The organism is Helicobacter sp. T3_23-1059 (genome assembly GCF_053654515.1).
The window spans coordinates 1-103,137 of record NZ_JBSIUV010000004.1 but is presented as its reverse complement, the minus strand read 5'-3'; the positions used below and the strand labels follow the sequence as shown (position 1 = coordinate 103,137).

Sequence of the window (103,137 nt, the reverse complement as noted above, 5' to 3'; positions counted from 1 at the left end):
TTTTTTTTTTTTTTTAATTTTTTTTTTTTTTTTTTTTTTTTTTTTTTTTTTATTTTTTTTTTTTTTTTTTTTTTTTTTTTTTTTTTTTTTTTTTTTGATTTTAGGAAATCTAAATTTTATATATAAACCACATATTTTTGCCTAAATATTACAAATTCCACCTAAAATCCACCCCCTAGCTATATTCAAAAAAATGCAAAAAAATACTGATATTTATTAGGTTTAGTTCTTATTTGTTGTTTATTTTTCATTATTTTTTTGCTTACTTTTTGTTTCTTTTTGATTTGCAATCTGTTTTTTTTTTTTTTTGTCTAATGCGCTTTGCAAACATAAAAAAATCTTGTCAAAAATGAATGTTGCTAAAAAGCTAAAAAGGCAAACAAAAAAGAGCCAAAAATCCAAAAAGAGCCAAAAAGCATTATTCACTATGACATAGATTTATCACACTGCGTCATTTTGTCTTTGTTTGATGACAATCCCTCTAAACATCTCATAATCACCGCTACCTAACAAGCATTATGAGAATCTTAGAGAATGGTAAGCACAGCTAGCAAATGCGCGTTTGTGGGTTTGCATTTTTGCCTTTTTTTGCCTTACTACAAAATCTAATCCACAAGGAGACACTATGGGAATTTCTCATAATGCGCACGGGGCTAGTTGCGCTACTTCACTAGCCACAAACAAACTCAGTAACTCAACCAAAATCGCTTGCTCTGTGGTCGTAGCCACTATGCTGTTGCCAAATATCGCTTTAAGCGCGCAAGATGTAAATCTAAGCGATGAAGACAAAAAACAAAACTACACCGCCGTAGATGCTGACGCTATCAAAAGTGGCGAGGGCGTAAATGTCAAAGTGGACAATGCAGTAACTGTGAGTGAGATTTCAGGTGCAGACGCTAGCAATGTTACCAAAATCACAGGCACACTAAGCAATGCAGGCACAATCACTGATATAAAAGCCAATACACAAATCGGCACAGAGGGCAATGTAAGCACAGGGATTGCAAATTCTGGCACGATTACCAAAATCAGCGGAGGCACGATAAATGGTAGCATTACGAATAATAATGGTGGCACAATCGCTGATATAAATGGGACTGCCACTATCAACGCAAATATTGACAACCAAAAAGGTGCTACTCTAAAATTCACTTCTGGCACGCTAAATGGCAATCTCTCAAACGCTGGCACGATAGAGGCTATCGCTGGAGGCACGCTAAATGGCAATGTCCAAAATAGCGGGACTATCACTGCGATTTCAGCTGGGACATTTAAAAACACGCTACAAAACAACGCAGGTGGGACTATCACTACCATTAGCGGTGGGACTTTCTCAAATGGCGTATCAAATGCTGGGACTATTCAAACGATAGGCGCAGATACAGGGAATCTTAGCAACTCTGGAGCTATCACTACGATTTCAGCGGATTTGACAAAAGATGTGGCAAATTCTGGCAAAATCACTACGGTAAGCGGTGGCGTAGCTGGCGTGCTAAATAATTCTGGCGAGATAGGCGCACTAGGTGGAGCAGGCAAAACCTACAAAGATGTGCAAAATCGCGGAACGATTACTAGCATAGAAGATGGCACATTTACAAATGTAACCAACTCCAACACCATAACCGAAATCAAAAAAGGCACATTTACCAACCTTGATAATAGCGGGACTATCACTACGATTACCGATGGGACTATATCCAAAGGTAGCAATACAGGCACGATAGGCGAACTAAAAGGTGGTAGCCTAACTATGAATAATGATGGCAATATTACCACCATTAGCGGAGGCACACTCACAGGAAATAACAATCGCAATATCGGCACGATAAGCGGTGGTGCTCTCACAGGTAATAATAATGGCACTATCACTAGCATAGAAAACGGCACGATAAAAGGCGATAACAACGGGACTATCGGCACGATAAGCGGTGGGACATTTACTGACTCTGCTGCTACCGCAGGTGCGTATAAAAATGCTGGCTCTATCGATAAGCTAGGCGGTGGGACATTCACAGAAGGGCTTAACAATTCTGGCAGGATTAACACCATTAGTGATGGGACATTTACAAAAGCACTTAGCAATAGCGGGCAAATCGGCACGATAAATGGTATCGGCGCAAATGGGACTATAAATAACACAGGCACTATCTCAAATGTCGAGCTAAATGTAAGCCAAAAAGACACAATCGCCGAGCTAAATAACAATGCAAAAGGTAGGATTGACAATATCTCTGCTGGCACGATAACCGCCCTCACAAACGAGCAAGGCGCAACTATCGGCACGCTAGGAAAAGCGACAATCACAAATGCGTTTGATAACAAAGGCGTAGTAAGCCAAATCAATGGTGCGACATTTAGCGCGAAGCTAACAAATAGCGGACAAATCGGCACGATTTCTAGCGGGAGCTTTGCAGCAGATGGTATAGCAAATAGCGCGGGTGCAAGTATCGCAAATATCGCAGGGCTAGGAGAAGCCGCACTAGCAAAGCTAGATAATAGCGGAAATATCGGCAATATCTCTGCTGGCGAAATCACCGCGCTAACAAACAATGCCTACGCAAATATCGCAAATATCTCAAATCTAGCAAATGTCGGCACGGTAACAAATAGCCAAAACGCTAGCATAGAATCCATAAGCGGAGGCAAAATCACTACCAAGCTAGATAATAATGGCTTAATCGGCACGATAAGCGGTGGCGAAATCACTGCGCTAGAAAATACAGGTGCAGATACTACAAATGCTGCTAGAATCATCTCTATCGCTGGAGGCAAAATCACTACCCTTACAAACGGGCAAACAGATAAAATCGCTACGATTGATTCTATCTCTGGCGGGACGATAGAAACTCTCACAAATACTGCTGGCTCGACTATCCAAAGTATCTCAAATGGTGTATTTGGCAAAGCGGGTAGCAATCCTAGCAATGGCGCACCTGTGGCTGAAAGCGGTGGGCTTACTAATAACGCTACCATAGGCAAGATTTCAGGTGGTAGATTTTATAACGAGCTAAAAAATGAGGGCGAGAGTGATACTAAGAAAGCAAACATCGGCGAGATTTCAGGCGGGACATTTACCAAAATCACAAATGGCGTAGCAGATGATGCTAAATCGCAATATTCTAGTATTGACAAAATCAGCGGTGGAAATATCACCCTACTTGTCAATGCTGGCACAGGCGCGCAAAATGAACAAGCCACAATCACAGAAATCTCTGGAGGAAATATCGCCAAGCTACAAAACAAAGGCGAAATAACTAATATCACAGGTGGTAATATCTCTGAATTGGTAAATGAAAGCAAAAACAGCATAGGCGATATAAGCGGTGGGACTATCAATGTGCTAGATAATAAAGCTGGTAAAATCACCTCCATAGGTGCAAACGCAAAAGTAAATGCGCTAGATAATAATGGCGGAACAATCGCAAGTCTAACGCTAAACAACAACAATATCGGCTACAACGAAGCGACAAAAGCCCATATAAATGGCGAGGTAACAAACCTAAGTCTAAATGCGTGGAATCTAACGATTGATGGCACTGCTACGCAATGGGATAATAGCAATGATAAAAACGCGCATATCTATGTAGCAGATGGCTCAACCGTAACAAATGCTAGCGTGGCAAATGAAGCTATCACCGTGAATGTAGGCGATAATGTCAAATCAAACGAAGTGTATAGCTTTGATAATGTGTTTAAAACTGTAGGTGGTCAAGGCGGAACAATCGCAGGACTACAAAACGCAGTCAATGCAAGCCATATCAAAACCACTCAAGGGCTAAAACTAAATGCTACGACAAATGGATTTGGGCTTAGCGGTGATGCGGCAAATAGCTATGGTGCGCAAGTATTGCAAAATCTAGCACTAAATTCTGTGCGAAAAACGCTTATCACACAAGGTTTGCTAGACTCTCTAGTCAATCACAACTACTTCTCCGTAGTCAATGATGATGAATCTAGCGATGAGAAAGCAAACAAAAAATGGCGCGGTTTTGTGCTTCCTTATGCCACGCTTGGCAGTGCTAGCCTAAGTGCGGCAAATCAAAGCGAAGTCGCAGGCGGTGCTCTGCTAGGAGTGCAATACGCCACAGGTGGCTCTCTAGCAAGCCTATATCTAGGCTATGAGTATGCTAAAGCAAACTTAGATTTTAATCAAGCAGGCGTAGCTAGCTCAAGCGCAAACCTAAACACAAATGCGTTAAATATCGGGCTAAATATCCTTAGCAAATTTGGCAATGGCGAGACTTTCCAACCATTTGTCAAAGCAAATATCCGCGCAAATGTGGAGCTACCTGAGCTAACCATCTCTGCTAGCAATGTCAATGCAAAAGCGAAGCTAACTAGCTACACTATCGGTGCAGAGGCAAAGATAGGGGCTGCGTTGCTATTTAAATCTAAAGAGAGCTATCTAGCACCTGAAGTGGGGCTAAGCTATGATGTCTTGCATTTAGATGGATTCTCGCTAAAAACAGCAAATAGTGAAAAGTATGTCGAGCATAATTGGCAACTGCCACAAGTAGGAGCTGGAGCGAAATGGTATCATAGCTGGCATAAAATCTTTAAAACTAGCTTAAATGCAGGTGTGAAATACAATATCTTGCATACGCCTTATGCAAGTTTCACAATCGGCGGGCTAGATGAAAATATCGCTAGAATCAACCTCCCCAAAATCTATGGAAATGTCGATGCAAACGCAATCTTTGCTATCAACAAAAACCACGAGCTAACTTTGGGATACAATGGCGTATTTTACAACAGCGGAAAGGCACATTCTGTGGCGTTGAAATACGGATTTAGATTCTAGGATTTGGCTTTTTGGGAGGGGATTTTGGGAGGTGGATTTTTATGAGGGGGGATTTTGGAGGATTTATGTGGAGGGGGGCTTTTTTCTATTGCGATTTGAAGTAGGATTTGGAGGGGGTTATTTTTTAGATTTTATCGTGCAAAAATGTTGGCAACATTTTGCAAAATATAATAAAAACCCCTGCAATATCGCAAAATCTACATTTTTATGCTTTTTTATTCTTTTTAACGCTTTGCAAAACAAAATCTGCAAAAACCAACAATCTACTTTTTACAAAAACAAAATCCACAAAACACAACGACAACAAAGACTTAACGAATGCTTCAAATCAAACGATATTATCATTTATCAAACATTCTTGCGCTAAAATCACAAAATCTAAAACCACCGCAAGCAACATTTTAAGGATATAAATGATTTCCCAAGCAAGCATACAAAATCTAAAAACCTACATAGATATTGTCGAAATCATTGGTAGCTATATCGAGCTAATGCCCGATGGCAGCGGGTTTAAGGCATTGTGTCCGTTTCATAGCGAAAAAACCCCTAGCTTTAAAGTCTCGCCACAAAAGGGGCTGTATTTTTGCTATGGGGCGTGTGCCAAAGGTGGCGATGCGATAACTTTTGTAATGGAATATGAAAAGCTAACCTACAAAGAAGCGATAGAAAAAATCGCTGATATGTGCGGATTTACCCTAGAATACGACAATAAAAACGAAGTCAAAAAAACCGATGTGCTAGAAAAAATGGCACAATTTTACTCCCAAAATCTAGCAAAATCTAAAATCCACCTAGACTACTTGCAAAAACGCGGAATCGATGAAAATCTAATCAATACTTTTAAGCTAGGCTACTGCCCCACAAGCACGCAAAATCTAACCTACATAAATGCAAATGGGCTAGATTTTAAAGAATTGCTAGAATACGGCGTGCTAGGCAAGACTCAAGAATCAAATAGCTACAAAAACACCCATACAAATGGCACAAATGCGGGATTTAGAGCAAATGAGCGAATGTATGCTAGGTTTAGCGAGAGAGTGATATTTCCTATCCATTCCCCAAATGGCAAAATCATAGGTTTTGGCGGACGCACGCTAAATGACAACGCTGTAAAAGAGGGCAAAATGGGCAAATATATCAACTCCCCTCAAAGCGTGATTTTCAATAAATCAAAGATTTTATATGGTTATGACTTAGCGCGAAGCGCGATTTATAAGCGCAAGCAAGTAATCATAGTCGAGGGCTATTTAGATACGATAATGCTACACAAAGCAGGCTTTATAAACGCCGTAGCCACGCTTGGCACAGCTTTGACAAAAGAGCATATCCCACTGCTAGATAAAGGCTCGCCAGAGATTTTACTAGGATTTGATGGCGATAGCGCGGGGATAAACGCCGCTTTTAAAGCTTCAAAACTGCTAGCCCCGCTTAGCAAAAAAGGTGGGGTAGTGATTTTTCCAAATGGCGCAGATCCTGCTGATATGGTGGCACAGGGTAGGGCGAGCGAGCTAGAATCTATTTTTGCAAAATCTACACCTTTTATTGAGTTTTGTTTCTACCATATAGTTAGCAAATACGACATAGGTAAAAATCCTTTGCAAAAAGAGGACGCATTGAGGGAATCTAGCGAGTTTTTGCACTCGCTAAGCCCGCTTATGCAAGAAGAATATGTAGGATTTTTGGCAGATTTGTTGCATATCCCACAGCGACTTATCACTACAAAATACGACAAATCTAGCCTAATCAAACTTCAAACAAACAAAAACGCGTCAAAAAATAGCGTAGATTCTGCCCCGCTAGAATCTAGTGGCGATAGGCTAGAGCGGCTAATCCTGCGCTATATGCTAGAAAATGAGACATTATTAAATCGGGCGTTAGATTTTATAGATTCTAGGATTTTTATGGATTATCGCGGAGCGTTTGAGGCTCTTTGCAAAGAGGATAAAAATCACCCACAGCTTTTGGGAATCGCGCTTGATCCATTGCCTTTGCGAAACGATGATGATGGCAGGGGATTTGAAGAGGAGCTAAAATATTTTATCAAGCGACATTTAGAGAGGGAGCTAAAACTTGCCACAGATATAGCCATCATAATGCGCTTGCGAGCAAAGCTAGCAAAAATCAACAAAGGCGAATTGCAAACCATATAAAATCTTTTGTGGTGCTAGATTTTGCTTTTTTTGCGTAAAATGTTTGCGCGAAATGTTTTTGTGAAAATGCGTGGCAAATGTGGCAGATTTTGAGAGATTTTGCAAAATCATAAATCTTGCAACATAAAATCTAACAACGATAAAATCTTAATAAAAAAGGACAAAAATGCGAGCATTAGCACTTTTTAGCGGGGGCTGTGATAGCCTAATCTCTATGAAACTTCTCACAATGCAGGGCATAGAAGTCATAGCCTTGCATTTTAACATAGGCTTTGGTAGCAACAAAGACAAAAAAGAATACCTACATAACGCAAGCGCGCAAGCAGGAGCTAGGCTAGAAGTGGTAGATATAAGAGAGCAGTTTTTTAATGAAATCCTTTTTACGCCCAAATACGGCTATGGCAAGTATTTTAACCCCTGCATAGATTGCCACGCGAATATGTTTGCAAATGCGTTTTACTTGCTAGAAAAGTTTGGAGCTAGCTTTGTGGTGAGTGGCGAGGTGCTAGGACAGCGTCCCAAATCTCAACGCAAAGAGGCGTTAGACCAAGTGCGAAGTCTTGTAAGGGAAGTGGGCAAAAAAGCGATATTTGATAAGATTTTAGATAGAAGTGGGCGTGAAAAAACAAAACCACATAGCCTAGATGAGCTACTTTTGCGACCGATGAGCGCAAAGCTACTGCCTCCTAGCTTCCCTGAAAAAGTAGGCTGGGTAAGTAGAGAAAAACTGCTAGATATAAGTGGCAGAGGACGCACACGACAACTAGAAATGGTGCAAAAATGGGGGTGGAAATACTATGAAAATCCGGGCGGAGGCTGTCTGCTAACCGATATAAGTGTCGCAAAAAAGCTAAAAGATTTAAGCACTCATCGAAAAATGGGACTCCAAGATAGCACGATAGTAAAAATCGGGCGATATATGGTGCTACCAAATGGCGCAAGAGCAATCATCGGGCGCAATGAGAATGAAAACGCTAAACTAGATTTGCCAAATCCTGCTATGGAAAAAATCGTATTGTTAGAATCAATAGGACCGCTAGGGCTAGTCGAAAAAGACGCTAGTAAAGAGGATAAGATTTTGGCTGCACGCATAACGCTAGGGTATGCAAAAATAGCAAAATCTTATGAGGCAAATCAACAATCAAAAGAAGTAGATTTTGGGCTAGCGCAAAAAGCTAAAACGCAAGAAAACAAAGAATCAAAAGAAATAGATTTAGAGCCAACGCAACAAACTCAAACAAACATAGAATCTAGTTTAACGCAAACAAAATCTTGCTTAGCGCAAGCCCAAAATCCACGGCCTCAAAAAGTCCAAGTAGGCGAGCAAATCTATGAAATCCTGCCATATCCAAAAGAAAAAGCACATAAATTTTTGCTATTACAATAGGCATATTTTAAATTGCGTGTTGTTTAGGTATTGATAGCATTGCGTTTTTGTGCCACGCGTGGCAATCCACATACTACAAAATCTTGTCATACTGAGGTTTTTGCAAGAAACCGAAGTATCTCAAAAAAGCAACAAAGATTTGTCATACTTAAGGGACTAGCCCGAAGTATCCCAAAGCACAGATTCTTTAGAAAATCTAAAAAATACAAATAGAGATATTTCACGCTTGCGCGTTCAATATGACAAAAAACATTCCGCCATTGCGAGCAATAATTCCACCGCCGTTATTGCGAGCGTGGCAACGCCACGCGTGGCAATCTATCCGCTTGTCATACTGAGGGTGTAGCCCGAAGTATCTCTAAATCTAAAAAAAACGCAAATAGAGATATTTTGCTTGCGCTCAATATGATAAATGATATAGATTCTACAAAAATCCAGCAAAAAACTCCACAAAGTTTTTTTTAGAAAATCTAAAAAGTTTTCCTAAAAGTTTTTTCTAAAAATCTCTAAAAAAAATCAAAAAAAGTTTCCCAAAAACAATTCTAAAATTTTTCAAAAAATCTATAAATTTTTTTCAAAAAATTTTCAAATTCTTGCAATGCCACGATTTGCGTGCTTTTTTGTGAATTTTTCTCATTATTTGTTTATTTATGATAATTATGCGATTTGTTGTTAATTTTTATTTAAGCAAAAATTTTTTATAATCCGCGCATTTTATAATTTCTAAAGCGATTCTTAAAATCTTTAGGATTATAAAAAACTTCCAAAAACCAAACAAAAAAGGACAAACAATGAAAACAAACATAAACAATGCCTTGCAAAATGTAGCTCTAAACACCACTGCTTTGCGATACGCAACGCACAATGCAACTCAAAATCTAGTAAAATCTAACACAGCAAAAACGAGAGAGAGAGAGAGAGAGTAAAAGGCGCGAAGCATTAAACTCTAAGCATTCAAATACAAAGCAAGCACAGCTTCTAAAATCACAGCTTTTAAAATCACAATTTGCAAAAACACAATCCGCACAGATTCTAAAAACACAACGCACACAGCTTTCAAAATCACAATTTGCAAAACCACAGCACACACAACTTGCAAAATCTAAACAAGGAAAATCCAAAGCTATATTAAGTATGGCTAGTGTGTTATGCGTTAGCTCTCTAGCACTCGCACAAATGCCACAGGATTTTGATAAAAACTTAACTAAAGATTTTGCGCAAGATTTGATGAAAGAAAATATGCAAAATCAACAAACCACGCAAGAAAATCAACCAACCAAAAATCTACAAAATCAACGAACACAAAATCCACCAAACCAAAATCAACAAAATCAAACCCCACAAAATCAACGCCTTGCAATGTTTTCTACACAAACAGAATCTACCCAAGTAGATTCTAGCCAAACAGATTTTACCCAAACAAATTCTAGTCAAAACCAAAATCTAAATAACAATGCCAAAAACAACAATGCCTATTAAAAAACTCACAATACAGATTCCAACCAAGACTACAAAGACTACGAGCAACTGCAAGCAAAAGATTTGGGCAAAGTAAGTGTAAGTGCTACCAAAATCCAAACACGCGATAATATCCTAGATATAGAATCAAAAAATGTCATTATCATACATAAAAATGATTTGCAAGAAAAAGGCTATACAAATTTAGAGCAAGCCTTGCAACACCAGCCATCTATCACTCTTGCCCCCGCTGCAAATGGACAAAGTCAAATCGATATTCGCGGGCAGGGATTAGACGCTTCAAAATCGCTAAAAACATTTATAAACGGAGTGCCAATCAATCCAAATGACACAGGCTATGGCGCAAGTCGAAATGGCTTTGCGCTAAATGGGACAAATCCCTTTAATCTCGTGGATATTAACGACATAGAATCTATCGAAGTTTTGCCCGGTGGCGGGGCTGTGGTATATGGAAATGGCACGCGTGGTGGCGTGGTAAATATCGTTACCAAAAAGCCAAGCAAAAATTATGCTAGGGTTAGTTTAGAAGGTGTTGCTTATGAGGCAAAAAACACTTTGAGTGGCAAAGCAAGTATGGGTGGAGGAGCAAAAATCAAAGACAAATTATTTTTAAGCGCAAATGCTAGCTATGCCTACAAAAACGGCTTGCGCCCAAATGAATACACCAAAAATGCCTACGCTTCTTTGCAAACCTACTATCAAATAAATCAAAAACATAGGTTAGATTTTAGTGCAAATTATGCAAAATCCTATCAATTTTTTGCAGGGTATAATAATAAATTTAGCACAGGCACGCAAGAAAAATCCATATCCCAAATGAAAGCAGAGCGATATATCACGCCCACGCAAGCCACTTCAAATGGAATGGTAGAGCAGGATTTAGCGAGTGCCTCGCTAAAATATATCGCAGATTTTAGAGAATCGTTGCAGTTTAGTGCGCTTGCTTTTTATTCGTTTAGTGATTTTTTGTTTCCTGATATTGCAGGCGAACCATCTAGTGCGGGCGCAAATATCACAGGGACAAATAGCACACACAATACAGGGCTTTTTGCCAAAATCAAACATAGCACAAAAATAAATAAGCTATTTGTAGGGCTAGATAATAATGTCGAAATAAGCCAAGCAAATAGCGGGAGTAGCGATAAAAGAGGTGGGGTTAGGTATAGTGGCGCATTATATGTGCTAGATTCTTTTATGCCGAGTAAATTTTTCTCGCTCACAGGTGGGGCTAGGGGCGAAGTGGTGCATTATGATGTAAATCGCACCGCAGTTACAGCTTTTGGGCAAAATTTTAGCTTTATCACGCAAACCGCCACACAAAAAGACACCAAAGCAAACTACGCATTTGAGCTAACCCCAGCGTTTCATTATGGCGAAAATGGCAGTATATATGCCAAAGGTGAAGTAGGATTTATCAGCCCTAGTGTAGCTCAAATCGTAAATGCGGTTAGTCAAAGTGCGAATACAAAAGATCTTGCTAACGCAAACATAAAGCCAGAGCAGTATCTCACAGGCGAGATAGGGTGGAGAGATGATTTTAGATTTTCTAGCTTTATGATGAGTGCGTATTATACGCATAGTTTCAATGAAATCCGCTATATCTACCAAACCGCCGTGCGCAACTTTTATAATCTAGGCGAGACGCAACGATTTGGATTTGAGTTTATAAGCAAGCAAAAATTATTTAGCGAGATTTTGATATTGCAAGAATCTATCAATGTGAATTATTCTAATGTGTTAAAAGGCAGGGATAATACCGCTAATTTTAACAATAACTCCACAGCTGCAAGCGATGCAAGCCAAGAGGGCAAACAAATCCCTTATGTGCCACTTACAAAAATAAGCCTCCTAGCAAACTTGCAAGCCATAAAAGCGGGCAAACATAGGCTAAATGTATTTTACAACAACAGCTACTATGGGCAATCAGTCGATAATAACTATGCCGTGATGAATAAAGGCGGATATGTTCTAGGGGATATTGGGCTAACTTATGGCTATGGTGGATTTAGCATAAGTGCGGGGGTAAGAAATCTATATGATAGCTTTTATGTAGCCTATCAAGCTAGTAGCGCGGGAAATGCGATTTTGGGCACGCAAGGCACAAGGACTTATCTAGCGGGCGAGGGGAGAAACTATTACTTGACGCTTAAATATGATTTCTAGCTCTTTTAAAAACGGCTTAAAAACACTTCAAAGATACACAAATCTAAGCAAAATCTAAACAAGCCCTACTAGGATTTTTGCTCTCTCATAAGTGGCTTTGGCTATGGGGCGGACTTTGTCCGCGCTAGATTCTAAAATCTGCTTTATGTAGCCTTGCTCAAGCATTAGTTTTTCATATTTTTCTCTTATAGGGCGCAGGGATTCTACTAGCAAATCGCTTAGCCTAGATTTTAGCTCTCCATAGCCCTTGCCTGCAAACTCTGCTTCTATCGCTTCCCTGCTTTGTGTGCTAAAAATCTCATACATACACAGCAAGTTATAAAGCCCTGCGCGTGATTCATCAAAAGCGATTAAGCCATTAGAATCTGTCGTGGCTTTTTTGATTTTGTGCGTGATGGTTTCGGGGCTATCTAGCAAAAATATCGCGTGATTTTCGCCCTTTTGGGATTTGCTCATTTTTATTTGTGGATTATCTAGCCCCATTATTTTTGCGCCGATTTTTTGGATAAGTGGCTCTGGGATTTTAAAGCATTCTCCATAGTCGCGGTTAAACTTTATCGCAACATTGCGTGTAAGCTCTAAATGCTGTTTTTGGTCTTGCCCCACAGGGACAAAATCCACATCATAAAGCAAAATATCTGCTGCCATAAGTGCAGGGTAGTTAAACAGCCCCACGCTTGCTTTTTGCGCACTTTGCTTTGCGCTTTTGTCTTTAAACTGCGTCATTCGCCCCATATCGCCCATTGAAATATTGCAATCCAAAATCCACGCTAGCGCAGGGTGATAATCAATCTGGCTTTGGATAAAAATAGTGGATTTTTCCGTATCTATCCCGCAGGCTAAAAGCATTGCCGCTATGGCATAGGTGTTAGATTCTAGCTCTTTTGGGTTTTGTGGCATCGTGATGGAGTGGGAATTTGCGATAAAAAATATATTTTCATAAATATTTTGAGAATCTACCCAATTTTTCACCGCTCCTAAATAATTGCCTAAATGGATTTTGCCTGTGGGCTGGATACCTGAAATCACGCGCTTTTTATTTGTTTGATTTGTAGGGAAGTTTGTTTTTGTAGGTGGGGTTGGAGTGGATTTTGTGGTATCAAGCATTTGTGTCCTTTGCGTCTTTTTTTGTTGTTGTTTTGTAAAAAATGTCTTGTAAAAAATGTCAAAATTTAAAAAACTTTTAAGCGCATTATATCGCTTTTATTAAAACTCGTTAATCATTTTAGAATACAATGCGTTCTTATTCCAAAACAAAGGATTCAAAATGGAAACAAAGACACTCTCTAGCGTGATACTTGCGCTAGCTTTTGGCTTTATCGGGCTAGTTGGATTTAGTGGCTGCGGAGATAAAGGCGGACTACAAGGCATAAAAAACGACTCTGGCGTAGCGGCAGAATTTGATGGTGCGCCTGAGTGGGTTACTAGCGATTCTGGTTTGCTAGCTGCCACAGGTAGTGCCAAAATCAAAAACAACAATTTTGGTTTTGCTACCACACAAGCAGAGGCAGCAGCTCGCACAAAACTTGCAGGACAACTCAACACTCAAGTAGAAAGCAAGTATAGAGAGCTTACTACAAGTGGCGAAGATAGCGTAAATCAAGAAGCTGTCCAAGCGATACGACAAAGCGTAAATGAGTCTCTAGCTGGCTCTCGTGTAGTCCAAAAATGGGTAAGCAAGACAGGAAATCTCTGGGTGCTAGTCAAAATCGATAAACTCGATACAAAGCTACTAGAAGAAAACTTGCAACGAGCAAAAGGCGTAAATCAAGCCGCTGCTAAAAAGCTAGCCCAAACCGTCGATGAGCTACTCGATGGCGAAAAACAAAAAGCAGAAAACGCACAATAAATGCAAAAAATCACGCAAAATCTAAGGCGTAAAAACTTTAGATTTTGTGGTTAGTTTTTTGTAGCCGTGTTTTTGCATTTGTTTTTTTTTAAGCATTCAAGTTAGGATTCTAGCTTGAATGCTTTTTTTATGTTTATTTTTTGGAATTTTTTAGCATTTTAGATTCTTTTTTATCTCTTTTTTAAGCACTTGTTATGATACATATTATCCTACTTCAACCTAGAATCCCACAAAACACGGGCAATATCGGCAGGCTTTGTGTCGCAGGAGAAGCGATATTGCACCTTATCCACCCGCTAGGTTTTCACATTGATGACAAATCCCTAAAACGCGCAGGAATGGACTATTGGCAGGTTTTGTATAAAAAAGAGTGGAATTGTGTGGAGGATTTTTGGCAATGCTACCCGATAGATTCTAATCACTATTTTTTTAGCACAAAGGCTACGAAATCTTTATATGACGCGAGGTTTAAAAAGGAATGCTTTTTGTATTTCGGTAGAGAGGATGCGGGGATTGATAAACATATATTGCAAGCAAATGCAACACAAATGCTAAAAATCCCTATTTCACACAAAGCAAGAAGCCTAAATCTCGCTACAAGTGTAGGCATAGCCCTTTATGAAGCCTTGCGGCAAAATGGCATAATGCCAACATAAAATCTAAAATCTACAAAGGAAAATCGCTATGAAAAATACAAAAAATATAGCAATGCAAACGCGCACAAAAAAAACCACCAAAACGCCAAAATCTACAAAACAAATCCACAAAAAATCTACCCCAAAATCTACCCACAAAAACAAACGCAACATTTTTTTGCCTTACAGCACGCAATCGATTGATAAAAGCGACATAAAGCGCGTAAAGCTAGCCCTAAAATCCCCGCTTTTAACGCAGGGCGAGCTATGTGAAGAGTTTGAGCGCAATATCGCACAATATGTGGGCGTGAAATACGCGCTTTGTTTTAACTCCGCCACTTCCGCGCTATATTGCGCTTATCGCGCGCTTTTTAAGCAGGGCGAGCTAGTCATCACTACGCCAAATAGCTTTGTCGCCACAGCAAATATGCTCCGTGCGTGCGGGGCAAAGCCAATCTTTGCAGATATTTTGCCAAATGGAAATATCAGCGTAGAATCTATCAAATCCATATTGCAAAACAAAACAAACAAAACCAACACTCAAAAACAACGCAAAAACATTAAACAAGGCAAAATCAGCGGAATTGTTAGCGTGGATTTTGCAGGAAATAGCGTAGAGGCAAAATCCATAAAAACCCTTGCCAAAGCGCATAATCTAGCCTTTGTCTCGGATAGCTCTCACGCTTTTGGTGGCGAAGTAAATGGACGCAAAATCGGCTCTTTTGCTGATGTTAGCATTTTTAGCTTTCACGCGATAAAGCCTATCACCACAGCAGAAGGCGGAGCGATAACCACAAATGATAAAAAAATCTATGAAATAGCAAAATCCTTGCGCTCACACGGGCTTAGCAAGATTTCGCTATGGGATAGTGAGGTGCAAGATTTTGGGTTTAATTTCCGCTTAAACGAACTCCAAGCCGCACTAGGATTATCCCAGCTAGAAAAAATCGATGAGTTTTTAGCCAAAAGAGAAAAAATCGCCAAAATCTACGATGAGGTTTTTTATGAAAATCCGTATTTTACGCCCACTCACGCACAGATTTTGCCAAATCACAAAACCACAAACCACCTCTACCCCATTGTGCTAAAGCCCAAGTTTGTGCCATACAAAAAAGCGATTTTTAGGGCATTGCAAGAGAAAGGGCTAGGCGTGCAGGTGCATTATAAGCCCATTTTTGATTATGCGTTTTATAAAGATTGCGCACGCGATAATGGAAGCAATGCAAGAAAATGGTATGACGCTGAAATATCCCTCCCGCTTCATCAAGCAATGAGTAAAAAAGACATAGCATATTGCATCAAAAATACCTTAGATATTTTAAAATCAATGCTTTAAAAAATTGCAAGAATCTAAAAAATCTTAAATTATCAAAAATTTTTCACTGCATTTGGTTTTTTGACAAAAAACCCTCCAAATCCACTCTAAACCCCTCCAAACGCCACAAAATCTAAAAAACCCAAAATCTAAAATCCAAATCGCAACTCTATATAATATGTCCTGCCTAGCCCTGCGATATAGTTTGGATATTTTTGGTAAGTCGCATATAGCGAGTCAAATAGATTTCGCACGCCTGCACCGATTTGAAAATATGAGATTTTATAGTTTAGCCCCAAATCACTTAGCACATATCCGCCTTTATTCATCACATAGCTTTCTTTTATGCTTTGTCCTGCCACAGTGCGCGTGGTAGTGTCGATGCTTTGCCCATAATATGCGTTGTTAAAAAACACGCTTAAAGATTGATTCCCTAGCTTTAATGCCTCTACTTGAATATGTAATGTAGCCTTGATAAAAGGCACATAAGGCACACTTTTGCCTTTTAGGTGGCTATTTGTCGCATTTGTTTGCAAGATATTTGTGTAGATATAGCTGACACTCTCCCCTAGTTTGATTCTATCATTCCAAAATCCTTGATTTGCCATTAGCTCTGCTCCTGCGCGTTGCGTCTCGCCTAGATTGCTGTATGAATACGCCGTGCCGTGAGAAATGGTATTGACAAAGATTTCATCAAAAGTATGTGTATAAAAAAATGTCGCACTTAAATCGCTCCAAGAAAAATAATCCCTCCAGCCTATCTCACCTGTTACATAACGCTCAGGTTTTATGCCATTTAGCTCGTTTTTGTTTAGCTGTGTGCCTTGTGGGTTGCCTTGATTTATCGCAGAGTTTGGGTCGGCATTTATCATTTGAAACGCGCTAGGGCTGATAAATCCTAGCTCGGCTTTTGCATAAATATTGCCCGTATCGCTATATCGAAAATTTGGTGTGATTTCTGCGGCGTAGCTTAGTCGCTGTGTGTGGGCTTTGAAATCTAGTAATTCATTGACTACCACTCCACCATAACTAGCACACATTGCATTATTTGCCGTTGACGAACAAGTGCTATTAAACATTTGATTATTTGTCGTCCAATAATTAGAATATTCTATTCTTGCTCCCTTGCTTAAATCAAACCATTTAGCAAACCTAAAATTATCAAACACATAAAGACTATTTGATAGCTTTGTAGCCTCATTTGCAATATCCGCAGTATAGTGATAATCCAACTGTATTGCAGAAACATTGATTCTATGATTTGTATAATTTGTGCGCTTTGAATGCTCTAGCACATTATCTAACCCCACAATAAAAGTATATTTACCTGCTTTATGTTTTAGCTTTAGATTTAGCCCACCCCCGTGATTTTGAAACCCTGCCTTACCATCACTCCCTAGATTGATAAAAGTAGGCGTAGTGTAGTTATCTTTGGTATATCTAAGCAAGGAAAATTGATAAAAAGCTAGCGCATCAAAATCTAAATTGTCATTAAATTTAGCAGTGTAATTTAGCGCAGTTTGCAAGGCATCAGTTTGGGTTTTGTAAGTGTCAGCGTGCGGGCTAAATCGCTCTTTTTTTATCGTGCTATAAAGTTTGCCATTATAAGTATCTGTTGATACAAGATTTGGGCTAGTTCCTGTTGTGGTGGTTGTCGTATCCGCGTTTTCTAAATATTCTCTAGGATAGCTTTGCCACAAATGTGAATAATTAGCACTAAAATCTAGTTTATGATTCTCATTTGGTGTCCATATTGTTTGGATAGCACCATATATATTCGTATTATTGTCGTTTTTAAATGCTTTTACTTCGTCATTTCCGCTTACACTATCATTTTTACCACTCACATTTCGATTATTTGGCACATAGCTAGCACTCACATCGCCCCTCACAAATAAAGCATTGTTTATCTTTTTGCCCCCTGCTAGCGATAGCCCACCACCTTGCAAACCTAGCCTCTCACCACTGCTTGCTTTTAGCACGATTCTAGCAAAATCCTTGCTAGGCGTCTTTGTGATGATATTTACCACGCCCCCACGCGTGCCATTGCCATACACCACAGCCCCTCCACCGGGCAAAACCTCGATAGCTTCTATATCTTCTATATCAAGGTTATTATACGGAGGGACTCCGTGGCTTGTATCAAGCAGGCTAATAGGCACGCGATTTATGAGAATCTTTACAGCTCGATTTGCCTCGCTACCTTGCCCGCGCAAATCAATATTTGAGCCAAAACCATTATTGGTAAATGTGATTAGGGGTTGGTATTGCAAGGCTTGCTCTAGTGAAGTGTAGCCTTTGCTAGTGAGATTTTCTTTTGGGATTTTTAAGACATTTTTAGGCTCATCTTTTAGTGGCAAATCAAATCCAGAGCTTACCACCGCACTTGCACTTACTTTGCCTAAATCTTTTGCTTGCAGTTGTTCGTAGTCTTTGTAGTCTTGGTTAGAATCTGTATTGTAAGTTTTTTCATAGGCATTGTTGTTTTTGGCATTGTTATTTAGATTTTGATTTTGACTAGAGTTTGTTTGGGTAGAATCTACTTGGGTAGAATTTGTTTGGCTAGATTCTGTTTGGGTAGAAAGCATTGCAAGGCGTTGATTTTGTGGATTTTGATTTTGTTGATTTTGTAGATTTTGGGTTGGTTGATTTTCTTGCGTGGTTTGTTGGGTTTGCAGATTTTGATTTTTTAGATTTTCTTGTTTAGTTTGTGGATTTTGCAGATTTTCTTTCATCAAATCTTGCGCAAAATCTTTAGTTAAATCTTTATCAAAATCGTTAGCAAAATTTTTAGTTAAATTTTTATCAAAATCCTGTGGCATTTGTGCGATTGCTAGAGAGCTAACGCATAACACACTAGCCACACTTAATGTAATTGTAGATTTTCCTTGTTTAGATTTTGCAAGTTGTGTGTGCTGTGATTTTAGAATCTGTGTGCATTGTGGTTTTGCAAGTTGTGATTTTAGAAGCCGTGATTTTAGAATCTGTGCGAGTTTTGCATTTAAATGCTTAGAGTTTAATGCTTCGCGCCTTTTACTCTCTCTCTCTCTCGTTTTTTCTATGCTAGATTTTAGTAGATTTTGAGTGGCATTGTGCGTTGTGTATCGCAAAGCAGTGGTGTTTAGAGCTACATTTTGCAAGGCATTGTTTATGTTTGTTTTCATTGTTTGTCCTTTTTTGTTTGGTTTTTTGGAGGTTTTTTATAATCCTAAAGATTTTAAGAATCGCTTTAGAAATTATAAAATGCGCGGATTATAAAAAATTTTTGCTTAAATAAAAATTAACAACAAATCGCATAATTATCATAAATAAACAAATAATGAGAAAAATTCACAAAAAAGCACGCAAATCGTGGCATTGCAAGAATTTGAAATTTTTAGAAAAATTTTTGTAGATTTTTTAAAAAACTTTAGAATTGTTTTTGGGAAAACTTTTTAGATTTTCTAAAAAAAAAACTTTTTGGAGTTTTTTTGCTGGATTTTTTGGGAGTGGTTTTTGGATAGTTTTTAAGAGATTTTTTAAAGATTTTTTGGTAGGATTTTGGTTTTTAGATTTTTTGCGTAGATTCTGTGAGTTTGTTGATTTTGTGTTTTTTGGCGCGATTTTATGATGGATTGACATACAAAAAAATACAATAATTAAGGGGTGTTAGCTCAGTTGGGAGAGCGCAACGCTGGCAGCGTTGAGGTCAGGGGTTCGAACCCCCTACACTCCACCATTTTACTTTTTTTCTACCATTCTTGCTTTTGACATTACTTGCATTTTTAATAAAATCCATAAAATCAAAACAAAAAGTCTAAAAAGCCAAATAAAAACACCAAATAAACAAGATTTTCAAATGTAAGTTGTAAAAATACACATAAAAACTACGCAAATTTTAATCAATACAGCATTTAGATTCTAAATTGGATTCCAAGCACTATCAAGCCAACGCCTGTGTTTATATAGTTTTGTTTATCTATTGCCCATCCATAATTTAATTCCCAAGATAAGCCAACCGCAGGTTTTACATACCACATTACCCCAAGCTTCAACAATGGATAAAGATTACTAAGTTCGTATGTATTTGTATTGTAAGCATATTTTGTGGTGCTGTAATAGTAAGTTGGTTGATACATATATTCATATTGCGTAGAAACTATCGCATAAGAGCCACTATCTTTGCTTAGCCCAAAACCTGCATAAATCTTGCTGCTATATCCAAGCAACTCTGTTTTATAACTGCCCACTATTTCAAATCCTAGACGCCTACTATTATAATCTTCTAATATTACACTATCATCTTCGCTAAATGTGTTTTTATAACGATCGTAGCCTAAGGTAAGAGCAAAGTTAAATATATAAACAAAATTAGCACCCAAAGCCCATTTTTGCCATAAGTCTCGCTCATACCCAATCCTTAGCGTCAATGGAAAACCTAAATCTAGCGATTGGGACACACTACCAACGCTATAATTAGCGATATTTACAATACCAATATCAGCTCCAAACACGATATGATTTCTACCATTTGGTCCAAAGCTAAAAAATCCTCCTTTTGTTTTTTCCCAAGCATTTCTAAAAAATTCTTTTGCTTTTTCTTTTGTAGGTGAGTAAGATTTTGCTTGCGTGTTGTTTGGGGTGTAATAGCTTTGATTATGTGCGATACTAGAATCCTCATCTTTATATTCTTGTAATTTTTCTTTTGCGATGACTTTTGAGATGATTTCTTCATTATCCCATAGCACGAGCCCCGTCTTTAAATCGCTCAAAACAAGCAAAAACTGGTAATCCACACGCACTTTTTTGCCGATAGATTTTGTGCGCTGGGTAATCTTGCCACTTAGGGAATAATCAGGAGCGCGTAAATTGCCTTTTTCTTTGGTGGTGTATTGGTTGTATTCCTCATCGTTGCGAAGTTTGCGAGATTCTCTTATCATTTTATCTGTCTTGCTACCACTGCCTGAAATAGCATTTGTAAGGATAAATTTTTTGCTATTGCGGATTTGTCGGACAAGTTTGCGACTTAATAATTCTATGTCTATGTCCTCATCTGTGAGATTTTCTATCTCTGAAATCACAATGACTTTTTTGCCCTCCAAATTTTTGACAAAATCAGAGCTTAAAAAAGAGGCTACATTGTCATCTATCATCATTTCTATATCGTGGTAATCAATGCCAAATGAAGTGTAATCGCTAGAATCGGTTATGTATTTTGGCTTAGAAGCACAAGAAGCTAAAAGGAATAAAAACGAAAGTGTAAGCAATGTTTGCGCTAATATAAGTGTGCGAAATTTATATCGCCCCCCCCCCCCACACGATTATGAGAATCTAAATTGTGAAAATCACAAGTGTTTATTGGATTTTGGTAAGTCTGCATATCATTTGCCTTTTTGTAAAAAATTGCGATTTGGAAAAAGCAGATTTTAGCACAAAAAAGTTATGCAACAATATTTAGGCAAAAAGAAAAATAGCGATATTTGCCCTGTGATAGTTGCGTATAAAACTATGCGCGTGCCTCCAAATGTGCCACAAAGCGTGTCGCAAAATCTATTTGATATAGCCTAGTTTATATAGCTCATTTACGATTCGCACTACGATAGGTCCTGCATTTCCTCCGCTTTGCCCGTGCTCTATCAAAATCGTAATGGCATATTGCGGATTTTCAGATGGCACAAATGCCGTCATCCACCCGTGCGAACGCTTGAAATACTCTAGCTCGCTCTCTTTTATCCGCACTTTTATGTCTTGGGCTATGGAGGATACTTGTGCTGTCCCTGTTTTGCAGCCTACTTTGACTTTTGCTGCCATTAGCCGTCTTGTGCCTGTGCCACCGGGCGCATTGCAGGCTTCTACCATTCCTTTTTGCAAAACCCAAAGTTTAGATTTTTGAAAATCATTTAGCACATCTTTTGACTCAAAGGTAATATCCTCGACATTTTGTTGTTTGATAAAATGCGGTGTAGGTAGCTTGCCAGAAGCGATAAGCGCGGTATATCTAGCGATTTGCATAGGGGTTGTGAGAAAATACCCCTGCCCAATAGAAGTCTGCACCGTATCCCCCGCAAACCACGGCGCGCCATATCGTTGCGCTTTCCAATGCGGAGTTGGCAAAATCCCATTAGATTCTCCGGGAAAATCTAGCCCACTTTTTTGCCCAAATCCCATTTGGTGTAGCACTTGCGTCATTCGCTCCACGCCCACGACTTGCGACATTTTATAAAAATACACATCAACAGATTCTCTAATCGCTTTAAACGCATCGGCACTGCCGTGCCCCCCTGCTTTCCAATCGCGAAAATGGTGATTTCCAATCACAATCGAATAAGGCGTAACGACTTTGGTATTTTCATCGATATTTCCAAACTCCAAAATCGACATCGCAATACCCATCTTAATAACAGAACCCGGGGGATACTGCCCGTTTATAAAACGATTTATAAGCGGTTTATGTGGATTATCACGCAGGGCATTCCATTTGGGGATACTTATGCCCCCTACAAAATCATTTAAATCATACTCTGGGTAGCTACCCGCTGCCAAAATCTCGCCATTATGCACATCCATTACGATTGCAGAGCCGTTTTTCTCGCCAAATCCATATTCCTCATCAATCGCTCTTTGCAATCTCGCATCAATCGTTAGCGTAATATCATTTTGCACTTGTGGGCGCACTTCTTCGGCTTGAGATACTTTTTGGTTAAACGCATTTACAATGCTAGCGCGGTAGCCTAGCTGTCCTTGCAAAATGGCGTTATATTGTCGCTCTATGCCCTCTTTACCGATGATTCCTGTGTGTTTGCTCATAGGATCTGAAAATACATCGTTTTTGTCTGCTGCGCCCACATAGCCGATGATATGCGAGGCTAGCTCACCATTTGGATAATATCGCTTAAAAATCGGCTTTACGATAATGTTTTCGTGCTGATTTAGCACAGAATACACCACCTGCATATCATCATAGCTTACATAATCCACCACTTGTATTGGCTCGTGATTATACGCAGAATTTTGCTTGACATAAGATTCTTTTAATGACTCAATATCTACGCCTTGAATATTGTCTTTTATTTTTTGGAGGGCGTTTTGGAGTTCATTTTCTTTTAGCAATGGCTTTAAAAACACGCCAAAAAACAAATCATTTACCGCCAAAGGTGCGCCCTGCCTATCTAAAATAAGTCCCCTTGCAGGCACTAGCACTTCTTGTTTAAACATATTTCGTCTAGCGATTTCTTCATAGTGGTCATATCTAGCAATCGTTATGATTGATAGCTTTAAAAGTAGCAAAATCCACACTACGCCAAAGATTAAAAGTGTGATTCTAAATGGAATGGGGATATTTTTCATTATGCTACCTTAGTGTTTTTATGCGTGTTAAACGCAGTATTTTATGCGTGCTGATTACGCGCTTTGTTTGCGTGGATTTTGCGTTGTAAGACATTTGGATTACCATTTTTTGCGCTTCCATTTTAGATGTTCATAGATTAGGGAGAAAGATGACTCGATGATAAAATAATAAATAAAAATCGCATTTAGCGAAAAATTTACCCCTGCACCAAACATTTTGATGATATAAAGTGCCAAAAAATACACGGCATAAACCACGATGATATACCAAAAAACAAAAAATGAATTATGCCCAAAAATGATATTAAAACGCTCGCTAATAAGATAATTTACCACCAAAAAAACGATGGGCAAAGTCCCAAGCGGGAGTTGTTTCTCGCTCTCATAAATGATAAGACAAAGCACGATAGTAACTATGGCTGTGGTATTTTTTTTGGCATAAGAGTCCATAAAAAGCACAAAAAGCACCCCTAGCATAGGTGGCAAAAATAAAAATATACTCCCAAGCAAAGTCCAAACAAAAAACACTATGCAAGCAAGGGTTGCTAGGGCGATTTTTTTTAGACTTTTATCGGGGTCTGGTTTGGATAGTAGCTGCATTTTAGAGACTCTTTTGATTTTAGATTTTATGTTTGTGGTTTTTAGATTTTGGGCTTTTTGTATTTGCGCTTTTTATGTTTTGCAGAGGTGGCAAAAAGCGATTTTTTTTATTTGGCAAAATTTGTCAAAATCTTAATTTTAGCCATTAGATTTTGGGATTAGGTTTCACAAAATCTAATCCCAAAATCCCATTAAAAATCGCTTCTTTTAAAAGCGATTTGCCACCATATTTTTGCGGAATTTTATTGTTATAAGCCATAATTATAGCGTTATTTTGGCTATTTTTTTGGTGCAATTTTGCCAAATCATTTTTGCTTAATTTATCGGCTTTGGTAAAAATTTGCAAATATTTTTGGTCGCCTTTTAACAGGGATTTTATGCTATTTTCAAGCATAGAATCTATCGCTAAAGCAGTATGTCTAGAATCTATCAAATGCAAAAAAAGTTTGATACTTTTGCGCGTGGATATAAAATCCCATAGATTTTTTTGCCACGCTTTTAGCTCCTCTTTTGATACTTTTGCATAGCCAATCCCGGGCAAATCAAGTAGCAAAAATTCAAGCGAGATTTTAGAATCCACTTCTTTAGAATCTGTCTTTTTAGAATCTGTTTTTTTAAAATCCACTTCCCCGCTAGATAAAAATGCCTCTTTTTGTTTGTCGCTAGATTCTAGGCTAGAATCTGTTTTTATCCATTGTGTGGCAAAAAAATTGATTAGTTTTGTTTTGCCCGGTGTAGAGGATCTTTTTGCTAGATTTGATTCTAATATTTCATTTATAAGTGTGCTTTTGCCGACATTGCTTCTACCCAAAATCGCCACTTCGCTATGCAATGGTGGCGGGGCATTTTTTGCCGAGCTAGCAGAGGTCAAAAATTTACTATATTTTGTTTTTATCATCGTTTTGTCATTGCTTTAGATTTTAGCTTCTTTTTTTTGGGTTTGGTTTTTTGTTTGATTTCACAGGATTTTGCAAGTTTTTGCCACATTTTCGCAAAAATAGATTTTAGCACCGCGACTAAAAAAATCCATCTTCAAAAATCCATCTAAGGCTGGCTATTTTTATCTTTATTTATATCGTTTAGATCAATAATCACGCGCACAGGAGCATCTCCCTCGCTTTGGACATTTGCAAAGTTTTCTTTATTGTTAAAAATGATTTTTTCTCCTTTGAGATAGTTTGGCTTGCCTATCTCTTTTGCTTCTGCTCGCCCGATTAGCTGATATTCGCTTTGCTCTATGAGGTAGATTAGCGTATCGCTTTTGCCTTTTAGCTCTCGCCCATCTTGTGTGAAAATATGAAAATCCACATTGCCAATGGCTTCAAATTTAAATGGCTTGCGCTCATTATTCATATAGACATTGACTTTATCGGCGTTTAGTTTGTCGCGCTCTTTTGTGATATGCACGCTTCCTTCCGCACTTGTTATGCCTTTTTTCTCATCGGCAAATACGCGCCTTGCATCGATTAGTAGCTCATCGCCAAACCCAACCTGCGCTAGCCCAAAAATCGCCACAAAGCACGCAAATAAGCATTTTTTCATTTGTGATTTTCCTTTAGTTATGTTTGTTTTTGTCAAAATCTTTATCCAAGTAGATTTTCGCTTTGATATTTTCGGCTGCCATCGTGCCTTCTTTTTGTTTGTAGATGATATTTTCCCCTTCAAAATCACCACTTAGCGACACAGCCCAAAACTCCCCAATCCCTCTAAAAATCCCTTTTTGTAAGTCATAGACTCCCCTCTTGCTCCAAAAGCTCTCCCCACTATCTTTTGCATACACGCCACCTTTGTCAAATATGTATTCATCGCCCACTCTGCGGACTTCCTCGCCATATATGTAAGCGATAGATTTTGCGTTTTTATCGCTTTTGGTGGTTACGATAGTTTCATAGCTGATTTCATACTCGGCAAATCGCAATGCTTTTTGCCCCTGCAAACTCGCTTTTGTGTAGTCTTTGTTTGCGTCATAAATATGATAATCATATAGCTCAATGATGGGCATTTGTGCGCGTTGTCTTAGGATTTCTTGCGTATTTGTCGCAGAGATTTTGATAAATACAAACATAGCGATTAACAATCCCCAAAAAAACCAATGAATCAAAAACGATGATGAAAAATACGAAACAACTATATTAAAAAACCTAAGAAAGTAAAATCTAAACATTTGTTTTGGACTAAGCATTCCCTCTGCGTATTCTTGACTTAGGGCGATTTCCTCCCGTTTGCGCACAAGCAATGCCCTAGAAAATCTAATACGCATATAACTAAAAAATCGATTCATTTAGATTCTCTCTTTTTGTAGATTTTCTTTTGGTGCAAATATTTTTAGATTTTATTTTGTATGTTTGAGATACATTTCTAAAAATTCTGCTTGCTCTTTTTCTTCGCGAGAGATGATAAAATCTATCATTTCTCTTACCGCCCCTTCGCCACCGCGTGCATTTAGCACAATATCAGCGTGCTTTTTTACATACATATTTGCATCTGAAGGCGCAAAGCGCAGTCCGCTTTGAGAAAACATCGCCAAATCATTGACATCATCGCCTATGCAGGCAACTTCATTTTTTTTCACATCTAGCCCAGACATTATTTTTCTTGCCGTGCTTGCTTTGTCCCCTATGCCCAAAAAAACTCGCGTGATACCTAGCTCCTCTGCGCGAGCGCGCGTGCTAGCGGATTCTCTACCCGATATGATTGCCACTTCTTTGCCCATTTTTAACCACGCTACGATTCCTAGCCCGTCTTTTATGTTGAAATTTTTTGCCTCCATTATGCTATTTCCATTTTCAATAAGCGTGATTTTGCCATCAGTTAGCGTGCCATCGACATCTATGAGTAGTAGTTTTATCATTTTTTGCCTTTTTTAGATTCTTAAATTTCACTAGAATGTTGATTACAAACAGCCCTTTGTGCTAGGGATTTTCACTCGTGGATTTTGCGCTAAAGCCCTGCGAAGCGACAATGCAAAGGCTTTAAAAATCGCCTCTGTGATATGGTGTAGATTTTTCCCGCGCTTTATTATGATATGCGCTGTGATATTTGCATTAAAACACACAGCCCTAAGCCACTCCTCCACTAGCTCAATATCAAAATCCAAAATCTTGCCCCTATACTCACAAGTGCTTGTATCAAACACCAAAAACGCACGATTGCTAATGTCTAAATCACATTCCACGCAGGCTTCATCCATCGCCACTGCGCCATTGCCAAATCGCTCGATATTTTGCACGGGATACATACTTTGTGCCAAAAGTTTGCCAATGACTATCCCGCAATCCTCCACGCTATGATGAAAATCCACTTCCAAATCCCCCTTGCACTCTAGCTCCAAATCAAAAAGCGCGTGCTTGCTAAATGCTTCTAACATGTGGTTAAAAAAGCCTATGTTTGTGTGGATTTTGGATTTGCCACTGCCATAAATGTCTAGCTTTGCGGTGATTTGCGTTTCTTTGGTATTTCTGCTTAGAGATTGCATTAGATTCCTTAGTTTGTGAGATTTTGTGGGGATAAGATTTTTGCGCATCGTGCGAAGTTTTGCAACACTATTTGCAAAGCCACATTGTAGCATTTGTTTGTAATATCATACCTATCTATTTTGTGGATTTTGCCAAAATCGTGCAAAACAAAAAATCAAAAAAGCAACATCTAAAAAACACAAAAAAATCACAAAAAATTAGCATTTTTTAAAAAAAGTAAATCAAAAAAAAAAAAAAAAAAAAACAGATTAAAATCACAAATCATTACACCCACAAAAAAAGGACAACAAATGAGCAAAAACCACCTACAAAACTCCATTAAATTCTGCAAAATCGCTTATTCTAAAATCGTTTATCGCAAAATAGCCTCTTGTTTTTTAGCTTTTGGACTCATCAGCACAAGCGCGCTAGCCCAAAATCTAGATGATGAGATAGAAAAAGAAATCCAACGACTAGAAAAACAAAAAAGACTACTAGAGCTAAAAAGACAAAATCAACAACTACAAAAAGAAGTCGAGCAAAACTCGCAACAAAAATCAAAAAAGCGACAAAATGCGCCGTATTATCCACCAAACAACGCACCACAAAATGACGCACTGCAAGATAATCCACAAAACGCCACTCCATACTATCCTCAAAGCAACTCATACCAAAATCAAAACTACCAAAATGCTTATAACAACGCCTACCAAAAAGCAAACGAGGATAAAACCTCTCAAGGCTACATTCGCTTAGAGGGGAGCTATGGGATTGGCTTAATGGCTTCGCCCATATTATACGCTAGTGGCACTTCTATATCTAGCAATTTTTATCAAGCAAATATTGAGTTTGGCAAGCAGATTAACGGGGTTTTTCGCACTTATTTTGGCTCTAGCTTTATGGAGTATAAATACAAAAAAAGCAGTGGCGATGCGGCAGGAAAATTTGATGGGCAATATATTACCGTGCATTTTGGGAGTGATTTTGTCCCAAAATTTGGCAATAGCCCTGTGAGAGGCGTGCTAGGAGCATATCTAGGATTTGCCTATGCAGAATTTCAAGATGAGCTAAAAGTGCTAAGCTCTAGTTTGCAAAAAACCACAGGATTAAAGCAGGTAAATTTCACTTCAAAAGGATTTGGCACAACTATTGGAGCAAGGCTAGGACTTGCCTTTGATTTAGGCAAACACGCCCAAATCGAGCTAGGTAGCAGAATCGGCTATAATCTACTTTTTGGCTCTAATGTGGGCTATGCTTCGACTTTTCCTTACGCGCTTTATGTAAGCGGATATGGCGCGCTTAGCTTTTTGTTTTAGGTAGCATTTTATGAGCAAGGATTTTGCGATGAATATGTGTAAAAATAGTGTTTTTATCGTTTTTGGTGCGTTATTAGCAATGTATCTAAGTGCGTGCGCACCTATGCCAAATCAGCTATCTTATAGCACGCGAGATAGCGAGTATCTAGGATTTACCGTATCTGGTGGTAGCGTGCTATCAAACCCGCCAAGAGATAGAGCTAGAATCTATTTTGGGCGAAAGCCTAGCTTTATCGGTGTGGCGATTTCATACAAAGTGCATTTTGCGTATAATCCACCTGCAAATGGGTTTGGAAGCTATCGTGTTTATAAAGAAATGGCGCAGGGGGATTTTGGCACGCTATCAAGCGGAGCGAAATTTGTCGCAGATGTGGGAGCAGGAGTGCCACTAGCGGTGTTTTCTAGCACAGAAGAGACAAGCTACATTGTCTTTACACCACTAGCGGGGAGGATATATTGCATAGAGGGCGAAGTCATAGCGGGGAATTTTATCGGGCGTCCTAATCTGCATTTTGCAGATAAGGTGCGTTGCGAAGCGTTGTTTAGGAAATAGATTTTGATAAGATTTGTCTTGCGTGGCGAGCGTGTAGCAAATGTGTAAAAAATTGCGTGGCAAAAGTGTGAAAATGTGCGAAAAAGTGTAGCGAGTAAAAAATTTTTATCGCAATCGGACTCTTGTATTTATAAGTGAATTTTGTATTTGCAAGTTTGTTTTGTATTTTGCAAGCGTATTTTGTATAAAATCCACTTGCAATCCATTTTATTAGATTGACTAAAATCTATCTTTACATTTTAAAAAGATAGATTGCCACGCATTAGATTTTTACAAAAAAACGCAGAATCTAATTGCTCGCAATGATGGCATTATTTCCCTCTTCCTTGCAGATTTACAAACCTCTTGTCCCCCCTTCCTTAGCACGAGGGAGCTAGGGGGTGGGTATCTTGTCGGACTTAAGCATAAGCGAGGTATTCAAAACCTTGATTTTTGTCATACTGAGGTTGCACAACAACCGAAGTATCCAAAACATTAACCATTGTCATACTGAGCGCAAGCGAAGTAACTCAAAATCTAAAAACACAAATAGAGATATTTCGCTAAACGCTCAATATGACAAAAAAAAACATTCTGTCGTTGCAAGCAATCATTCCATTGCCGTCATTGCGAGCAAAACACAAGACTTGCGTGGGGATTTTATGGGAATGTATATTTTGCGCTATGTTTTTGATTGTTGGGTTTGTCGTTTGTCTGTCATAATGACTTATTATTATTTGGCTTAGGGCTAGAAGTATCTAAATAGGTTTTGGAATTTGCTACATTGCAATAGATAGCGAGCAAAAATAAGTTTGTATATTTGCCTAAAGATTTTACCCAAAACTACATTAAAAATTCTTTCTAAATCCCCATTCTCGAGCCATTTCTAAAATCTTGCTTTTTTGGATTTCTAAAGAAAGCATTGCTTCTTTGTCGCGCAAATTATCGATTATTTCGCCATTTGGCATAGCGATAAAGCTATCGCCATAAAATACCCATTCATTTTCATTTGCCACAGCTTTGCCCACGCGATTTGCCCGAATAACTACACAGCCATTTAGAAAAGCCCGTATTTTGCATAGTTCTCGCCACCTAGCGATAGAATCAAAAGTATTTGCACAAGGCAGTAGCACCATATCTACGCCACTTTTTTTTATACTTAGCCACATTTCATCAAAATGCACTTCAAAGCCAAATAATACAGCGATATTAAACCCCTTATACGCAAAAATAAAGGGTTTTTTTAGCATTTTGTTGTTGTGGTTGCGAAAAAATTTCGCCTCATTCCAATGCTTATAATCAATAAGCCTCTGTTGGCGATATATGGGATATATTTTTAGGCATTCATCGATATTTATAGTCGCATTAGTTTCTAGCGTGTTTGATTCTGCTATGTTTATGTTAGTTGGTGCTTTTATGCCGAGTTTTTCTTGCAAGACATTATGAAAGGTTTTTGCATTTTGCGGGCTAATGTAGATAATCTCTTTGTAAAGTTTTCGATTGATACAGCGCACGATAGGGGCTACAAAGTGGATATTATATCGCATAGATAGCGCAGATAGGAATCGCACTTGGGCGTTTGTTTGGGCGATGATTTGTTTTATTTTCATTGATTTTAGTTCTAAAAAAAACGGATTTAGCGTGTATTCTGGCAAAAGCACGACCGTGTCTTTTTCTAGTTTGTAGCAAAATAGCGCAAATCTTGCATCATTTAGTCCTAGCGTGTCTTGCTGGAAAATCGTTACTTTCATAAAACTCCTTTTGTCATAAAATCTTTGTGTTTTTGCTAGCGTTGCAAAGTTTTGCGTGATTAGATTTTGGCTAGCTTTGCTCTTGTTTAGATTCTAGGGTGTTTTTTATCTCTTCATATTGTATTTGCGCTTTTTCTAGCATTTCTTGGGCTTGTTTGATTTCTTGCATTCCTGTTTTGTATAGCTCTAGACTTTGTTTTAAGCTCAAATCCTCCGCGTTTAGCTTGCTTAAAATCTCTTTTGTTTTTTGGATTTTGTCCTCAAAATGTTCCATTTACACTCCTTTTTTCTAAGCTAATCCTAGCTCGGTTATGATTTTGTAAGATAAAATGCCTATGATTACGATAGGTGAGACATAGCGAATGATAAAACGCCATACCAAAAATGCCTTATCGCTTAAAAAATCACGCGTGTATTCTCTAAGATTTGATTTACTTAGCACAAACCCCACAAAGACTACCGATAAAAGCACGCTTATAGGCATTATCACGCTAGCACTTATAAAATCTAGCCACAAAAACACGCTTTTGCCACCAAAAATAAGCCCCTCCCCTCTATCACTCATCGAATACAACGCCACAACTCCCACGAAAAAAACCACTGCGACTACTCCCCAAGTAGCCACCAAACGCGAACATCTAAATCGATTTATCAAAAAATACACACTTGGCTCTAGCATAGACACGCTAGAAGTAATCCCCGCAAACAATAGCGCAACTAAAAACGCTACGCTTAAAATTATCCCCACACTGCCAAATTCACCAAAAATCAGCGGCAAAGAAATAAAAACAAGATTTATGCTTTGTCCAGAATCTTTCCCTAGCTCCCCATCATAGCCAAAATAAAATGTAAATATCATAAGCCCCGCTACAAGCGAAATAATAAGCCCCGGGATAACCACCCAAATCGCACTTTTTAAGATATTTTGCTTTTCATCACTCATCGCAGAATACGCCATAATCGTCCCAACGCCTAGTGAGAGAGAGAAAAACATCTGCGCTAATGCGCTAATAAGCACGCTAGGGGTAATATCTCCTACCCTAAAATCAAACAAAAAATGCACCGCACGCATAAAGCCAGGCTGAAAACTCGCATAAATAAGCAAAGCAATAAAAATGATAAAAAGCAGGGGCATTAAAATAAGATTTAATCGTTCAATACCCTTTTTTATCCCAAATGATACGATGAAAGCCGTGCCAAACAAAATCGCGCTAAAGCAAAGGATTTGGGATTCTACACCATCGTTCATAAGGTGCGCAAAAATATTTTTTGAAGCCTCCATACTGCTAGGCAGGCTAAAACTAACCCTTACAAGATAATATAAAATCCACCCCAAAATCACACAATAAAATGACAAAATAATCCCCCCACCAAACAATGCAAATCCTGCATATCGCCACGAAGTTTGCGGATTTTGCGCTAGGGTGGCAAAACAAGTTGGCATATCGCTTCTGCCTTTGTTGCCAAGTAGCATCTCTGCGATAAGGAGGCTAACCCCCACACACAACGCTAGCACTAAAAAAAGTAGGACAAATGCCCCCCCACCATTTTCGCCAGCCATATATGGAAAACGCCAAATATGTCCTAGCCCGATAGATCTACCAAGCGCGGACAAAACAAAGCCGATTTTTGAAAATCCAAGCTGTGATATGGGGTTGCTACGCATTTTTATCCTTAAATAGATTGTGTAGTTACGCATTTTAAGTTTTTTTTAAATGTGTAAAATTTGTATTTTTAAGCCAAAATAAAGAAAGAATAATACGATAATCTAACTTAGAAAATCGTTAAGCAAAGAGAAAATATCTATATTTAGATTTTAGCGTTAGGGTTTAAAAATTTCTAAATTTAGGGTGGATTTTAGATTTTGATATGGTGTGGATTTATGCTAATGATGTGCGTGAGCGTGAATGAGTCATAAAAAAACTTGCGCGAGCGCGTAAAAAGCGGGGATAAAATCCCAATCACAAAAGCCACCCCCAAAGCCCATAGCACCACTCGCACAAATGCAAGAAAAAAACGCGCAATAAAGTTTGGAGCAGGATTTATATTTGTAGAATCTAACGAATTTTTAGAATCTAGATGTTGAGATGTCGTAGATTTTTGCTTGTTTTTTGGCAAGTATATGAGTTTTAGATTGGCGTATTTTAGTCCGGGGGTTTGCCCGCAAATAGCGATAAACACAGCATAAATCACCGCATAAATCATAAAGCACACAAAAATACTAAGCTGACTACTGCGAAACGCCTCCGCACTGCCTAGCACAGCATAAGTGGTAATGTATAAAATCGGTGTATAAAGCATAAACATATCTGTGATAAATGCTTTTAGCCTGCGCGTGATAAAAAGCTCTTGGGCGAGTAAGGATAGAGAATCTAGCCTAGATTTTATCAAAGCAAAGCTAGGTTTTTTGCTACTATCTTTGCGAGAATTTTTGCTAGAATCCGCGACTAAATTTGTGATTGATTTTGTAGCTGATTTTGTATTAGAGGTTTTTTTTGGTGTGGATATAAGCCTAGATAGAGGGCTTGAAGCGCGATTTTTGGCGAGCTTTTTTTGTGTAGCCCGTGTTGTTTGTGTGGTTTGCGTGGTTTTGGAGGTTTTAGGGGTTGGCATATAGATTTTGGTGTGTTAGATTTAATATGCTAGATTTTAGTTGCCACGCGAGCCCGGCTTAATAGCCTTGCTTAGATTTTGCGCACACATTGGGCAAGATTTTGGCTCATACATATCAAATACAAAATCCTCTAGCGCAAAAAGTGGGATATTATCAGGCAGGCGACACTCTGGCTTTTTTTGCAAGCTAGAGCCTACACGGACGCAATATCCGCGATTTGCTAGCCCCGCATACGCTAGCACTTCGCCACCTAAAAATTCTATACACCTAGCAGATTCTAGCGCAGAACCTCCTGTGGTGATAATATCCTCACAAATAATAAATTTTTCTCCTTTTGCTACTTCAAAACCCCTGCGGAGCTGCATTTCCCCATCTACTCGCTCGGTAAAAATAAATCTCACACCAAGTGCGCGTGCTAGCTCATATCCTGCCAAAATCCCACCCAAAGCAGGAGAGCAGATGCTATCTATGATGATATTTGATTCTTTGATTTGTGTGGCTAGGGCGTTTGCCAAAATCTGTGCGTTTTGTGGATTTTCTAGCACGCGGGCGGATTGGAGATAATGCGTGGAGTGATTGCCACTGCTAAGTAAAAAATGCCCTTGCAATAATGCTTTTGCGTCTTTGTAGATTTGGGGGATATTTAGCGACATAGATTTATCCTTAGCGTATCCTTAAAAAAATCCAAAATAAAAGCATAGGATTTTATACTTTCATTACCTCTTCTTCTTTATGGGAGACCATTTCATCGATTTTTTTTGTCATTTCATCGGTGATTTTTTGGATACTATCTTGCGCTTTTTTGCTTTCATCTTCGGTGATTTGCTTGTCTTTTTCTAGTTTTTTTATGTGGTTGTTGCTATCTTGTCGGATATTTCGCACTGCGACTTTTGCTTTTTCGCCCATAGCTTTTGCTTCTTTGGCGATGGTTTTTCTTTGCTCCTGCGTCATTGGCGGGAAAAATAGCTTTATGCTATCACTATCGCTATTTGGATTTACACCGATATTTGCTTCTTGGATAGCTTTTTCTATGTCTTTTAGTAGTGTTTTTTCCCACGGGGTTATTACGATTGTGGTGGCGTCTTGAGCGATGACTGAGCCTACTTGATTTAGCGGGGTTGGCGTGTCATAATAATCTATGCGAATGTTGTCTAAAATATTTACAGAGACTCTACCGCTACGAAGTGTAGCAAAATCTCGCCGCAAGGATTCTAGCGATTTTTCCATATACTCGCGTGTGTGGGCTAAAATCTCCTGTGTCATTACTTGCCTCCTTGCGCTTTATTTTGTGGATTTTCTTGCGCGTTGTTTTTGGGGTTATTTGGTGGATTATTTTGAGTGCTAGATTCTAGTGGCGCATTTAGAGATGGGTTAAGAGGCGAATTTAGCGGGGAATTTAGAGGCGCGTTAAGTGGTGCGTTTAGAGGCGTGGTGGTTTTGGTGGTGGATTCTTTTTCTTTGTCAAAGACGGATTTTTCTTGCTGGGCATTAAACTGATAGCCCAAAAATATCGTATTTGCTAGAAATAACAACCCCAAAAACATTGTAAATTTTGCCAAAAATCCTGCGGGACCTTTTGCTCCAAATAAGGATTCATTGCTCCCGCTATATACGCCAAGACCGAGATTTGAGGATTTTTGTAGTAGGACTACGCCTACAATAACGATAGATAAAATAATCTCAATAACAACAAAAACCGTGCTCATAGCACACTCCTTTTTTAGATTTTGATTAGGTTTTGTAAAATCTTACATAAGCAAACAAGGCAAGCAAACAAAGTGGCAATTTTAACATAAATTTATATGATTTTGTTTAAGAAAACTTTTGTAGCTAACAAGTAGCTATCTCAAGGTAGCAACACAACAAAAAAGGACTTTATTTCACGCAAAATCATAAAAAAACCATCAAAAATATAATGTCATTTTTTATAAAATCTTAGTTGTCGCATCAAATGTGCCACCAACCTTACTACCACCGCATTTTCCAAACGCATTTAAAAAACCTCATATTTTATAAAATCTAGCAATGCAAAAGCCACACAAAATCTATCACAAAACCTCTCCATATAGGCTTCCACCCTCATTTTTGCAGACACGCACGCGCGCAAAATCTCCGATATTTAGCCTCACACCTTGCAAATGCAAAAGTCGATTATTATCGCTTCTACCCTCGCTAAATACTTGTTTTTCATCGGCATAAGTGTTTTCTACTAGCACTTCATAGATTTTGCCTATTTCATTTTGGGCGATTTCGCGCAAAATCTCCCTATGGCGATTTTGCAATCTACTTAAGCGATTTTGTGCCACATCTTTTGGCACGGCATCTTTTTCTCCCCACGAATGCGCAATAGTATGTGGGCGAGGCGAGTAGATAAAGCTATACATCGTATCAAACCTCACTTTTTCTAGCACTTCCATCGTTTGAGCGAAATCCTCCTCACTCTCACTTGGAAAACCCACGATAATATCCGTGCTAATGGTTAGCTCTGGCAAGAGTGAGCGCATTTTTAGAGCGCGCTTAATATACCACTCCTTTGTATAGCCTCGCCTCATTTTTTTTAGCACCGCGCTAGAGCCACTTTGCAGGGGGATATGGATAGATTTGCAGATTTTTTTATTGCTTGCAAACTCATCTATAAACTCATCATCAAAATGCAATGGGTGAGGGGAAGTAAAACGAATGCGCTCTATGCCATCTACCTCGCTAAGCAGTCGCAAAAGTTTTGGGAAATTTATGTCTTTGTAAGTGGATTTTAGCTCGCTAGAAAATCTAATGCCATAATTATTGACATTTTGCCCTAAAAGCAAAATCTCTTTGACACCATTTTGGGCTAGCTTTTGTGCTTCATTTAGCAATAAATCTGGCGGGATAGAAATCTCTTTACCCCGCGTGTGTGGGACTATGCAATAAGCGCAGGATTTATCACAGCCAATAGAAATATTTAGCAAGGCTTTTATACGACTTTTTCTCACACTCTCAAACGCATACAAACTATCATCATAATCAAGCGCGACTTCTACGGCTTTGTCTTGGTGGATAACCTGCGTGATTTTAGAGATATTTCGCGCTCCTAGCACAAAATTTACACTCGGGGCTTTTTTGATGATTTGCTCGCCTAAATGACTTGCAGTGCAACCACAGATTCCTATTTTGGCGTTTTTTTTCTTTATTTGGGTGTATTGCCCGATTTCAGAAAAAAGCCTTCGTTCGGGCTTTTCGCGCACCGAGCATGTGTTTATCAAAATCAAATCCGCTTCTTTTGGCTCATTTGTTAGCGTGTAGCCTTCTTTTGATTCTAGCTCGGCGATGATATGCTCGCTATCGCGCTCATTCATCGCGCAACCAAGCGTTTGGATAAAAAGTTTCATTTGTGTTCTTTTGTGATATTTTTGTGGGCTAGATTTTGCATTGCTAGCGTGCAAGCAGCAATGCAAAGCACAAAATATAAAATCCTAAACTATGCGAAACTCATAAATCATATCCGCGCTATCTAGCCCATATCGCACTTCGCCCATATATACGGATTTTCCTTTTGCTTCTATGAGAGATTTTGCCTTTTTTAAGTCCTTGTCTTTGCAGCTTTTGTCAAAATACAAAACCCGCATTCCCTCTGTTGATTCTAGCTCGTTTATAAAATCCTCTATGATGATTTTTTGGTTTTTGACTTCGCTTTTTACCTCATTTTTGATTTGGGTTAGGGGTTTGCCCTCTTTTGATTCTAAGTCCATTGATGCAAGTTTGAGTTCCATTTGTAGCTCCTTTTGTGGTGGAATTTTTGCGCTATTGTAACGAATTTGACTTAAATTTTTGTTATAATCACAAAATTTCCTAACAGGACTTACTTCATATAAGACTTATAAATCCTTATAAGATTTCGCTACAACTTCTTAGAAGCTTTAAGAAAATCAAAAAGACACATTAAAGGACGCAACAAATGGAAAAGATTTTAGACATTATCGAGCTGATTGCGCACGAGCGGGGGCTTGAGCCTGCGAGTGTATCCCAAGTGGTAAAAGACACGATTATAAAAACTGCAAAAAAACAATTTGGCGAGGAGCTAAACTACATAATCGAAGAGGACGAAAAAGAGCGCGATTTTAAGCTAATCCACGCAGTGGTGGTATGCGCTGATGATGATGAGAGGGCAAGCCGTGATTCTCAAAATTTTATCACCATATCACAAGCAAGACAAAGCGCACCAGATATAAGTCTAAATGATGAAATCCACTATGAAATAAGTTTAGAAAATATGAGCAGAAATGCGGTAAATGCGCTTTTTGCGGATTTGGGGTTTAATATCCAAAAAACGATTGATAACCAACTCTACACCACACTAAAAACTATGCAGGGCAAAATCGTGCGCGGGCAAGTAATCGCTATAGATGATGCCCAAAATACGCATATTGAGATAAGAGAATCCGCTAGCGAAGTTCGCGCGATCTTGCCTCTAAAAAACCGAATAAAAGGCGAAAAATTTAATGTAAATGATACGGTAAGTGGGATTTTGCGTAGTGTAAAGTTTCAAAAAGACGGCGTTGCGCTAGAGATTTCGCGCACCACGCCTAAAATGCTAGAGGCATTGCTAGAAAATGAAGTCCCAGAAATCAAAGATGGCGAAGTGCTAATCCATAAAAGTGCTAGAATCCCGGGCGATAGAGCAAAAGTAGCCCTTTTTACCTCAAATCCTAGAATCGACCCCATAGGTGCGACTGTCGGCACAAAAGGCGTGCGCATAAACGCGGTAAGCAGAGAGCTAAATGGCGAAAATATCGACTGCATAGAATACAGCGAAGTGCCTGAAATCTTTATCGCTAGGGCTTTGTCTCCTGCGCAGATTTTGGGAGTGAAAATATCGCCCAATGAATCAACGCAAGAAACCAAAGATGAACAATCTACACAGGAAAATAAAGAAAAACGCCCAAAAGCAAAAGTCCTAATCGCCACAGACCAAAAAAGCAAAGCCATCGGCAAAAGTGGGATAAATATCCGTCTAGCCTGTATGCTAACAGGCTATGACATAGAGCTAGAAGAAGTGGGCAAAGAATCATCACAAGACAACAAACAAGAATCGACAAAAGACGCACAAGAAGCAAAATCTAACGAGGCAGAATCTAGCAAAAAAGCGCACGCCACTGAAACTATCGATGCGCAAAACCCCAAAAATACTCAAAATCCAAACGAAGAAGAGCCTCAAAAAATCGGCAAAGATGCGATAGAATCGTTATTTAAGCAATAATATTAGATAGATTTTATGATTTAGGCATATCATAAAATCGCCACAGAAATGGCGAAGTTTGGGTATGTGATTGATATGGGGACATTAAAGTAGCTAATGCGCGTTTGTCTCTTTGACGATTTCGCGGGATTCTTCGCGCTCAAGCACTCAATAGACGCTTTAGTCTTATTTCGTGCTTTCGCGCTTAAAAAACCCACGAAATCGCCTAAAGATACTTCCGCGTTAGTCGCTTGTATTTTTTTGCAACTACTTCGATTTTGATTTGCGTTGCGAATCAAAAGTCAAAATTTTGTCATTGCAAGGCGAATCGTAGATTATCCAAAGCAATCCACGCTTTTATTGTCATACTGAGCGAAAAGCATATCTTGTAGCGAAGTATCCAAACCACTCGAATCCCAAAAACAAAACGCCGTGTGATTTGGATTTTTTGCTACACTCAATGTGTTCGTTCCGCTCGCAATGACAAAATGCTAAATTTTTGTCATTGCTTTGATTTGGCAACGCCGAATCAAAGCAATCCAAATCACGCGAATCTAAAAGATTTTTAGTGTGCAATTTTCACTCCAAAAAGTCCTTTAAATTCTCATAATCCTTGCTTTCAAGCACTTTTTTAAATTTGGCAAAGTCTTTTTTGGATTCGTTGTAGATTGCCTTATACGCGGGGCTTTCATCATCGACATAGCTTAAAATTTGCAAGCCATAAAAATACAAGGCTATACTACTTGTGGGCGTATCATCATCTAGCCACATAGGGAAGCCAAGCTCCCCTAGAACACTTAACGCCTATTCAAAATACCTATCTTTTATCTCCCCGCTACTTATCAAAGCAAGGCTAAGATAATCAATCTCATAATGTAGCCCCGCTAACTGCTCTAACTCAAATTCTTCTGGCTCAAATTCCTTTTCTACTGCGCAGGGTTCAAGTTTAGAGCAAGATTCTAAAATGCTTTGTTTGAGCGTTAGCATTTGCGCTTTGTCGGGCTTTTTGGCAAGTTCGTAGGCTTTTTTAAGTTTAGCGATTTTTTCATCGCTTGTTTTTTTGTAGTAGTCATTAGCATTGTGAAGCCGATATTCGCCGTCTTTGTAGATGACATTAAGGGCGTTTTCAAGCAAGGTTGGCGTGAGTTTGTCGGGTGATTTTGCGCCATCGCTTAGATTTTGCGTGAAATCAACTGCCTTTTTTGCTTCATCGCTTATGGGCTTTGAATCCAAATCAATAGGCAAGGGGTTTTGGGTAATTTCATCTTGGGGCAAAACTTCCTCTATGTTTTCATAATACTTTTTCGCATAATACTTTTGTGGGAAAAGCATTGCATAAAGTGGCTCTGGGGCGAGATATGTCAGCGGAGCTAATACCAAAAATCCTAAAAAAATGCTAGGGATTTTGGGCGCAAATTTTTGAATCCAAGTTACGATAAAAGCGATGAGGGCTAAAATGATTAAAGCACAAGCACCTAATGTCGCTACCACAGGGACAGCTTGTGCGTTTATGTCTTGCTCATTTGAGACGCTTACAAGCACTTCACTTAAAAGATTTTCATCAAATTTGCCCATAAAAAAGAGTATCCAAAGCACACCAAAAAGCACGAAAAAAGTGTATGCAAAACACACGCCCACCCGAAAAGTCTGCTTTTGCAAAAGTAGCACAAGCGCGACTACGCCTACAATGCCAAGCCAAAAATCTGGCAAAATCGCCCCCGCATACATTTTTGCCACAATGACATAAAGCGCAAAAATCCCAAAGGCAATCCACCTGCAAACCTTTTGCGCCCTGCTAAATGCTAAGTCTGAGCTATCTAAAATCGTATTTAAATCCATAATTTTCTCCATAAATTTTATTTTGTAAAACGCGATTATACTTTAATCGCGTAATGAAAATTGTGAAAAATAAATAGCCACAACGCTACGATTCTAGCGCAATTTTCGCCCTTATAAAGTCATCGCAATTAAGTTTTTTGTATTTATGTAATGTTATACACGCTTTCATCGCCACAGATATTTCGCACTTTTAAACGCAAAGGTTTTTTAGCACACAAAATTTTACCATTCCAAAATTCCTTTGTTTTTACTCCGTCTTTGATGACAAATGAATTTTTATCGATTTTTATTTCGCTGTCGCTTTGCCATACGCCGTTTTCGTTTGTGCAATCAAGTGAGATAAATTCTATCATTTCAAGTCCATTTTCGCTTAAAATAATAGGTTTATACTCTTTGCCATTTTTTATGCTTTGTGTAGCGCGTTTTTCATTATAAGCGTTGATTTTAGCACTTACTCTATCACTTAAAAAATTTGTGATTTCTACTTCGTAATTGCCATTGACTTCATTAAGGCTAAATTCCACCTCATCGCCTACTATCACTTCATCAAGCAGTTCGCTTAAAGGGTGCAATTCCACCTTTGCTCTTGTATGAGCAAAATCATCTATGCACTTTTTGATAGCTACCTCATCGTCTATATCGACGAAATACACCACCACACGCTTTATATCCATATCAAGCGCACTTATAGCTTGTGTTAAAAGTTCTTGCATAAAGGCTGTATCAAGTAGCTTTTGACTGCTATCAAGCAAATTTGGCACAAAAACAGGCACATCGCCATCTTTGCTATGAATGATTTTGCCTATCCACCATTTTTTATCAAGTTCGTTTGATTCCACAAGTCCGTTAATTAGAGTTTTTATTTTATCCATCGTTTGAGCGGGATTGCGAAAAAGTTCTATTCCGTCTTTTATTTCCAAAATATCAAAATTTGCATTCAAAGATTTAAGTCTATCGCGCGCTGTTTGTATCGAATTGATTCCAATATCGCAGTGAATAAATTTTCTGCCGAGTTTATGGGCGACAGCCGCAGCCACTCCGCTTCCTCCAAAGAAATCCGCCACAATCATATTTTCATTGCTACTTGCTTTTATGATTCGTTCTAATAACGCTTCGGGCTTTTGCGTAGAATATTCTGGATTTTGAACCCCTGAAAAATCAAAAATATCAGTAGGTGTGCCTCCATTCATATAGGCTTTGCGCTCTGTTCCATCTTTATCGTAGTAAAGTTTGTATTTTCTGCCATCCTCGTCTATTTTGTCGTATCTTTTAATAGCTTTTTCATCATACTCTACTAAACAAGCCTCAAAATTAAAACAATAATCCTCATTTTTTGTATAAAAATAAATCATATCGTGTTTTTTTGGATAATTTCTTTTTGTGCTGGTTGGTCCAAAATACTTCCAAATAAGCTGATTTTGAAAATTATCCTCGCCAAAAATTTCGTCCATCAAAATTTTTACATAATGTCCGATATGCCAATCCAAATGAACATAAATGCTTGCGTTTTCGCTCATTATCGATTTTATCGCCGTTAGATTTTCATACATCCAATTAAGATAATCTTCTTTATTCCAAATGTCGCCATACATTTTTTCCTCAAAACCTTGAAAATCTTCGCCCATTTCCACTTGCTCTTGCTCTATCGCTTGCGCTATTTTATGATTTTGTCTTATATAAACTTTTTTCGCGTAATCCGCTCCGCTTGCAAAAGGCGGGTCGATATAAACTAAATCTACTTTGATACCTTTTTCTTTAAGGTAAGCACAAGCTGATATGCACTCGCCACGAATCAACAAATTTTCATTTTGTTGAATGGGATTTACAGATTCTACGCATTTGCTTTCATACAAGGGCATACCGCGCAAAATGCGCTCTTTGACTTTGTCGTTGCCACTATATCTTAAAGTGCGTGTGAAATTATCCAAAATCGCTTGTCCTGTAATGGTATCTGGAAAAAATGGAATGTATTTTTGTCTCATTTGTGTCCTTTTTAAGATTTACTAAAAAATACTTCTAGAGTGTGCTGAATCTGTGCGATTTGACTTGCAACGCTTTGCGAATCTTCAATGTATAAAAATTCAAATTTTTTGTAGCCGTATTTTTCGTTGTTTGATTCGATAAAGTCTTTCATAAAGTCTTTTTTATCTTTGAAATTTAGCGTATAGCCCTCGCCTTTTGTTTCTAAAATCAGCACTTTTGAGATGACGCCTTTTTCGCGTTTAAGTATAAGAAAATCAGGTGTGTAAAGCCCAAGTTTGGCGTTGTTTTTGTAAGTTTGTATGCGAAATTCTGTAAGGTGCGAATCGCCGTTATAATAAAGCTCCAAATTTAAATCCTTAAAATCTTGCAGATTTAAAATCCTTGTAAAAATATCTTTTTCAAACGCGCTATCTGTGCGGTAAGGTAGATAATGAAAGGTTTTGTCTTTTTGAGTGATATAGGGGCTATTTTGGTGTTCTATCCTTTTTGCAATGGCTTCTTGGGCTTGTTCTTGTCCCAAAAGTTTGATGAGTGTTTCTTTGTCGCTTTGGCTAAGTGGCTCATATATCGCGCCTTTATCCATATCGATGATTTTGGCGACTTTGTCTTGGTCTGGTAGAAAAGATTCTTGCCTTTGTGTGTCAATCATCACGGGCGAATGCAATTTTTCGGCAAGTAAAAGCGTGGCATTTTGCGGTAAAATCTCTTTTGTGGTAGTAAAATCGCGTTTGGGGCTAAAAGCTTTGCGAATGTCTGATTCTACTACGCTTTTGTCATAGTCGTTGCTAAAATAACAAATGCCATTTTTTTTGTGCGTGATTTTGGCAAAAATCTTTTGCAAAGCCGGTAAATGCGCCTTTAAATCCTGCAAAGATAAAGTCATAAAACTTTCTTTGGCTATATCATAAAGCCACACATAAAAATTTGCGTGTTGCTCTCTTTGGCAGTAATTTTCAATAAATGAATTTATAACTTCATCGCTAAAATCTTTTTGAGTGATGAGTGTGGAATCTCGCTTTGTGAACTCTAAATTTGCAAGTTTTTCTTGTGGATTTGCCTCTTTGGTAATGGTTTTGTCATAATTAAGTTGAATTTGATAAAAGTCAATAGGTGGAAGTTTGAGTTTGTCTATCCTGCTGTGGCGATAAATAGGGATTTGTTCTTTTTGCGCGCCGTTTTGAAAATCGCTTAATGTGATTTGCTGTTCGGCTTTTAGTTGAGATGAGAGTTTGTCGGCGTTTGATTTGTTAAGATAAATAAGTGCTTTTTCATCTGCGCCCTTTTGTGCTTGCCGCAAACAACGACAACTCGTTTGAAGAACCATATTTGTAGGACAATCTTTCTCTTGTGAAAGGATAACACTACTTAAAGATTTGCAATCCCATCCTTCTTTGCCAATTTGCACTAGCAAAATGACTTTTATAATGGGGTTTGAATCAAGCGTATTAAAGGTATTTTGTGCGTCTTTTGGCTCAGGGTAAGATTTGTTGCCTTTGTGGAATTTTAGCACAGCGGTTTGATTGAGATGATAATCGCTTAAAATCTCACAAATTTTTGGGTAAATTTGTTCCTCTAAATTTTCTATACTACCACAATAAATAGCAATTTTAGCATTTAAAGCGTTTGCATAAGTAGAGGAATTTTCCAAAAAGTCGCGTAAGCCTGATTCGACAATGTCAAGGCGATTTGGACTGCTTGAAATTTTGACTATGGGTGTTTTAAGAAAATTGCCTATGCCTTGCAAAAGTGGGTAATAATACACGGTGTTAGCTATTTGCTTGTGTTTTAGGGAGAAATTCGTGCTAATGGCGATTTCTTCTTCGCTTTTAAGATAAGGTGTGCCTGAAAAACCTGCCACCATAGTGATAGATTCGCCATTGCTCCATTCATTTACCACTCTGCGCAATTTCACATCATCAAGGGCTGCGTGATGAACCTCATCAATAAAAATGCTTAAATTTGGGATTTTGCCGATAGTTGTCCGCAATTCATTTGCAATTTGATATGCTAATCTATCATTTTCATTAAGCATATTAAATAAATTTGGTGCTTTGTCTATTTTATCCAAAATAACCTTTTCGGCATTTGTTAGCAAAACTACCCCAAACATAGCATTAAATGGCTGATATTGTGCTATTTTAGCGACATTTGGGTTTCGTGTTTTATTGCTTCTTTTGTCTGCTTTGCTTTCGTTTAGAATTTCAAATTTTATAAGCGATTTAATCTCACTAGCACTTGGTTCGGGCAAAATCCACGATGGATTAAAATACTCGATATTTTTAAGGCTTGGTAAAATGGAGCTTTTTAAGCCCGATGGAGCTAGGATAAGAAAATTGTGCGCAAAAGCTTTGTTGTGTGGCTCATTTTTAGCAAAATACAAATCCAAATAAATAAACGCTGCCATTAGATAAGTCTTTCCCGCTCCCATAGGCAAAGAAAAAAGATAATCTGTATAGCTAATATCATAAAATATTTTGGTAAAAATATCTTTGTAGTTTAGGTTTGCGTAATATTTGTGGATAACTTCAAGTAAAGGTTTGTTTGCGTTATGTTTGGCACATTCATAAAGGGCTAGAGCATCTTTATTTTCTTTAAGAAAATTGCGCAAATGTTGTGAAATCAGCTCATCATTAAGCAAAGCAAAATCAAAAGTATTGAATGCGCCTTCACAAAAGAGCTGATACAAGGGTTTGTTTTCACAAGCGATTTTAAGATATAAATAAGTCTTTATGGCTTCAATTTGCGCATCTCGTAATATGCTTTGAGTTTGCATATAGCTGATAAGTTTATTTATTTTGCACTCTTTTGAGTTATACCAAATGTCTCTGGCTTTTGTGATTTGATGATAAAACAATCATTATCCTTTTTTGAAGTTTAAAAGTCGCTATGTTATCACAATAAATATTAAAAAAGTATTATTGCAAAGTCAAAATTTACTACAATTCGCAATATTTTTTACAAGGAATCTGATGCGATTTGCGATGATTTTATTGCTTTTTAGTGCGCTGTTTGTGCTAAATTGTGCGAGATTTTAGGATACTTTGAAAAGATTTTTGCGCGATTTTGGCAAACCTCGTAGCGTGCAAAATCACACAAATTACGCTACAATGCTACGAAATTTTGCTTTTTAAAGATTATTGTTTTATAAAACTTGCTAGAATCTGCCATTTAACGCAAAATCATAAAATCACAAAAAGGAATACTAATGCCACAAAATCCACGAAACCACCAAGACAACGAAGCTAGTCAAAACACCACACGAGACACAAAAACGCTAACCATTCTCAAAGACTCGACACACACACACACACACACACACACACTAAAAACCAAAATCTAGATTCTGACAATTCCTTACAATCCATAGAGCGCGAATTTGGCTCTTTGCAAGAAGCAAAACTCCGCGCGCTTGATAATGATTCGCAATTACTTACATTTTTGCTTGAAAATCCTACGCTTAAAGCGCGGTTTTTCACGCCCATAAATCCCGCGCAAGATTTTACGCAAAACACAGATTCTACGCAAGATTTTGCGACAAATCCCGCGCTTATCTTTGACAAAGAAGCGTTTTTAGATTTTCTCAAACTTCGCATTTTAGATACAAGCTACACAAGATTTGAAAACAAAATCGGGCTTATGATTCACTTTCACACGGGCGCGAAGTTGCTAAAAAGCGATAGCCATATCGTGCTAAATTTCCCCTATAAAGATTGCATTTTAAAAGGCGCGCAAAGCAAAGATGAGGACAAAAGCAACGAAATATTTTTCAATGAGATTTTGGGAAGCGATAAAATTGATTTTTTGCTAAAACCAAAGGCATTGCAAAATTTTGAGTTTATCACTTCGTCATTGCGAGGGAGCGAAGCGACCGAAGCAATCCAAAAAAATAAAATAGATTGCCACGAATCCGCTAACGCGGATTCTCGCAATGACAATGCCCCCGACTCGTCATTGCGAGATTCGCAACGCGAATCAAAGCAATCCAAAAATCTCAAATTCGTGCTCCAAAACAAGCCAAATTTTTTGATTAAAGGCAATAATTTACTCGCGCTCCACACGCTAAAACGGCGCAAAGATATTTATGGGCAAGTAAAGCTCATCTATATCGACCCGCCCTATAATACGGGCAATGACAGCTTTAATTACAACGATAGATTTAACCACAGCGCGTGGCTTGTGTTTATGAAAAATCGCCTTGAAATTGCGCGGGAGTTTTTGCGCGAGGATGGCGTGATTTTCATTCAATGCGATGATAATGAACAGGCGTATTTAAAGGTGCTTTGCGATGAGATTTTTGGGAGAGAGAATTTTGTGGGTAACATAATTCGCCGTGTTATTGAAGGCGGCAAACAAGATAGCAAACAAATTCAAACAATACACGACTACATTTTAATTTACGCAAAAAATATAAACGAATCTAGATTCAACAAAATTGAACAAACAGATTTTGAGCATTACACGAAAAAAGATAAATATTTTACAGAGCGTGGGGCTTACTATTTAAAGCCGTTAGAAAATATGGGCTTGGGATATGTGGCTAGTTTGGATTATGAAATTATTTCGCCAAAAGGCAATAAAATTTATGCTGGTGGCAAACTTGGAGAACCTTATCGTTTTGTGTGGAGTAAAGACAAATTTAACGAAGCATTAAAACTTGACTTAATAGAATTTATCACTAATTCAAAAGGCGAAGAAAAGGTTTATTATAAAACTTATGAAAAATTTAGCACAAAAGGTGAATTTATCGAAAGAAAAATCCCGCAAAGTAGCATAATTATGGATATGACAAATAGGGCTTCGTCAAAAGAAATAAAATCTATTTTTGGCGAAAAAGCGTTTAGTTATTCAAAACCCGAATCTCTACTTAAAAGAATTTTAGAATTAACCACAAAAGAAAATGATTTGGTAATGGATTTTTTTGCGGGAAGTGGGACGACTTGCGCAGTGGCGCATAAAATGAAACGGCGTTGGGTAGGCATAGAGCAAATGGACTATGTAGAGTCAATCACAAAAGCGCGACTTATCAAAGTTATAAACGGCGAACAAGGCGGAATCTCAAAAGCTGTGGGGTGGAATCCACAGGGCGAAAAATCGTCATTGCAAGATTCGCGCAACGAATCGTCATTGCGAGGCAGTGTGAGCGAAGCGAACACAACGAAGCAATCCACGAATCTAAAAATGGATTGCCACGAATCCGCTAACGCGGATTCTCGCAATGACAAAAATGGTGTGGATTGCCACGAAAATCCTAACGGATTTGCAGGGCTTACAAGTAAGTCTCGCAATGACGGGGTAGAAAATAACGCGGATTCGCATAATGACAATGTAAAAAATGAATTTATCTACTTTGAGTTAATGCCACTTAATGCGCTGTATAAGCAAAGGATTATGGATTGCCACGAATCCGCTAACGCGGATTCTCGCAATGACGGAGTGGAAAATAACGCGGATTCTCGTAATGACGAATTAAGTAAAATCTACAAAGAATTGCAAGAAAAGGCATTTGTGGATTATCGCGTGGATAAAACATTGCCAAAAGATAGCGACTTTGAAGCGTTGAATCTCAATGATAAAAAGCGGATTTTATGCGAGATTTTGGACTCAAATATGGATTATGTAGTTTATAGCGATATAGAGGACGCAATCTATGGCGTGGATAGCGAGACGATAGAGCTAAATAGGGCGTTTTATGGAGTTTTGTAAAACCCACCCCCTAACCCCCTCCGCAAGGGAGGGGGAACAAAGGGCGAATCCATCCGCAAGGGAGGGGAATATTTGGATTTGCCCTCCGCAAGGGATGGGGAATTTTTAGAAAGGATATAAAAAATGAATAGCCAAAATCTAAGCACCGAGCTACAATCCGCGCTAAAATACACACAAAATATAGAAATCCCCGCATATATCACGGGCAATCTCTCTAAAACATTGCGACAATATCAAGTCCAAGCCTTAAAGCACTATCTCTTGCAAAGGCAAAATCCGCGCACAAATCATTTAATGTTTAATATGGCGACAGGCAGTGGCAAAACGCTCATAATGGCGGCACTAATGCTAGAATGCTACAAGCAAGGCTTTAGAAACTTTGTGTTTTTTGTCAATAGCAGCAATATTTTAGAAAAAACAAAGAGCAACTTTTGCGATGAGAGAAGTGAGAAATATCTCTTTGCGCGTGAGATTGTCATAGAAAATCAAAAGGTTGAAATAAATGCGGTTGAGAGTTTGGGCGAATGTAAAGAAAATGCGATAAATGTGTATTTTAACACGATTCAAGGGCTGTATAATCTTTTTACGCAAGAGAGAGAAAACGCGCTAACTCTGCAAGATTTGCGTCATCAAAAAATCGTGCTTTTAGCCGATGAAGCGCATCATCTAAACGCAAACACAAAAAGCGATGAAAATGAGAGAGGCTGGGAAAATATCGTGCAAAAGGCATTTAGCGCAAATGCGGAAAATTTGCTTTTAGAATTTAGTGCGACAATCCCAAAATTTGAATCCGTGCTAGAAAAATATAGCGATAAAATCGTATATGAATATGCTTTGAAGCAATTTCATAATGACGGATTTAGCAAAAAAATTTATTTGCTTAAATACAATGGATTAGAGATTAGTGAGCGGTTTTTGGGGAGCGTGATTTTAAATATTTATCGAATGCTTTTGGCAAAACAAAATGGCATTTTTTTAAAGCCTGTGATTTTATATAAAAGCAAGACGATTAACGAATCTTTGACAAATGAAAAGGCGTTTTTGGAGTTTATCGCCAATCTTGATTCTACGCAAGTGGCGGAATTTATAGAATCTTATGCGAATCTCTCAAAAAGTGATGATGATGAAATCGTGCTTTTTAGGCAAGTAAGAGAGTTTTTTGAAGCGCAAAAAATCACAAGTCAAAATCTTTGCTTTATGATACAAGAGCTTTTTAGTCCCGCGCACATTATCAACGCAAACAATGACAAAGATATAGAAAATCAGCAAATGTTGCTAAATAGTTTGGAGTCAAAAAATAATGAGATTCGCGTAATTTTTGCGGTGGATAAGCTAAATGAGGGCTGGGATGTGCTAAATCTTTTTGACATTGTCCGCCTAAATAAAGGCGCGATAAAAGAGACGACAAAAGAAGCGCAACTAATCGGGCGTGGGGCGCGATACTATCCCTTTGTGTTACAATCGCAAGTCGCACAATTTAGCGCGATTAGTGATTATGAGTTTCGGCGAAAATTTGATAATGAGAGAGTGCCACTTAAAGCATTAGAGATTTTGGCTTACCACGCGGCAAGTGAAAATGAATTTATAAGCCGACTAAATAGCGAACTAGTCAATATGGGACTGCGACAGAGTAAGCAAAAAAATATCGTGCTACGCGTGAAAAAGGACATAATGCAAAGTGAATTTTATAAGCAAGCGTATTTTGCTACTAATTCGCGCTATAAAGTTTCAAGTAAAAATAGCCTTTTTAGTGGTGAAATCGTGCGTAAAATCGTGGCTAAAAGCGACTTTTTAGAAGTGCCATTATGTAACGCAAAAGGCGTTCAAGAGGAAAATCTAATGAAAGAGAATCTAACGGGCGAAAATATAAGCAACGATGATTTTAGCCTAGATTTTGGAGAGGCATATAAAGAGATACAATTTAGCGATTTATCGCAACGCGTGATATTAAAGGCTATGAATATATTGGATTATAATTTTGCCTTTTTGTCGCGAAACTTTGAGATAGAATCTAAACGCGAATTTATCGCTAAATATCTCAATCTCACGCTCAAACTTCACCCGCGACAAACTTTGGATAATCCGCGCACGGAGCTACAAATCGCGCTTTTTGTGCTAGAAAAATTTGGCGAGGGTGTGAGGAAATATTTGGATTCGTATCGTGTGGGGGAATGGAGTGTAAAACCGCTAAAAATCATCGGTGATAAAGAAATAACGCGCAATTTGGACGCGGAAGTGGAAAATTTTAGCAAATATGAGTGGTTTTACTTTGATAAATTTAGCGGGACTACATTAGAGAGAGCATTTTTGGAGTTTATCGAATCTAAAAAAGAGCTAATAAATGCACATTTTAAAGAATGGCTAATCGTGCGAAATGAGCGATTTAGCGAACTTGCAATTTATGATGATAGAGAAATGCTAGAAAATGGGGAGGAAAATGCAAATTATGCGGAGAGATTTGAGCCAGATTTTTATTTTTTAGGCAAAAGGGCGGGGGATAATCGTGTGATAATGCAATGTATCATCGAGCCAAAAGGCGAGCATTTAGCATTAAATGATAAATGGAAAGAGGAATTTTTGGCAACGCTGATTGATAAAAAGCCCATTGATTATAAGGACATTAGCGTGAAATTGCACGGAATGCCGTTTTTTGTAGCTAAAAATGCGGAGTTTAGAGAAAAATTTGAGGTATTTATACGCAATACATAAGCGCGGGACAACACAAAAAAATGTCGCAAATGCTAGTCAAAATCTCATTTTGTTAAATAATTGTCGCCAAAAAAAGCTAGATAAGAAACGCTAGACAAGAAAAGCCAGATAAGAAAAAACTAGATGAAAAACGCTAGGCGTGAAAATCTACGCACAAAAAAAGCCAATGCGATCAAAAAGCGAATGCAAGCAAATAGTCAATGCAAGCAAAAAAGGCTAAAATCTTATGGCGATATGTGTGTGAGCGATTTAACGCGTTTGGTAACATAGCGTGTGGCGATATGCGCGTTTGGTAGATTTTATGGTTTTTGCTAGATATGGTTAGGATTTGCTAGCATTTACTAGGTTTTGATAGGGGCTTTATAATGTTTGCAACATTTTGTTATCTATTTTGCTAGCCTTTGTTTGATTTAAGAATCTTTGCTAGTGTTTGTTGTGCTTGATAGATTTTGCTAGATTTTAAGTATATTTAGATAGATTTTGCTAGATTTGGTTTTCTGGCAAAAGTCGCATAAATACATTTAGCAAGCGCAAAAACACGCTAGTATCGGGCGAACGCTTATAGCATAGCTCTCCGCCCTCGCGCACCACATCATCTATCAAAGAGATTTGCTTGCCCTCATTATCTGCAAAATCCTCCACATATTCAGGCGCACACCACCATATTTTGCCTCCTTTTGTTTCTCCATTTTTGTGGATTTTGCTACCTCTTAGCTCTAGCCTCCACGCCCTTTGCATATCGATATGGATTAGTTTTGTGGCTTCTGTGGCAAACTCTTTGTTATCAAAAGTAGCCATTATTTCGGTATTTATCACGCTTGAGCGCGGGTCTAGATTAAAGCTACCTATCCAAGTGATTTGTTTGTCAAACACAAGCACTTTGCTATGCAGGCTTGCCCCTCTTGAAGTTCGCCCACGGATTTTGACTTTGTCTTCGCCCTTGCGATATTCATATACCTGCGCTCCAAGTCGCACAAGATTGTCTCTATATCGCTCCCACCCCGCATACACAGGCAGGGCGTCCATACTTGAGAGGGAATTTGTAAGCACAAATAGATTTAGCCCATTTTGCAGAGAATCTTTCATTATGTTTAGCCCTCTTTTGCCCGGGACTAGATAGGCTGATGAGATATAAATGCTATCATTTGTCCCCTCCCAAATGTCTTTTAGCTCCTCATAGATTTTGCTTGTGGGGTTTTTTTCATCGATTTTTTTGACATCATCAGCGATTAGCTTTGCTTCCCCCCAATACATTTGATTATTTTTTTGTTGATAATTGTCAATCGCTTCATTGATTGCTTGAGAGTATTGCTGCCATTTTTCCTCATCAGATTCTAGGGATTTGATGATAGATGGATAATGCTTCATAAACTTTCTCATCTTGCGTTTTGATGGCAAAAACTCCACAGGAATAGCGCGATGATACTGCCAATATTGCTTAAAACTCTCTTTTGCATCTTGTGCGATTTTGCCGATAAAAAACGCCTCCGTATCGGCAAAATTTACATTCACACTAGAATCAAAATAGCTATCAGCGATATTTCTCCCGCCGATGATTAACGCCATATTGTCCGCGATAAAAAGTTTGTTGTGCATTCTGCGGTTGATTTTATCAAAGCGAAAAATCATCTCCCCTAGTCGAAAAAGTTTGATTCTGTTTCGGTAGGGATTGAAAATCCGCACTTGTATATTTGGGTGATGATTTAGCGCGATGACATCAGAGTAGTCCGAATCTAGCCCATTATCATCAATCAAAATCTTTACTTTTACGCCACGATTTGCTGCTTCATAGATTTCGTGCATAAGCACGCGTGAGGCAAGCTCATTTTTGTAGATATAAGTTTGGATTTCGATGGAGTAGCGTGCCATTCGCGCTAGGCTTATGCGGTGCAATATCGCCTGTCGTCCCTCGCTCACTAGCAATGCGCCACTTTTATTTTCATCTTGTAGCTCTTCTATGTAGGGTAGGGCTATGGGGGTAAATAGCCAGTCTCTGCTTTCAAAATCGCTTTGTTGATTAGCGTTTAGATAATGCGTGCTTGGGATAACAAACCCACAGCCTGATAGCATAAAGCTAGCAAAAAAAAGTGTAATTAAAGCAATGTTATTATTCATTTTTTATCCATTTTTATCCGTATTGTTAGGTTTTTTTAACATAGATTTTGCAAGCATAGATTTTGTGTATTTTGGCAGAACCAAAAGCGCATTATAAGCTAAATATTTTACATTTTTGTAATGTGGATTTGCGTTTAGATTTTGGATTAAAAAAAAGCATTATGGTTTGCTTAGTCGTTTTATGTTTGCTTGGATAGAGATTAGGTTGTATTTGGCTTGATTTATGCTAGTTTGCATTGTGGTGAGGAGTAGTTGGGCGTTGATTAGCTCGGTGTAGGTGGATAGATTTTGCAAGTAGCGATTGTTGATGATTTGGTAGTTTTCCTTTGCTTTTTGGAGGGAATCTTGGGCGATTTGGAATTGATGTTTTGCGTTTTGATAATCGCGCAGTAAAGATTGTAGGCTTAGTTCTAAATTACGCTCATATTGGCTAAGGGTAGATTTTGAGGATAAAACATCATATCGCTTGACTTGGTAGGAAAATCCATCTTTTAATCCATTAAACAAATTTAGGCTGATATTTACGCGCACTTGACTTTGTAGCCCGTAGTTTGCGCTTGCTTGCCCAGCCCCGTCCATATACCAATACTTCACCCCCACCAAATCCACTTGAGGCAAAAACGCCCCCTTAGCTCGTCTAAATTCGATATTTGCAGATTCTAGGCGAGATTTTTGGCTTAGGTAGTCGGGGTTATTATGCAACGCTAAGTTTAGCAACTCATCTTTGTCATACTCTAGCAATTCTATGGAATCTATCTCGCTTACTTCCTCATCTTTTATGTCTATGCCTAGCAAATTGCTTAATTCTGCTAGGGCGTAGGTTAGGTTCATTTTGGCAGATTCTAGTGTGATTTGGGCGTTTGAGAGCTGAAGCTGCATTGTTAGGACTTCATTTTTTGCCCTTAAGCCTTGCTGATAAAAAGAATTTGCCTTTTTTAGTTGCTCTTCAAGTAGTCGCGCAGATTCTCTAGCTGTTGCTAGCAGGGCGCGATTTTGCAAGACTTTGATATATGCTAGCTTAGTAGCCAAAATAATATCTGCTTTGACACTGCTAAGCCCTAGATTTTGCCGTAATAGATTTTGCCTAGATTCTGCAAAATTTAGATAATCACTAAAACCGCGAAAAACATTCATATTTGCCGTGATATTTAGGCTATTTAGCGCGTAAGTGGGGCTAAGGCTTGGGGCATTGTGGCTAAAAGTATAGCCACCACTCACACTTGGCAAAAATCCTGCATAAGTAGAATATTTGTAATATTTGGCAGCTTTTGTGGTGCTAGCTTGAGCAGAGATTTTGGCTGAATACTCTATGGCTTTATCAATGGCTTCTTGCATATTTAGGGCATTTGCACTGCTAGCAAACGCACTAAACATAGCACAAAAAACAATGCTAAAAAACATATAAAATCTCATTTATTTGCCTTTTATTGCTGGGTTTTCATAGCAAAAAATTTTGCTAGATTTTTTGCAAAACTGCTTATGTGGAAACTTTTTGGCGGAAAGCTAAGCAATAAGGCTGGAATCAAAAATATGCTAATGCCTCCTCCCACCATAAGCCCGCCGATAAGCACCGCGCCAAGCCCGCGATACACTTCACTGCCTGCCCCTGCCCAAACTACAAGAGGTAGCAGGGCTAGCACGCTTGTAAGCATACTCATAAAAATCGGGCTAAGCCTAGTGCTAGTAGAATCAAACACACTATCCCACCACGACATTTGATAATCATTGTAGTTGATTCTGGCTTGATAGATGATTAAGATGGCGTTATTTACTACGCTTCCTACGAGGATTATAAATCCTAGCATTGTAAGGACATCTAGATTTTGCGGGGCGATTAGCTTATCTACTACAAAAAGCCCCAAAAGTCCCCCGCTAGTCGCTAAAGGCACAGACAAAATAATAAAAAATGGATAAAAAAAGCTACCATAAAGCGCACTCAAAATCAAGTAAGTAACCACCACTGCCAAACCAAATCCAAACGCTAGCTCCGCTTTTAGCTTGCTTAGCTTATTTGCACTGCCACTTAGGCTTATGTCTAAATCGCTAAATTCCGCACTTAGCGGCTTTATCACGCTAGATTTTATGGATTCTAGTAGCTCTTCTAGCGGTGGGGATTTTGTAGTATTTGTGGGGTTTAGTATGAGTAAAATATTTCGCTTTTGCTCAAAATGCCGAATCCTAGCCACACCTAGTTCGTTTTTGACTTCGCTTAGACTGCCTAGCATTAGTATATGTCCGCTTGGAGCGTATATTTGGGCATAGAGTATGTCTTCAGGCGAGCGATTTTGCTCTGCTTCGCTTCCCTTTAGCACTAGCTCTATATAATCCCCCGCATTTAGCCCGTCCAAAGTATCCGTATTTGCAAGGCGGACACTTCCTAGATTTTTGCCCTCTGTGATGACTTCGACTATGTTGCCAAAGCTAGCGACATCTAAGCCATTTGTGCTAAGTGAATACGGATTTGGATAGAGATTTAGCTCTCGGTTATTTTCAGCAAGTGAGGGGACTATGCGGACATTTAGATTGGGGAATTTTTCATGTATCATATCTTGGGTTTGCAAAGCTGCTTGTGCTAGCTTGCCTAAATCCCCACCGCTAATATTTATATCCACGCTACTGCCACCTGCTATGCTAAAAATCTCCTGTCGCAAGACTACGCCTGAGACATTTGGGATTTGAGAGATGATATTTCTACCAAAATCGATGAGGTTTTTTGCCTCTTTTGGCTCTTCTGCGACAAGGTAGAAATAAACGCTATTTCCCACGCTTACAAAAAAATCTTTTATCACAGGCACGCATTGTGAGACAAAATCTCGCGCAGGATTTTGTGCAGGATTTTGTGAAATATTTTGTGCTAGATTTTGCGTAGAATCTTGCAATGAATGTTGCGCAATTTGTTTTGGTTTTTTTGCCTGTTTTTCGCAGTCTTTTTGGAGTTCTTTTGTGTAGCCATTTACGCGCAAAAATGGCGATATATGCGCAAAAATAGCATTTGCGATATATTGTTTTTCATTTAGAGATAGCCCGGGCGGTGGGGTTAGATAGGCGATGATAAAGTTTTGCTCCCCTTTTGGCATATAATCACTTTTTGGAAACGCAAGAAAGCTAAATCCTATCGTAATGCTAAGAAAAGAAAATATGCTAATAAACCTAGATTTTGGGCTTTGCACGCAGAAAAAAAGCAGTCGCATTATGTTGTTATGAGCGTATATGCCACACTCTAAAATCCACGCATAAAATCTCTTTTTTTGTTGATTTGCAAACTTTAAAAAAGCATTTGTGCGTGTGGCTATATTTGTGATAAGGATTTTGCTATGCAAAATCTTGCGTATTATTAGGCTACATTTTTCTTTAAAAAAAATGCTAGATTTTGTGTATAGATTTTTGAATCGTTGCAAGGAAGTTGTGATTGTTTGTTTTGTGGATTTTATTAGATTTTGTGCGAAGCGTTGGTAGATTGTGGCAAGTGTTTTTGTGTATTTTTGGATATGGATAATGTATTTTTGCGTGCATTTTTGTCTAAATTTTTGTGTGAATGTTTGCGTGGCGGAGTAGATTTGTAGGGTTTTGGGGGTTATGGTGTTTTTTATGGTGGTTAGATTTTGTGGCATTTTAGACAAAATAGCTTTTTTAGAGATTGTGCAAAGACTTTTACAAATATTTATTAGGGCTTTTATGGGGGATTTTAGCGGGTTTGTTGGTGTATAGTTGCTATCAAAATATTGCTTTGTGTAGCGTGGATTTGCTAGATTTGGAGGGGTTGTAAAATCTGATTTTTCTTTATCGTCCTTATCCGTGTGCTTTATCAAAAATGATGGCAAAATAAACACGCATACAAAAAACGCAATCACAATCGCGCTACTTGTGGCTATGCCAATATCTGCAAAAAGCTGTCCGCTTTCATCTTGCAAATATAAAATCGGCACAAAGATTCCAATCGTAGTAATGCTAGAGGCAAAAAGCGCACCTAGCACTTCTTTTATGCCTTTGGAGGTAGATTCTAGCTCGTTGTGTGGGATATAGTTTTGGGTGCTTGTCGTGTCGTTTGGTGGATTTTTTGCACGATTTTTGTTTTGATTGCGTAGGATTGATTCTAGCATCACTATGCCTGAATCAATCACCATAGAAATGGCAAAAGAAATGCCTGCTAGAGAGATAATATTTAGCGTGCGATTAAACAAATGTAGCGAAATAAAAGTGCCAATGATACTTAGCGCAATCACAAGGGCGATGATAAAAAGCGAAGTGATATTTCGCAAAAAAAGCCATAGCACAAGGATTGCTAAGAGCATTCCTAAAGTGATTGAGCTTTTTAGTTGGGAGATGGCATTTAGGATAAATCCCCTTTGGTCGCGCCCCCACTCGATTTTTAGTTTTGATTTTGGCAAAATCTCTGCATTTAGAAAGCTAGTTAAATCCTCTACTTTTTGTGTTAGCTCTAATATATTTGCCTCTGCGGTTGGGCGGATTTGGATAGAAATGGTTTCATCATTATTATGGATATTGTGGCTTGTTTTTTTCTCGTGTGTGATTTCTATGTGGGCAGTGTCTTTTAGCCTAGTTACTTTGCCGTTTTGGACTTTTATGATGGTGTTTAGCACTTCATTTAGCGAGCGGTATTCGCCGATAGTTTGCAAGCGATAGTTTCGCTGGTCAAAATCGATATTTCCCGCAGAGATATTGCGATTTTGGGTTTTTATCGCGGAGATGATTTCTTCTATGGTTATGTTGTTGTAGGCTAGTTGTTGTGCGTTTAGATAGATATGTGCTTGGGTGGAGACTCCACCTGAAATTACTACTTCGCCTACGCCATCTATGCGTTCATATAGCGGGAGTATTTCACCATTTATAAAATCTTTTTGCTTTTCGATCGGCATACTTGCCCCACTCGCTCCACTAGAATCCACCCCCTTTGCAAACAAATAAATGCTAATAGGGATTATCTCTCCTGTGGCTTTGATGATAGGTTTTTGGACATTTTCTGGGTAGCCACTGATTTCTTCTAGCTTAGAGCTTACTTGCAAAAAAGCACTTTTCATATCCGCTTGGAGTGAAAATTCTAAGTTTATGATTCCCATACCATCGCGTGAAGTAGAAACTATACTTTGGAGATGGGTTAGATTTTTTAGGTGTTTTTCTTGGACTTCGATGATTTCTTTTTCTACTTGATATAGTGAAGCACCAGCCCAAGAAGTATAAATGCTAATGGTTGGTTTGGTGATTTGTGGCAAAAGCTGGTAGGGGATTTTTTGAGATGAAATAAACCCAAAAAGCAATATAAATGCTGCGCAAACCGCGCATAAAACACGATTTTTTAAAAATAGATTTATCACACTCATTTTTTGCTTTCTTTTTGTGGTTTTTACTTGTTTTTGCGTTGCTTTAGGATAGATTTTATGGCAGTCGCTTAAAGTGTGCTAGTAGAATCTTGCATTCGATTTTGTGAAATTTTAGGTTTATTTGTTATCCATACTTGCGCTCCGTCTTTTAGATTGTCTTGCCCGCGAACTACGATTAAGTCATTTTCTTTTAGCGGTTGTTTTAGGCTTTTTATCAGCGCAAAAGAGCCTTGCGTAGTGATGATAGAGATAGGCACAATCCTAGCTTGCATATTTTGTGGATTTTGTGCGTTATTTTGCGTTTTTTGCACGATAAATATATGTGGCTTGCCAGAGCTATATACGACACTATCTCGCGGGATTAAAAATCCTTTTTCGCCATTTGTTTGCCCTGAAATATCAAGCCTAGCTTGCGCTGCCATACCATCTAAGAAACTCCCGTCATTTCGCACAGAAATATGCACAGGAAAAGTGCGCGAGAGAGAATCTGCTTTTGGGATTAGGGCTGAGATTTGCCCGCTGTATGATTTGCCACCTATGGATAAATCTACTTTTTGGTTTAGTGATAGTTTGCCTACGACTGCGCTTGATACATCGATTATTACTTCTGTGTCGCGTGAATTTAGGATTTGACAAATCGCCTGTCCTTCTTTTACCCATTCGCCTACTCTTACCCCCTGCTCGACTATGATCCCCTCAAATGGTGCATAAATCGTTTTTTGAGCTATTTGGGTTTTTGATATGGCTAGCTCGCCCTCTAGGGCTTTGATTCTAGCTTCTTGGGATTTTGCTTCGTATTCTAGATTTTCGTATTGTTGGATAGAGATTGATTGGGATTGGAGTAGGTTTTTGTATCGTTCTAGCTCGTTTTTTTGTCGCTCTAGCGTGTAGCGTGCATCAGCGATTTTGGCGTGTTTGATAGCGATGTCTTGGGTTAGCAAATCGCTATCAAGGCTTAGGAGTTTTTGCCCTTTTTTTACGCTTTGTCCTATGCTAAAAAATACGCTTTTTACCACGCCTTGCCCGCTTGAAGCAATAGAGCTTACTTCTTTGAAGCGCACACTGCCGATAAATGATTCATTTTTGCTTAAACTTCCCTCTTTTATGGGGATTGCTTCAATGGCTATGCCTTTTTGGGCTATGCTTGGAGATTTTGCATTTGTCGCTAGCGTGGTATCTAGCATAATGCCAACCCCAAATAATCCAAAAAACAATAAAGCAATGTGTATTGCAACACGATTTGCAATACAATCAAAAGCGCGATTAAACGCGCAACCACTCACGCAAAATCTGCAAAATCTAGTCTTTTTCATCTAGCACCTCTATGATTTTTAGTAGCATAGATTTGAGTTCTTTTTTTTGTTTTGTGCCTAGTGCGTTTTCAAAGATTTGCTCCATTTGTGATTGTATGTGGCTAGATTTTACTTCGGTGATTTTTTCTTCGCCATTTTTGGTTAGGTGCAAATACACGATTCGTTTGTCTTTTTTGCCGACTTTGTTGTCTTGGCATTTTTTGACTAAGCCTTTTGATTCTAGCGAGGTGATAAGCCTAGAAGTGGTGGTTTTATCTTTTAGCATATATTCGCTTAGTTGAGAGACATTTATACAGCCCTCTTTTTGGATAATCAATAGCGCAATCATCTGCTCTAATCCTAACTCATAAGGGCGCAAAAGGGTAGTGAGGTGGGCTTCTATACGGCGTGAAATATAGCCATATAACGAAGATAGGGGGGCATTTTGGAGATGTTGTTGGTGGTCTTGGTTACACATAGTGTGGATTATATCACATTTTTGTATAGTGATAATCAAAGACTAACGCGCTTTGTAGCCTTTTAGCGTTTTTCTAAGATTAGGGCGGATTCTATGTGATGGGTGTGTGGGAATTGATCAAACAGCGCAAAATGCGTGATTTTATGATTTTTTAGCAAAATCTCTAAGTCTTTTTTGAGGCTTAAAGGGTTGCAAGAAATATAGATAATATAGCGATGAGTAGCGATAAAATCTAGCATTTTTAATGCGCGTTGTTTGTGGGTGTTTGAGGCATTTGAGATATTTGCGTCTTGTTGGTGTTTGTGGTTGTATTGGCTTGTTTGGATTTTGTTTGTTTTACTCTCATTGATTGATTCTTTGCTAATTTCACTTCTTGCACTCTCGCTTTTGCTAATCTCACCTCCACTAATCGCGTTTTTGCGAACTACATTTTTGCAAATTTCACTAACATAATTTGTGCTATCCACACTTTCGCTAATTCTGCTTCCACTCCCCCCACTTTCGCTAATTTCGTTTTTGTTAATCCCACCCCCGCTAATCCCACCTCCACTAATCCCGCTTCTTGGCGGGTCTATCAAAATATGCGAAAATCTAAAAGAGCGCAAATCCACTTCCCTAGCGCGAAAAAACTCCCTTTTCCCCTCTAATGCCTCTATGCTTTCTTCCCCGCTTAGTCGCAATGCCGTGATATTTTTTATGCCATTATTTTTGGCATTTATTTGCAGGGCTGGGATTGCAGATTTTACCACTTCTGTGGCTAGCACTTTTCTAAAATCACTAGCCAAACTTACGCAAAAATTACCCTCTCCACAATACATTTCAAGCAAATCATTTCTAGTATGCTTTGCAATCGCGCTTTTTACAAAGCTAATCATTTGTGGGTTGATAAAGGCATTTGGCTGGCTAAACCTCCCCTCAGAGCGCAAAAATATCAAATGTTGTTGTTTGTTTATGTCGTATTTTTTGGTGTTTTGATTAGCATTTTTGAAAGGGGTTTTTTGCAAATTTGTTAGTGTTATAGATTCTAGTAAAAAGTCTGTTTGTAGGATAATTTTTTGATGTTTACTTCGCCCGATGATTGCGATATTTGGTGGGAGTTTTTGTGCTAGATTTGTTATGGTTTTTTCCCATTTAGATTCTAGCTTTTTATGATAGATTAGCGTTAAAATCACGGATAGGTTTTGGTTAGATTTTGGGGCTGTGTTTTTGGGTGGATTTATGATGCCTAGTGCTTCTATGGCGTAGAGCTTGTGGGATAAAATCTCAAAATCCTCTTTGCTGTGGCGCAATGCCAAATCATTGATAGAATCCATAAAAGAGCTAAGTGCCACGCTGATATTTGGCAACAAAATCGGGCAGGATTTTATGGGGATTTTGATAGCTTTTTTGTGTTTGTTGTCTTTGCCCATCATTGCTAGAGCGATTGTTGGTTTTTTATTTTGTGGCGTATATGTGGAGTTTGTTTGGTGCTGTGTTTGTTTGGAAATATGCACGATAGGAGCGATATTTTCTCTAAAAATGCGAAATTCTGCCCTAGCGCGATAATGAGTAGGGGGCGAAGCAAACACTTCTAAATCTTTTGGCGTAAAATTTGATTTTGCTAGCTCATCGCTAAAAAGACTGAAAATGTATTGTTTTTTGGATTTTAGTTGGGCGTTATATGGTGCATTTATCGTGCAACCACCGCATTTTCCTATGTGTTTGCAATGTAGATTTTGCATTTGTGTCCTTGTTGTTTTTTGCAATGCTAGGTTGGTTTAAGTTTGGATATTGTAGCAGATTTTGTGTTTGTTAGATTTTGAGTCATCTTTGACATTTGTTTGATAAAAAACTTTATATAAAGTGGCTAATTAAAGTTGATAATATATCTATAAAGTTTGTAAATATTTATCAATTAAATGCTATAATTGCCAAATTTTCATAAAAGGAGCTTCAAATGAGCAAAAAAATGGCATTCCAAACCGAAATAAAGCAGTTATTAGATTTGATGATTCACTCGCTTTATTCCAATAAAGAAATCTTTTTGCGCGAGCTAGTAAGCAACGCTTCTGACGCGCTTGACAAGCTAAACTACCTCACAATCAGTGATGAAGCCTACAAAAAAATCGCGTTTAATCCGCGCATTGACATTAGCTATGATGAAAAAAAGGGCGTTTTAAGTGTGGCGGATTCTGGCATCGGTATGAATGAAGATGAACTAATCCAAAATCTAGGCACGATAGCAAAATCTGGCACAAAGAGTTTTCTAAACGCGCTAAGCGGAGACAAAAAGAAAGATAGCGCGCTAATAGGGCAATTTGGCGTGGGATTTTACTCATCTTTTATGGTGGCTAGCAAAGTGGTGGTAACCACCAAAAAAGCAGGGCAAAATGAGGCGTATAGCTGGATAAGCGATGGTAGTGGCGAGTATGAAATCACTCCGTGTCAAAAAGACACTCACGGCACGCAAATCACGCTATATCTAAAAGATGATGACAAACATTTTGCAAGCAAATGGCAGATAGAATCTATCATCAAAAAATACTCCGAACACATTGCTTTTCCTATATTTTTGAGCTATGAAGAGACGCGCTATGAGGACGCAGAATCAAAAGAATCAAAAGCGGATTCTAGCGATGCAAAAAAAGATGACAAAACAAAAGATAAGGCAAAAAAAGAAGTCAAAGAATCTAAAACCGAGCAGTTAAACAGCGCGAAAGCGATTTGGAAAATCCCTAAAAATGAGCTAAAAGCGGAGGATTATAAAGAGTTTTATAAAGGTTTTGCCCACGATAATAGCGAGCCTCTAAGCTATATCCACACCAAAGTAGAGGGCAATTTAGAATACACTACTTTGTTTTTTATCCCAAGCGTTGCGCCATTTGACTTGTTTCGAGTGGATTATAAAAGCGGGGTAAAACTATATGTAAAGCGCGTGTTTATCACTGATGATGACAAAGAACTATTGCCTCAATATCTGCGCTTTGTGCGTGGCGTGATTGATAGCGAGGATTTGCCTCTAAATGTTAGCCGTGAGATTTTGCAGCAAAATAAGATTCTAGCAAATATCAAATCCGCCTCCACAAAAAAGATTTTAGGTGAAATCGCAAATCTAGCCAAAGATACCGAAAAATACAAGACTTTTTATAGTCAATTTGGCAGGGCATTAAAAGAGGGGCTTTATAGTGATTTTGAAAACAAAGACAAGATTTTAGATCTTTTGCGATTTGATAGCGTTGCTAGTGATGGCAAACTAAGCGAAAATCTAAGCCTAAAAGACTATAAAGAATCTATGCCAAAAGAGCAAAAAAGTATCTATTATCTCATTGGCGAAAATAAAGAATTGCTAAAAGCCTCACCGATTTTAGAAAAATATGCCAAAAAAGGATTTTGTGTCCTGCTTTTAAGCGATGAAATCGATAGCTTTGTGATGCCTAGCGTAAATGAGTATGACAAAACTCCGCTAAAAGATGCCGCTTCAAGCGAGGCGCTAAAAGAGCTAGGGCAAAATACCATAGATGAGGGCGTGAAAAAAGAGTTTGAAGAAATCATAAAAGGCTTTAAAGAGGCGTTGGGAGAGGAAATAAAAGAAGTGGAGCTAAGCGATGATTTAAGCTCGCCTATCGCGCTTGTGGGCGAGGAGTCAAACGCGATGATGATAAATCTAATGCGACAAATGGGACAAGAGCCACCAAAAATGCCTAAGATTTTGCAAATCAATGTGTCTCATAGCATTTTTAGCAAGCTAAAGGGGGCAGATTCTGCCAAAGTGCAAGAATGCGCGCATTTGCTGTATGATTGCGCGGTATTGCTAGAATCTGGCGGATTGCAAAGTGTGAAAGACTTTAACTCACGCGTGCATAGGCTAATAGAAGAAAATCTAGCGTGATTTTTTAAAAATCTAATTTGTAACTTAATGTAAGTTTGTAAAAGATTCCCCCTCCATTAGCATAAGGGGGATAGGATGTGGTTTCTTTGTCAAACTTAGGCTGCAAGGCAACTCAAATATTTCGTCATTGCGAGCGAGTAAAGCGAGCGTGGCAATCTATATTTTTAATACGAAAAAATTTTTAGCATTACAAAACGGCTTTGCCTACCGCAAACCAAAACCCGCAAATACCGCAAACTAAACACACTACACCTAAAACCAAATACACCACGCAAGATTTTTGCCAAAATATTGTGAGAATCAAACTAAAATCTAACCAATTTTAGCTACAATCTTGCCAAATTTTTACTAAATCAAAACGACTTTACACGCACAATCAAAAGGGGTAAAATGACTTTCGCTACTACAAATCCTCCAAAACCACAAAGCAAATCAACACCACAAAGCAAATCAAAACCAAACAAACCAACTCTAAAAAAATCAAAGCCCCATAGCGATTCTAGCAACTCCAAAGATTCTCTCTCCACTAGACTTATCATTATCCTAAAGCGACTTTATGAGGGCGAGTGTATCAAGGCAGACTTGCTAGCAAGTGAGTTTGGCACTTCACTTCGCACGATACAGCGCGATATATCTCACATAGCAAACTTGCTAAATATCAAATATGACAAAGGCACATATCAGCTAGATTATTACGGGGGGGGGGGGGAGTGTAAATCCCAAATCTATCAAGCGATTTGCCTCTATCAGCGGGATAGAAGCACTGTATCCCACGCTAGATGAGTTTTTTGTCTATGATTTATTAGATGATGATGAAAAGTCCTTACACATATCCAAAGGGCATTTTGAAAAGCCTCAAACACAGCTCTTTGAGACACTCAAAGAAGCGATTGATCTCCACCACATACTCCACTTCACTTATAGCCTAAAGCCTAGAGTAGCAAAGCCCTACAAGCTAGCGCATATTCAGGGCATTTGGTATCTGCTAGCGAGCGAGTCGCGTAAATTAAAGCATTTCGCCCTATCCAAAATCCAAAATCTAATCGACACAAAAGAACACTTCACCCCTAGCCAAAAAGTAACAACACTACTAAAATCTAGCCTAAACTCCACCGCCTATCTCACCACCACCCCCAAAACCGCGAAAATCCTGCTTACCACGCCAAAAGCTAGGACACATTTTTTGCGCAAAAATTTGGGAGCAAACTTCTCTATCATAAAAGATTCATATCAAAATCTAACGCTACAAATGCAATATGCCTTTGATGATGAAGTGATAAATTTTGTCAAAAGCTGGCTACCACACGCCCAAATCATCTCCCCCACACCGCTACAAGAAAAACTCCAAAAAATGCTCCTAGAGTATATCAAAGCGACAAATGCTGACACGGGGAGTGAGTAGAATGCGGGGATTTAAAAGGGATTTTAAAATGTGGTATGAAAAGTTTGCCATTGCAAAAATCTGCTATCTAAACAAAAGCCACAGATTTTTTGCAATCCAAAATAATCCCCTCCATTGCGGAGGGGGGTTGGGGGTGGGTGTCATTGCGAGCGGATTTAAAAAATCCGCGTGGCAATACAAAATAATCCCCCTCCCTTGCGGAGGGGTTGGGGGTGGGTGTCACTGCGAGAATTTGCTAGCGCAAATTCTCGCAGTGAAAGCAAAATACTCCGCGATGAGTATAAACTAGGGATTGGCAGATTTTGGATTTGGTAAATTTGCCAAATAAGACGGCGGAATAGAAAAATGTGTAACAAATCTAAATGTAAGGAGTTTCAAATGTTACAAACACAGCAAAATTTTGTAGATTATCTAGGGCAGTTAGACATCCTAGCGCAAAAGGCGAGGTTAGATAAGGACAAATCAAAACTTATCGCCTCTATCAAAGAGAGGGAATTGCTTATCCCTGTGGTTGGCGGATTTAGTGCGGGAAAAAGCTCTGCGCTAAATGACTTTTTGGGGCAGGAAATTTTAAGCGTGGCGATTACGCCAGAGACGGCACTAGCCACCGAGCTACGCTATACAAGTGAGCAATCTTACGCAGAGGGCGTGAAAGACAATGATAGCGTAGAAAAAATCGCTATTAGCAATTTAGATTCGCTAAAAAGTCGCGCGGGTGAGTTTAAATACCTGCGCCTTTATCTAAACAATTCCAAGTTAGAGGCAATAGAGCCGTTGATTTTGGTGGATATGCCCGGATTTGACGCACCGCTAGAATTGCATAATAAAGCCATTATGGAATATTTGCAACGCGGGATTTATTTCATCATATTAGAGAGCGCAGAGAGCGGAACAATCGCTATGAGTATCAAAAAGCATATCGATAGTTTGCAAACGCTAGGGAGGGATTTTAGCTTTTGTTTGAGTAAGGTGGATTTGGTTGCTCCAAGCACACTTGATGGTGTGAAAAATAAAATCGCTAGTATTTTAAGCGCGGAATTTGGCTATGACAAAGATATAACGCTACTTGGAGAAAATGGCGAACGCGCACAATCTTTACAAAAAATTATCGAACAAATTAACGCCGAACAAGTCTTTGAAAATCTCTATTTGGATACTTTGAAGTTTGATTTTAATGATACAAAATCAAGTTTGACTACAAAGATTTCATCACTAAAATCTACCAAAGATGAAGCAGATGAAGCACTCAAAGAATTGCAAAATGCCATAGATTCAATAGTCAATAAAAAGCAAAATATCGCTCAAAACATAACTAGCGACATTCAAAGTGCAGTAGATGGCACGATGATTGCGGTGGATAGGGCGATTCAAGGCTCTATTAGCTCCATAGCACAAAGCGCGCTAAATAATCCACAAAGCATAAACGCGCAAGTAAGCGAAATCGTCCGTAGCACTTTGCTAAATGAATTTACAAAGCGTGGTGGCAAAATACGCGAAAATCTAATCGCAGATTATAAATTCGCACTAAAAGATTTAAATGTCGCTTCGCTAAATATAGATTCTTCGTGGGTGGAAAATGTCGCAAATTCAATCAATACGGCTTTACATAATATTTCTGTCGGTGTTACAGATAATAGTGAATTGATAGAGGGTATTGCTAGTGCGATAGAAAGTGGTGCTTCGACATTAGCAAAGATTCCCGCTCTAAAGTGGCTTCCTATTGTTGCGACAATAGTAACGGGATTATTGCGACTATTTGCCCCTGAGCGCAAAATCGATGAGGGCAAATTGCTAATGGATATTCTCCAAAGTGTCCGCTCTACTATCACGCCAGAGGTTAGCAGCGCGTATAGCAACCAAATATCCGCTATGCAAGAAGTTGTCGGTGCTTTGATTGAATCCAAACTCAAAGAAAAACAAGATGAAATCAAAAAAGCCCAAGAGGAAAAATCCCAAATCGCAGATAAGCTAAATGCAGAGATTGAGGATTTAAGCGCGATTAGCAATGAGCTAGATTCACTAGCAAAAAAATATCTTTATAAATAACGGAGGCACAAAATGAGTTTCAATGAATTTTTACAAAGAGTAGAAAAAATCGAAGGTATAGTAGAGGCAAATGAGATTTTGCGTGATAATAGCGCAAATCTCCGCAGAGAGCATTTTATAAAAAGCGTTGATGATTTTAGCAAGGACAAAGCGGAATTAGAGCGCGAAAATCGACTGCTAAAAATCGGCATTTTAGGGCGTGTCAAAGCAGGTAAAAGCTCGTTTTTAAACGCACTGCTTTTTAATGGCAAAAATATCTTGCCAAAGGCAGCTACGCCTATGACTGCGTCTCTTACGATTTTAGAATATGCCAAAAATCCTAGTTTTAGCGTAGAATTTTATAGTCAAAAGGATTTAGATGAGATTGCCACAGAGGCGCGTAAATACGAATCTAAACTCCAAGAATGTATAAATGAAAAATTTGCCGAGCTAAAAGAGAGAGAAGCAAAAAAAGTGATGAATCCCGCGCAAATTGACGAATCAAAACTTCGCCAAAATGCCAAAGATATTGTGGAGAGTGATTTCAAACTCACACAAGAAGCACTATTTGCCTGCTATGAGCAAAATGAGCTTATCAAAAATAGTGGCATTAGCCTATCGCAGTTAGAAGCAAACAAAGATTTTAGTGGCGATTTGGAAGCAATTCGCGCAAAATTAAGCGATTATGTGGGAGAGAGTGGCAAATTTATGCCATTTACTAAATCCATCACTTTGCGATTAGACAATGAATTTTTGCAAAATGTCCAAATTGTCGATACGCCCGGGCTAAATGACCCTGTGCCATCTCGCTCTGCTAGAACACTAGAGTTTTTGGATAAATGTGATGCAGCACTTGTGCTATCCCCTGCGGGGCAGTTTCTCAATGCTAGTGATGTGGAATTGCTAGATATGCTTGATAAAAATGCCACTACCAAAATCTATTTTGTGGCTTCTCGCGCAGATTCTCAACTGCACGGACATATCAAAGATAATTCAAATGGTAATTTAGATAGCGCAATATCGCTCATACAGGACGAATTATCATCTAGCATATCGCAAAAATTGCGCGATGGCGGGATAGAAAGCAAAATTATGCAAACAGCGATGAGAGAGGATATTATTTTATCATCATCGATTTGTGCGAATTTTGCCCTGCGCGATGAAAGTGAATTAGACGGGGACGAATCTCACGCATTAGGGCTTTTAAAAAAGAATTATCCTAATGATTTCTCACCAAGCACAAAGGCAAGTAGCTTTGCAAAACTCGCAAATATGGACAAACTAAAATCCATTTTTGATTCATTAAAAACGCAAAAAGAGAGCATTTTAGAGCAACGATTAGCGGATTTTTTAAGCACTCGCCAAAAGCAACTAGAAGCTTATCAAAGTGCTTTGATAGATACAATCAAAGAACAAATCGCCTTACTTGAAGCAAGCGATTTAGAAAAGCTACAAGCACAAGAAGTCGAGCTAAAGGCAACAAAGCGCAATGCAGAATTTGCGCTAAATGAAGTCTATGAGGATTTGTGTGATGAGTTAGTCAAAGATTTGCGCGAAAATCTAAAAGATAGGAAAGAAAGATTTTTTAGAGATTTAGAATCCAAAAGTGAGGGTGCGCAAGGCACAGATAGTAAAAGTTATGAAGTAGATGATAGCTCGTGGTATAATCCTTTTAGCTGGGGACGAACAAAAACTAAGACAAAAGTTTTTGCCACTTATAAAGCTGGACAAATTCGTGGCGTAGTAAAAGACACTTGCGCAGAACTAGAAAATCTCCTTAGCACACAGAGCAAAGACTTTATCAAAGAATGGCAAAAAAAGGCACAAAAAGCGATAACCACGACTTTGCTTAAAGAAGTGGATAGTATTCATTTGGATAGGATTGTTTTATCCAAAAGCATAAAAGACGCCTTTAGCACGATACAATACCCCGAAATCAGCTATGAATCACAGATTCCAGAATCCATAAATGGCGCGCGAGGCACACTACAAGGATATGAAGCAAATAGTTTTATCGGGGAAGTGGAGAGCTATATCGCTGATTTTAAAAGCCAAGTAACAAAAGATATAACAAACTTTGCTGACACAATAGAGCAAAATCTAAAAGGTGTCAAATTAGGCGATAGCATATTTGGCAAAATCATTAGCGAGATAGAGCGACTAAAAGATGATTTGGCAAATAAAGAGGCGCGACTAAAAGCATACAAAAACTTGCAAAATACGCTAGAGCAAATACGCTAGAATGGAGGAAGAATAAAATGAGTGTATTTAGCAAAATAATGTCATTTTTTGGATATGTCAAATATAAGGATTTTTCTAACTATGTCAAGCGCGAGTTGCTAGAATCTCAAATGGCTAAAAATGCGGATTTGATAGCGCAAAATGTAGATTTGTCATTTAAAAATAGCCTTGTGGCACAACTTTTGGGCGACAAAGGGCATAATGAAGCATTGCAGAAATTTAAGACACTGCTATATGGCGAATTTTTCGCATTTGCAAATAATGATGATAGCCTATCAAATGAAGCAGAGGCAGTATCTATAATGCAAAGTATAGAAAAAGAGCTAGAAGTCATATCCACTGCTTCACAGCTATATAATAAAGAAATTGTCGCTGTGGGTGGTGGATTTAGCGCGGGGAAAAGTCAATTTATCAGTTCACTTATTTTGGATAATAATGTGAGATTGCCCATAGGAATCGCGCCTACTACGGCGATTCCCACCTATGTGCTTTCAAGCGAAGAAACAAAACTTGTTGCGTTTTCAAATAGTGGTGTGAGAGTGGAGCTAAATGAGCTAGATAGCGAGATTCATAGCAAAATCAACCACGATTTTATCAAAGGTTTTGGCTTTAATCTAAAAAAGATTATGCCATTTATGGTGCTAAAAACCACACTTGAATCGCGCTATGAAAATCTATGCTTTATCGATACGCCCGGATACAATCCATCAAAAGATGGCTTTAGAGATAGCGATAGATATAGCGCACAAGAATTTTTAAACAATGCAAACGCAATGCTCTGGCTAATCGGACTAGATAGCAAAGGCACGATAGAAAAAGATGATATAGATTTTTTAAGCGAGCTAGATTTAAGCAGTAAAAAACTCTATGTCGTGCTAAACAAGGCTGATGTGCCAAGCCCAAGCCAAAGAAAAGCCGTATTTGAGCAAATCAAAAAGCAACTTAATGCCTATGGAATCGAGTATGATGGCATAAGCACATATAGCGCGACAAAGCACGAGGAATATGAGTTTGAAAAAATCTCGCTAATGGAATTTTTGGATTCACTCACGCAATCCCACACTTTGCAAACAATGCTAATAAAGCGACTTTTTAGCGTATATGCAATGTATGTAGAATCTAACTTGCACAAAAAGAAGCGCAAAGATACGATTTATAAAGCATTAAATGAGCTAGAGTTAGCTTTGAGTGTGGAAGATTTGGACGATGATAGCCAGCATTTTGAGCGCATCGCTAAAATCAAAAGTATTTTTAAAGTCGGCAACGAAACAAAAGAACAAATAGCTAAATTAACGAAAATCATCGTTGAGATGAAAAATGCTATTGATGAAATTTTTGGCAAGGTGTTAAAAATACACTTGCCACAAATCGATGAAAACGACATAAAAATCGACTTTGATTTGGCAGTGGAGGAATTTATCGAAGAAAACGATGAATCTAGCGAAAATAAAAAAGATATACTTAGGTTTGTCTTAAAAGCGGAACCTGAGATTCCAACTTATGAGCAATTAGTTCAGGATATCCACCCTATTAAGATAGATCTATCTACCGAAATTAGGAATTCTCTAAATATATTTAGAGAAAGAAATCTCAGTATACCAGAGTTAAAATATAAAAAAAAGACATAGAGTATATCAACGCGACAAATAATGTCGCGTATAGGGAGTAAAATCTCGCCTGTAAATGCCAAAATCTTGCAAATATCAATCTTGCAAAACGCAAATAAACAAAACAAAAAGCGCAAATGCGGGTAAGATACAAGCAAGAGTAGGCATTACAAAATCTTTTTTAAGGAGCAAGAAATGTCAATTTTCACTCGTTTATTGTTGGGCAGTGCAGCCCTAGCAGGCGTAGGATACGCAGGATATAAGGCAAAAAAACACCTAGATAGCCAAATGGAGAAGCCAGAAAACTATGGCTTAGGCTACAAAGATGTGGCGTTTGAGGAAGCGGGCAAAATCATCTGCAATGGCTTAGGAGCGATAACTGAAGGACTAGCCAAAGGTTATGAAAAAATCTTTGATGAGCCACTTTATGCAGAAGGCGTGATGTCTAGCCTAGATACCCTAAAATCAACTTTGCGCAAGAGTGAATGCAAGCACCTAAATGGTATGCAGCTCACACCAGCCCTTGTGAAAAAAACAAGCTTTAGCGCGGCGCAATGCAGTCGCATAGGTATCCCTATCTATGATGAGGAGATGGATAAACTAAATACCCTCCACGATGAAATCCAAAAAAATGATGATTTCATAGACGCGATTTATGAGCTAGAATCGCAATGCTACAAGGCGCATAAGACGATTTTAAATTTTGTCTCATTTGCTAAAGATATGGCGCGAGATTCTAGCGATACGGATACTATAAAGAGCTTAGATAACATATATAGTGTCGCTTCTAGCAAATACGACTTAGATGAAGTAGGCGAGATAGAGAGCGTCAAATCCGCTATAAAATCTATCAAAGAGTCTTGCGATAGATTAGCCACGCTAAATGCAGAGCTAAAATCTAGCCTAAAAGATTCTGCTTTGCAAGATAGTCATCACGCAAGCAAACTAAGCGAGGCTTTAGAGCTAGCCACAGCACTAGATGGCGTGATAAGAGGGGATTTTGCAAGCTATGGTAGCTTTTGTAGCGAGCGCGTAGAGACATTGCAACAATCCGCATAACAAAGTCTCATAGTGTATGAGATTGTGTCATTGTGAGAATCTTAAAAAACCCCTTCCCTTGCAAAATGGGTTTTTGCTTCGGCTAACGCCTCGCAACCTGTTGGGTGGGGGTGGGTTTTTTTGTCATATTGAGCGCGTAAGCGCGAAATATCTCTATTTTTGTTTTTTAGATTTTTGAGATACTTCGCTACACTCAGTATGACAAATGTTTTTAGCATAAAAAAGTTGCTGTCATTGCGAGCGCAACTTGTTGCGCGTGGCAATCCATAATAAGCCCCCCTCCCTTGCGGAGGGGGTTTGGGGGTGGGTAAAGTCATTGCGAGCAAACGCTAGTTAAGCGTGGCACAAGCCCACAGCTACGAAGTAGCGATTCAGCGCGTAAGCGCGAGTGGGCGCAGTTGCGCAAGCAAAATCCACAATCAAAAACATAAAAAATGGATTGCCACGCAAATGCTACTTTTAACAAAGTCGCATTTGCTCGCAATGACGGATTTTTTTGTCAATAAAATTTTCTTTGTCATATTGAGCGTTAGCGAAATATCTCGATTTGTATTTTTGGATTTTTTACAGAATCTATGCTTTGAGATACTTCGCTTGCGCTCATTCCGACAAGTAGATTTTTACCAAACCAAGACAAAGGAGCAAAAAATGCCAATCAAACCAAAATCATTCATAGCAAAATGTCCCAAATGTGGCAAGGTGAAATTTGTCTCACCCAAAAGCGATGCGCTAAGCCCGCTTGAAATGTGCCCAATGTGTGAGAAATGCAATGAGCCAATGAGTAAAACACCAATGCCAAATTTAGATGTCAAAAGCATAGGCGATTTTTTCAAAGGCTTGTTTAAGGGCAACTAAGGTTAAAAGCAACGCTTAATAGGCTCTCGTGCTTCAATCCTATCGACAAAATATAAGGACGCAATGATGGACTTGAAAAAATTCTCAAAGATTATTAGTGTGCTGTATAAGTTTTTAAGCGAATTTGTGAAACTATGGGAGCTAGGGAAACTAACGCGTCTAGGGAGATTAGGATTTGCACTAAAACAACAAGCAGAGATTTTCACAAACGAGCTAGAATCCAAACAAAAACGCGTAGATTCTGCATTTGAAGCATTAGATTTAATCCTCGCGTATAAAAAGCAAAATCCACAAGAATTTGAAGAAATATTTTGTGCGTTAGAGCGATTTAGCCAAAAGCGCAAAGTCGATAAATCAATCGATGAAGCGATAAAGTCGCTTTTAGGCTAGATTGTCGTTTGGATTTCATAGCAAAAAAAATCTAAAAAGTGCAAAACCAAAAACTAACGCACAAAAAGGGAACAAATGGGAACGATTTTTTTATTTTTATTAGCGGTTTTATCGGCTATTTTAGGATTGTTTCTCTTTATAGCGTATATGTATGTGTTTGTTTTTGTGGGCTTTATCATCGCCACCATTGCGATTTTTTATTTTTATGGTGTGGCGTGGGGACTAGCGTGGCTAGGGCTGTGGTGGGTAGGTGGCTATCTCATCAGCAAAAGCAAATAACCCAAAATCTTTACGCCTATATTTAAGACATTTTAAAATCTCTAGCATAAAGGAAACAAAATGACAAACCTGCTGATTTTATACAATCCATACTACCAAGACACCGTGATAGAATCCCACTTAGAAGTGTTAAAGCAAAAGGGCAAAGTCGCTTTTGGCAAGGTGCGCTCCAAGCTAAAAGACACGCTAGGAAGTCAAAAATGCACAGGGGAAAATCCGCTAGATTTAGCCACGATAAAATCCGAGCTACATTCACAAAAAGCACAGGACAAACGCGCATATTTGCAACTTTTTTTGACGGATTATGCTAATCTCTATGTGGCAAAAGTCGATGAGATTTTGGATAAATCCCAAGCCCCAAGTGAGATAATCCCAAACTACTATCAGCAAAAAGACTTAAATGTCGAGGAATATTTCATCATCACGGATTTGCGCGAGATTGTGTGTGATGATTTTGCGACTTTGCGCGATAAATATTTGGCTGGATTTTGCACGCCTGATTTTGGTGGGCATACTTATGCAATTTATGGCAACTCATATACCTATCCTTTGAAAATCACGCAAAAAAATGAAATAGATTATTTTTGCGATGATATAGATGAACAAACAAATGGCAACAAATCAAATGCAAACAAAAAATATTTTCTAAGCCTTTTTAAAAGCGCGGAGTTTTTGGCTATGCAAGAGAATCTAGCGCATTTTGTCTTTGGGGCAAACTTGCTTTATGCCCTGCACCCAAATAGCTTTGAAAATCTCATTTATGCCGAGCTAGAATTTAGCGCAAATAAGGGCGATGTGGGATATGATTTTAGCGGTGTAGTGTTGCGCTATGCAAAGGCGTATGAGCAAGAATGCAGGATTTTTATGAAAGATTTTATCGCCACGCTTGCAAAGATTGATAAAAAATTGCTAGAAATAGATTTTGATGAAAATGGCAAGACAAAAAAAGTGGGCGACTTGCTAGAATCTAGCACTTTTTTAGGCATTTATAAACATTTGTTAAAAGTAACTTTGCAACCCTATATCACAAAATATGCCACCGAAAATCCTAAGTTTTTGTCATTTATCACTCGCTTTTCTATGGCAATCAACCATATACAACAAGTGCGAAATCCTGCTGCACACGGCGATATTTTGCGACTAAAAAGTGCTAAGACTTTTCGAGCAAAAATGCTAGGCATTGGGGATCGTAGCTATATTGCTGATATGCTAAAGGGGCGTTTAGAGTTAAACTAAATTTTTAAATAGTAGCCTTTTAAAGTTTTAAGGCAAATTTGCTATAATGCGATTTTAGCCTTAAATTTAGGAGACATAATGAGTGCAAAATCCGCTAAAACCCCCTCTATGCAAAAAACACAAAAGCCACACAATCCACAACACTTGCAAATGCTACACCCCCAAATCATCGTGCTTGACTTTGGAAGCCAATACACGCAGTTAATCGCTAGGCGTTTGCGCGAAATGGGAATCTATACGGAAATAATGCCCTATTTTGAGAGCGCGGAGTCTATAAAGACGAAAAATCCGCGCGGACTAATCCTAAGCGGCGGTCCTGCAAGTGTGTATGAAAAGGACGCGTATAAGCCTGATAGCGAGATTTTCACGCTAGGGATTCCCATTTTGGGAATCTGCTATGGAATGCAGTTTATCGCGCATTTTTTCGGCGGACAAGTCGCAAAATCTAGTGCGCAAGAATTTGGCAAGGCAAATCTTACAATCATTGATTCACGCGGAATCTTTAGTGGCGTGAAGCAAGATTGTATCGTGTGGATGAGCCATAGTGATAAAGTCATTGCCCTGCCGAGTGGATTTAGCGCGATTGGTAGGAGTGCAAATAGCGAGATTTGCGCCATTGCAGATTTGAAGCGCGAAATTTATGCGATACAATTCCACCCCGAAGTGGTGCATAGCGAGTGCGGAGCGCAGATTCTCTCAAACTTTGCGCGTGAGATTTGCGGGGCGAGTGATGATTGGAATATGCACAATTTTGCCGAGTTAGAAATCGCCAAAGTGCGAAAAATCGTGGGTTTAGAGGAAATGGATTGCCACGCGGATTTTGACAAATCCGCTCGCAATGACGATAAAAACTCCAACAACACCGCTTGTCATACTGAGCGTAGCGAAGTATCTCTAGATTCCAGCGATAGAGATATTTCGGCTTTTTCAAAGCCTCAATATGACAACGCCACAGCAACACAAAATAGCGATATAACTTTTATAGCGATTAATGCCTCAAACAAAGATGTGGTTTGCGCTTTGCAAGTAAGCCAAAGGGATAAAAACTTTATCGAATCTAATGCAGATTCTATCAAAGATGCCACGCAGGATAAGGCTTGGCAAACAAATGCGATATATTATAGGGATACGCTCATTGGCTTTGTGATGTTTGGGGATATAGAATCTGAGCAACGATTGTGGATAGATAGGTTTATGATTGATATGCGCTTTAGCAATCAAGGGCTTGGCACACAAGCCTTAGCCACGCTACTAGAAAAACTATGGGAGGGTGGCAAACGAGAGGAAATCTACATTAGCGTGTATGAGGAAAATCTCAAAGCGATACGATTTTATGAAAGATTTGGCTTTGTGCGAAATGGCGAAAAAGACATAAATAACGAATCTGTGATGTGTCTAAATAAAAAGGTGTGGGAAGAGAGAAAAAGTGATTTTCTAAAGAAACTGCGCTTTGCTTGTTTTGCTCACAATGATAACGCTACTAATCAACAAAGGCAAAACCCTAAAAACAACACCGCTTGTCATACTGAGCGTAGCGAAGTATCTCAAAAGTCCAGCGATAGAGATATTTCGGCTTTTTCAAAGCCTCAATATGACAAAAAAACACAATCAAAGTTTAATAAGCAAGGGCGAAGCATTTGTGATGAGAAATCAGGGTTGCGAAGTTGCGAGCAACGAGATAAGGCTAAAACGCCTATCGAGGAAGCGAGCGACAAGCTCCGTGATTTATCGCACAAAGGCAAGTCCGCTAAAGTGCTGTGCGCGGTGAGTGGTGGCGTAGATTCTAGCGTGGTGGCGGCATTACTCCACAAAGCAATCGGGGAGAATCTAATCCCCGTCTTTGTCGATACGGGCTTACTCCGCGCGGGCGAGAGAGAGGCAGTGGAGCAAATGTTTAAGCAGAATCTACAAATCCCGCTTATCACCGCAGACGCAAGCGAGCTGTTTTTAAGTCGCTTACAAGGCATTACCGAGCCAGAGCAAAAGCGCAAAATCATCGGGGAAAGCTTTATCGAAGTCTTTGAGCGCGAGGCAAGAGCGCACAACGCAAATGGCGAGATTAAATTTTTGGCACAAGGCACGCTCTACCCCGATGTCATCGAATCTGTAAGTGTGAAAGGTCCCAGCAAGACAATCAAATCTCATCACAATGTCGGCGGACTGCCTGAGTGGATGAGATTTGAGCTCATCGAGCCATTGCGCGAACTCTTTAAAGATGAAGTGCGGAGTTTGGGGCGCGAACTCGGAATCCCAGAATCTATGCTAATGCGCCACCCATTTCCCGGACCCGGACTTGCGATTCGCATTATGGGCGAGGTTACGCGGGAGAGTTTGGCGATATTGCGCGAGGCGGATTCTATCTTTATCGAGGAATTGCATAAAAATGGGCTCTATGGTAGCGTGTGGCAGGCGTTTTGCGTGCTACTTAATGTGCGGAGTGTGGGCGTGATGGGCGATAATCGCACTTATGATAACACCATCGCACTTCGCGCCGTAGAGGCGATTGACGGAATGACAGCGAGATTTTCGCATTTGAGCTTTGAGTTTTTAGAAAAAGTCAGTAATAGAATCATAAACGAAGTAGAGGGGATAAATCGCGTAGTCTATGACATAAGCTCCAAGCCCCCAGCCACGATAGAGTGGGAGTGAGATTATAAAAACACAAACAAAGGATAATAATGCGAGTAAATGCGTATATTGATGGGTATAATCTTTACCACGCGGTAGTGAAATTAAATGATAATCGTCTAAAATGGCTAAACTTACGCGCTTTGTGCCAGCATTTTTGTGATGAGTGGGATAAACTTGATAAAGTGTATTATTTTACAGCGTATGCAGAGCATATCAAAGGCAACGGCGATAGAAGACATAAAATCTACATTGATGATTTTTTGAAAGATTTTGGTGTGGAAGCTATTTTTGGGCATTTTAATACATTTGAGGGCGAAACAAAAGAAAAACAAACAGATATAAATATTGCATTGCAAATGTATGAGGACGCAATTTATAATAAATATGATAAAGCGATTTTGCTAAGTGCGGATACGGATTTTATCCCAGCGATAGAAAAAGTCAATAATTTAGGCAAAGAAGTTTTGCAGCTTTTACTGCCACAACATAACTATTCCTCAAAATTTGACAAAGTCATAAAGCATTATTACTGCATCAATAAAAATGATTTAGAATCACATCTATTGCCAGCAAAAAACAAAAACGGCAAGGAAATGCCAAAAGAATATCTAAGCAATATCCAATCAACAGAACAACCAAGTAGCTTAACCCAACATCTTAAAATCGATAGTTGGATTCCAAAAGAGTTTCCACAATGTGAAAAATGCAAAGACTACTTGGATTATTCGTTATATGAAAACATAATTAAATGAGCATAGCGTTGATTAAAATAGTTTTTTTTAAATTTATAGCATAATTAAGGGATTAAATGTTTTTTTATCATTTGCTTTTATCTTTGCATTTTTGCTAATCGTGTGGATAGTGTTTTACGCGCTAAAAAGTGGTAGATTTGTAAGAATCTATCATCGATTTTATGCTAAATTCTATAATGTTTTTTGTGATAGATTTTGCCATATCTTTTTTTTACAAACACAAGCAAATCTAACCACCAAACAATCAACAATTACAAATATGCTAAAATCTTTTTGGTTGCTTCATCGCTATTTTTCTACGCATTTTAGAAAATAGCATACTTGCCTATTTTGCTTACTTCAATCATTACAAATTACACCCTTAGCAAAAGCGATTTTTCGCTTTTATCATTGCACGATTTGACGCTAAAACGAGGGTAACTTATACTCACTAAATTCTAGCAAATCAAAAAACTACTTAATTATTACACACAGAGTTATTTCGCTAAACGCCCAATATGACAAAAATAGAGATACTTCGGTTTCTGCGAAACCTAAGTATGACAGCAAACATTCCGTCATTGCGAGGCTTCCGCAGGAAGTCTTGGCAATCTACAAAACAATCCAATGACAATAGATTGCTACGATTTTATTTTGTAAATTTTCGCAATGACAAAACTTGTCCCCTAGCCCTAGTGCTAAAAGAATGTGGGCAAAAGGAAAAATATTCCGCTAATGAATGAAAAAATCTGCCATTGCAACCACAAAATTGCGATAAAAAAATAAGCGTAGAAAACTTGCATTACAACCAAAAAATCACAACAAAAAAGCATGACAAATTTTTATCACAACAAAAAAATAAACATGACAAATGTTCATTGCAACCAAAATCAGCGTAGAAAAATTTACACAAGTAGAAAAATTTACAAAAAAGGATTTTTTAGCAATCAAAATCTAAATATTTTAACGGCTAGATTCTAATGATTTTTTGACAAAATCTAAAATAATGGGGTTTGGGGCTTGGAGATGAGAGGTAAATTCTGGGTGAAACTGCACAGCGACAAAAAATGGGTGGGTTTGCAATTCTACCGCTTCAATAAGCCCATTTTTTGATTCGCCACTGATGATTAGCCCGCTAGATTCTAGCATAGCGCGGTATTTTGGGTTTGCTTCGTAGCGGTGGCGGTGTCGCTCTTTAATCGTTCTTGCGTTATTATAGGCTTTTGCTAGATTTGTGTTTGGCTTTAGGTCGCATTCATATTCGCCAAGCCTCATAGTCCCGCCCATAGGCGAAGTGTGCGTGCGGATTTGGCTGATACCTTGCTGGTCGATAAAATCCTCGATTAAGTAGATAAAAGGCTCTTTGCAATTAGGATTAAACTCGCTAGAATCTGCTTGCTTTATGCCTAGCACATTGCGTGCAAATTCGATAATGGCAAGCTGCATTCCTAGACAGATTCCAAGAAAAGGCATTTTTTGTATCCTAGCATACGAGATAGCACAGATTTTGCCATCAATCCCCCTTGAGCCAAAGCCACCCGGGATAAGCACGCCATCGACATCTTCTAGCTCTTTTGCTACATTGCTAGAATCTAGATTTTGACTATCAATCCATTTGATATTTACGCGCACATCGATATTTGCTCCCGCGTGGATTAGGGCTTCTGTCAAAGATTTGTAAGATTCTTTTAAATCCAAATATTTGCCTACAAATGCGATTTTTACTTCATCTTTTGGGGATAGGATTTTTTTGACTAGGCTATCCCATTCAAGCATATCGGGTTTTATTTGTGGCAATCCAAATGCGCGCGCTATGGGCGCTAAAATGCCTTCTTTTAGATAATTTAGCGGGCATTGATAAATGCTCGTAGAATCAAGGGCTTCTATCACGCTATCATTTGCCACATCACAGCCAAATGCTAGTTTGCGCTTTAGCTCTTTGCTTAGGGGTTTTTCGGTGCGGGCGATGATGATTTGTGGAGATATGCCGATTCTACGGAGTTCTTGGACAGAGTGCTGGCTAGGCTTTGTTTTTAGCTCGCCTGCGGCGCGAAGCAGGGGAATAAGCGTTACATGGATATTTAGCACTTGGTTTTCTTCTAGCTCGTGTCGGAGTTGTCGCATCGCCTCTAAAAACGGCATTCCCTCCATATCGCCCACCGTCCCTCCTAGCTCGACTACCAAAAAATCCTTTCCTTTGCCTACGGCTCTGATTCTGTGCTTTATCTCATCGACTATGTGCGGGACGATTTGGATTGTTTTGCCTAGATATTTTCCCTGCCTCTCATTTTCGATGACAGAGAGATAGACTTGCCCTGTGGTAAAGTTATTTTGCTTAGTAAGGCTTGTGTTTAAAAACCGCTCATAATGCCCTATGTCTAAATCCGTCTCCCCGCCATCAGCAGTTACAAACACTTCGCCATGCTCTAGTGGGCTCATAGTCCCCGGGTCAATGTTGATATATGGGTCGATTTTTAGCACTTCGACCTGATAGCCACTTTGCTTTAAAAGTGTAGCAATAGAAGAGGAGGAAATCCCCTTGCCAAGCGAGCTAAGCACGCCACCTGTTACAAAAATATATTTTGTGTTGCTTATTTTTTTCATTATTTTTTGCCCTTTTTTTGCGGAGTTGCTTAAAGATTTGATTGAGTTTGAAACTTTGAGTTGTAATCTTATACAAAAGCAGCTTATAAAATCCTTGCAAAACCTAGTTAAATCCTTACAAACTCATTATTTTTAGATTTATATTTTTACCCTACAATTCTATTTTTTAATTTGGCTAATCGTTTATAGAAATACCATTTCAACATTTTTAAGGAATCTAAATGCTTATTTTTTGCCTTAGTTATATCGCCCTTTTGACGCTACCAAGTATTATCATAGACATTGTGCAAATGAGGTATGTAAAATCCCATGCAAAATCCCCCGCTGTGATTTTGCCTCCGCAAGATTATGAAATTTCTGCAAGATACGCGCTAGATAATCTAAAGCTATCTATCATCAATACTTTGTATGATACGATTATCTTTGTAGTGTGGGTATGCGTGGGGCTTAAGTGGTGGCAAGAGATTTTGATAGAAGAATCTGGGCTTGGGTTTATCGTATTTGTGCTTGGATTTTTGCTGATTTCGTGGGGGCTAAATCTACCTTTTAAAGCATATAAAGAGCTTTTTTTGGACAAAAAATATGGATTTTCAAACGCAAATAAAGCGATTTTTTTTAGCGATATGATTAAGGCTTTTGCGCTTATTGTGGTATTTGGCTTTGTGGTGCTTTGGATTTTGCTTTGGGTTATGGAGTATGAGTATTGGTGGGTTTTGGGGTTTGGGATTATATTTTGTCTAGTGGTGCTAGTAAATATGCTTTATCCCACGCTTATTGCGCCAATGTTTAATACATTTACCCCCCTAAATGATGAGCATTTACAAAGCAAAATAGAAGCCCTTATGCAAAAGGCTGGTTTTAAGGCAAATGGGATTTTTGTGATGGATGCTAGCAAGCGAGATGATAGGCCAAATGCGTATTTTGGCGGGCTTGGGACTTCTAAACGCGTGGTGTTATTTGACACGCTTTTAGACAAGGTAAGCTCTGATGGGCTTTTAGCCATACTTGGGCACGAGCTAGGACATTTTAAAAACAAAGATATTATTTTTAATCTTTTTGTATCAGGTGTGATTTTGTTTGGATTGTTTTTTATCGCGGGACATTTGCCCTCAATTCTTTTTGAGACATTAGGCATTCTAGATAATAGTGCCACTACGATTGTTATGCTACTGCTTATCGCGCCTGTGATTGCGTTTTGGGTGATGCCTATTAGCGCGTATTTTAGTCGCAAAGCGGAGTATAAATCTGATTTATATGGCGCATCTCTTACAAGCCCACATTGCCTAAAAGAAGCCCTCATAAGACTTGTAAATGAAAATAAATCATTTCCGCACTCTCACCCGCTATATACATTTTTTCACTACACGCACCCGCCACTTTTAGAGCGACTATGCGTGCTAGATAGCCTTATTAGCACCTCTATACAAAAAGATGATACACATACAAATTGTGGCAAAAAAGATTCTAGCCCCACGCCTTAAAATACATTTTTAAAATCCACCATAAAAATACTAGAATCTAATGACGATAAAAGACGCGCTAGACTACGCTACGCAGGTTTTTTTAGCAAATCCGCAGATTTTAAAAGCGCGATTTGAAGCGGAGATTTTGCTAGGCAATGTGCTAGAAAAAGAGCGAGTGTTTTTGCACGCACATAGCCAAGAGAAGCTTGATTTATCGCAAAAAGAGGCGTTTTTCGCGCTTGTAGATAGGCGAGCGCAAAATGAACCCATAGAATATTTAACAAATAGCGTGAGTTTTTTTAGTGAAATTTTTTATGTGGATTCTGGCGTGCTGATTCCACGACCTGAGAGTGAGATATTGGTAGAAAAAGTGTGTGAAATCGTGCAAAAACAAAATCTAAAACATATCGCAGAAATCGGCGTAGGTAGCGGCGTGCTAAGCATAAGCGTGGCTAGGGCTTGCAAAGAAGTTTATATCACTGCTAGCGATATTAGCGCGCAGGCTTTAGCAGTCGCAAAAAAAAATATCGCATTATTTGGACTACAATCACGCATAAACTTAGTGCAAACCTCGCTTTTAGACAATGCAAAACCTAGCCCAAAAATTAGCATAAAATCTAATCCAAAATCTAGCCAAAAATCTAGCGTGGATTTTAGTTTGGATTCTAGCGCGGATTTTGAGCTAGTGTTTTCAAATCCACCATACATTGCAAATGATTATATCCTGCCTCCAAATCTCGCTTATGAGCCAAAAGAAGCACTTTTTGGCGGGGAAAAAGGAAGCGAAATCCTAGAATCCATAATCAAAATATGTGCTAAGCGCGAAATAAAGATTTTGGCGTGCGAGATAGGATATAATTTGGCACAGATTTTAGCCCCGATGCTTAGAGAAAATGGCTATGAAGCGGAGTTTTATGATGATTTAAATGGCTTAAAAAGAGGCTTTATCGCTAGGCTTAGACACTAGATTTTAATAGATTTTATGCTAGCTTATGGCACGATAAATTTTACATAAGGGTTCATTTGAAAAACGCATTCAAAAACATAACCAACATTATCTCAAAAATCAACACTTCAAAAATCAACAATGCTAAAACGCATTTGATATTTTTGATTCTGTGGATTTTATGCGGATTCTTTGTATGGTAAGAATATATAAATCAAAATAAACATGGCTCAATCCAACTTAATCTCAAACAAAGGAGTCTTAAGTTATGATGTCAGCGATGAAAAACAAGTATATCATTCGTTCAAGAATTTCAGAGGCAAAAACAAGAGAGATTATTAAATATGTTTCTACTTCGCTTACATTCGTAGCTTTTGTAAGAAGTCTTGATATTGAGGCTGCTAAAATTGCAAAATTAAGCAAAATTTCTCGTCAAAGTATCAATAAAATCATCAATCAAATCCGCATTTTAATCGCCAAAGAATATGAGAAAACTTCTAAAATGCAAGGTGAAATTGAAGTTGATGAAAGCAATCTTTTGATATAGATTTTGGGCGCTAAAAGAGTAAGAGGAAAAAGAGATTTAAGGAGTTGGCAAAAAACACTTGTATTTTTTGCTTTATTTTGCTTACAACTGCAAGCAAAAGGTATGTTAAAACGAAATAATTGTGTTTATACTCAAATTGTAAAGCATTGCTTGGCAGATGATATTTTGCCTATAATAAGAGATTTAAGCAATATGAATGAGACAGAATTTTATAGTGATTATTGGGGGGCGTATGATGGATTAGTGGATTTTTTCTTCGCTTTGCTTGCAACTACAAGCAAAATGGGCAAAGGCACATTATCGAGTCAAACACTCAAAAAATGAGTTTGCATTAGGTAGAAATCACATAAATGGCATTGAGAATGTTTTTGTTTCGCTTTGCTCGCAAATGTAAGCAAAAGTGGTTATGCTAAACATAGATTAAGCAAATTTAAAGGAATCAAAAAAGAGAATTTCTTGCTTCATTTAAAAGAAACAGAATTTAGGTATAATACTCAAATTAAACAGCAAGATTTGTATAAAATCTTGCTAAAAATGATAAGAAATCAACCGCTTAAGTTGTCTTGAGCCTTTTCTTTTTTGGTGCAGATTACAGGGAATCCCTTATCGCTAAATACTCCACTAGCGCATAAATTTTGCATTATAGGATAATCATTGTTGTATTTTTTAAATCCCCTAGCATTTGGTAATATTAAGGCTACTTGAGTGCAAGGATTTGGGATTCCAGCAATATTATTAGGGCAATTTAAGATAGGTGAGTAAAGCAAATCAGATTCTAAAATCATAAGATAAGTTTATCTTGACGAATTTGTCTTGGCAAATTTGTATTGGTGAGTTTGTCTTGGATTGTTTAGTGTTGAATCTTACTACTTGGAGTTGGATTGTTTTGAATTAGTTTTGAAGTTAGATTGTTTAGATTTTAAGTTGGATTCAAAATCAAAATCTAAACAATCTAATTTTAAAGCATTGTTTAAAAATATTTAAAATGCTTGAAGTGTTGATTAGCGTTTGTTTTGATTGCATAAGTCTAGGAAGTTTGCAAAGCCATTGCTTTTAATTTCTATGATTTAGGATTTTACTTTTTATGATTTTGTTTGTGTTTGACTCACAAGAGATTTGCACCCCCACAAGCGCAATCTCTCGCATAACATACTTCAAGCTACAAAATCTAAAAGCCAACCCTCACACCACAAACAAATCACTAAACTCATTAAAGTTCATATTGAGCAAATTTTTGTCGTTTTCAAACGCACCTAAAATCCGCGCACATTGCTTTGGCGAAAATCTAGTCGCTAGATTTGCCCTAAATTTCGCCTCTAGCACGGGGATTCCCTCTTTGCGTCTGCGCTTATGCCCGATTGGGTATTCCACCTCGACTTTCTCTGTCTTAGAGCCATCTTTGAAAAAGACTTGCACCGCGTTTGCAATGCTTCGCTTATCCGCTTCCAAATACTCACGCGTATATCTCTCATCGACTTCTACCACCATTTTAGCGCGTAACTCATCGATTCGCGTATCGCTAGCGACATTATCCTCATAGTCATCAGCGACTAATCGCCCAAAGATAAGCGGCACGGCAACCATATATTGTATGCAGTGGTCTCTATCTGCGGGGTTTGCTAGCTCGCCTACTTTGTTGATTATGCGGTGTCCAGATTCTTGCGTGGTGATGATGATTGTATCAATTTCACCTAGCCTATCTTTGACTTCGCTATGGAGTTTGATTGCCGCCTCCACTGCCGTTTGCGCGTGAAACTCAGCAGGGAAGCTGATTTTAAACAGCACATTTTCCATTACATAGCTTCCAAATTCTTGTGGGATTGTGAGTGTTTGCCCTTTCATTTTGACATCATTATATCCCCAAAAGCTCGCAGATAATGCGCTTGGGTAGCCCATTTCGCCTGTTTTTGCTTTGAGGGCTAAATCCACTCCGCGCGAGCTTGCATCACCTGCTGCCCAGCTTTTGCGCGAGCCTGTGTTTGGCGCGTGGCGATAAGTGCGCAATGCCCCGCCATCGATAAAGGCGTGCGATACGGCATTGCGGATTTCGCTAAAATCACAGCCTAGCAGTTTGGCAGCTACTGCGGTGCTTGCGATTCGCACAAGTAGCACGTGATCAAGCCCCACTTTGTTAAAGCAGTTTTCTAGCGCGAGCACGCCTTGAATCTCGTGTGCCTTTATCATCGCTTGAAGCACGCAAGAGACGGTCAAAGCAGGCTTGCCCTCTGCGATATTTTTGCGGCTTACATAGTCTGCCACCGCCCAAATCGCGCCCAAATTATCGCTAGGGTGTCCCCATTCAGCTGCGAGCCAAGTATCATTAAAATCTAGCCAGCGCACCATTGCGCCTACATTAAACGCAGCGCGAATAGGCTCTAGTTGATAGCTAGTGCCCGGGATTTTGCTCCCTAGCGGGCGAAACTCCGCGCCATCCACACTTGGTCCAAGCAACTTCGTGCAAGCAGGATATTTTAACGCCAAAATCCCACAGCCTATCGTATCCATTAAGCAGTATTTTGCCGTTTCTATCGCCACTTCACTTTTTGCCACATACTCATCTGCGTATTTTGCGATTTTGCTTAGCAGTTCATCAAACTCTGGTCGTTTTGCCTCTAGTATTCCCATATCGTTACTCATTTTGTTCTCCTTTGATTTTGGTGTAAGATTTTACGCGCTTAACATAGATTTTGCGCGTGGTTTTGCCTTTAAATTCTAGAATTTAAAGGCGTTTAGCGACTTACTATCGGTTATCTATCGCCACAAAGTCGCGTGGGGCGACACCGATATACTCACTGCTAGGACGGATAATCTTATTATTTGCCCGCTGTTCTTTTATGTGTGCAGTCCAGCCAGATACACGACTCATTATAAAAATAGGCGTGAAATAATCCGTCTTAATCCCCATAAAATGATACGCAGACGCGCTGTAAAAGTCCGCATTTGGTGGTAAGTTTGGCTTTTTTTCTTTCATTAGCGATTCGATTGCCTCGCTTACTTTGTATAAAAGCGTATCGCCCCCTAGCTTTTTGCTCCACTCTTTGATAAGTGCATTTCGCGGGTCGCCTCCCGCGCCATAGATTCTATGTCCAAAGCCCATTAGCAGTTGCTTTGTTTCTAGCTTGTGATTGACACCTTTTATCGCTTCCTCTACGCTTGAGAAGCTCTCAATTAAGTGCATTGCTGCTTCGTTTGCCCCGCCGTGAAGCGGTCCGCGTAATGCACCGATTGCCGCACTTACCGCGCTAAAAATATCGCTTCGTGTCGAAGCGCAGATTCTCGCTGTAAATGTCGAGGCGTTAAACTCGTGCTCGGCATACAGGATTAGCGAGCAGTGCATCGCTTTGATAAATTCGCTTGGGGGAGTTTGCCCCTTTAGCTTTTCTAAAAAATACCCCGCGATAGAATCTTGCTTGCTTTCAAAATCTATCTCTTTGCCATTATACGCGTAGTTATGCCAAAAGCACAGCACGCTAGGCAAAATGCCAAGCAAGCGGATAATCTTGCTATCTTGGTCGCTAAAATCCTCTTTCTCTGCTTCAAGCGTGCCTAAAGTCGCCACCGCGCTTTGCATTAGATTCATAGGATGCGCGCTCTTTGGGATTTGCTTTAGCACTTCTTTTAGCTCTTTTGGCAAGCCTCGCTGTGCGGCGATTTTGCCCTTATACTCGCTTAGTTGCTTTGCGTTTGGTAGCTCGCCAAATTGGAGCAAATACGCCACTTCCTCAAACTCACAATGATGGGCTAAATCCTCGATGGCATAGCCATAATAATTTAACCCATTGCCTAGCCCGCAGGTGCATATCGCGCTTTGCCCAGCGATAATCCCTGCTAGCCCACCACTTTTTTTACTTGCTTCACTTTGACTCATTTAGTTTCTCCTTTGTTTTAAAATTTACATTCTATGTTTTGTGTCATTGCGAGATTTTGCGTTCGCAAAATCGTGGCAATCCATTAGAAAATTTAGATTTTAGATTGCCACGCCGTGCAAGCACGGCTCGCAATGACGAAAACCTTGTCATATTGAGCGTGAGCGAAGTATCCAAAAAGAAACGCAAATTTGCAAAATCGTTATGGATACTTCGGGCTTTGCCCTCAGTATGACAATGTGGCACATTTTCACGCTCACAATGATGAAAATCTACTTCTTAAACAACTCATCTAGCTTATTTTCATACGCATAATAATCTAGCATTGCGTAGAGTTCCTCGCGTGTTTCCATTATATCAAGGACATCTTTTTGATGCCCATTTGCCAAAATGGATTTATACACTTGGTTTGCCGCCTTGCTCATCGCGCGATTTGCCGAGAGGGGGTAGAGCACCATTGAGATTCCAGCCCCCTTTAGCTCATCTGCGGTAAAATAAGGCGTCTTGCCAAATTCTGTGATATTTGCTAGCACAGGGACTTTGAGAGCTTTCACAAACGCGCTATATTCCTCCAAAGTATGCACCGCTTCGGCAAATATCATCTCCGCACCCGCTTCCACATAAGCCACTGCGCGCTCAATCGCTTTTTGTTGTCCTTCGATTGCGTGGGCGTCTGTGCGAGCCATCACCACAAATTCGCTATCGATTTTTGCGTCCATTGCGGCTTTGATTCTGTCGCACATTTCTTGCGTGCTGACTAGCTCTTTGTTTGGGCGATGTCCGCACCGCTTTTGCGCGACTTGGTCTTCTATGTGCGTGGCGGCTACACCTGCACGGATTAGCTCTTTTATCGTGCGAGCGATATTAAACGCCCCGCCAAAGCCCGTATCACAATCTACCAAAAGAGGCGTATCTACACGCGAGGTGATTCTCCGCACATCGATACAAAAATCCTCTAGCCCCACGATTCCCAAATCAGGCAAACCATAGCTCACACTTGCCACGCCAGAACCTGAAATATAGATTGCTTTATGCCCGATTTTGCTCGCTTGCAGTGCCGCATAAGCGTTTGGCGTGCCTACGATGAGCAATGGGGAATTTTCCTTTAATGCCTGCCTAAATCTTTTTCCTGCTGAAGTTACCATTTTTTCTCCTTTTTTACAATTTAAATTGCCACAAAATCCACGCTATGCGTTTTCTTTGGATTTTGTTGGTGTTTTGGGATAGCCTAGTTTTGCGATTGCTTCTTTGCAAGAATCTAGCACGCTAGAATCTTCAATCGTAGCGGGAATCGCATACTCCACGCCATCAGCGATTTCGCGCAAGGTTTTGCGCAAAATCTTGCCACTGCGCGTTTTTGGGAGGGCATTTACTACGGTGGCGATTTTAAAGCTCGCCACCGCGCCGATTTCGTGGCGCACAAGTGATACCACGCCATCGATGATTCCCTTATGGTCGCGCTCTATGCCTGCTTTTAGCACCACAAAGCCAAAGGGAATCTCGCCCTTTAGCTCATCATTGACACCGATAACGGCGCATTCTGCGACATCGGGGTGTTTTGAGATGACTTCCTCCATTTCACCTGTGGAGAGACGATGCCCAGCGACATTGATAATCCCGTCCATTCGCCCCAGCACATAGACATAGCCGTCTTTATCGATATAGCCTGTATCGCCCGTGAGATAGTAGCCTTTGAAATGCTCCAAATAGCCCTTGCGATAGCGCTCTTCATTTTCCCAGATTCCCATTAGGCAGGCAGGTGGCAGGGGTAGCTTAAGGCAGAGCGCACCTTTTTTGCCCGCTTTTAGCTCCTTGCCATCTTCGCCTAGCACTTTTAGATTAAATCCGGGGGTTGGCTTTGTGGGGCTTCCGGGCTTTATAGGCATAGGGTCTAGCCCCATAGGATTTGCCGCAATCGCCCAGCCTGTCTCTGTCTGCCACCAATTATCCACCACAGGCTTTCCCGTAACCTTTTGAATCCATTTTAGCGTGTCGCTATCGCACCGCTCGCCCGCGACAAAAATCGTGCGCAAACTCTCTAAATTGTATTTTTTTGCTAGCTCGCCTTTGGCGTCCTCTCGCTTGATAGCGCGAAACGCCGTAGGTGCGGAAAATAAAATATTGACTTTGTATTCATCAATGATTCTCCAAAAGCTCGCAGGATTTGGTGTGCGCACGGGCTTGCCCTCATAGACAATCGTAGTGCAACCATTCATAAGCGGGGCATACACGATATAGGAGTGCCCCACTACCCAGCCCACATCAGAAGCGGTGAAAAACACATCGCCTTCTTTGGCGTTGTAAATATTATCCATACTCCATTTCATCGCCACAGAATGCCCACCATTAGAGCGAATGACACCCTTTGGTGTGCCTGTGGTGCCTGAAGTATAGAGGATATAAAGCGGGTCTGTGGCGAGCACAGGCACAGGCTCTACGGGGTGGGTTTTTTCCTCCTCCACTTCCCAATCCACATCTCTCCACGGGAGCATACTTGCCTTATACTGCGGGCGTTGCCACACGATACAAGTGGTGGGCTTGTGTTGAGATTTTTTAATCGCTTCATCTAAAATGGGCTTATACTCAATGATATTGCTTATCTCAATCCCACAGCTTGCCGTCATTATCACGCGTGGTTTGGCGTCCTCTATCCTCATCGCTAGCTCGTGGGAGGCAAACCCCCCAAACACCACGCTATGAATTGCCCCTAGCCTCGCACACGCGAGCATCGCTATGACAGCTTCGGGAATCATCGGCATATAAATGATGACTCTATCGCCCTTTACCACGCCTTTATTAGCGAGGATTCCCGCTGTTTTTGCCACTCTATCGCGGAGCTGCTTGTAGGTGTATTTTTTCTTGGTATCTGTTACGGGGGAGTCATAGATTAAAGCGAGATTATCGCCTCTGCCGTGATGGATATGCAAATCAAGCGCGTTGTAGCAGGTATTCATACAGCCCCCTACAAACCACCTATAATGCTCGCCACTATCATCAAGCACGGTATCCCATTCATTATACCAATGCACTTTTTGGGCTGCCTCTGCCCAAAAATCTTGCGGATTTTCTATCGAGCGTTTGTATGTTTCTTCATAAATCATTCCCATAGTTTAAAACCTCCTAAAAGTTGTTGTAGGGAAATTACATTATAATGGATTTGTCCTAGAATCTATGAAAAAAGAAAATCTAATTTTTGGGACAAAGCGCACAAAAACAATGTATAAAAACATAAAAAGCGACTACTTTTTATAAAAATGCGCAACTTTTGTGCAATAATTTTGTATAGTTTTATAAAATTTTTTACCAAGACTCCCAAATTCTCTCAAAAAAATACAAAAAATTGTGTTACAAAAAGTAAAACACCACAAAAATTTGCCAAAAAAGAGGAAAAATAATGTTGGATTCTACTCAAAGGTTAATAAAAATATTTGCTCGCTCTGGCTTAAGTGTCAGCAAGTTTGCAAATATCGTGCAAAAAGATAGACGCACTGTATCTAGCTGGCTAAATGACACCGCAAAAAAAGAAATAAGCCAAAGCGTAAAAATCTCCATTGCAAAAGCGTTTCGCTATCCAAAAGAAATATGGGAATGCGAGGAAAAAGAATTTTTTGACTTGCTAGATTCTGCAAGTGCAGATGGGATTAGGATTATTGATGAGAGCTATTGTGCGGGGGTAAAATATATCTATGAAAACGAAAATGAAGGCTCTTTAATCATTCACCCTTCGTTTCCAAACCCTGCGTATAGGGATTTTATCGTCCCACTTGTGTATAAAAAATCAAACGATGAGTTAGTAGAATCCTACCGCAAAAAGCGCGGGGAAAAAATGCGCAATTATTCGTTTAATGCTAGCGAGTGGTATTCGATAAAATCCCTGCTAGAGTTTTGCTTCTCGCCCATTGGCAATTTTTATACCAAAGAGCAAAAAATGCAGATTTTAGAATTGATGATAGATATTTTCCGCGACAATCTAAACAAATCACTTTATTTTTTTGACTCATATAGCCAAAAAATCTACGGGCTTGATATTTTTTATACTTCGATAAATATCAAATCCCAAACGATGTTTTTTAAAGCTCCGATGGAGGCAATGATAGTAGAAGTGCATAATAAAGAGCTAATCAAAAAACTCCACCGACACTACACAAACGCCAAAGAATGTCCCCCGCATATCCCACCACGCGATGCGGTAAATATCCTAGAAATGCTACTAGAATGTTTGCAAAATAACCTATCTTTGCAAGAAACTTGCGAATATTTAGACAAAAACAGCAAGTATGGGGAGCTATTTTTCCGCACGATAAATGTGGGATAAAAGGGGTTTTAGAGAATGTTTGTGGGGTTAATGTTTTTGGCTCAATACAACTTAAGCGGATTATTTCTTATCATTTCTGTGCCAAGATTTTATAAAAATCTTGCTGTCTAATTTGAGTATTATATCTAAATTCTGTTTTTTTCAAATAAAGCAAGAAATTCTCTTTTTTGATTCCTTTAATTTAGCAAATCTATGCTTTGCATAGCCACTTTTGCTTGTAGTTGTAAGTGAAACAAAGCAAAAATACAGAAGTTTTTTTGCCAGCTACTCGCCCTCTTTTTCCTCTCACTCTTTTAGCACCCAAAATCTATATTAAAAGGTTGCTTTCATCAACTTCAATTTCACCTTGCATTTTAGATATTTTCTCACATTCTTTTGCGATTAAAATGCGGATTTGTTTGATGATTTTATTGACACTTTGACGAGAAATTTTGCTTAATTTTGCAATTTTAACAGCCTCAATATCAAGACTTCTTGCAAAGTTAAGAGTGTAAGCGAAGTAGAAACATATTTAAGAATCTTTTTTTAAATCTCTCTTGTGTTTACCTTGTTTTAGCCTCTTAAATTCTTGCAAAGGTTTTTATTATGTGGTGGATATACTTGTTTTTCATCGTGTAAATCATAACTTAAGACTCCTTTATGTGGGATTAAGTTGAAATTTTTGTCATTGCGAGCTTTGTTTTTTAATACAACGCGTGCTATTTTTTGCTAAAACCAAACACATACTGCAAGCGTGTTTGTGCTTAACTTGATTTATAACAAACTACTAATGTGCCGATATTGCAGAATCATAATTCATCTTAAGCGTGGTTTGAAGTTGCAAAGACGCAATGGTGAAATGTCGCAAGGACTAAAACAAATACACGATTTGCTAAGCAAACACAAAAGATAAGGGCATAAAATGTCGGGCAAAAACAAAGAAGACAAAAAAGACAATACAACCAAAAAGAAATACAGCTATGAAATGGAAGTTGTTGATGCGAGGGAAAATCCTGTGCTATACTCGCTAAAAAAAGAGTTACACGATTTTTACGATAAGATGTTTGATAATTGTAGGCTGGATAATAAACAACGCTTTAATGCGCAACAACTTAAAGAATGCAAAGAATACCGACAACAATTGATGGCTAAGGTTAGGGAAGCCAAAGAAAACGCTAAAATTTCTAGCAAGCTATTTTATGGCGTAATGTGGGCAAAAAATGAAGGAGAATGTCAAATCCTTGCAGAGATTAAACACGGTATTATGCTAGAGCCTATATATCCTGATATTAGCGAATTGGACGATGAGTTATATGACTTAGATGATGATGAATTTGGCGAAAAAATAGGTGAAATGATTGAATACCCAATGGAATTTTTGTTTGTGGTAAGTTTTAAGGCAAAAGAAATAAAATAAGGATAAAAATGATATAAGTTGCGATACTCTACAATTACAAGTGGGGCAATCTATGCAGGTAAAGCACCTTTTAGCAGATATGCGCTACCCCTTAATACAAAGGACAAAAGGACGCAAATCAAAAAGCATTATTTTTTTGGTTTCCACATTTTCACATAGATTCCTGCTTATTTCGCACAGATTCTCACTCTAGGATTTTTTACTTATTTTTTTATGTTTGTGTGTTTTTTTGGATTGCTTTTGGCATACTTGTTGCTTTTGACTTGCTAGCAAATTTTCTTAGGAAAGGACGAAAATGTTACGGTCATTGTGGTCAGGCGTAAGCGGTATGCAAGCTCATCAAATCGCACTTGATGTAGAATCTAATAACATAGCAAATGTCAATACAGTAGGTTTCAAATACTCTAGGGCTTCGTTTGTAGATATGCTATCTCAAACAAAGCTAATCGCCACTTCTCCATACAAGACGGGGCGAGGCGGGCAAAACGACTTCTCTGTCGGGCTTGGCGTGAGTATCAATGCAACAACAAAAGTATTTTCACAAGGTAGCACGCAAAATACCGATGTCAAAACAGATATTGCCATTGAGGGCGAGGGCTTTTTTGTCATTTCGCCAGATAGAGGTATCACGCTAAATTATACGCGTGATGGAAGTTTCCTTTTTGATGCAGATGGCAATCTAGTAACCACAGGTGGCTATGTCGTGCAAGGCTGGCTAAAGGGCGATTTGAAAAATGCTTCTAAGATGAGTGAGCAGGAGTTTTTCCAAATCGATAGCACAGGACCGATACGAAATATCCAAATTGACCCAAATATGGTTATGCCTGCTCGCGCTTCGGCAAATATCAAACTTCGTGCGAATCTAAACGCAGGCAGACATGTCAATCAAAATGCTAATATTTACGCGCTAGATTCTACCACTAGCACTCCTGCTGATGGCGTATATCCGCTGTATGATTCTGCGGGCAATCGCACCCAAACCCAAGAAGATATGGGAGCGTTATTTAATCAAGACGGCGATGCGTTTGGACTCACAGAAAATCAAGGCATTTGGGTAAGCTACAAAACCTCCACGCTTGTAAATAGCCTAGTAGATACCAATGAAGTAAGCACCGTGTCGATAAATGGTAAAAAAATATCTTTTAGAAACGACTCCGCAATGAGTGGAATCTCTACGCTTACTTCTGCGATAAATGCGATAAATGCTATCACAGAAAAAACAGGTATCGAAGCCTATCCTGAGGGCAAAATGCTAAAAATCATCAACCGAAATGAAATGGACGGCGATGAAAAAACCAAAAATATTTTTATCACCGTTAGTGGCACGGGAGCGTTTGCAAATCTCGTAGAAGGCGATGCAGACATTACCTCTTTTCGTTATCGCTATACCAAGTCTGAGACACCAGATTCTACCACAGGGCAGTTTAGGACGACTGAGGAGCTACGCAGATTGCTACAATATGATGCAAATATGATAAAGTATCCTGATGTAGAATACGCCGATAGCACCGCCTCTGTCTCTGTCATCGTAAATGAATATGGTATGTTTGAAATGCAAAATAAAGCTGTCGAAGATGATGAAGATGATGAGACAAATCGCAATATGTCGATTTTTGTGTCCTCTTATGGAAGCGACCAGATTTCTACTAATGTGCTATTTAAAAACACGATGCGCGGGCTAAATACCGCAGCACTTATCGAGGGCGGGGCAGCCGTTTCTACCACTAGGATTAGCCACGCTACGCACGCTACGACTATCGAGCTATATGATTCCATAGGCTCAAAGCATACTATTAGGTTTGAATTTGTCAAAACAGGGCAGGCAGAATGGAGCTTTAGGGCTATCGTGCCAGAGCCCGGCGTGCTTTATGGCTCTTCGCCTATTCGTCCAAATATCTTTGAGGGTGGGCGTCTTAGATTTAACAAAGACGGAAGTCTAGCAGGTATGAATCCACCGATTATCCAATTTGACCCTAAAAACGGCTCTATCGCTCCACAGCGACTAAGCCTAAGTTTTGGTGCGACAGGTGGATTTGGCGGGCTAACAAGTGTGGATAAAGTCTCTGAGACTTATGCTATCGAGCAAGATGGCTATGGTGCGGGGGATTTGGTAGATGTGAGGTTTGACCAAGTTGGTGCGCTTTTGGGTTCTTTTAGCAACGGACGCACAATCGCGCTTGCAAAAGTCGCCCTAGCCACATTTGCAAACAACGCAGGCTTGCAAGCAGAGGGTGGAAATGTATTTTCCACCACAGGTAACTCTGGGCAAGCAATGATAGGCGCGGCAAACACGGGACGCAGAGGTGGCGTGGCAGGCTCTAAGCTAGAGATGAGCAATGTGGATTTATCTCGCTCTCTTACGCAGCTTATCGTTGTCCAGCGTGGATTTCAAGCCAACTCAAAAGCCGTAACGACTTCTGATCAGATTTTAAATACCCTGCTAAATCTAAAGCAATAGTTAGTTAGATTTATGAGTGTTTTTAGAGATTAGCGAAGATTTTGTGATTGCAAGCGGGGGTGTTGGCATTTTGGATTTTAGGATTTTGGTTTTTTTTGGGGGGGGGGGGTGGATTTTGGATAAGCTGTTTTTTTATAAAATCTGCGGGTTAATTTATGCTGTTTTTGTGTTTTTAATCTTTCATACAAGGCAAAGGTATTTACTATTTTTGCCATACTTAGACTTACCATTTTTGTCATATTGAGGGGAGTGAAACGACCGAGATATCTATATTTAGATTTTGAAGTGTTGAGATACTTCGCTTACGCTTAAGTATGACAAATTGTTGTGGGTATGACAAATGTTTTTTTTTATAGATTGCTATGATTCTAGTCTTTTTGACAAAGTCCTAGAATCTCGCAATTTCAGCAAAATTTGTCATACTTAGTCGCAAGTGAAGTATCCAAAAAACATAAAATCTGCAAAAAAATGTCTGATTTATCAAATACTATTAAACATTATTAAAAAATATCAAATTCACCCAAAATCACTCAACATCACCCAACAATTCAAACCCCCCAAAATCTATCAAAAGCTCTCCCCAAACCATTGTGCTACGCTACTTCGTATCGTTTGTCGTAGCTGAATCCCCGCGATAATGTCCTCACTTAACGCCTTTTGCAATAGGCTTACTGCGCCATTGCGAAATTTACTCAAATACGGATGATCAATTTGCGCCCAATCCCCCAAAAATACGATTTTGCTATCCTCTCCTAACCTTGTGCCAATTAACTTAATCGTGGCGTTTGAGGCGTTTTGGACTTCATCAAATATGACAAATTTTTTGCGGATAGTTATCCCGCGTGCGTGGGCAATATCCACTACTTGAATATTATGCTTTTTGATAAAATATTCTGTGGCGTTCTCTTTGTGAATGGTATTTACATCGCCACGATATTCTATGTAGTTTTTCATCGAAGTGCTTTGCAGAGAATCTATCGTAAAATTTATCGCGCTATATAGCGGATACATAAAATATCCTAGCTTTTGTTCCTCATCGCCTTTGCGAAATCCTAGTTCAGCTTCTTTATCGCTAGCTGTTACGGTGTTTCGCAGGTAGATTATGCCATCGACTATGCCTTCTTTTTGGAGGTAGATTCCTGCTTGCAGGGCGATTAAGGTTTTGCCTGAGCCTGTCGAGCCTGTGGCAATCGTAGCGATATTTTGCTTATTTATTAGCAGGGCAAAAAGCATTTTTTGCTCTAAATTCATAGGCAAAATGTAAGGATTTGCCTCTTTTATTAGATTATCTAGCTCTAGCTCATAAAATTTCCCACTAGATTTGCTCCCCACTTTTATGCCAAATCGCTTTTTGCCCGTGAGATATAGCGAGCTATCGGTATTATCTTGTTCATCGATTTGGATAAGACTCCATTGACTAAGAGCTCTAAATTCCTTGCTTTTTTCTAGCGTGGCAATATCGGCGTCTTTGTGGAGCAAAAATCTATGCCAAAAATCAATATCGCTTGGATTTTCCACGCGGTCGCGAAATAGCGATTCTGCTTTGATATTGCTAGCAAGGCAGCGGATTTTTAGCGAAATATCATTAGTAAGCAAAATCAAATTATAATCTTTTGCAATTTCTGCAATTTTTGCGTCATTTAGCCCGTATTCTAGGGATTTTGTTTTATAGTTTTGGCGAAAAATCACAATAAGCGGAATGCGCGTTGTTTTTGTTTGGGGATTTGCGCTATTTGGGCTAGTAGCGATATTTTGACGGATTTCATAATGCACTATGCGGAGGAAATCCCCCTCTATGATTTTAGGCAAAATCTTAGAAGTAGCGGAGGTAGTGGCGGGGTTGGTGGATTTGATAATCTTGGTAGTTTGCGTAGATTTTGAGCTAGTTTTGGTGGATTTATGCGTGCTAGATTCTACTTCATCAACGATATTGCGAAAAAACTCTCGCGCAAAAAATCCAACCTCGCTAGAAGTCTTTTTTTTGTCAAGTTCTTCTAAAACAATATCGCTTACAAAAAGAGTGTTTTTGGAATCTTGGTAGAGATAAATGAGATTTTGTGGGTCATCTAAAATAATAGAAGTGTCGATAAGATAGGATTTTTTGCTCAAAATCTGCCCCTTTTTATTTAAATTGTCAATTTAACCTGCATTTAGCTTTATTTTGTTACAATTCTTTGTGCTTAAATCATTTGTTACATTTTGCTATGGATTTATAGCAAAAGTGCTTAGCACCAAAAGCATTTAGCAATATAAATGCAAGAGGCGAAATTGTAGCATTGTGATTTTTAAAATCTTATAAAAAGGAGACAAAATGTCAGTAACTTTCAAAGGAACACCCGTAAGTCTTGTAGGCAAGCAACTAAAAGTCGGCGATATTGCCCCACAAATCGAGCTTGTGGATAAGGATTTAAACCATATCAAAGTCGGTGGCGCACTCGGCAAAAAACAAATCATAAATGTTGTCCCAAGCCTTGATACAGGGATTTGCCAGATACAGACAAAGCGATTTAACAAAGAAGCTGCTAGCTTAAGTAATGCGGTGGTTTTTGTAGTTAGTATGGATTTGCCATTTGGTGCGGGTAGATTTTGCGCGGTAGAAAATATCGATAATATCGTGGTGGCAAGCGATTTTATGGACAAAACATTTGGCAAGGAATATGGGCTTTTGCTAGCAAATACCCCGCTAAAAGGTTTGCTAACTCGCGCTGTGATTGTCCTAGATGAGAAAGGCAAAGTCATCTACCAAGAAATCTGCGAAGAAATCAACAAAGAGCCAGACTATGAGTCTGCCCTGCAAGCGGCAAGAGTGTAGTCGCTAAAAAGCTAGAATCTTTTGTAAAAAACTAAAATCGTTGCAAAAGATTCTAGTTTAGAATCTTTGTAGATTTTAGTTTTTTTTAGATTCCAAAATCTCACAACTTGCTTTATTACTTATTTTACTTCCCAAAATCTTTCATCATTTTTTAAAAATTGTTTGATTTTTTATGCGTTTATTTTTACGCTTTTTTATGCTTTATTGAATGTTTGCCTACGATTTAGCCACCATTTTTTAGCTTTTTTTTACAAAGTTTTAAAATTTTTGTATTTCTTACATTTTTGCTACACGCCTAAAATCCGTGCCGAGTATCGACAAAAATCCATTTACTTTAATTTTTTTGGAACGCCACTTGCTTTATCCATTTGCTAAATTCCACCGCGAAGGATGCAAATGAGTTTCAGGATAAACACAAACATTGCTGCGCTAAATGCGCACACCACAGGCGTAGAAAACAATAGGTTGCTTGCAAGCTCGCTAGAGAAGCTTAGCTCAGGGCTTAGAATCAATAAAGCCGCTGATGATGCTTCGGGTATGGCGATTGCGGATAGTTTGCGAAGTCAAAGCGAGAGTTTGGGACAGGCGATAAGAAATGCAAATGACGCTATCGGTATGATACAGGTAGCTGATAAGGCGATGGATGAGCAAATTAAGATTTTGGATACCATAAAGACAAAGGCTATCCAAGCCGCTCAAGATGGGCAAACGCTAGAATCTCGCCGTGCGCTTCAAGCCGACATTCAGCGATTGTTAGAAGAGCTAGATAATATCGCAAATACCACTAGCTTTAATGGACAGCAAATGCTATCTGGCTCTTTTTCTAACAAAGAATTTCAAATCGGTGCATACTCAAATACCACAGTCAAAGCCTCTATCGGTCCTACAAGCTCGGATAAAATCGGGCATGTGCGTATGGAATCCTCATCCATACTAGGCACGGGTATGCTAGCAAGTGCCGCAGGCAAAAACCTAACCGAAGTCGCGCTAAATTTCCGCGAAGTAGATGGGCTAAATAGCTATGAGCTAGAAACTTGCAAAATCTCAACTTCTGCAGGTATGGGCGTAGGACATCTAAGCGAAATCATCAACAAATTTTCAGACACACTTGGAATCCGCTCTGCGTATAATGTCCTAGCCACAAGCGTAGATCCCGTAATGTCTGGCACGGTAGAAAAGCTAGTGATAAATGGCACAACCATAGGAACAGTAAATGATGTGCGCAAAAACGACTCTGATGGACGCTTAATCAACGCCATAAACAGCGTAAAAGAGCGCACAGGCGTGCTAGCATATCTTGACATCACAGGGCGACTAAATCTATCCGCCCCCGATGGCAGAGCGATACAAATCCACGCTGAAGGCGATGCTGCGACGGTGTTTGGTGGCGGGGATTTCAACGGAATCTCTGGCTGGAATCACGCAATCATAGGACGCTTAACACTTATCCGCACAGATGCGCGAGATATTTTGGTAAGCGGGGTAAATTATAGCCATGTGGGGTTCCACTCCGCGCAAGGCACAGCAGAATACACGGCAAATTTGCGCGAGCTACGCGGAATCTTTGGGGCAAATGTCGCAAGTGCGTATGGCGCAAATGGCAATGTCGCGCAAGCGGATTTGAATTGGAAAGGTATCGGTGCGGGCGTAACGACACTAAAAGGCGCAATGCTTGTTATGGATATGGCGGATTCTGCACGCGCACAGCTTGACAAAATCCGCGCAGACATAGGCTCTGTCCAGCTCCAACTTGTCGTAACCGTAAATAATGTCTCCGTAACGCAAGTCAATGTCAAAGCCGCAGAATCTCAAATCCGCGAAGTGGATTTTGCTAGCGAATCAGCGAACTTCTCTAAACACAACATTTTAGCCCAAAGCGGTAGCTTTGCTATGGCACAAGCAAACGCAGTGCAACAAAATGTGCTTAGATTGCTTCAATAGCGATAAAACTTTGATAGCATAGAAAATGCGCTAGTAAGGGCTTTGCCACCAAAGCCCTTAATGTTTTGTATAGTTTTTCAAATGCTTTTTTTGATAACTTTTTAAATAGATTTTTAATTATGATACAAAATGTCATAATGTAAGAATCTATTTGCTTTTTTTGCCTACAATTCTTTCACTGCTTTTTGTAGCAGTCGTGTCGGTTTTGCTTAGTTAGATTCCACGATATGTTTAAGAAACTATTTTTTACTTTGAGCGATTTTAAATGTGTAATGCGTTATGACAGATTTGCCAAACGCACACGCTACACTTACCCCGCAATAAGCCCACAAAAACACATCAAAACAATAATCCCACGCAGGCAAATCCCCCAAAATCTTGCTATGATAAACTAGCAGTGCACACACCAAACTAACCCCAAAACACTTGCTAATAAAATATGCAAAAAAAGCAAAAATCCACAAAACTACCGCTTGATAATCTGCATAATAAAAATCTAGCCACCTCCCCCCAAATCCACACAAACTAAGCAATCCGCTAATGCTAAAACTACCTCCCAAAAATTCCAAATACACCGCTAAACACACGACAAAAATCACAAATTTTGCGCGAAAATTTAGCAGGGGAGAATCAAAAAAGAAAAAAGTAAAAAATGGCAACTTCACATTCGCCTGCCAAAAATTTTTGCCACACATATTTTTATCACAAAATTTTGCCTCACCACTTTTTGCCTCGCAATTTTTTGCCTGCCAATTTTTTTTATCGTAATTTTTTTCATCGTAATTTTCTGTTTCCCAAAATTTCGCATTCCCAAAAATTTGCCTTAAAAACATAGAATCTTTTATCAAAATCCAAACGCCACTCCACACACTCACCATCACCAAAAGCACGCTAGGCGTGCCAAAAAGCGCATACACATATCCACTTAGACTAAAATCTAAAAACGGCACAAGCAAAAACAAAAATCCCGCTACGCAAAAAATGATTTTGCTTAAAAGATTTCGCAAAAATCTCTGTGCTAAAAATAGCGCGACTGATACAAGCACGAGACTTATTGCGATTTGGTTTGCAAAGATATTGATTTCATTCATCGTGCTTGCCCCTTTTTTGTAGATTTTGCGTTGTTGGATTTTGGATTGTTAGATTTTGTGAGTTTTTGCAAAATATATGCTTTTGGCACAATAGCCGTGCGGATATGCTCCCTCCCAAAAGTATAAGAAATATGCACAAACTCGCTATTTTGTGCCACGCTAGGATAAGAGACTTCCCTCCCTAGCAACTCATCGATTTTTATTATGGGGATAAAATCCACCTGCTTAAAATCACTATATAAACCAAAATCTTGCAAGCTAAAATCCTCCACATTTACATTTTGCACGCTAGATTTTGCAAATTTATCTTGCTTGTTAGATTTTTGTAATTTATACAGCCACAGCTCCTCTCTAGGATTGCTACCTACGCTTTTTGCGTGATTATGCAATAATAACACAGTAGAATCTAGTCTAAAAAGCACCGAAGAAAAATCAAAATTTGTTAAATTGCTACGCAAAATCTCACACTTGCTTTTGTCAAAATCTGCTTTTTTTTTGCAAAGTGCGGTTTTCATTATGTTATCGCCTTTGTAGTTTCTAAACACGCCAAAAAATGAATCAAAATCTAGCGGGACAAAACTAGGCTGGAGCTGATTTATCGCATTTGGGAAGCTAAACGCGTAGCGTGGCAAAATAGGCTTAAATTTAGTTTTAGCCACAAGCGTAGAATCTACATAAAGCAAAAGCGGATATTTTTTGGCAAACTCATTATAAACAGGTAGGATAAAATCGCCATTTTCTAGTATCATCGCAGGATTTCGCACAAGGTGTGATAGGTTTAGAATCGGGCTTAAATGCAATTCGCGCACAAATTTCACGCGTTTAAGAGAATCTAAAAACAAAAAATGATAGATTTTAGAAGTAGCCCAGCCACCCATACTCACTCCAACTACAAACAAATGCACCCTACCCAAACTATCCACAAAACTCACAGGATTTCCTAGCTTTTTGATAAATTTTCCACTCATTTTAGACAAATCCTGCGGACACAAAATCGCTTTTGGCTCGCTCCAAAAAAAGCTATCTTTGTTTAGCGTGGCGACATTTTTTTGCACAAAAAAACTTTGATAAATACAAACATCGCTAGCCCCCTCTCTGCTACCTGCAAAATATAGCAACATATTTGTGGCATTATCGTTGTTTTTTTGTTGCAAGTTTGATATATCGATGATTGTGCTTGCGTGGGCAGATTTTGTCGCATTTGGCACATCAAAAAACAATGGCGTTTGCAGGGTGTGTGATATGGAGTTTGCAAGTTTTTTTTGTGGTGTTTGTGAGTTTGGTTGTGGGTTTGTAGGCAAAGAAAGTGTGAAATTTGAGCTATTTTG

General features: G+C 39.0%; 83 protein-coding genes, 1 tRNA gene and 8 pseudogenes. 46 read left to right on the top strand and 46 right to left on the bottom strand.

Translation table 11 applies throughout. The annotated features are described in order from the left end of the window. Window positions 1-625 precede the first annotated feature (625 nt). From ACWIX0_RS02245 to ACWIX0_RS02220, 6 genes and pseudogenes are all read left to right on the top strand, one after another. Entirely contained in the window at window positions 626-4,801 is a 4,176-nt protein-coding gene (locus tag ACWIX0_RS02245; RefSeq protein WP_454171588.1) for a hypothetical protein, read from the top strand. A 31-nt stretch (window positions 4,802-4,832) separates the two neighbouring features. Continuing rightward, the gene (locus ACWIX0_RS02240) at window positions 4,833-5,168 is read left to right on the top strand and encodes a hypothetical protein (RefSeq protein ID WP_454171586.1); all 336 of its coding nucleotides are present in this window, start codon (window positions 4,833-4,835) and stop codon (window positions 5,166-5,168) included. 46 nt (window positions 5,169-5,214) lie between these two features. Then, window positions 5,215-6,951, top strand: coding sequence for a DNA primase (gene dnaG / locus ACWIX0_RS02235; protein ID WP_454171584.1), 1,737 nt, complete (start codon window positions 5,215-5,217; stop codon window positions 6,949-6,951). Between the two features lie 166 nt (window positions 6,952-7,117). Further along, window positions 7,118-8,074, top strand: a pseudogene (locus ACWIX0_RS02230) (argininosuccinate synthase domain-containing protein); the annotation flags it as partial. A gap of 303 nt (window positions 8,075-8,377) precedes the next feature. After that, window positions 8,378-8,551, top strand: a complete 174-nt coding sequence (locus tag ACWIX0_RS02225) for a hypothetical protein (RefSeq protein ID WP_454171582.1) — start codon at window positions 8,378-8,380, stop codon at window positions 8,549-8,551. 578 nt (window positions 8,552-9,129) lie between these two features. After that, window positions 9,130-9,264, top strand: coding sequence for a hypothetical protein (locus tag ACWIX0_RS02220; protein ID WP_454171580.1), 135 nt, complete (start codon window positions 9,130-9,132; stop codon window positions 9,262-9,264). A 20-nt stretch (window positions 9,265-9,284) separates the two neighbouring features. Here ACWIX0_RS02220 and ACWIX0_RS02215 read toward each other — a convergent pair whose 3' ends face one another. Next, a complete protein-coding gene (locus ACWIX0_RS02215) occupies window positions 9,285-9,419 on the bottom strand; it encodes a hypothetical protein (RefSeq protein ID WP_454171578.1) in 135 nt (44 codons plus the stop codon). A 53-nt stretch (window positions 9,420-9,472) separates the two neighbouring features. Here ACWIX0_RS02215 and ACWIX0_RS02210 point away from each other — a divergent pair, with 53 nt between their 5' ends. Together ACWIX0_RS02210 and ACWIX0_RS02205 are read left to right on the top strand one after the other, a co-directional pair. Continuing rightward, window positions 9,473-9,817: a hypothetical protein gene (locus ACWIX0_RS02210; RefSeq protein ID WP_454171576.1), complete on the top strand. Its 345-nt coding sequence runs from the start codon at window positions 9,473-9,475 to the stop codon at window positions 9,815-9,817. Window positions 9,818-9,880: 63 nt separating this feature from the next. Further along, the gene (locus ACWIX0_RS02205) at window positions 9,881-11,980 is read left to right on the top strand and encodes a TonB-dependent receptor (protein WP_454171575.1); all 2,100 of its coding nucleotides are present in this window, start codon (window positions 9,881-9,883) and stop codon (window positions 11,978-11,980) included. 54 nt (window positions 11,981-12,034) lie between these two features. Here ACWIX0_RS02205 and trpS read toward each other — a convergent pair whose 3' ends face one another. Next, the gene (gene trpS / locus ACWIX0_RS02200) at window positions 12,035-13,087 is read right to left on the bottom strand and encodes a tryptophan--tRNA ligase (RefSeq protein ID WP_454171573.1); all 1,053 of its coding nucleotides are present in this window, start codon (window positions 13,085-13,087) and stop codon (window positions 12,035-12,037) included. 160 nt (window positions 13,088-13,247) lie between these two features. Between trpS and ACWIX0_RS02195 the strand changes: the two genes are divergently transcribed. The 3 genes from ACWIX0_RS02195 (at window position 13,248) to pseC (ending at window position 15,800) form a co-directional block, all read left to right on the top strand. Beyond that, window positions 13,248-13,829 (top strand): LPP20 family lipoprotein, encoded by a 582-nt coding sequence (locus ACWIX0_RS02195; protein ID WP_454171571.1) that lies wholly within the window; start codon window positions 13,248-13,250, stop codon window positions 13,827-13,829. A gap of 194 nt (window positions 13,830-14,023) precedes the next feature. After that, on the top strand, window positions 14,024-14,485 hold the full coding sequence (locus ACWIX0_RS02190) for a tRNA (cytidine(34)-2'-O)-methyltransferase (protein WP_454171569.1): 462 nt from the start codon (window positions 14,024-14,026) through the stop codon (window positions 14,483-14,485). 28 nt (window positions 14,486-14,513) lie between these two features. After that, complete coding sequence (pseC, locus tag ACWIX0_RS02185) at window positions 14,514-15,800, top strand: UDP-4-amino-4,6-dideoxy-N-acetyl-beta-L-altrosamine transaminase (RefSeq protein ID WP_454171567.1); 1,287 nt, start codon at window positions 14,514-14,516, stop codon at window positions 15,798-15,800. A 128-nt stretch (window positions 15,801-15,928) separates the two neighbouring features. Here the strand turns inward: pseC and ACWIX0_RS02180 are convergent, their stop codons facing one another. Next, on the bottom strand, window positions 15,929-18,943 hold the full coding sequence (locus tag ACWIX0_RS02180; protein ID WP_454171565.1) for a TonB-dependent receptor: 3,015 nt from the start codon (window positions 18,941-18,943) through the stop codon (window positions 15,929-15,931). A gap of 478 nt (window positions 18,944-19,421) precedes the next feature. Between ACWIX0_RS02180 and ACWIX0_RS02175 the strand changes: the two genes are divergently transcribed. After that, window positions 19,422-19,497, top strand: a tRNA-Ala gene (locus tag ACWIX0_RS02175). A gap of 175 nt (window positions 19,498-19,672) precedes the next feature. On the opposite strand, the gene lpoB is transcribed toward ACWIX0_RS02175, so the two are convergent. After that, complete coding sequence (gene lpoB, locus ACWIX0_RS02170; protein WP_454171563.1) at window positions 19,673-21,025, bottom strand: penicillin-binding protein activator LpoB; 1,353 nt, start codon at window positions 21,023-21,025, stop codon at window positions 19,673-19,675. A gap of 175 nt (window positions 21,026-21,200) precedes the next feature. On the opposite strand from lpoB, the gene ACWIX0_RS02165 reads away from it, so the two are divergent. Beyond that, complete coding sequence (locus ACWIX0_RS02165) at window positions 21,201-21,326, top strand: hypothetical protein (RefSeq protein WP_454171561.1); 126 nt, start codon at window positions 21,201-21,203, stop codon at window positions 21,324-21,326. On the opposite strand, the gene mrdA is transcribed toward ACWIX0_RS02165, so the two are convergent. The 7 genes from mrdA to hisB form a co-directional block, all read right to left on the bottom strand. Next, the gene (gene mrdA / locus ACWIX0_RS02160) at window positions 21,309-23,105 is read right to left on the bottom strand and encodes a penicillin-binding protein 2 (protein ID WP_454171559.1); all 1,797 of its coding nucleotides are present in this window, start codon (window positions 23,103-23,105) and stop codon (window positions 21,309-21,311) included. The genes ACWIX0_RS02165 and mrdA overlap by 18 nt on opposite strands. Window positions 23,106-23,204: 99 nt before the next feature. Further along, a complete protein-coding gene (locus tag ACWIX0_RS02155) occupies window positions 23,205-23,705 on the bottom strand; it encodes a hypothetical protein (protein ID WP_454171557.1) in 501 nt (166 codons plus the stop codon). 145 nt (window positions 23,706-23,850) lie between these two features. Continuing rightward, window positions 23,851-24,603, bottom strand: coding sequence for a GTP-binding protein (locus ACWIX0_RS02150; protein WP_454171555.1), 753 nt, complete (start codon window positions 24,601-24,603; stop codon window positions 23,851-23,853). A gap of 146 nt (window positions 24,604-24,749) precedes the next feature. Beyond that, complete coding sequence (gene lptA, locus ACWIX0_RS02145; protein ID WP_454171553.1) at window positions 24,750-25,247, bottom strand: lipopolysaccharide transport periplasmic protein LptA; 498 nt, start codon at window positions 25,245-25,247, stop codon at window positions 24,750-24,752. Between the two features lie 13 nt (window positions 25,248-25,260). Beyond that, on the bottom strand, window positions 25,261-25,986 hold the full coding sequence (locus ACWIX0_RS02140; protein ID WP_454171551.1) for a hypothetical protein: 726 nt from the start codon (window positions 25,984-25,986) through the stop codon (window positions 25,261-25,263). A gap of 51 nt (window positions 25,987-26,037) precedes the next feature. Continuing rightward, a complete protein-coding gene (locus tag ACWIX0_RS02135) occupies window positions 26,038-26,556 on the bottom strand; it encodes a KdsC family phosphatase (protein ID WP_454171549.1) in 519 nt (172 codons plus the stop codon). A 42-nt stretch (window positions 26,557-26,598) separates the two neighbouring features. After that, complete coding sequence (gene hisB, locus ACWIX0_RS02130; RefSeq protein ID WP_454171547.1) at window positions 26,599-27,180, bottom strand: imidazoleglycerol-phosphate dehydratase HisB; 582 nt, start codon at window positions 27,178-27,180, stop codon at window positions 26,599-26,601. A gap of 291 nt (window positions 27,181-27,471) precedes the next feature. Between hisB and ACWIX0_RS02125 the strand changes: the two genes are divergently transcribed. From ACWIX0_RS02125 to ACWIX0_RS02115, 3 genes are all read left to right on the top strand, one after another. Then, window positions 27,472-28,476 carry a hypothetical protein gene (locus ACWIX0_RS02125; protein WP_454171545.1) on the top strand — a complete coding sequence of 335 codons (1,005 nt, stop codon included), beginning with the start codon at window positions 27,472-27,474 and terminating at the stop codon, window positions 28,474-28,476. A 28-nt stretch (window positions 28,477-28,504) separates the two neighbouring features. Next, the gene (locus tag ACWIX0_RS02120) at window positions 28,505-29,029 is read left to right on the top strand and encodes a hypothetical protein (protein ID WP_454171543.1); all 525 of its coding nucleotides are present in this window, start codon (window positions 28,505-28,507) and stop codon (window positions 29,027-29,029) included. Between the two features lie 380 nt (window positions 29,030-29,409). Further along, window positions 29,410-29,754 (top strand): hypothetical protein, encoded by a 345-nt coding sequence (locus ACWIX0_RS02115; protein WP_454171541.1) that lies wholly within the window; start codon window positions 29,410-29,412, stop codon window positions 29,752-29,754. Window positions 29,755-29,856: 102 nt separating this feature from the next. Here the strand turns inward: ACWIX0_RS02115 and ACWIX0_RS02110 are convergent, their stop codons facing one another. From ACWIX0_RS02110 to ACWIX0_RS02070, 9 genes are all read right to left on the bottom strand, one after another. After that, entirely contained in the window at window positions 29,857-30,759 is a 903-nt protein-coding gene (locus ACWIX0_RS02110) for a carbon-nitrogen hydrolase family protein (protein WP_454171539.1), read from the bottom strand. 70 nt (window positions 30,760-30,829) lie between these two features. Continuing rightward, complete coding sequence (gene xseB / locus ACWIX0_RS02105; RefSeq protein ID WP_454171537.1) at window positions 30,830-31,033, bottom strand: exodeoxyribonuclease VII small subunit; 204 nt, start codon at window positions 31,031-31,033, stop codon at window positions 30,830-30,832. A gap of 15 nt (window positions 31,034-31,048) precedes the next feature. Further along, on the bottom strand, window positions 31,049-32,425 hold the full coding sequence (locus tag ACWIX0_RS02100; RefSeq protein ID WP_454171535.1) for a sodium-dependent transporter: 1,377 nt from the start codon (window positions 32,423-32,425) through the stop codon (window positions 31,049-31,051). A gap of 191 nt (window positions 32,426-32,616) precedes the next feature. Further along, on the bottom strand, window positions 32,617-33,372 hold the full coding sequence (locus tag ACWIX0_RS02095) for an RDD family protein (protein ID WP_454171533.1): 756 nt from the start codon (window positions 33,370-33,372) through the stop codon (window positions 32,617-32,619). Between the two features lie 36 nt (window positions 33,373-33,408). Beyond that, window positions 33,409-34,026, bottom strand: coding sequence for an orotate phosphoribosyltransferase (pyrE, locus tag ACWIX0_RS02090; protein ID WP_454171531.1), 618 nt, complete (start codon window positions 34,024-34,026; stop codon window positions 33,409-33,411). Between the two features lie 52 nt (window positions 34,027-34,078). After that, window positions 34,079-34,636, bottom strand: a complete 558-nt coding sequence (gene frr / locus ACWIX0_RS02085; protein WP_454171529.1) for a ribosome recycling factor — start codon at window positions 34,634-34,636, stop codon at window positions 34,079-34,081. Beyond that, the gene (gene secG / locus ACWIX0_RS02080) at window positions 34,636-35,079 is read right to left on the bottom strand and encodes a preprotein translocase subunit SecG (protein WP_454171527.1); all 444 of its coding nucleotides are present in this window, start codon (window positions 35,077-35,079) and stop codon (window positions 34,636-34,638) included. Before secG ends, frr begins: the two co-directional genes overlap by 1 nt. Before the next feature lie 342 nt (window positions 35,080-35,421). Beyond that, window positions 35,422-36,741: a tRNA (N6-isopentenyl adenosine(37)-C2)-methylthiotransferase MiaB gene (miaB, locus tag ACWIX0_RS02075; RefSeq protein ID WP_454171526.1), complete on the bottom strand. Its 1,320-nt coding sequence runs from the start codon at window positions 36,739-36,741 to the stop codon at window positions 35,422-35,424. Window positions 36,742-36,825: 84 nt separating this feature from the next. After that, window positions 36,826-37,122: an HP0268 family nuclease gene (locus ACWIX0_RS02070; RefSeq protein WP_454171524.1), complete on the bottom strand. Its 297-nt coding sequence runs from the start codon at window positions 37,120-37,122 to the stop codon at window positions 36,826-36,828. Window positions 37,123-37,307: 185 nt separating this feature from the next. On the opposite strand from ACWIX0_RS02070, the gene nusA reads away from it, so the two are divergent. Further along, complete coding sequence (nusA, locus tag ACWIX0_RS02065) at window positions 37,308-38,609, top strand: transcription termination factor NusA (protein ID WP_454171522.1); 1,302 nt, start codon at window positions 37,308-37,310, stop codon at window positions 38,607-38,609. 314 nt (window positions 38,610-38,923) lie between these two features. Here the strand turns inward: nusA and ACWIX0_RS02060 are convergent, their stop codons facing one another. From ACWIX0_RS02060 to ACWIX0_RS02040, 5 genes are all read right to left on the bottom strand, one after another. Continuing rightward, complete coding sequence (locus ACWIX0_RS02060) at window positions 38,924-39,049, bottom strand: hypothetical protein (protein WP_454171520.1); 126 nt, start codon at window positions 39,047-39,049, stop codon at window positions 38,924-38,926. A gap of 118 nt (window positions 39,050-39,167) precedes the next feature. Further along, window positions 39,168-39,359 carry a hypothetical protein gene (locus ACWIX0_RS02055; RefSeq protein ID WP_454171518.1) on the bottom strand — a complete coding sequence of 64 codons (192 nt, stop codon included), beginning with the start codon at window positions 39,357-39,359 and terminating at the stop codon, window positions 39,168-39,170. 33 nt (window positions 39,360-39,392) lie between these two features. After that, complete coding sequence (locus tag ACWIX0_RS02050; protein WP_454171517.1) at window positions 39,393-40,427, bottom strand: hypothetical protein; 1,035 nt, start codon at window positions 40,425-40,427, stop codon at window positions 39,393-39,395. 143 nt (window positions 40,428-40,570) lie between these two features. After that, entirely contained in the window at window positions 40,571-42,409 is a 1,839-nt protein-coding gene (locus ACWIX0_RS02045; protein WP_454171515.1) for a DNA methyltransferase, read from the bottom strand. Window positions 42,410-42,420: 11 nt separating this feature from the next. Further along, a complete protein-coding gene (locus ACWIX0_RS02040) occupies window positions 42,421-45,264 on the bottom strand; it encodes a hypothetical protein (RefSeq protein ID WP_454171514.1) in 2,844 nt (947 codons plus the stop codon). Between the two features lie 351 nt (window positions 45,265-45,615). Here ACWIX0_RS02040 and ACWIX0_RS02035 point away from each other — a divergent pair, with 351 nt between their 5' ends. The 4 genes and pseudogenes from ACWIX0_RS02035 to ACWIX0_RS02020 all read left to right on the top strand — a co-directional run bounded on the left by ACWIX0_RS02035 (window position 45,616) and on the right by ACWIX0_RS02020 (window position 50,822). Further along, entirely contained in the window at window positions 45,616-45,750 is a 135-nt protein-coding gene (locus tag ACWIX0_RS02035) for a hypothetical protein (protein WP_454171512.1), read from the top strand. Window positions 45,751-45,794: 44 nt separating this feature from the next. Continuing rightward, window positions 45,795-47,481: pseudogene (locus tag ACWIX0_RS02030) on the top strand (DNA methyltransferase); the annotation flags it as partial. A gap of 618 nt (window positions 47,482-48,099) precedes the next feature. Continuing rightward, window positions 48,100-48,222: a hypothetical protein gene (locus ACWIX0_RS02025; protein WP_454171510.1), complete on the top strand. Its 123-nt coding sequence runs from the start codon at window positions 48,100-48,102 to the stop codon at window positions 48,220-48,222. Window positions 48,223-48,236: 14 nt separating this feature from the next. Beyond that, window positions 48,237-50,822, top strand: a complete 2,586-nt coding sequence (locus ACWIX0_RS02020; RefSeq protein WP_454171508.1) for a DEAD/DEAH box helicase family protein — start codon at window positions 48,237-48,239, stop codon at window positions 50,820-50,822. 483 nt (window positions 50,823-51,305) lie between these two features. On the opposite strand, the gene ACWIX0_RS02015 is transcribed toward ACWIX0_RS02020, so the two are convergent. From ACWIX0_RS02015 to ACWIX0_RS01990, 6 genes are all read right to left on the bottom strand, one after another. Continuing rightward, a complete protein-coding gene (locus ACWIX0_RS02015) occupies window positions 51,306-52,937 on the bottom strand; it encodes a phospholipase D family protein (protein WP_454171506.1) in 1,632 nt (543 codons plus the stop codon). 159 nt (window positions 52,938-53,096) lie between these two features. Beyond that, the gene (locus ACWIX0_RS02010) at window positions 53,097-54,350 is read right to left on the bottom strand and encodes a TolC family protein (RefSeq protein WP_454171504.1); all 1,254 of its coding nucleotides are present in this window, start codon (window positions 54,348-54,350) and stop codon (window positions 53,097-53,099) included. Between the two features lie 11 nt (window positions 54,351-54,361). Continuing rightward, a complete protein-coding gene (locus ACWIX0_RS02005; RefSeq protein WP_454171502.1) occupies window positions 54,362-58,276 on the bottom strand; it encodes an efflux RND transporter permease subunit in 3,915 nt (1,304 codons plus the stop codon). 68 nt (window positions 58,277-58,344) lie between these two features. Continuing rightward, entirely contained in the window at window positions 58,345-59,589 is a 1,245-nt protein-coding gene (locus tag ACWIX0_RS02000; RefSeq protein ID WP_454171500.1) for an efflux RND transporter periplasmic adaptor subunit, read from the bottom strand. Further along, entirely contained in the window at window positions 59,576-60,085 is a 510-nt protein-coding gene (locus ACWIX0_RS01995; RefSeq protein ID WP_454171498.1) for a MarR family winged helix-turn-helix transcriptional regulator, read from the bottom strand. Before ACWIX0_RS01995 ends, ACWIX0_RS02000 begins: the two co-directional genes overlap by 14 nt. 23 nt (window positions 60,086-60,108) lie before the next feature. Continuing rightward, window positions 60,109-61,767: a hypothetical protein gene (locus ACWIX0_RS01990; RefSeq protein ID WP_454171496.1), complete on the bottom strand. Its 1,659-nt coding sequence runs from the start codon at window positions 61,765-61,767 to the stop codon at window positions 60,109-60,111. 215 nt (window positions 61,768-61,982) lie between these two features. On the opposite strand from ACWIX0_RS01990, the gene htpG reads away from it, so the two are divergent. The 4 genes and pseudogenes from htpG (at window position 61,983) to ACWIX0_RS01970 (ending at window position 65,316) form a co-directional block, all read left to right on the top strand. Continuing rightward, window positions 61,983-63,914 carry a molecular chaperone HtpG gene (gene htpG / locus ACWIX0_RS01985; RefSeq protein ID WP_454171495.1) on the top strand — a complete coding sequence of 644 codons (1,932 nt, stop codon included), beginning with the start codon at window positions 61,983-61,985 and terminating at the stop codon, window positions 63,912-63,914. Between the two features lie 390 nt (window positions 63,915-64,304). Then, a complete protein-coding gene (locus tag ACWIX0_RS01980) occupies window positions 64,305-64,697 on the top strand; it encodes a hypothetical protein (RefSeq protein WP_454171493.1) in 393 nt (130 codons plus the stop codon). After that, a pseudogene (locus tag ACWIX0_RS01975) lies at window positions 64,603-64,944 on the top strand (WYL domain-containing protein); the annotation flags it as partial. The gene ACWIX0_RS01980 and the pseudogene ACWIX0_RS01975, both read left to right, overlap by 95 nt. Window positions 64,945-65,097: 153 nt before the next feature. Further along, complete coding sequence (locus ACWIX0_RS01970) at window positions 65,098-65,316, top strand: hypothetical protein (protein WP_454171491.1); 219 nt, start codon at window positions 65,098-65,100, stop codon at window positions 65,314-65,316. Window positions 65,317-65,383: 67 nt separating this feature from the next. Here ACWIX0_RS01970 and ACWIX0_RS01965 read toward each other — a convergent pair whose 3' ends face one another. Next, window positions 65,384-65,539 carry a hypothetical protein gene (locus tag ACWIX0_RS01965; RefSeq protein ID WP_454171489.1) on the bottom strand — a complete coding sequence of 52 codons (156 nt, stop codon included), beginning with the start codon at window positions 65,537-65,539 and terminating at the stop codon, window positions 65,384-65,386. Window positions 65,540-65,694: 155 nt separating this feature from the next. Between ACWIX0_RS01965 and ACWIX0_RS01960 the strand changes: the two genes are divergently transcribed. The 4 genes from ACWIX0_RS01960 to ACWIX0_RS01945 all read left to right on the top strand — a co-directional run bounded on the left by ACWIX0_RS01960 (window position 65,695) and on the right by ACWIX0_RS01945 (window position 72,248). Then, entirely contained in the window at window positions 65,695-67,362 is a 1,668-nt protein-coding gene (locus ACWIX0_RS01960) for a dynamin family protein (protein WP_454171487.1), read from the top strand. Between the two features lie 12 nt (window positions 67,363-67,374). After that, window positions 67,375-69,582 (top strand): dynamin family protein, encoded by a 2,208-nt coding sequence (locus tag ACWIX0_RS01955; RefSeq protein ID WP_454171486.1) that lies wholly within the window; start codon window positions 67,375-67,377, stop codon window positions 69,580-69,582. A gap of 17 nt (window positions 69,583-69,599) precedes the next feature. After that, window positions 69,600-71,210 (top strand): dynamin family protein, encoded by a 1,611-nt coding sequence (locus ACWIX0_RS01950; RefSeq protein WP_454171484.1) that lies wholly within the window; start codon window positions 69,600-69,602, stop codon window positions 71,208-71,210. 174 nt (window positions 71,211-71,384) lie between these two features. After that, a complete protein-coding gene (locus ACWIX0_RS01945) occupies window positions 71,385-72,248 on the top strand; it encodes a hypothetical protein (RefSeq protein WP_454171483.1) in 864 nt (287 codons plus the stop codon). A 41-nt stretch (window positions 72,249-72,289) separates the two neighbouring features. On the opposite strand, the gene ACWIX0_RS01940 is transcribed toward ACWIX0_RS01945, so the two are convergent. Beyond that, window positions 72,290-72,565, bottom strand: coding sequence for a hypothetical protein (locus ACWIX0_RS01940; protein ID WP_454151450.1), 276 nt, complete (start codon window positions 72,563-72,565; stop codon window positions 72,290-72,292). Between the two features lie 22 nt (window positions 72,566-72,587). Between ACWIX0_RS01940 and ACWIX0_RS01935 the strand changes: the two genes are divergently transcribed. The 8 genes and pseudogenes from ACWIX0_RS01935 to ACWIX0_RS01900 all read left to right on the top strand — a co-directional run bounded on the left by ACWIX0_RS01935 (window position 72,588) and on the right by ACWIX0_RS01900 (window position 79,113). Beyond that, the gene (locus ACWIX0_RS01935; RefSeq protein ID WP_454151452.1) at window positions 72,588-73,103 is read left to right on the top strand and encodes a hypothetical protein; all 516 of its coding nucleotides are present in this window, start codon (window positions 72,588-72,590) and stop codon (window positions 73,101-73,103) included. A gap of 66 nt (window positions 73,104-73,169) precedes the next feature. Beyond that, window positions 73,170-73,493, top strand: a complete 324-nt coding sequence (locus ACWIX0_RS01930) for a hypothetical protein (RefSeq protein ID WP_454171481.1) — start codon at window positions 73,170-73,172, stop codon at window positions 73,491-73,493. Window positions 73,494-73,568: 75 nt separating this feature from the next. Next, window positions 73,569-73,772 carry a hypothetical protein gene (locus ACWIX0_RS01925; RefSeq protein ID WP_454171479.1) on the top strand — a complete coding sequence of 68 codons (204 nt, stop codon included), beginning with the start codon at window positions 73,569-73,571 and terminating at the stop codon, window positions 73,770-73,772. A 60-nt stretch (window positions 73,773-73,832) separates the two neighbouring features. Then, the gene (locus ACWIX0_RS01920) at window positions 73,833-75,008 is read left to right on the top strand and encodes an HP0729 family protein (RefSeq protein WP_454171477.1); all 1,176 of its coding nucleotides are present in this window, start codon (window positions 73,833-73,835) and stop codon (window positions 75,006-75,008) included. Between the two features lie 78 nt (window positions 75,009-75,086). After that, window positions 75,087-76,364: pseudogene (gene guaA / locus ACWIX0_RS01915) on the top strand (glutamine-hydrolyzing GMP synthase); the annotation flags it as partial. Between the two features lie 282 nt (window positions 76,365-76,646). Next, a pseudogene (gene guaA / locus ACWIX0_RS01910) lies at window positions 76,647-77,657 on the top strand (glutamine-hydrolyzing GMP synthase); the annotation flags it as partial. A gap of 29 nt (window positions 77,658-77,686) precedes the next feature. Beyond that, a complete protein-coding gene (locus tag ACWIX0_RS01905) occupies window positions 77,687-78,391 on the top strand; it encodes an NYN domain-containing protein (protein ID WP_454171476.1) in 705 nt (234 codons plus the stop codon). A gap of 497 nt (window positions 78,392-78,888) precedes the next feature. Beyond that, on the top strand, window positions 78,889-79,113 hold the full coding sequence (locus ACWIX0_RS01900) for a hypothetical protein (RefSeq protein ID WP_454171474.1): 225 nt from the start codon (window positions 78,889-78,891) through the stop codon (window positions 79,111-79,113). Between the two features lie 220 nt (window positions 79,114-79,333). Here the strand turns inward: ACWIX0_RS01900 and pyrG are convergent, their stop codons facing one another. After that, window positions 79,334-80,965, bottom strand: a complete 1,632-nt coding sequence (gene pyrG, locus ACWIX0_RS01895; protein ID WP_454171590.1) for a glutamine hydrolyzing CTP synthase — start codon at window positions 80,963-80,965, stop codon at window positions 79,334-79,336. Between the two features lie 230 nt (window positions 80,966-81,195). Between pyrG and ACWIX0_RS01890 the strand changes: the two genes are divergently transcribed. The 4 genes and pseudogenes from ACWIX0_RS01890 to ACWIX0_RS01875 all read left to right on the top strand — a co-directional run bounded on the left by ACWIX0_RS01890 (window position 81,196) and on the right by ACWIX0_RS01875 (window position 84,497). Then, a complete protein-coding gene (locus tag ACWIX0_RS01890; protein WP_454171472.1) occupies window positions 81,196-82,455 on the top strand; it encodes a M48 family metallopeptidase in 1,260 nt (419 codons plus the stop codon). 40 nt (window positions 82,456-82,495) lie between these two features. Then, the gene (locus ACWIX0_RS01885; RefSeq protein ID WP_454171470.1) at window positions 82,496-83,404 is read left to right on the top strand and encodes a N5-glutamine methyltransferase family protein; all 909 of its coding nucleotides are present in this window, start codon (window positions 82,496-82,498) and stop codon (window positions 83,402-83,404) included. Window positions 83,405-83,460: 56 nt separating this feature from the next. Further along, window positions 83,461-83,586: a hypothetical protein gene (locus ACWIX0_RS01880; protein ID WP_454171468.1), complete on the top strand. Its 126-nt coding sequence runs from the start codon at window positions 83,461-83,463 to the stop codon at window positions 83,584-83,586. 65 nt (window positions 83,587-83,651) lie between these two features. Then, window positions 83,652-84,497: pseudogene (locus ACWIX0_RS01875) on the top strand (IS1595 family transposase). Here ACWIX0_RS01875 and ACWIX0_RS01870 read toward each other — a convergent pair. The 6 genes from ACWIX0_RS01870 to ACWIX0_RS01845 form a co-directional block, all read right to left on the bottom strand. Then, window positions 84,476-84,715 (bottom strand): hypothetical protein, encoded by a 240-nt coding sequence (locus tag ACWIX0_RS01870; RefSeq protein ID WP_454171466.1) that lies wholly within the window; start codon window positions 84,713-84,715, stop codon window positions 84,476-84,478. The pseudogene ACWIX0_RS01875 and the gene ACWIX0_RS01870 overlap by 22 nt on opposite strands. Before the next feature lie 397 nt (window positions 84,716-85,112). Further along, window positions 85,113-86,567: a 2-methylcitrate dehydratase gene (gene prpD, locus ACWIX0_RS01865; RefSeq protein ID WP_454171464.1), complete on the bottom strand. Its 1,455-nt coding sequence runs from the start codon at window positions 86,565-86,567 to the stop codon at window positions 85,113-85,115. A 103-nt stretch (window positions 86,568-86,670) separates the two neighbouring features. Beyond that, complete coding sequence (locus ACWIX0_RS01860) at window positions 86,671-87,798, bottom strand: citrate/2-methylcitrate synthase (protein WP_454169370.1); 1,128 nt, start codon at window positions 87,796-87,798, stop codon at window positions 86,671-86,673. A 43-nt stretch (window positions 87,799-87,841) separates the two neighbouring features. Continuing rightward, complete coding sequence (locus tag ACWIX0_RS01855) at window positions 87,842-88,042, bottom strand: hypothetical protein (RefSeq protein ID WP_454171462.1); 201 nt, start codon at window positions 88,040-88,042, stop codon at window positions 87,842-87,844. A gap of 26 nt (window positions 88,043-88,068) precedes the next feature. After that, window positions 88,069-88,941: a methylisocitrate lyase gene (gene prpB, locus ACWIX0_RS01850; RefSeq protein WP_454171460.1), complete on the bottom strand. Its 873-nt coding sequence runs from the start codon at window positions 88,939-88,941 to the stop codon at window positions 88,069-88,071. A 42-nt stretch (window positions 88,942-88,983) separates the two neighbouring features. After that, window positions 88,984-90,903 carry a propionyl-CoA synthetase gene (locus ACWIX0_RS01845; RefSeq protein WP_454171458.1) on the bottom strand — a complete coding sequence of 640 codons (1,920 nt, stop codon included), beginning with the start codon at window positions 90,901-90,903 and terminating at the stop codon, window positions 88,984-88,986. A 287-nt stretch (window positions 90,904-91,190) separates the two neighbouring features. Between ACWIX0_RS01845 and ACWIX0_RS01840 the strand changes: the two genes are divergently transcribed. Further along, a complete protein-coding gene (locus ACWIX0_RS01840) occupies window positions 91,191-92,111 on the top strand; it encodes a hypothetical protein (protein ID WP_454171456.1) in 921 nt (306 codons plus the stop codon). Window positions 92,112-92,152: 41 nt separating this feature from the next. Here ACWIX0_RS01840 and ACWIX0_RS01835 read toward each other — a convergent pair. Both ACWIX0_RS01835 and ACWIX0_RS01830 read right to left on the bottom strand, forming a co-directional pair. Then, a pseudogene (locus ACWIX0_RS01835) lies at window positions 92,153-92,318 on the bottom strand (IS1595 family transposase); the annotation flags it as partial. 34 nt (window positions 92,319-92,352) lie between these two features. Continuing rightward, window positions 92,353-92,577: pseudogene (locus ACWIX0_RS01830) on the bottom strand (IS1595 family transposase); the annotation flags it as partial. Between the two features lie 435 nt (window positions 92,578-93,012). On the opposite strand from ACWIX0_RS01830, the gene ACWIX0_RS01825 reads away from it, so the two are divergent. Beyond that, entirely contained in the window at window positions 93,013-93,507 is a 495-nt protein-coding gene (locus ACWIX0_RS01825; protein WP_454171454.1) for a hypothetical protein, read from the top strand. A 295-nt stretch (window positions 93,508-93,802) separates the two neighbouring features. Further along, window positions 93,803-95,965 (top strand): flagellar hook protein FlgE, encoded by a 2,163-nt coding sequence (flgE, locus tag ACWIX0_RS01820; RefSeq protein ID WP_454171452.1) that lies wholly within the window; start codon window positions 93,803-93,805, stop codon window positions 95,963-95,965. A 77-nt stretch (window positions 95,966-96,042) separates the two neighbouring features. Here the strand turns inward: flgE and ACWIX0_RS01815 are convergent, their stop codons facing one another. Both ACWIX0_RS01815 and ACWIX0_RS01810 read right to left on the bottom strand, forming a co-directional pair. Further along, window positions 96,043-96,180, bottom strand: a complete 138-nt coding sequence (locus ACWIX0_RS01815; protein ID WP_454171450.1) for a hypothetical protein — start codon at window positions 96,178-96,180, stop codon at window positions 96,043-96,045. 352 nt (window positions 96,181-96,532) lie between these two features. Further along, window positions 96,533-98,074 (bottom strand): PhoH family protein, encoded by a 1,542-nt coding sequence (locus ACWIX0_RS01810; protein ID WP_454171448.1) that lies wholly within the window; start codon window positions 98,072-98,074, stop codon window positions 96,533-96,535. Between the two features lie 202 nt (window positions 98,075-98,276). Here ACWIX0_RS01810 and tpx point away from each other — a divergent pair, with 202 nt between their 5' ends. Both tpx and ACWIX0_RS01800 read left to right on the top strand, forming a co-directional pair. Beyond that, window positions 98,277-98,777: a thiol peroxidase gene (tpx, locus tag ACWIX0_RS01805; protein ID WP_454171447.1), complete on the top strand. Its 501-nt coding sequence runs from the start codon at window positions 98,277-98,279 to the stop codon at window positions 98,775-98,777. Window positions 98,778-99,173: 396 nt separating this feature from the next. Then, complete coding sequence (locus ACWIX0_RS01800) at window positions 99,174-100,718, top strand: flagellin B (RefSeq protein WP_454171445.1); 1,545 nt, start codon at window positions 99,174-99,176, stop codon at window positions 100,716-100,718. 239 nt (window positions 100,719-100,957) lie between these two features. Here the strand turns inward: ACWIX0_RS01800 and ACWIX0_RS01795 are convergent, their stop codons facing one another. Both ACWIX0_RS01795 and ACWIX0_RS01790 read right to left on the bottom strand, forming a co-directional pair. Further along, the gene (locus ACWIX0_RS01795; RefSeq protein ID WP_454171443.1) at window positions 100,958-101,809 is read right to left on the bottom strand and encodes a hypothetical protein; all 852 of its coding nucleotides are present in this window, start codon (window positions 101,807-101,809) and stop codon (window positions 100,958-100,960) included. Further along, on the bottom strand, window positions 101,806-103,137 hold a 1,332-nt coding region (locus ACWIX0_RS01790), incomplete at its 5' end, for a sialidase family protein (RefSeq protein ID WP_454171441.1). The genes ACWIX0_RS01795 and ACWIX0_RS01790, both read right to left, overlap by 4 nt.

Excerpts from the sequence above, each read along its gene's own strand:
- ACWIX0_RS02195 (WP_454171571.1), top strand. The coding sequence starts at position 13,248 with ATGGAAACAAAGACACTCTCTAGCGTGATACTTGCGCTAGCTTTTGGC.
- ACWIX0_RS01945 (WP_454171483.1), top strand. The coding sequence starts at position 71,385 with ATGTCAATTTTCACTCGTTTATTGTTGGGCAGTGCAGCCCTAGCAGGC.
- ACWIX0_RS02110 (WP_454171539.1), bottom strand. The coding sequence starts at position 30,759 with ATGAAAGTAACGATTTTCCAGCAAGACACGCTAGGACTAAATGATGCA.
- ACWIX0_RS01925 (WP_454171479.1), top strand. The coding sequence starts at position 73,569 with ATGGGAACGATTTTTTTATTTTTATTAGCGGTTTTATCGGCTATTTTA.
- ACWIX0_RS02070 (WP_454171524.1), bottom strand. The coding sequence starts at position 37,122 with ATGGAACTCAAACTTGCATCAATGGACTTAGAATCAAAAGAGGGCAAA.
- dnaG (WP_454171584.1), top strand. The coding sequence starts at position 5,215 with ATGATTTCCCAAGCAAGCATACAAAATCTAAAAACCTACATAGATATT.
- ACWIX0_RS02095 (WP_454171533.1), bottom strand. The coding sequence starts at position 33,372 with ATGCCAACCCCTAAAACCTCCAAAACCACGCAAACCACACAAACAACA.
- ACWIX0_RS02025 (WP_454171510.1), top strand. The coding sequence starts at position 48,100 with ATGGAGTTTTGTAAAACCCACCCCCTAACCCCCTCCGCAAGGGAGGGG.
- ACWIX0_RS02190 (WP_454171569.1), top strand. The coding sequence starts at position 14,024 with ATGATACATATTATCCTACTTCAACCTAGAATCCCACAAAACACGGGC.
- htpG (WP_454171495.1), top strand. The coding sequence starts at position 61,983 with ATGAGCAAAAAAATGGCATTCCAAACCGAAATAAAGCAGTTATTAGAT.
- ACWIX0_RS01990 (WP_454171496.1), bottom strand. The coding sequence starts at position 61,767 with ATGCAAAATCTACATTGCAAACACATAGGAAAATGCGGTGGTTGCACG.
- prpB (WP_454171460.1), bottom strand. The coding sequence starts at position 88,941 with ATGGTAACTTCAGCAGGAAAAAGATTTAGGCAGGCATTAAAGGAAAAT.
- ACWIX0_RS01870 (WP_454171466.1), bottom strand. The coding sequence starts at position 84,715 with ATGATTTTAGAATCTGATTTGCTTTACTCACCTATCTTAAATTGCCCT.
- ACWIX0_RS02120 (WP_454171543.1), top strand. The coding sequence starts at position 28,505 with ATGAATATGTGTAAAAATAGTGTTTTTATCGTTTTTGGTGCGTTATTA.
- ACWIX0_RS01950 (WP_454171484.1), top strand. The coding sequence starts at position 69,600 with ATGAGTGTATTTAGCAAAATAATGTCATTTTTTGGATATGTCAAATAT.
- ACWIX0_RS01860 (WP_454169370.1), bottom strand. The coding sequence starts at position 87,798 with ATGAGTCAAAGTGAAGCAAGTAAAAAAAGTGGTGGGCTAGCAGGGATT.
- ACWIX0_RS02220 (WP_454171580.1), top strand. The coding sequence starts at position 9,130 with ATGAAAACAAACATAAACAATGCCTTGCAAAATGTAGCTCTAAACACC.
- ACWIX0_RS01845 (WP_454171458.1), bottom strand. The coding sequence starts at position 90,903 with ATGGGAATGATTTATGAAGAAACATACAAACGCTCGATAGAAAATCCG.
- trpS (WP_454171573.1), bottom strand. The coding sequence starts at position 13,087 with ATGCTTGATACCACAAAATCCACTCCAACCCCACCTACAAAAACAAAC.
- ACWIX0_RS02180 (WP_454171565.1), bottom strand. The coding sequence starts at position 18,943 with ATGAAAACAAACATAAACAATGCCTTGCAAAATGTAGCTCTAAACACC.
- ACWIX0_RS01795 (WP_454171443.1), bottom strand. The coding sequence starts at position 101,809 with ATGAATGAAATCAATATCTTTGCAAACCAAATCGCAATAAGTCTCGTG.
- ACWIX0_RS02135 (WP_454171549.1), bottom strand. The coding sequence starts at position 26,556 with ATGATAAAACTACTACTCATAGATGTCGATGGCACGCTAACTGATGGC.
- frr (WP_454171529.1), bottom strand. The coding sequence starts at position 34,636 with ATGACACAGGAGATTTTAGCCCACACACGCGAGTATATGGAAAAATCG.
- ACWIX0_RS01960 (WP_454171487.1), top strand. The coding sequence starts at position 65,695 with ATGTTACAAACACAGCAAAATTTTGTAGATTATCTAGGGCAGTTAGAC.
- secG (WP_454171527.1), bottom strand. The coding sequence starts at position 35,079 with ATGAGCACGGTTTTTGTTGTTATTGAGATTATTTTATCTATCGTTATT.
- ACWIX0_RS02010 (WP_454171504.1), bottom strand. The coding sequence starts at position 54,350 with ATGAGATTTTATATGTTTTTTAGCATTGTTTTTTGTGCTATGTTTAGT.
- ACWIX0_RS01920 (WP_454171477.1), top strand. The coding sequence starts at position 73,833 with ATGACAAACCTGCTGATTTTATACAATCCATACTACCAAGACACCGTG.
- ACWIX0_RS01980 (WP_454171493.1), top strand. The coding sequence starts at position 64,305 with ATGACTTTCGCTACTACAAATCCTCCAAAACCACAAAGCAAATCAACA.
- ACWIX0_RS02015 (WP_454171506.1), bottom strand. The coding sequence starts at position 52,937 with ATGAATAATAACATTGCTTTAATTACACTTTTTTTTGCTAGCTTTATG.
- ACWIX0_RS02035 (WP_454171512.1), top strand. The coding sequence starts at position 45,616 with ATGCCACAAAATCCACGAAACCACCAAGACAACGAAGCTAGTCAAAAC.
- miaB (WP_454171526.1), bottom strand. The coding sequence starts at position 36,741 with ATGAAACTTTTTATCCAAACGCTTGGTTGCGCGATGAATGAGCGCGAT.
- ACWIX0_RS02000 (WP_454171500.1), bottom strand. The coding sequence starts at position 59,589 with ATGAAAAAGACTAGATTTTGCAGATTTTGCGTGAGTGGTTGCGCGTTT.
- ACWIX0_RS01840 (WP_454171456.1), top strand. The coding sequence starts at position 91,191 with ATGTTGGATTCTACTCAAAGGTTAATAAAAATATTTGCTCGCTCTGGC.
- ACWIX0_RS02005 (WP_454171502.1), bottom strand. The coding sequence starts at position 58,276 with ATGAGTGTGATAAATCTATTTTTAAAAAATCGTGTTTTATGCGCGGTT.
- ACWIX0_RS02150 (WP_454171555.1), bottom strand. The coding sequence starts at position 24,603 with ATGATAAAAACAAAATATAGTAAATTTTTGACCTCTGCTAGCTCGGCA.
- ACWIX0_RS02045 (WP_454171515.1), bottom strand. The coding sequence starts at position 42,409 with ATGAGACAAAAATACATTCCATTTTTTCCAGATACCATTACAGGACAA.
- ACWIX0_RS02210 (WP_454171576.1), top strand. The coding sequence starts at position 9,473 with ATGGCTAGTGTGTTATGCGTTAGCTCTCTAGCACTCGCACAAATGCCA.
- ACWIX0_RS02165 (WP_454171561.1), top strand. The coding sequence starts at position 21,201 with ATGCAACAATATTTAGGCAAAAAGAAAAATAGCGATATTTGCCCTGTG.
- ACWIX0_RS01885 (WP_454171470.1), top strand. The coding sequence starts at position 82,496 with ATGACGATAAAAGACGCGCTAGACTACGCTACGCAGGTTTTTTTAGCA.
- ACWIX0_RS01940 (WP_454151450.1), bottom strand. The coding sequence starts at position 72,565 with ATGACTTTACCCACCCCCAAACCCCCTCCGCAAGGGAGGGGGGCTTAT.
- pseC (WP_454171567.1), top strand. The coding sequence starts at position 14,514 with ATGAAAAATACAAAAAATATAGCAATGCAAACGCGCACAAAAAAAACC.
- prpD (WP_454171464.1), bottom strand. The coding sequence starts at position 86,567 with ATGAGTAACGATATGGGAATACTAGAGGCAAAACGACCAGAGTTTGAT.
- ACWIX0_RS01815 (WP_454171450.1), bottom strand. The coding sequence starts at position 96,180 with ATGGCAAAAATAGTAAATACCTTTGCCTTGTATGAAAGATTAAAAACA.
- mrdA (WP_454171559.1), bottom strand. The coding sequence starts at position 23,105 with ATGAAAAATATCCCCATTCCATTTAGAATCACACTTTTAATCTTTGGC.
- ACWIX0_RS01800 (WP_454171445.1), top strand. The coding sequence starts at position 99,174 with ATGAGTTTCAGGATAAACACAAACATTGCTGCGCTAAATGCGCACACC.
- hisB (WP_454171547.1), bottom strand. The coding sequence starts at position 27,180 with ATGCAATCTCTAAGCAGAAATACCAAAGAAACGCAAATCACCGCAAAG.
- ACWIX0_RS02125 (WP_454171545.1), top strand. The coding sequence starts at position 27,472 with ATGAGCAAAAACCACCTACAAAACTCCATTAAATTCTGCAAAATCGCT.
- nusA (WP_454171522.1), top strand. The coding sequence starts at position 37,308 with ATGGAAAAGATTTTAGACATTATCGAGCTGATTGCGCACGAGCGGGGG.
- ACWIX0_RS01900 (WP_454171474.1), top strand. The coding sequence starts at position 78,889 with ATGACAAAAATAGAGATACTTCGGTTTCTGCGAAACCTAAGTATGACA.
- ACWIX0_RS02100 (WP_454171535.1), bottom strand. The coding sequence starts at position 32,425 with ATGCGTAGCAACCCCATATCACAGCTTGGATTTTCAAAAATCGGCTTT.
- ACWIX0_RS02020 (WP_454171508.1), top strand. The coding sequence starts at position 48,237 with ATGAATAGCCAAAATCTAAGCACCGAGCTACAATCCGCGCTAAAATAC.
- xseB (WP_454171537.1), bottom strand. The coding sequence starts at position 31,033 with ATGGAACATTTTGAGGACAAAATCCAAAAAACAAAAGAGATTTTAAGC.
- ACWIX0_RS01955 (WP_454171486.1), top strand. The coding sequence starts at position 67,375 with ATGAGTTTCAATGAATTTTTACAAAGAGTAGAAAAAATCGAAGGTATA.
- lptA (WP_454171553.1), bottom strand. The coding sequence starts at position 25,247 with ATGAAAAAATGCTTATTTGCGTGCTTTGTGGCGATTTTTGGGCTAGCG.
- ACWIX0_RS01890 (WP_454171472.1), top strand. The coding sequence starts at position 81,196 with ATGCTTATTTTTTGCCTTAGTTATATCGCCCTTTTGACGCTACCAAGT.
- ACWIX0_RS01930 (WP_454171481.1), top strand. The coding sequence starts at position 73,170 with ATGGACTTGAAAAAATTCTCAAAGATTATTAGTGTGCTGTATAAGTTT.
- ACWIX0_RS02155 (WP_454171557.1), bottom strand. The coding sequence starts at position 23,705 with ATGCAGCTACTATCCAAACCAGACCCCGATAAAAGTCTAAAAAAAATC.
- flgE (WP_454171452.1), top strand. The coding sequence starts at position 93,803 with ATGTTACGGTCATTGTGGTCAGGCGTAAGCGGTATGCAAGCTCATCAA.
- ACWIX0_RS01825 (WP_454171454.1), top strand. The coding sequence starts at position 93,013 with ATGTCGGGCAAAAACAAAGAAGACAAAAAAGACAATACAACCAAAAAG.
- pyrE (WP_454171531.1), bottom strand. The coding sequence starts at position 34,026 with ATGTCGCTAAATATCCCCCAAATCTACAAAGACGCAAAAGCATTATTG.
- ACWIX0_RS02050 (WP_454171517.1), bottom strand. The coding sequence starts at position 40,427 with ATGGATTTAAATACGATTTTAGATAGCTCAGACTTAGCATTTAGCAGG.
- tpx (WP_454171447.1), top strand. The coding sequence starts at position 98,277 with ATGTCAGTAACTTTCAAAGGAACACCCGTAAGTCTTGTAGGCAAGCAA.
- ACWIX0_RS01905 (WP_454171476.1), top strand. The coding sequence starts at position 77,687 with ATGCGAGTAAATGCGTATATTGATGGGTATAATCTTTACCACGCGGTA.
- ACWIX0_RS02055 (WP_454171518.1), bottom strand. The coding sequence starts at position 39,359 with ATGTGGCTAGATGATGATACGCCCACAAGTAGTATAGCCTTGTATTTT.
- ACWIX0_RS02140 (WP_454171551.1), bottom strand. The coding sequence starts at position 25,986 with ATGAATCGATTTTTTAGTTATATGCGTATTAGATTTTCTAGGGCATTG.
- ACWIX0_RS02245 (WP_454171588.1), top strand. The coding sequence starts at position 626 with ATGGGAATTTCTCATAATGCGCACGGGGCTAGTTGCGCTACTTCACTA.